Annotated in this window: 102 protein-coding genes, 1 tRNA gene, 1 pseudogene and 1 riboswitch (1 of these 105 running past the window's edge); of the genes and pseudogenes, 31 read left to right on the forward strand and 73 right to left on the reverse strand. The window is 59.3% G+C overall.

All coding sequences use genetic code 11. The annotated features are described in order from the left end of the window. From HBJ55_RS12430 to HBJ55_RS12460, 7 genes are all read right to left on the reverse strand, one after another. Positions 1-771, reverse strand: a 771-nt coding sequence (locus HBJ55_RS12430; RefSeq protein WP_167115103.1) for an NAD(P)/FAD-dependent oxidoreductase, incomplete at its 3' end; no start/stop codon positions are given. A 9-nt stretch (positions 772-780) separates the two neighbouring features. Further along, positions 781-1575: an ABC transporter permease gene (locus tag HBJ55_RS12435; RefSeq protein WP_167115106.1), complete on the reverse strand. Its 795-nt coding sequence runs from the start codon at positions 1573-1575 to the stop codon at positions 781-783. A 14-nt stretch (positions 1576-1589) separates the two neighbouring features. Then, entirely contained in the window at positions 1590-2492 is a 903-nt protein-coding gene (locus HBJ55_RS12440) for an ABC transporter permease (protein WP_167115109.1), read from the reverse strand. Beyond that, positions 2485-3549 (reverse strand): ABC transporter ATP-binding protein, encoded by a 1065-nt coding sequence (locus tag HBJ55_RS12445; RefSeq protein WP_167115112.1) that lies wholly within the window; start codon positions 3547-3549, stop codon positions 2485-2487. The genes HBJ55_RS12440 and HBJ55_RS12445 overlap by 8 nt, the downstream gene beginning before the upstream one ends. 81 nt (positions 3550-3630) lie before the next feature. Further along, on the reverse strand, positions 3631-4665 hold the full coding sequence (locus tag HBJ55_RS12450; protein ID WP_167115114.1) for an ABC transporter substrate-binding protein: 1035 nt from the start codon (positions 4663-4665) through the stop codon (positions 3631-3633). A 146-nt stretch (positions 4666-4811) separates the two neighbouring features. Beyond that, positions 4812-5738, reverse strand: a complete 927-nt coding sequence (locus tag HBJ55_RS12455) for a LysR substrate-binding domain-containing protein (protein WP_167115117.1) — start codon at positions 5736-5738, stop codon at positions 4812-4814. 265 nt (positions 5739-6003) lie between these two features. Further along, positions 6004-6936, reverse strand: a complete 933-nt coding sequence (locus tag HBJ55_RS12460) for a LysR substrate-binding domain-containing protein (RefSeq protein WP_167115121.1) — start codon at positions 6934-6936, stop codon at positions 6004-6006. A 96-nt stretch (positions 6937-7032) separates the two neighbouring features. On the opposite strand from HBJ55_RS12460, the gene HBJ55_RS12465 reads away from it, so the two are divergent. Both HBJ55_RS12465 and HBJ55_RS12470 read left to right on the forward strand, forming a co-directional pair. Beyond that, on the forward strand, positions 7033-8154 hold the full coding sequence (locus HBJ55_RS12465; protein WP_167115124.1) for an NAD(P)/FAD-dependent oxidoreductase: 1122 nt from the start codon (positions 7033-7035) through the stop codon (positions 8152-8154). A gap of 66 nt (positions 8155-8220) precedes the next feature. Further along, positions 8221-8970: a transporter substrate-binding domain-containing protein gene (locus tag HBJ55_RS12470; protein ID WP_167115127.1), complete on the forward strand. Its 750-nt coding sequence runs from the start codon at positions 8221-8223 to the stop codon at positions 8968-8970. Between the two features lie 237 nt (positions 8971-9207). On the opposite strand, the gene HBJ55_RS12475 is transcribed toward HBJ55_RS12470, so the two are convergent. From HBJ55_RS12475 to HBJ55_RS12500, 6 genes are all read right to left on the reverse strand, one after another. Beyond that, on the reverse strand, positions 9208-10149 hold the full coding sequence (locus HBJ55_RS12475) for a CobW family GTP-binding protein (protein WP_167115130.1): 942 nt from the start codon (positions 10147-10149) through the stop codon (positions 9208-9210). 86 nt (positions 10150-10235) lie between these two features. Then, on the reverse strand, positions 10236-10544 hold the full coding sequence (locus HBJ55_RS12480) for a cupin domain-containing protein (RefSeq protein ID WP_167115133.1): 309 nt from the start codon (positions 10542-10544) through the stop codon (positions 10236-10238). Positions 10545-10552: 8 nt separating this feature from the next. Then, positions 10553-11875: a TRAP transporter large permease gene (locus HBJ55_RS12485; RefSeq protein WP_167115136.1), complete on the reverse strand. Its 1323-nt coding sequence runs from the start codon at positions 11873-11875 to the stop codon at positions 10553-10555. Then, positions 11862-12431, reverse strand: a complete 570-nt coding sequence (locus HBJ55_RS12490; protein WP_167115138.1) for a TRAP transporter small permease subunit — start codon at positions 12429-12431, stop codon at positions 11862-11864. Before HBJ55_RS12490 ends, HBJ55_RS12485 begins: the two co-directional genes overlap by 14 nt. Positions 12432-12445: 14 nt before the next feature. Further along, positions 12446-13492, reverse strand: a complete 1047-nt coding sequence (gene dctP / locus HBJ55_RS12495; RefSeq protein WP_167115141.1) for a TRAP transporter substrate-binding protein DctP — start codon at positions 13490-13492, stop codon at positions 12446-12448. A gap of 31 nt (positions 13493-13523) precedes the next feature. After that, positions 13524-15128: an amidohydrolase gene (locus HBJ55_RS12500; RefSeq protein ID WP_167115144.1), complete on the reverse strand. Its 1605-nt coding sequence runs from the start codon at positions 15126-15128 to the stop codon at positions 13524-13526. Between the two features lie 93 nt (positions 15129-15221). Here HBJ55_RS12500 and HBJ55_RS12505 point away from each other — a divergent pair, with 93 nt between their 5' ends. From HBJ55_RS12505 to HBJ55_RS12520, 4 genes are all read left to right on the forward strand, one after another. Next, positions 15222-16145, forward strand: a complete 924-nt coding sequence (locus HBJ55_RS12505; RefSeq protein WP_167115147.1) for a LysR substrate-binding domain-containing protein — start codon at positions 15222-15224, stop codon at positions 16143-16145. Between the two features lie 107 nt (positions 16146-16252). Continuing rightward, positions 16253-17986 carry an amidohydrolase gene (locus HBJ55_RS12510; RefSeq protein ID WP_206022577.1) on the forward strand — a complete coding sequence of 578 codons (1734 nt, stop codon included), beginning with the start codon at positions 16253-16255 and terminating at the stop codon, positions 17984-17986. Positions 17987-18021: 35 nt separating this feature from the next. Beyond that, positions 18022-19653 carry a 5-guanidino-2-oxopentanoate decarboxylase gene (locus HBJ55_RS12515; protein ID WP_167115150.1) on the forward strand — a complete coding sequence of 544 codons (1632 nt, stop codon included), beginning with the start codon at positions 18022-18024 and terminating at the stop codon, positions 19651-19653. Next, on the forward strand, positions 19650-21095 hold the full coding sequence (locus HBJ55_RS12520; RefSeq protein ID WP_167115154.1) for an aldehyde dehydrogenase family protein: 1446 nt from the start codon (positions 19650-19652) through the stop codon (positions 21093-21095). The genes HBJ55_RS12515 and HBJ55_RS12520 overlap by 4 nt, the downstream gene beginning before the upstream one ends. Positions 21096-21435: 340 nt before the next feature. Here the strand turns inward: HBJ55_RS12520 and HBJ55_RS12525 are convergent, their stop codons facing one another. From HBJ55_RS12525 to xsc (HBJ55_RS12540), 4 genes are all read right to left on the reverse strand, one after another. After that, positions 21436-21876, reverse strand: a complete 441-nt coding sequence (locus HBJ55_RS12525) for a phasin family protein (RefSeq protein ID WP_167115157.1) — start codon at positions 21874-21876, stop codon at positions 21436-21438. 408 nt (positions 21877-22284) lie between these two features. Beyond that, complete coding sequence (locus HBJ55_RS12530; protein ID WP_206022584.1) at positions 22285-23076, reverse strand: TSUP family transporter; 792 nt, start codon at positions 23074-23076, stop codon at positions 22285-22287. A gap of 22 nt (positions 23077-23098) precedes the next feature. Continuing rightward, on the reverse strand, positions 23099-24115 hold the full coding sequence (gene pta, locus HBJ55_RS12535; protein ID WP_167115160.1) for a phosphate acetyltransferase: 1017 nt from the start codon (positions 24113-24115) through the stop codon (positions 23099-23101). Positions 24116-24222: 107 nt separating this feature from the next. After that, complete coding sequence (gene xsc, locus HBJ55_RS12540) at positions 24223-26043, reverse strand: sulfoacetaldehyde acetyltransferase (RefSeq protein ID WP_240936093.1); 1821 nt, start codon at positions 26041-26043, stop codon at positions 24223-24225. A gap of 176 nt (positions 26044-26219) precedes the next feature. Between xsc (HBJ55_RS12540) and HBJ55_RS12545 the strand changes: the two genes are divergently transcribed. Next, on the forward strand, positions 26220-27059 hold the full coding sequence (locus tag HBJ55_RS12545; protein ID WP_167115163.1) for an IclR family transcriptional regulator: 840 nt from the start codon (positions 26220-26222) through the stop codon (positions 27057-27059). A 20-nt stretch (positions 27060-27079) separates the two neighbouring features. Continuing rightward, a riboswitch (TPP riboswitch) is annotated at positions 27080-27197 on the forward strand. On the opposite strand, the gene HBJ55_RS12550 is transcribed toward HBJ55_RS12545, so the two are convergent. From HBJ55_RS12550 to HBJ55_RS12565, 4 genes are all read right to left on the reverse strand, one after another. After that, positions 27181-27972, reverse strand: a complete 792-nt coding sequence (locus HBJ55_RS12550; protein WP_167115166.1) for a thiazole synthase — start codon at positions 27970-27972, stop codon at positions 27181-27183. Its footprint overlaps the riboswitch before it by 17 nt. A gap of 25 nt (positions 27973-27997) precedes the next feature. Next, a complete protein-coding gene (gene thiS / locus HBJ55_RS12555) occupies positions 27998-28201 on the reverse strand; it encodes a sulfur carrier protein ThiS (RefSeq protein WP_422674195.1) in 204 nt (67 codons plus the stop codon). Next, positions 28201-29325, reverse strand: coding sequence for a YeiH family protein (locus HBJ55_RS12560; protein ID WP_240936094.1), 1125 nt, complete (start codon positions 29323-29325; stop codon positions 28201-28203). The genes thiS and HBJ55_RS12560 overlap by 1 nt, the downstream gene beginning before the upstream one ends. A 158-nt stretch (positions 29326-29483) precedes the next feature. Further along, positions 29484-31115, reverse strand: a complete 1632-nt coding sequence (locus HBJ55_RS12565) for a GMC family oxidoreductase (protein ID WP_206022585.1) — start codon at positions 31113-31115, stop codon at positions 29484-29486. Positions 31116-31336: 221 nt separating this feature from the next. Between HBJ55_RS12565 and HBJ55_RS12570 the strand changes: the two genes are divergently transcribed. The 4 genes from HBJ55_RS12570 (at position 31337) to HBJ55_RS12585 (ending at position 35328) form a co-directional block, all read left to right on the forward strand. Beyond that, entirely contained in the window at positions 31337-32572 is a 1236-nt protein-coding gene (locus HBJ55_RS12570) for a TRAP transporter substrate-binding protein (protein WP_167115172.1), read from the forward strand. Then, positions 32572-33174, forward strand: coding sequence for a TRAP transporter small permease (locus HBJ55_RS12575; protein WP_167115175.1), 603 nt, complete (start codon positions 32572-32574; stop codon positions 33172-33174). Before HBJ55_RS12570 ends, HBJ55_RS12575 begins: the two co-directional genes overlap by 1 nt. A gap of 11 nt (positions 33175-33185) precedes the next feature. After that, complete coding sequence (locus HBJ55_RS12580; protein ID WP_167115178.1) at positions 33186-34463, forward strand: TRAP transporter large permease; 1278 nt, start codon at positions 33186-33188, stop codon at positions 34461-34463. An 82-nt stretch (positions 34464-34545) separates the two neighbouring features. Continuing rightward, positions 34546-35328: an IclR family transcriptional regulator gene (locus tag HBJ55_RS12585; RefSeq protein ID WP_167115181.1), complete on the forward strand. Its 783-nt coding sequence runs from the start codon at positions 34546-34548 to the stop codon at positions 35326-35328. 274 nt (positions 35329-35602) lie between these two features. Here HBJ55_RS12585 and HBJ55_RS12590 read toward each other — a convergent pair whose 3' ends face one another. The 4 genes from HBJ55_RS12590 to HBJ55_RS12605 all read right to left on the reverse strand — a co-directional run bounded on the left by HBJ55_RS12590 (position 35603) and on the right by HBJ55_RS12605 (position 39155). Further along, the gene (locus tag HBJ55_RS12590; RefSeq protein ID WP_167115184.1) at positions 35603-36091 is read right to left on the reverse strand and encodes a universal stress protein; all 489 of its coding nucleotides are present in this window, start codon (positions 36089-36091) and stop codon (positions 35603-35605) included. Between the two features lie 74 nt (positions 36092-36165). Next, positions 36166-37506, reverse strand: coding sequence for a TRAP transporter large permease (locus HBJ55_RS12595; protein WP_167115187.1), 1341 nt, complete (start codon positions 37504-37506; stop codon positions 36166-36168). An 18-nt stretch (positions 37507-37524) separates the two neighbouring features. Next, positions 37525-38118 carry a TRAP transporter small permease gene (locus tag HBJ55_RS12600; RefSeq protein WP_338072016.1) on the reverse strand — a complete coding sequence of 198 codons (594 nt, stop codon included), beginning with the start codon at positions 38116-38118 and terminating at the stop codon, positions 37525-37527. A gap of 38 nt (positions 38119-38156) precedes the next feature. Continuing rightward, entirely contained in the window at positions 38157-39155 is a 999-nt protein-coding gene (locus HBJ55_RS12605; protein WP_240936095.1) for a TRAP transporter substrate-binding protein, read from the reverse strand. Positions 39156-39514: 359 nt separating this feature from the next. Between HBJ55_RS12605 and pdxR the strand changes: the two genes are divergently transcribed. Then, positions 39515-40990, forward strand: coding sequence for a MocR-like pyridoxine biosynthesis transcription factor PdxR (gene pdxR, locus HBJ55_RS12610; protein WP_167115190.1), 1476 nt, complete (start codon positions 39515-39517; stop codon positions 40988-40990). A 44-nt stretch (positions 40991-41034) separates the two neighbouring features. On the opposite strand, the gene HBJ55_RS12615 is transcribed toward pdxR, so the two are convergent. From HBJ55_RS12615 to xsc (HBJ55_RS12630), 4 genes are all read right to left on the reverse strand, one after another. Continuing rightward, positions 41035-42474 (reverse strand): NAD(P)/FAD-dependent oxidoreductase, encoded by a 1440-nt coding sequence (locus HBJ55_RS12615; protein ID WP_167115193.1) that lies wholly within the window; start codon positions 42472-42474, stop codon positions 41035-41037. 42 nt (positions 42475-42516) lie between these two features. Next, on the reverse strand, positions 42517-42909 hold the full coding sequence (locus HBJ55_RS12620; protein WP_167115196.1) for a nuclear transport factor 2 family protein: 393 nt from the start codon (positions 42907-42909) through the stop codon (positions 42517-42519). Positions 42910-43074: 165 nt separating this feature from the next. Next, the gene (thiO, locus tag HBJ55_RS12625; RefSeq protein ID WP_167115199.1) at positions 43075-44235 is read right to left on the reverse strand and encodes a glycine oxidase ThiO; all 1161 of its coding nucleotides are present in this window, start codon (positions 44233-44235) and stop codon (positions 43075-43077) included. A 133-nt stretch (positions 44236-44368) separates the two neighbouring features. Further along, complete coding sequence (gene xsc, locus HBJ55_RS12630; protein WP_240936096.1) at positions 44369-46189, reverse strand: sulfoacetaldehyde acetyltransferase; 1821 nt, start codon at positions 46187-46189, stop codon at positions 44369-44371. A gap of 236 nt (positions 46190-46425) precedes the next feature. Here xsc (HBJ55_RS12630) and HBJ55_RS12635 point away from each other — a divergent pair, with 236 nt between their 5' ends. From HBJ55_RS12635 to HBJ55_RS12660, 6 genes are all read left to right on the forward strand, one after another. Continuing rightward, on the forward strand, positions 46426-47406 hold the full coding sequence (locus HBJ55_RS12635) for an AAA family ATPase (RefSeq protein WP_167115202.1): 981 nt from the start codon (positions 46426-46428) through the stop codon (positions 47404-47406). Further along, positions 47403-49133: a cobaltochelatase CobT-related protein gene (locus HBJ55_RS12640; protein ID WP_167115205.1), complete on the forward strand. Its 1731-nt coding sequence runs from the start codon at positions 47403-47405 to the stop codon at positions 49131-49133. Before HBJ55_RS12635 ends, HBJ55_RS12640 begins: the two co-directional genes overlap by 4 nt. A gap of 48 nt (positions 49134-49181) precedes the next feature. Further along, a complete protein-coding gene (locus HBJ55_RS12645) occupies positions 49182-49535 on the forward strand; it encodes a Lin0512 family protein (RefSeq protein ID WP_167115208.1) in 354 nt (117 codons plus the stop codon). Then, positions 49528-49920 (forward strand): Lin0512 family protein, encoded by a 393-nt coding sequence (locus HBJ55_RS12650; RefSeq protein ID WP_167115211.1) that lies wholly within the window; start codon positions 49528-49530, stop codon positions 49918-49920. Before HBJ55_RS12645 ends, HBJ55_RS12650 begins: the two co-directional genes overlap by 8 nt. A 197-nt stretch (positions 49921-50117) precedes the next feature. Then, positions 50118-51722 carry an alanine/glycine:cation symporter family protein gene (locus HBJ55_RS12655; RefSeq protein ID WP_167115215.1) on the forward strand — a complete coding sequence of 535 codons (1605 nt, stop codon included), beginning with the start codon at positions 50118-50120 and terminating at the stop codon, positions 51720-51722. 297 nt (positions 51723-52019) lie between these two features. Next, positions 52020-52223, forward strand: coding sequence for a hypothetical protein (locus HBJ55_RS12660; RefSeq protein WP_167115218.1), 204 nt, complete (start codon positions 52020-52022; stop codon positions 52221-52223). 73 nt (positions 52224-52296) lie between these two features. Here the strand turns inward: HBJ55_RS12660 and HBJ55_RS12665 are convergent, their stop codons facing one another. The 4 genes from HBJ55_RS12665 to HBJ55_RS12680 are packed head-to-tail and all read right to left on the reverse strand — an operon-like array spanning position 52297 to position 58608. After that, positions 52297-54003, reverse strand: coding sequence for a SulP family inorganic anion transporter (locus HBJ55_RS12665; protein ID WP_167115221.1), 1707 nt, complete (start codon positions 54001-54003; stop codon positions 52297-52299). Positions 54004-54040: 37 nt separating this feature from the next. Further along, the gene (locus HBJ55_RS12670; RefSeq protein ID WP_167115224.1) at positions 54041-54979 is read right to left on the reverse strand and encodes a dimethyl sulfoxide reductase anchor subunit family protein; all 939 of its coding nucleotides are present in this window, start codon (positions 54977-54979) and stop codon (positions 54041-54043) included. A gap of 12 nt (positions 54980-54991) precedes the next feature. Beyond that, positions 54992-55690 carry a 4Fe-4S dicluster domain-containing protein gene (locus HBJ55_RS12675; RefSeq protein ID WP_167115227.1) on the reverse strand — a complete coding sequence of 233 codons (699 nt, stop codon included), beginning with the start codon at positions 55688-55690 and terminating at the stop codon, positions 54992-54994. Positions 55691-55692: 2 nt separating this feature from the next. Further along, positions 55693-58608 carry a molybdopterin oxidoreductase family protein gene (locus tag HBJ55_RS12680; protein WP_338072017.1) on the reverse strand — a complete coding sequence of 972 codons (2916 nt, stop codon included), beginning with the start codon at positions 58606-58608 and terminating at the stop codon, positions 55693-55695. 206 nt (positions 58609-58814) lie between these two features. On the opposite strand from HBJ55_RS12680, the gene HBJ55_RS12685 reads away from it, so the two are divergent. After that, positions 58815-59696, forward strand: coding sequence for a LysR substrate-binding domain-containing protein (locus HBJ55_RS12685; protein ID WP_167115230.1), 882 nt, complete (start codon positions 58815-58817; stop codon positions 59694-59696). Positions 59697-59722: 26 nt separating this feature from the next. Here HBJ55_RS12685 and HBJ55_RS12690 read toward each other — a convergent pair whose 3' ends face one another. The 7 genes from HBJ55_RS12690 to HBJ55_RS12715 form a co-directional block, all read right to left on the reverse strand. Further along, the gene (locus HBJ55_RS12690) at positions 59723-60205 is read right to left on the reverse strand and encodes a universal stress protein (RefSeq protein WP_167115233.1); all 483 of its coding nucleotides are present in this window, start codon (positions 60203-60205) and stop codon (positions 59723-59725) included. Positions 60206-60279: 74 nt separating this feature from the next. Next, positions 60280-61845 carry an AMP-binding protein gene (locus HBJ55_RS12695; RefSeq protein WP_167115236.1) on the reverse strand — a complete coding sequence of 522 codons (1566 nt, stop codon included), beginning with the start codon at positions 61843-61845 and terminating at the stop codon, positions 60280-60282. Between the two features lie 33 nt (positions 61846-61878). Next, positions 61879-63324 carry an acylating sulfoacetaldehyde dehydrogenase gene (gene sauS, locus HBJ55_RS12700; protein ID WP_167115240.1) on the reverse strand — a complete coding sequence of 482 codons (1446 nt, stop codon included), beginning with the start codon at positions 63322-63324 and terminating at the stop codon, positions 61879-61881. 162 nt (positions 63325-63486) lie between these two features. Further along, positions 63487-63654, reverse strand: coding sequence for a hypothetical protein (locus HBJ55_RS22720; RefSeq protein ID WP_422674197.1), 168 nt, complete (start codon positions 63652-63654; stop codon positions 63487-63489). A gap of 173 nt (positions 63655-63827) precedes the next feature. Further along, positions 63828-64487, reverse strand: coding sequence for a tripartite tricarboxylate transporter substrate-binding protein (locus tag HBJ55_RS22565; RefSeq protein WP_206022586.1), 660 nt, complete (start codon positions 64485-64487; stop codon positions 63828-63830). Positions 64488-64525: 38 nt separating this feature from the next. Then, a complete protein-coding gene (locus HBJ55_RS12710; RefSeq protein WP_167115243.1) occupies positions 64526-64978 on the reverse strand; it encodes a tripartite tricarboxylate transporter TctB family protein in 453 nt (150 codons plus the stop codon). After that, positions 64975-66504 (reverse strand): tripartite tricarboxylate transporter permease, encoded by a 1530-nt coding sequence (locus tag HBJ55_RS12715; protein WP_167115246.1) that lies wholly within the window; start codon positions 66502-66504, stop codon positions 64975-64977. Before HBJ55_RS12715 ends, HBJ55_RS12710 begins: the two co-directional genes overlap by 4 nt. 422 nt (positions 66505-66926) lie before the next feature. Between HBJ55_RS12715 and HBJ55_RS12720 the strand changes: the two genes are divergently transcribed. Further along, positions 66927-67736, forward strand: a complete 810-nt coding sequence (locus HBJ55_RS12720) for a GntR family transcriptional regulator (RefSeq protein ID WP_206022587.1) — start codon at positions 66927-66929, stop codon at positions 67734-67736. Positions 67737-68179: 443 nt separating this feature from the next. Here the strand turns inward: HBJ55_RS12720 and HBJ55_RS12725 are convergent, their stop codons facing one another. Further along, a complete protein-coding gene (locus HBJ55_RS12725; RefSeq protein ID WP_167115249.1) occupies positions 68180-68380 on the reverse strand; it encodes a GTP-binding protein in 201 nt (66 codons plus the stop codon). An 11-nt stretch (positions 68381-68391) separates the two neighbouring features. Between HBJ55_RS12725 and HBJ55_RS12730 the strand changes: the two are divergent. Then, positions 68392-68589: pseudogene (locus HBJ55_RS12730) on the forward strand (aldehyde dehydrogenase family protein); the annotation flags it as partial. Between the two features lie 348 nt (positions 68590-68937). Here the strand turns inward: HBJ55_RS12730 and HBJ55_RS12735 are convergent. The 21 genes from HBJ55_RS12735 to HBJ55_RS12835 all read right to left on the reverse strand — a co-directional run bounded on the left by HBJ55_RS12735 (position 68938) and on the right by HBJ55_RS12835 (position 90673). Further along, the gene (locus HBJ55_RS12735) at positions 68938-69561 is read right to left on the reverse strand and encodes a SagB/ThcOx family dehydrogenase (RefSeq protein ID WP_167115252.1); all 624 of its coding nucleotides are present in this window, start codon (positions 69559-69561) and stop codon (positions 68938-68940) included. Positions 69562-69990: 429 nt separating this feature from the next. Further along, positions 69991-71793 (reverse strand): ATP-binding protein, encoded by a 1803-nt coding sequence (locus tag HBJ55_RS12740; protein ID WP_167115256.1) that lies wholly within the window; start codon positions 71791-71793, stop codon positions 69991-69993. Next, positions 71790-72968: an SIR2 family protein gene (locus tag HBJ55_RS12745; RefSeq protein ID WP_167115259.1), complete on the reverse strand. Its 1179-nt coding sequence runs from the start codon at positions 72966-72968 to the stop codon at positions 71790-71792. Before HBJ55_RS12745 ends, HBJ55_RS12740 begins: the two co-directional genes overlap by 4 nt. An 81-nt stretch (positions 72969-73049) precedes the next feature. Continuing rightward, positions 73050-74222 (reverse strand): GIY-YIG nuclease family protein, encoded by a 1173-nt coding sequence (locus HBJ55_RS12750; RefSeq protein ID WP_167115262.1) that lies wholly within the window; start codon positions 74220-74222, stop codon positions 73050-73052. Further along, a complete protein-coding gene (locus HBJ55_RS12755) occupies positions 74215-76278 on the reverse strand; it encodes a DEAD/DEAH box helicase (protein ID WP_167115265.1) in 2064 nt (687 codons plus the stop codon). The genes HBJ55_RS12750 and HBJ55_RS12755 overlap by 8 nt, the downstream gene beginning before the upstream one ends. Positions 76279-76291: 13 nt before the next feature. Next, a complete protein-coding gene (locus tag HBJ55_RS12760) occupies positions 76292-77302 on the reverse strand; it encodes a virulence RhuM family protein (protein ID WP_167115268.1) in 1011 nt (336 codons plus the stop codon). After that, positions 77299-78090, reverse strand: coding sequence for a hypothetical protein (locus HBJ55_RS12765; protein WP_167115271.1), 792 nt, complete (start codon positions 78088-78090; stop codon positions 77299-77301). Before HBJ55_RS12765 ends, HBJ55_RS12760 begins: the two co-directional genes overlap by 4 nt. Then, positions 78090-80867 carry a class I SAM-dependent DNA methyltransferase gene (locus HBJ55_RS12770; protein WP_167115274.1) on the reverse strand — a complete coding sequence of 926 codons (2778 nt, stop codon included), beginning with the start codon at positions 80865-80867 and terminating at the stop codon, positions 78090-78092. Before HBJ55_RS12770 ends, HBJ55_RS12765 begins: the two co-directional genes overlap by 1 nt. Before the next feature lie 439 nt (positions 80868-81306). Then, positions 81307-82182 (reverse strand): relaxase/mobilization nuclease domain-containing protein, encoded by an 876-nt coding sequence (locus HBJ55_RS12775; RefSeq protein ID WP_240936097.1) that lies wholly within the window; start codon positions 82180-82182, stop codon positions 81307-81309. Between the two features lie 112 nt (positions 82183-82294). Next, on the reverse strand, positions 82295-82816 hold the full coding sequence (locus HBJ55_RS12780; RefSeq protein WP_167115279.1) for a relaxase/mobilization nuclease domain-containing protein: 522 nt from the start codon (positions 82814-82816) through the stop codon (positions 82295-82297). Continuing rightward, positions 82809-83333, reverse strand: coding sequence for a plasmid mobilization relaxosome protein MobC (gene mobC / locus HBJ55_RS12785; RefSeq protein WP_167115282.1), 525 nt, complete (start codon positions 83331-83333; stop codon positions 82809-82811). The genes HBJ55_RS12780 and mobC overlap by 8 nt, the downstream gene beginning before the upstream one ends. 160 nt (positions 83334-83493) lie before the next feature. Continuing rightward, positions 83494-83685 carry a hypothetical protein gene (locus HBJ55_RS12790; RefSeq protein WP_167115100.1) on the reverse strand — a complete coding sequence of 64 codons (192 nt, stop codon included), beginning with the start codon at positions 83683-83685 and terminating at the stop codon, positions 83494-83496. A 288-nt stretch (positions 83686-83973) separates the two neighbouring features. Next, complete coding sequence (locus HBJ55_RS12795; RefSeq protein ID WP_167115285.1) at positions 83974-84981, reverse strand: TrbL/VirB6 family protein; 1008 nt, start codon at positions 84979-84981, stop codon at positions 83974-83976. A gap of 9 nt (positions 84982-84990) precedes the next feature. Next, the gene (locus tag HBJ55_RS12800; RefSeq protein ID WP_167115288.1) at positions 84991-85254 is read right to left on the reverse strand and encodes an EexN family lipoprotein; all 264 of its coding nucleotides are present in this window, start codon (positions 85252-85254) and stop codon (positions 84991-84993) included. Between the two features lie 9 nt (positions 85255-85263). After that, positions 85264-85911 carry a type IV secretion system protein gene (locus HBJ55_RS12805; RefSeq protein ID WP_167115291.1) on the reverse strand — a complete coding sequence of 216 codons (648 nt, stop codon included), beginning with the start codon at positions 85909-85911 and terminating at the stop codon, positions 85264-85266. Between the two features lie 2 nt (positions 85912-85913). Beyond that, a complete protein-coding gene (locus tag HBJ55_RS12810; protein WP_167115294.1) occupies positions 85914-86237 on the reverse strand; it encodes a hypothetical protein in 324 nt (107 codons plus the stop codon). A 73-nt stretch (positions 86238-86310) separates the two neighbouring features. Continuing rightward, positions 86311-86997: a hypothetical protein gene (locus HBJ55_RS12815; protein ID WP_167115297.1), complete on the reverse strand. Its 687-nt coding sequence runs from the start codon at positions 86995-86997 to the stop codon at positions 86311-86313. 639 nt (positions 86998-87636) lie between these two features. Then, positions 87637-88266 (reverse strand): hypothetical protein, encoded by a 630-nt coding sequence (locus tag HBJ55_RS12820; RefSeq protein ID WP_167115300.1) that lies wholly within the window; start codon positions 88264-88266, stop codon positions 87637-87639. Positions 88267-88365: 99 nt separating this feature from the next. Continuing rightward, positions 88366-89124 carry a hypothetical protein gene (locus tag HBJ55_RS12825; protein WP_167115303.1) on the reverse strand — a complete coding sequence of 253 codons (759 nt, stop codon included), beginning with the start codon at positions 89122-89124 and terminating at the stop codon, positions 88366-88368. Between the two features lie 313 nt (positions 89125-89437). Further along, entirely contained in the window at positions 89438-90499 is a 1062-nt protein-coding gene (locus HBJ55_RS12830; protein WP_167115306.1) for a tyrosine-type recombinase/integrase, read from the reverse strand. 97 nt (positions 90500-90596) lie between these two features. Further along, positions 90597-90673 (reverse strand) — tRNA-Ile (locus HBJ55_RS12835). Between the two features lie 146 nt (positions 90674-90819). On the opposite strand from HBJ55_RS12835, the gene HBJ55_RS12840 reads away from it, so the two are divergent. Together HBJ55_RS12840 and HBJ55_RS12845 are read left to right on the forward strand one after the other, a co-directional pair. Beyond that, positions 90820-91425, forward strand: coding sequence for a hypothetical protein (locus tag HBJ55_RS12840; RefSeq protein ID WP_167115309.1), 606 nt, complete (start codon positions 90820-90822; stop codon positions 91423-91425). Positions 91426-91691: 266 nt separating this feature from the next. Continuing rightward, positions 91692-93275 carry a sodium:solute symporter family transporter gene (locus HBJ55_RS12845; protein ID WP_167115312.1) on the forward strand — a complete coding sequence of 528 codons (1584 nt, stop codon included), beginning with the start codon at positions 91692-91694 and terminating at the stop codon, positions 93273-93275. A 55-nt stretch (positions 93276-93330) separates the two neighbouring features. On the opposite strand, the gene HBJ55_RS12850 is transcribed toward HBJ55_RS12845, so the two are convergent. After that, complete coding sequence (locus HBJ55_RS12850) at positions 93331-95136, reverse strand: ABC transporter ATP-binding protein (protein ID WP_167115315.1); 1806 nt, start codon at positions 95134-95136, stop codon at positions 93331-93333. A gap of 140 nt (positions 95137-95276) precedes the next feature. Between HBJ55_RS12850 and HBJ55_RS12855 the strand changes: the two genes are divergently transcribed. From HBJ55_RS12855 to HBJ55_RS12870, 4 genes are all read left to right on the forward strand, one after another. Continuing rightward, a complete protein-coding gene (locus tag HBJ55_RS12855) occupies positions 95277-96152 on the forward strand; it encodes an AEC family transporter (protein WP_167115318.1) in 876 nt (291 codons plus the stop codon). Between the two features lie 92 nt (positions 96153-96244). Beyond that, complete coding sequence (locus tag HBJ55_RS12860; protein ID WP_167115321.1) at positions 96245-97387, forward strand: PQQ-dependent sugar dehydrogenase; 1143 nt, start codon at positions 96245-96247, stop codon at positions 97385-97387. Positions 97388-97454: 67 nt separating this feature from the next. Beyond that, complete coding sequence (locus HBJ55_RS12865; RefSeq protein WP_167115324.1) at positions 97455-98912, forward strand: sensor histidine kinase; 1458 nt, start codon at positions 97455-97457, stop codon at positions 98910-98912. Further along, positions 98909-100297 carry a sigma 54-interacting transcriptional regulator gene (locus HBJ55_RS12870; protein ID WP_167115327.1) on the forward strand — a complete coding sequence of 463 codons (1389 nt, stop codon included), beginning with the start codon at positions 98909-98911 and terminating at the stop codon, positions 100295-100297. Before HBJ55_RS12865 ends, HBJ55_RS12870 begins: the two co-directional genes overlap by 4 nt. 213 nt (positions 100298-100510) lie before the next feature. Here the strand turns inward: HBJ55_RS12870 and HBJ55_RS22400 are convergent, their stop codons facing one another. The 6 genes from HBJ55_RS22400 to HBJ55_RS12900 all read right to left on the reverse strand — a co-directional run bounded on the left by HBJ55_RS22400 (position 100511) and on the right by HBJ55_RS12900 (position 106387). Further along, positions 100511-101023 carry a hypothetical protein gene (locus HBJ55_RS22400; RefSeq protein ID WP_167115330.1) on the reverse strand — a complete coding sequence of 171 codons (513 nt, stop codon included), beginning with the start codon at positions 101021-101023 and terminating at the stop codon, positions 100511-100513. 103 nt (positions 101024-101126) lie between these two features. Further along, positions 101127-101594: a hypothetical protein gene (locus HBJ55_RS12880; RefSeq protein WP_167115333.1), complete on the reverse strand. Its 468-nt coding sequence runs from the start codon at positions 101592-101594 to the stop codon at positions 101127-101129. A 278-nt stretch (positions 101595-101872) separates the two neighbouring features. Then, positions 101873-102724 (reverse strand): ABC transporter permease, encoded by an 852-nt coding sequence (locus tag HBJ55_RS12885; protein WP_167115336.1) that lies wholly within the window; start codon positions 102722-102724, stop codon positions 101873-101875. Positions 102725-102728: 4 nt separating this feature from the next. Continuing rightward, the gene (locus HBJ55_RS12890) at positions 102729-103982 is read right to left on the reverse strand and encodes an ABC transporter permease subunit (protein WP_167115339.1); all 1254 of its coding nucleotides are present in this window, start codon (positions 103980-103982) and stop codon (positions 102729-102731) included. 86 nt (positions 103983-104068) lie between these two features. Beyond that, a complete protein-coding gene (locus tag HBJ55_RS12895; protein WP_167115342.1) occupies positions 104069-105190 on the reverse strand; it encodes an extracellular solute-binding protein in 1122 nt (373 codons plus the stop codon). A gap of 51 nt (positions 105191-105241) precedes the next feature. Next, a complete protein-coding gene (locus tag HBJ55_RS12900; RefSeq protein ID WP_167115345.1) occupies positions 105242-106387 on the reverse strand; it encodes an ABC transporter ATP-binding protein in 1146 nt (381 codons plus the stop codon). A 430-nt stretch (positions 106388-106817) separates the two neighbouring features. Here HBJ55_RS12900 and HBJ55_RS12905 point away from each other — a divergent pair, with 430 nt between their 5' ends. From HBJ55_RS12905 to HBJ55_RS12915, 3 genes are all read left to right on the forward strand, one after another. Continuing rightward, positions 106818-107243, forward strand: a complete 426-nt coding sequence (locus HBJ55_RS12905; protein ID WP_167115348.1) for a universal stress protein — start codon at positions 106818-106820, stop codon at positions 107241-107243. Between the two features lie 39 nt (positions 107244-107282). Beyond that, the gene (locus tag HBJ55_RS12910) at positions 107283-108962 is read left to right on the forward strand and encodes a BCCT family transporter (protein WP_167115352.1); all 1680 of its coding nucleotides are present in this window, start codon (positions 107283-107285) and stop codon (positions 108960-108962) included. 242 nt (positions 108963-109204) lie between these two features. Continuing rightward, positions 109205-110989 carry a putative bifunctional diguanylate cyclase/phosphodiesterase gene (locus tag HBJ55_RS12915; RefSeq protein ID WP_167115355.1) on the forward strand — a complete coding sequence of 595 codons (1785 nt, stop codon included), beginning with the start codon at positions 109205-109207 and terminating at the stop codon, positions 110987-110989. Positions 110990-110991: 2 nt separating this feature from the next. Here the strand turns inward: HBJ55_RS12915 and HBJ55_RS12920 are convergent, their stop codons facing one another. The 3 genes from HBJ55_RS12920 to HBJ55_RS12930 all read right to left on the reverse strand — a co-directional run bounded on the left by HBJ55_RS12920 (position 110992) and on the right by HBJ55_RS12930 (position 114150). Continuing rightward, the gene (locus tag HBJ55_RS12920; RefSeq protein ID WP_167115358.1) at positions 110992-111717 is read right to left on the reverse strand and encodes a 3'-5' exonuclease; all 726 of its coding nucleotides are present in this window, start codon (positions 111715-111717) and stop codon (positions 110992-110994) included. Positions 111718-111720: 3 nt separating this feature from the next. Then, positions 111721-113634 (reverse strand): DUF294 nucleotidyltransferase-like domain-containing protein, encoded by a 1914-nt coding sequence (locus tag HBJ55_RS12925; protein ID WP_167115361.1) that lies wholly within the window; start codon positions 113632-113634, stop codon positions 111721-111723. Between the two features lie 126 nt (positions 113635-113760). Then, positions 113761-114150 (reverse strand): DUF4168 domain-containing protein, encoded by a 390-nt coding sequence (locus HBJ55_RS12930; RefSeq protein WP_167115364.1) that lies wholly within the window; start codon positions 114148-114150, stop codon positions 113761-113763. Between the two features lie 216 nt (positions 114151-114366). Here HBJ55_RS12930 and HBJ55_RS12935 point away from each other — a divergent pair, with 216 nt between their 5' ends. After that, complete coding sequence (locus HBJ55_RS12935) at positions 114367-115281, forward strand: DMT family transporter (protein WP_167115367.1); 915 nt, start codon at positions 114367-114369, stop codon at positions 115279-115281. Positions 115282-115304: 23 nt separating this feature from the next. On the opposite strand, the gene mtgA is transcribed toward HBJ55_RS12935, so the two are convergent. Further along, positions 115305-115343, reverse strand: the final stretch of a protein-coding gene (gene mtgA / locus HBJ55_RS12940; RefSeq protein WP_167115370.1) for a monofunctional biosynthetic peptidoglycan transglycosylase. It continues 675 nt past the right edge of the window; the window shows 39 of its 714 coding nt (coding positions 676-714); its start codon lies off the right edge, out of view; the stop codon is at positions 115305-115307.

Here is a 115343-nt window from a genome sequence, read left to right on the forward strand (position 1 = left end):
TGAACCCTCCCCTGTCTGGCGAAGATACGTGGTCGGAAGATTCAGCAAGGGGCGCATGCGCTCAGTGACAAGGATCTCGCCTCGATTGGGTACCAGTGGAGCATGCAGCCCAACCTGGGGAGCCAGGAGACGGTTACCGAGACCGGCAGCGAGCACCACGCGTTCCGCCTGAACTCGTTCCCCTTCACGCTCGATTACGAAGCTGTCCCCGCTCTGATGTACTCGGCGAACCCTGCTGCCAGGCAGGAAAGTACCGCCGCAGCGAAGAAAGCCGGCCTGCAACCCGCGTAGCAGATAGAGCGGATTGGCATGTCCGTCCCAGCGCGACCATGAGGCTCCCGTGACACTCTCCCCGATTTCCGGAATCATCTCGCGTAGCTGCTCATGGTCGAGCATGGCGAAATCAAACTGCCCGTCAGTCGCCTTGGCCAGCGAGGTCAGATCAGCCTGCCGCAGCTCCATCTCCTTCTGGCTATAGCAGAGATGCACGCCTCCCGGGGCTTGGTGTTGAGTTGCTACTCCAGTGAGCTCCCAGAGTTCTTCCGAGAGACTGTGCCACAGGGATGCAGAGCTCATGCTCCACTGTGAGTAGCTCGGAATTTCGAGCCCCTTCCCCTGAACCCAGACCAGCCCGAAGTTGCCTCGAGAGGCCCGATAGGCAACATCGCCCTCATCGAGTACAGCGACCCGGTGGCCGGCCTTGGCCAGGCCATAGGCAATAGCACTGCCTACTAATCCGCCTCCGACGACAGCAAAATCATAGATATTCATTTAATCTCTTCATCCTTTGCCGATCAGGACTTTGTCGAGTCCATAGATGCGGTCCAATATCAGAACCAAGAGGGCCGTCAGCACGATCAGCACGGTTGAGACAGAGGTAATCAGCGGGTCGATGGTGTGAGCGATGTGGTTGTACATCTGGACAGGCAGCGTCGTCGTACTAGGAGACGCAACGAAAATCGTCATCGACAGTTCATCGAAGCTGGTGGTGAAAGCGAGAATCCAGCCGCCAGCAACGCCCGGCAAGATAATCGGCATGGTGACACGCCTAAAAACCGTCCATTGACTGGCGCCCAGTGACAGCGCGGCCTGTTCGACTCGTCGGTCCATGCCGAATACCGATGCCATCACCAGGCGCATGGTGTACGGCATGATGATAATGACATGGGCCGCCACCAAGGCGTAAAAGGTGCCATAGACACCGATTCGCGAGAAGAAGCTGAGAAAGGCGACACCCAGCACCACATGCGGAATCATCAGCGGTGAAAGAAACAGGCTTACTAGCGCCTCGCGCCCCCGAAACTGGTAGCGAGCGATGGCCAAGGCAGCAGGCACAGCGAGTACGGCAGAAACGCTGGCAGCACCGATGCCAAGATAGAGGCTATTCCAGAATGCCTGAACAAAGCTGCGGTTCTCGAGAATGGCTCGGAACCACCTGAGCGAGAAGCCGTCTGTGGGATATGAGATATAGCCATTCGGTGTGAAAGCGACCAGCATGACGACGACAAGCGGTGCCATCAGGAAGATCACGAATAGCGTGTGAAAACACAGGGCCAGTTTTCCATTGTTTTGCATATGAATGTCTCCTTCTAGCCCAGTGTCCGGCGGAAGCGCCGTTCCATCATGCGGTTGTAACTCATCACCACGACCACATTTGCGACCAGGAGAATAACTGCAATGGAAGCACCGAGGGGCCAGTTCATGGTGTTGAGATATTCGTCATAAGCTGCGGTAGCTGCGACTTTAATCCGTCGCCCGCCAAGTATGGCCGGAGTGGCAAATGCGCTTGCTGCCAGAGCGAATACAATCAAACTTCCGGAGAGTATGCCGGGCAGGATCTGCGGCACTACGACTCGACGGAAGACCGTGGTGTGGCTGGCACCTAGTGATAATGCCGCATGTTCCACGGAAGGATCGAGTTTCTGCAAGGCAGCCCATACCGAGATCACCATAAAGGGCACTAACACGTGAACCAGCGCCAGAATGATACCGGCATGGGTATACATGAGGTTACCCGTGCTGGCGTCGGCAATGCCCAGAGCTTCCAGGGTTTTTCCCAGCAGGCCATTCCCGCCGATGAGCAGTACCCAGCCCAGGGTTCGCACTACCACGGAGATCAACAGTGGCGTCAAGGTGACAACAAGGAACAGTGACCGCCATGGGCTACACATTCTTGAGAGTATATAAGCTTCTGGCACACCAATGGCGATACACAGCACTACTACAGCTACGCTAATGGCGTAGGTTCGAAAGAATATTTCATGGAAGTAGCTGTCCTTGATGACCTCTATGTAGTTCGCAAGGCTGAAGGTAGCAATGATTCCTTCAGCATAATCAAAACTATTGAAACTGAGCACCAAGGTCATCAGCAACGGCATACCCAGCAGCATCAGGAAGAATATCGATCCTGGAGCGCTCAATAGCCATGGAATCAGCGACTTTGGACAAAACCGTGGTGACGTCGCTGGAAGAGTCGAAGCGAGTTCAGCCATGGACTTTCTCCTCAAGTAACCGAATGGCACCGGGAGACCAACTGACACCTACGTCATCACCAACCGCGACGCCTACTTTCCCTAGGTTGGGCTGGGTGATGAATAATTCACCGGCACTGCTGTCGACCTGGTAGAGCCAGTGGTTACCCAGGAACAACCGAGTCTTCACCCTGCCTTTGAGCTTGCCGCTCGCACAATCCGTCAATTCGAGCTTCTCGGGACGAATGGATATCTGCACCTGGTTGCTGGTACGAGGACCATCCAGCGTGAGGTCGAGAGTCGCATCACCCAAGCGTATGGCTGTCTGGTCGCCCTGCTTCTTCCCGATCAGACCAGTAAGAAGGTTGGTCTTGCCGACGAATGAGCTGACGAAGGCGTCACTAGGCCGTTCATAGGCATTGAAGGGTTCATCGACTTGCACCACGCGCCCTTGGTTCATGACAACAACACGGTCACTGAGGGAAAGGGCTTCGGACTGGTCATGAGTGACCATAAGTGTGGTCGTACCGACCTGCTGTTGAATATTGCGCAGCTCGATCTGCATGTCCTCCCGAAGCTTGGCATCGAGGTTGGACAGAGGTTCATCGAGCAACAAGAGCGGTGGTTGGATCACGAGGGCACGCGCAAGCGCCACGCGTTGACGCTGCCCACCGGAGAGCTCCCTGGGGTAGCGGTCCTTCAGCTGGTCGAGATGGACAAGCTCTAGCACCTCCCCTACCCGCTGCCGGCTTTCGGCTTCAGGGACACGCCGCATTTCCAGCCCGAAGCGCACGTTATCAACCACCGTCATGTGCGGGAAAAGAGCATAGGACTGAAATACGATCCCAATTCCTCTTTCATTCGGCTTGCGGTGAGTGATGTCGTCACCGTCCATGAGGATACGACCCCGGGTCGGCTCTACAAACCCGGCAATCATCTGAAGGGTGGTAGTCTTGCCACAGCCAGAGGGTCCAAGAAGTGAGACGAACTCTCCTTTATCGATCTCCAGTGAAATATCTTCAGCGGCTGTGGTGGGCCCATAGCATTTGGTTAATGACGTAAGGCTTAGATAGCTCATGGTAGGACTCTCCCAAACCCCTGCCTGGCGGCAATTGGCAGGCAGGGGTCATCAGTCATGGAATTGATGAATTGGCTTGAATCAACGCTCGACGCGACGATTCCAGCGGTTGGTCCATTCCATGCGCTGTGGATTGATAGTGTCCCAGTCCACCGAGGTCAGCTGATCGATACGGTCACCGTAGGGCAAGCTCGCTGCCAGTTCGTCATCAAGCTCGGTATATCGATTTGATGGTCCCCAGCCCTGAGTGTCCGCGAGGATAGCCTGGATTTCAGGAGAGAGCAGGTGTGCCATGAAAGCTCTGGAGAGTTCGTCCTCACCACTGCCATCAACAATGCAGCCTGCTACCATCAAGGCAACGGCTCCTTCTTCAGGATAAGCAAATTTCACAGGAAATCCGGTATCTGCCAGTGCCTGTACACGCCCACTCCCCCAGACCGAAAGTGCAATCTCCTCATTCTGGAAAAGCTGCGACATCCCGCCTGCAGAAGTTTCGAAGCTGAGGATGTTCGGAACGACTGAATCCTGAATATATTCGAAACCAGGATCGATATCGTCCTCACCATCGCCGTTCAATCTGGCTGCCATAACCAGGGCATGCAGCCCGTAAGTATTACTAACCGAAGGAACGACTATCTTTCCTTGGAATTTTTCGTCGGCCAGGTCACGCCAGGAAGACGGCGGCTCCCACCCGTTCCTCTCAAACATTTCTGCGTTGTAGGCAAAACCGGATGCCACCACACCCACACCTACGGCGTTGTCATTAGCAAACCGGGCGATGTCATAAACATCGTCCAGCGCCTCCAAGCCGTTCATGGGTGCGCAAAATCCTAGATTCACGGCTTGATACATTGGCCCATCATCGAGCAGAACAACATTGAGCTCCTGCTGGCCTGCCTGGGCTTGAAGCCGAGCCAGTGTGTCAGTGGAATTACCGGCAACGTATACGATATCGACATCATGCTTTTCTTGAAAGGCAGGAATGATGGATTCCTTCATCGCATATTCCGATGAGCCACCATATGCACCTATATACAGGGTATCTGCCTGTACTGATGCTGCTGCAAGGCCAATCACGCCAGTCATGGATGCAGTGAGTAGTACCCGTCTATTCATGCTTGGGATCCTTGAGTTTGTTTTTGTAAGGTCAGTCAATATCGACAGGGACTGAGCCATTCATGATTGCTGCAATGCCATTCGACACCACGCCCTAGAAGCTAGCACCCCAAAACTATGCAAACTAATGCCATTTTATGGCCAATCTATTCATTGATGTTATAGGAAGCATCGTCTTCCGCATCGATCAACCGCTGGAGCTGGGCTTTGGCATCCTCCAGGAATTCCATTGCCAGGCGTGCCGGAGGACGGTAAGCAGGAAGAACTGCGCTGTAATGAAAATCGATCGCAGGAAGGAAAGGTTTCGATACCAACCCTTGCTTGGAGTAAAAACTTGCCGTCACGGGATCGATCAGCGATACACCGGCACCCGCTTTTACCAGCTCGCACGCTACGCTGGAAAGCTGTGTCTCTATGCGCATGCGCCGTTTCACACCCGCTGCATGAAAGGCCTGATCGATGAGAGGCCTGACATCCTGTAGCTGGCCCAAGGAAACGAATGGCTGTTCCTCCAGGTCCTGGACATGTATGACCCGCTTCTTAGCCAAGGGGTGAGAAGGCTGCATCATCAGCCGAAGGTAGCCTGTTACCAGAGGCAAGATGGTTACTGCCGGATCCTCGATGTGCATACCTATGAATCCCAGGTCGCACTGCTGAGTTCCGACCCACTCCAGAACCCGTTGAGAACTGTGTGCTTGAAGGGAGATGGTTATGCCCGGATGCCGTGCAGAAAAGTCATGGACCATGTTCGGAAGTACGCTCAATGCCAACGCTGGCATGCAGCTGATGAACAGTCTTCCGGTGCGGAACTCGCGGATCTCCTTTGCGGTTTCAGTGATTTTTTCAAGCCCCACGAAGGCTCGCTCGACATCCTCATAGAGCGCCTGCGCTTCTGGAGTCGGGACCAGTCGGCCCTTGTCTCGCTTGAACAAGGAAAATCCCACGTGATATTCGAGGTCGGCGATGAGCCGGCTCACGGCAGGCTGTGAGACGTGAAGCGTCTGAGCAGCACGGGTCACGGTCTTATGCACCATAACTGCCCGGAACGCTTCGATCTGACGGAGGTTGACCATCTTGTTGCCTATTGGATTGGACTCAATTGTCCCAGCATATTCAGCTTGAAAGGTGGGCACAGTCGAAAATGGCCGATCCCCTCATCTCTCAGCAGCGAGCGAGGCGCTCTTAGTCACCCGAATATTCAGCGGCAATGCACACAGGGATTCTGGCCAGGCCGTCGTGAAAGCTAACATTGCCGATACCATACGAACCAATACATAGAACTGGCCATCTCATTCGGAGATGTTATAGGTTCTGGGCGATAGGGAGAGGAGCGAGTGCTTACGCAGGCCGTTCAGCCACCGGCAACTGGATCGAGGTGACCTGTTCGAAGCCTTGCCGGAAGGCGGCAACGAAATCCCGGGCAAGCCGCGACAGCGGCTGGTCGCGCGGCGTCAGCAACGCAAAATCTTCGCCCAGATTGGGCTCGAAGGGGCACAGCGTCAGCGAGTCCCCACCAAAGGCCCTGGCGCTGATAGGATCGAGAATGGCGAGACCTCCTCCCCTGGCAACCAGGCGCGCGGCTTGAAGCGCCAGTGAGACTTCTATTCTCCGGCACGGCTGTATACCTTTTTCTTCCAGCAATCCATCGAGCGCCCGACGCAGCGGATCCTGGGGCTCGAAGCAGATCAACGTCTGATCTTGCAGATCCTCTGCATAAATTCTCTCGCGCGCGGTGAGCGGGTGCTTGTTTGGTAGTACGCACAAGCTATCGAGGCGAAAATGTTCACTGTTCACGCGGTCGTCGTTGTCAGCCACGATGGCAAAGCCAAGATCGCTTCGCTGGGTGATGACATCCTCGACGACCTGTTCGGAGCGAAAGGTGGCCAGTTCGATCCGGGTATCTGGGTGGTCAGGGGCAAACTCGGCCAGGACATCGGGTAAAAAGGTTATCCCGAGGAGAGGCATGGCGCTGATTCTCAGCCCCCCTATTTCTCGCTCTCGTATCCGTCGTGCTGTATCACGCAGATGATCGATGCCAGTCCATACGCGCTGTACTTCGCGATGGAAGAGGCACGCTTCAGGAGTGGGTATCAAGCGGCCGCGCACCCGCTCAAATAGATGAAAACCCAAATCATGCTCGAGCTGCTTGAGCAGGCGGGTGACTCCTGGCTGGGCGATGAGCATACGCCTTGCCGCACCGGAAACCGTGCCGCATTCCATGACCAACTTGAAAGCAAGCACCTGCTTATCGCGAAGATGGGGAAGCTTCATAATATTTGTGTATCGTCATGACAATAATTGGTATTGGATCGTATACCGTTCGCCTCGCTATCGTCGATGGCATTCCACTTACAAGAAACGGACGGCATGCAGCAGGATTTCCTAATCATTGGTGGTGGCGTGGTCGGCATGGCGGTGGCCTATGGTCTGCTGCGTGCGGGCTGTCGCGTTACGGTGCTCGATGGAAGCGACGACTCACTGCGCGCCTCACGAGGGAACGCCGGTCTCACCTGGGTGCAGGGCAAGGGCGCAGGCATGCCAGCCTATGCCGAACTCAGTTTCGAAGCGAGCCTGGCCTGGCCTGAGTTTGCCGCTGAACTCGAGGGGCGCACCGGGTTAGACCTCGAATACGAACACAGGGGTGGAGTCGATCTCTGCTTCAATCAGGAGGAAGCAGAGGCACGTCAGCGCGAGTACTCGGCGATCCAGTCGACATCCCCCTACCTGGCGCGACAATTCCGTTGGCAATATCTCGACCGTACGTCGCTTGCCTCTTACCTCCCGGGGCTCGGCGAAGGCGTGCACGGTGGTACCTGGTCGCCCCATGACGGCCATTGCAATCCCCTGTATCTACTGCGCGCGCTGTTTTCAGCCAATCTCGGGCTCGGGCTCGATTATCGTCCTGGCTGCGAGGTGCACTTGCTCACTCCCCTCATGAATGGCTTTCGAGCGGCGACCACGCACGGCACCTACGAAGCTGAGCGCCTTATCCTTGCTGCTGGTCTGGGCAGCGCAGCATTGGCGCCGATGCTGGGGCTCAGTGGGGCGGTGCGTCCCGTGCGCGGCCAGGTCTTGGTGACTGAACGCCTGCAAAAAATTGCCCAACTGCCGACCCCACAGATTCGACAGACGGCTAGTGGCGCGTACTTGATCGGGGACACTCAGGAAGAGGTCGGTTTCGACAGGGGGGTGACCCTGCCGGTAATGCAGCAATTGGCCGATCGCGCGGTGCGAATCTTTCCGTTTCTCGCCCATGCGCGACTGGTGCGCTCGTGGGGGGCGCTGCGCGTAATGACACCGGATGGCCACCCTCTCTATGAAGCTTCACGGCAATACCCCGGGGCCTATGGCCTAAGCAGCCACAGCGGTATCAGCCTGGCAGCCTTCCATGCCGGCCGTCTGGCCGAATCCATCCTGCAAGACAACCTAAGTCACGAATACGCAAAGTTCTCCGGCGCGAGGTTCTCTCGCTCCGCCCTCAACCCATAGCGGCATAACAAGATCGGCCCGGAATCACCCACGCACATACGACAAAACAAACTGCGAGGATACAAAATGCGAATTCATTCCCTCACCACTCTGCTGTTGTCAGCTGCCCTGCTCGGAGGAGGAGCCAATGCAGAAGATAAGCCGCTGCGCATCGGTGTCGATGTACCCTATGAGCCCTATCAGTACAAGCTGCCGGACGGCACTATTACTGGTTTCGAGGTAGAACTCGTCAATGCTGCCTGCGAGCGGATGCAGCGCGAATGCGTATGGGTCGAGCAGGCCTGGGATGGCATCATTCCGGCGCTTCAAGCGCGAAAGTTCGACCTCATTGCGTCGGCGATGAACATTACCGAGGAGCGCTCTAACCAGGTTCTGTTCTCGGATCCGTATTATCAGGTGCCTTCTGTCTGGGTCGGCAAGGCTGGCGCCGAGCACGATCTGGATGGCCCGCTTGAGGACACGGCGATAGGCGTCCAGCAAGCGACCATCCAGGACGAGTACGTAACTCAGTTCTACCCTGATGCAGAGATCCGGCGCTACGCTGATTCTGGTTCGGTGGTTGCCGACATGCACGCTGGACGACTCGACCTGGTCTTCACCGCGTTCCCCCTGGCCCAGAGGACTATGTTCAACGATGACCGTTTTACACGGCAAGGAGAACTGGTGACCGGCCCTGAATCTATCTACGGACCGGGAATCGGCGCCGCATTCCGTCAACGTGATGGGGCATTGGCAGAAGCATTCAACGAGGCCATGGCCGGATTGAAAGCAGACGGCACCTTCGATCAGGTCTTCGAAAGCTACTTCGGCGACTAGATTGTATATTCTTCAAATCATGAGGAGGCTGGTAGGGCATTGCCCTCCAGCCTGGGGCTGTGTATGAGATTATTCCGTCTACATTGATGTTTTGCTGCCAAGTCCAAAGGGCTCATCGGCAAAAGGATACGGTCGATCCATTCAGGCTCGAGGCCACCCAAGCGTTACAGCCACCCCTAGAACCTCCGGCTGCGACTGCAGGTCAATCTCCTCCGCTCACCTTCAGCCCATCTTTACTTACAACCTATCCAGCCTTTGAGTCAGCCACTCCCAAAGCGACGGCGAGGCCTCGCCGATAAAGACCAGCTGGCTCTCGCCTTTCGACCAGTTTTCAAGCTCTCGGCTGGTCAACCGCCCCGCCGCACGCTGCAGCGCCAGCACGCGACCGTCCTCCAGGCGGACGACTCCCTTGAAGCGCAGGATCTGCTTGGGCATGTCATGCAGTAGCGCACTCAGCTCATTCATGTCGACGGTACCCTCGCGCTTCCAACTGAGCGTCTTGAGCCCCAGGGCTTCGATGCTCGTCGCCGGGGAAGGCTCCGAGCGCACGCGGCGAAACATCGGCGCCTCGCTCGATGCCGGCCAGAAGACGAAATCCGCCGGCAGCGCTGCCTGGGTGGTTCTCACGTGACGGGAGCCGGGCAGCAGGATGGCCTGCTCGAGCCTGGCGATGTCCTGCTCGTCCACCAGGTCGACCTTGTTGATTACCACCAGGTCGGCATTATCAATCTGGGAGCCCACCAAGTGCCGCAGGGCCGGGCTCAGGTCGGCATGATCGAGCGCCGCATCGACCAGGGAGATGACGGCCTCCAGCCGGGCCCTGGCCCGAATGCGCGGGTAGTGCAGGACATTCACCACCCGCTCCGGATCCGACACCCCGCTGCACTCGATCAGCAGATGGTCGAGCTGCCCTCCGCGTCGCTTGATCATCGATTCGATGGAAGCGGAGAGTTCACCCTGCAGGCTGCAGCACACACAGCCATTGCTCAGGGTGATCAGGTCGTCGCGACGCTCGTCGACCAGCGCCTCGTCGATATTGAGCGCGCCGAAGTCGTTGACCATGACCCCGAGCCGACGACCGTCGGCATGCTGCAGCAAATGATTCACCAGGGTCGTCTTGCCGGCCCCCAGGAAACCGGCCACCACGGTGACACCGAGCTCGGCGGGCTTGTCCTGCATGGTGCTTCCCTCAATCACGCTGCAGGACGCCAGGCAGCAGGCAGAGCATCTCGTTGCCACCCAGCGGCTGGTTGAACGTTGCCATGTTACTTCTCCTCCCGGCTCGCCTTGAGTTCGATCTCGACGAAGGCGAAATAGCCTTCGCCCGCATTGATGACGTTGTGCTCGACGCCGGCCAGGCGGCGATAGGAAATGCCGACCTTGACCTCGCTCTCGTGGAATCCCTCGACGGTATGCAGGCGCATCACCCCATCTACCAGCGGTATCACGATGTAGTCATGGGGATGGCGATGCCAGCCGGTTTCCGCGCCGGGAGCAAAGTCCCAGCGCGTCACGATGATCTTGTCATCCTCGAGTTGACGTGTCGGTTCGGCCGACGGCGGTTGGTGCGTCATGGGACCTCCTAATCGAAAATGAGGCCGGGCAGCCACAGGGCGATCTGCGGAAACATCACCAGCAGCACGATGCCGAGTATCTGCATGGCCAGGAACGGGACCACCGAACGGTAAAGGTCGCCGGTCGTGACCTCCGGTGGCGCCACCGAGCGCATATAGAACAAGTTGTAGCCGAAGGGCGGGGTCAGGTAAGCACTCTGCATCGCCAGCACGAACAGCGTGGCAAACCAGATGGGATCGAAGCCCAGCGCCTTGATGATCGGCACGTAGAGCGGCACCGTGATGAACAGAATGGCTGAATCGTCCAGGAACATGCCCAGCACCAGGTAGCTGAGCAGAATCACGCTGAGCACGAGGTAAGGGCTCAGTTCGGCGGCCATGATCTGGCCTACGATCGCCTGTCCGGCCCCCAGGGCGATATAGATCTTCGAGAAGATCACCGCGCCGATCATGATCCACATCAGCATGCCCATGATGCGTGCCGTGCTGAACAGCGCACTGTTGAGCATGGTGACGTTGAGCTTGCCGTGGGCCAGGGCGCAGAGCATGGCACCGCAGGCGCCCAGGGCCGACGCCTCGGTGGGTGAGGCCACACCGACCGCCATGGTCCCGAGCACCACGGCAATGAGGGCGCCGGGCAGGATCATGGCCTTCAAAGCGACGACCTTCTGCCAGAAGCCGATCCGCTCGGAAGCCTCGATGGGCGGACCCAGCGCCGGGTTGCGGTAACAGCGAATGCCAATGTAGAGCATATAAATCCCGGCCAGCATCAAGCCAGGCATGACGCCAGCGGCGAACAGCTTGCCCACCGATTCGCGGGTCAGGAAGGCGTAGAGGATCATGACCAGCGAGGGCGGGATCAGAAACCCCAGCGCGCCACCGGCCATGATGGCGCCTGCCGAGAGCTGCTTGCTGTAGCCGCGCTTGAGCATCGCCGGCAGCGCGATCAACCCCAGGCTCACGGTAGCAGCACCGGTAATGCCCACCATGGCGGCAATCAGGGCGCAGATCACCACGGTTCCCATGCCCAGCCCGCCGCGCACGCCGCCCATGATCTTGTAGATCATCTGGAAAAGGTCGTCGGCAATACCCGATCGCTCCAGAATCATCCCCATCAGGATGAACAGCGGCAGTGCAACCAGTATGAACTCGTTCATCAGGCCGAAGACCGAGGGCAGCATGATGCCGAGGCTGTCCGGCCCCCAGATCCAGTAGCCGAAGCCGACGCCCACTCCCATCAGGGTCCAGGCCAGCGGCACCCCGAAGAACATCAGGGTCAGCATGGCGCCGAACATCAGCAGCGTCAGCAATATTGGGTCAATGCTTACCATCGGAATCCCCCCGGCTCTCGGTGTCCTGACCGGTCGAGGGATCGGTCTCCAGGGGGTGCCCAAGCAGGGTACAGAGGTGGCGCAGGGTATTGGCCAGCATTTGCAGCATAATCAGCAGCACGGCCAACGGAATCATCACCTTTACTGGCCAGATGATCGGTGCCCAGGTGCTGCGGAAGGAGCGCTCCTGCATGGCCACCGACTGCATGGCGAAGTCGTAGGCGCTCTCCAACAGCAGCGACAGCAGGATCAGCGTGAGCACGCCGATGAGAAAGGAAACCAGCGCCTGGCCCTTCGTCGAGAGGCGCTGGTAGAAGATATCGATCCGCACATGGCCATGCCACTTCTCGGTATAGGCCCCGGCCAGAATGGCATAGACGCCATAGGTCAGGGTCGAGGCCTCATGCGCCCAGTTGGTGGGCGAGCGCAGCAATTGCCGCGCCGCCACCTCATACACCAGGATGCAAACCAAGGCGAAGCCAAGCCAGGCAACGAACCGCCCGAGCCACTCGCTCAGGCGGTCCTGCCAGCGGATCCAGGCATGAAGCAGATGCATCGCTGGACTCCCGGTCACTCGAGGCGACCCTTGTCACGGGCCATGTCGCGGATCATCTCGATGGCCTCGGCGGCTCGCGGCGACTTCTCGGCCTCGGCATCCCAGACTTCCTGAGCCGCCTCGGTCATCGCCACCACGTCGCTTTCGGGCAGGGTGGTGATCTCGAACATATGGGCCGCTTCCTCGTTCCACTCGACGAACTTCTGGTGACGGTAGTCGGCCCACTCGGCGGTGACGTCCATGAACGTTTCCTGAAGGTCCTCCGGCATGCGGTTCCAGACGTTCTGGTTGACCAGCACGTTGTCGACGAAGCCCGGGTAGAGCATGTTCATTTCGGTGTAACTGGTGGCCACCTCGTTGAGCTTGAGCACCGAGTAGTCATAGGGGCCGCCATAGATCAGACCATCGATGGCGTTGGTACTCAGTGCGATGTAGAACTCCTGCGGCGGAATGTAGACGGTAGGAATGTCGAAGTGGTTGAGCACCGCCGAGACGGAGGGGGTCGCACGGATCTTGAGTTCGCTCAGGTCGGCCAGGGATTCGACCGGCTCCTTGGTGAGGAGGTCGAACTTGCCGCCGTACACCGGCACGGTGTAATGCACGCCCTGCTCGGCATAGTTTTCGGCCAACAGTTCACCGAGGCCACGCTCGTTCCATAGCTCCTTGGCTTCGTCGAGATCGGTCCAGGCCATGGGAATGCCCGACTCGAGCACCGCGGTATCCATCTGCCCACCCCAGTAGCCGCCGTAGCCATAGATGGCCTGCAGGGTGCCGCTGCGCAGTGCCGAGAACATCTGGTCGTTGGGTACCAGCTCGCCGCCGCGGAAGATGTTCAACTTGATGCGGCCATCGCTGGCCTCATGCAGCATGTCTTGAAGACGCTGGAAGATCGCGTCCTCTTCGGTGCCAGTGTAACGCTGCATGCGGATCTCGATGACGTCGCCGTCCTGGGCCAGTGCGACGACCGGAAAGGCCAGGGCACTGCCCGCCAGGGCCAGGCACGCCAGGCCGGCCTTGATGGAAGTGGTAATGGGTCGAATGGCGAACTTGTTGTTATCCATGGTGTTCTCCTGCTGATAGGAAGCGTCAAGCCTACCGGGGTGCCTGGGAGCACTCATTGGGTGCCGGAATCACCCAGTCGTTTTCACCACGTGGCGTGGTAATGTATTCGGGCCAGCGGAAATGAATCGGCGGTTCGTAGTCGCATAGCGGGGCCAGCCATTGATCTCCGCCGATGCCGCCACCGGTACGCCGTTCGAACTCGGCCTGCGCTGCGCTCAGCGCCTCCGGCTGCTGGAACAGGTCGAGCAGGGTCAGCCCCACCGTCTTCGCTGCCGTCTCGATCATGGGGTCGATGCACGGCGCCAACCCGCCCAGGGCGTTCATCACCCAGTCAGGGTAGGCGCCGCCATCGTCGCGGGGTGCCAGCGCCGGCCGCCCGATGTAGAGGCGCACGGTCGGCGCATGCCAGCTGTATTCGGTGTAGTCGTCGGAGGTGAAATGGGTCTGGTTGGGCGGCAGTATCTGACGCAGTTCACGCTCCGCGTCCTGCGGCTTGCGCAGGGTCTCGATATCGGCCAGGAAGGGTTTCTCCATCGGCGCCATGCCCAGGTTGGCCTGGATCCGGCGGGCCAGCTCGATCGCCTCGTCGCCCAACCGCGGCGCGCCGACCCGCTCGAGGTTGGCGTAGGTCAACTCGGCCAGTGCATGGTTGGGCAGCCCGGGGCGCGACTTGGCGACCCAGTGGCGCTCGACCCGGCAGTGGGTCAGCTTGGCCACGGATTCGGCGATATGGTCGAGCCCCCTGACCACGTGTTCGGCCTGTTCCACCGACGAGACGCGAATGAAGTACTGGATCTGCGACATCTGCGCCGCCAGGTTGTCGGCGGTGGCCTGGCCGGCGTTCAGGATCGCCTCGTTCATCGACCAGTTCAGGCCGCTGGCCAGCACGTGCTCGCGCAGTGCCTTGGCGTTGGTATACATCTGGGTGACGGCGTCGTTGGCGCCGGGGGCGCGAGCGCTGGCATGCGAAGCCGCGATGGGCGAGTGGCTGCCGCGAGTCATCCAGGTCTCGGGGCTGTCGCACAGGAAGGTATAGATGACCCCGTAGGCGGCGCCGCAGTGAGTGTCCCAGCGCGTGGTATTGCACAAAGGCAACATGTAGAAGGGATGGAAGCTGATCGCCGCATCCAGGTCGTCGTAATAACCGCGCGCCGCATGAATCGGCTTCGAACCGCGCACCTTCTCGGCCGGCTCGCCGAAGAATTTCAGCTTACCGCCGATGCCCTGCTCCTTCATCATGGCCTGCATGGCCAGAAAGCCCCCCAGCGACCCCATGCCCAGCGCGGAGTGCGGGTCGGTGTGGCCACCGGCCCAGGGGCTCAGGTTGTCGCGGGGGCGTTTCACCACGTCGGCCGCCTGGCAATTGCCCGGCACCGCATCGTACTCGGCGTAGCCGCCGAGCGTGGGGCCTTCGCCGTTACTCCAGGTGGCGCAGAAGGCCGTGGGCATGCCGCCCGAGCCCTCTTCCACCTCGAAGCCATGCTCGCGCAGCAGGTCGACATAGAAGCGCGCCGAGCGGTATTCCCGCCAGGCGGTTTCGGCGTAGTGCCAGATGGTCTGGTTCCACTCGGAAAGCTTGGGCATCAGCGCTTCGACGCGCCGGGTGAGAGCATCACGTTGAGTCTGCGTGGTCATTCAGGCTCCTCTCGGGAGTGTTGTTGCTTTGAAATCCACTATAGAGCAAACTCAACTCATCAAAAGTCAAAAATAATCATCGGATTGGTCAAAATGGCTCAACAGAAAGCGAACCATCTCCCTTCGCTGCAGGCCTTGCGCGCCTTCGAGGCCCTGGCCAGGCTTGGCAGCCTGACCGATGCTGCCGACTATCTCAGCCTTACCCGCAGCGCCATCAGCCACCAGCTGCGACTGCTGGAAAGCCAGCTCAACCTCCGCCTTTACGAGCGTCGTGGACGCGGGGTGATCCTGACTCCGGCGGGACAGCTCTATGCCGGTGAGGTACGTGAGGTGCTCCAGAGTCTCGAGCGAATTCACGCCAACCTGCCGGACCAGGAGTACAACGGTCACGTGCACGTGTGCATGCCGCCCGGCTTCGCCGCCAGCGTCATCAGCCGCCATATCAACGATTTCTATCGTGCCTATCCCACCATTCGCCTTCATCTGAGCACCAACCGCGAAGACGAGACGATCAATCAACCCAACTTCGATCTCTTCGTGGTGTTCAGCGACGGCGTTCACACCGATCATCATGCCGAGCTGCTGGCACAGCCGATGTACCACCCCGTGTGCAGCCCGACACTGCTCAACGAACTCGACATCACCCACCCTCGCGACCTGGATCGCGCCACCCTGCTGCATCTGCACGATGTCCACGACTGGCAACTGTGGCTGGCAGCCTGTGGCGGCAAGCACCAGATCAAGGTGGAATCGGGGCTGTACTTCTCGAACATCCTGCTGGTGCTGCAGGCGGCCCTGTCCGGCCAGGGAATCGCCATCGGCGATGACGTGGTATGTGGCGACAGCCTGCGTCACGGCCAGTTGGTTCGCCCCTTCGGCGAGAAGATCCCCAGCGATCGGGCCTACTATCTGGTCACGCCGCATAGCCGGCTGGAAGACCCCAACGTGCAGGCCTTCAGCGACTGGATGAAGAAGCTGTTGGAGAGCTTGCTCGGCGCTTCTGCCGTGTCCAGTTGAGCGATTGAAGCGGCAAGAACGTTCACCTCAGGCGCAAGAAATTAACACCTCATGGCCTTTTTCACTGGTTTAAGGTGAATCTTGCACAACAATTAGAGGTGATTGCCATGTTCGATCCCTGGCGCTCCAGCCATGCGCCCGCCCCACGCCATGCCGATATCGTGCTGCAAGGGGGCAAGATCTATACGCTCGATCCCGCACGCCCCTGGGCCGAGGCGCTGGCCATGGCCGGCGGTCGACTGTGCGCCGTGGGAGACGACAGTGCCATGCAGGAGTGGATCGGCCCCGATACCCGCGTGATCCCGCTGGGCGGTCGCTTCGTCATGCCCGGCCTGCACGACATGCATACCCATCCGGACCTGGGGCTGGCCGCCAAGTACGACGATTCGCTCAAGATCGGCATCGAAGACCCTACTCCCGAGCAGGTCAAGCAGGCCATTCTCGACTATGCCGCCCATCACCCCGGCGACGGCTGGATCCATGGCGCCTATTTCGTACGCTACACCTTTCGCCAGGCCGGGCTGACGCCAGGCCGGGAATGGCTGGACAGCTTCATGTCCGACCGCCCCGTGGCCATCCTCGACCGCATGTGGGGCACCATGATGGTCAACAGCAAGGCGCTGGCCCTGGCCGGTATCGACCGCCACACTTCGGACCCGCGAAATGGGTACATGGAGCGCGACCCGCTGACCGGTGAACCCACTGGCCTGATGATCGATGGCGCCTATGCCATGATCCACGCCGCCATGCCCCCCACGCCGGTGGAGGTGCTGCGCAAGGCCTATCAGGAGGGCCTGCACTTCCAGACCAGCCGCGGCGTCACGGCGACAAAGTACGTGCATGTCTGCGAGCAGCGGCTGACCGCCCTCAAGCAGCTCGACGATGCCGGCAAGCTCAGCCTGCGCGTGGAGGCGGCCATCAGCTGGCAGGACGACATCTTCCCGGTCAAGCGGCGCTGGGAGCTGCTGTGCGGCGAACGCCACTACTACGCCAGCAGCCGCCTGAGCGCCAATGCCGTCAAGTTCCACTTCGACGGCACCGTGGAGCCGCGCTCCTCCTTCCTGCTCACGCCGTGGGAGCGCGGCGACGACTGGCGCGGCAAGATCAATCTCACCCCCGAACACCTGCGCGACATGCTGGTCGACATGGACCGCCGCGGCATTCGGGTCATTGCCCACTGCACCGGCGACGGCGCCTCCGACCTGTTCCTGGATGCGGTGGCGGCCACCCGGCGCACCAACGGATCCAGCTGCGTACGCCATCAGTGCGCTCACAGCACCATCCTGCACGACGCCAACCTCGCCCGCTTCGCCGAGCTGGATGTCATCGCCGAGTTCTCCCCGGCGGCCTGGTATCCCTCGCGCTTCACCTCCGGGGCCCGGGCCGGCTATGGGCCGGAGCGCTTGTCTCGCGCCTACAATCTGCGCGGTGTGCTGGATGCGGGCGGTGTGGCGGTCTTCGGAACCGATTTCCCGGTCGCCTCCATCGACCCCTGGTTGGCCCTGGAGACATTAGTGACACGGCAGAACCCATGGGAACCGGGGGAAGAGCGCTTCGGTACGCCGATCGGCCTGGAGGAAGCGCTGCGCGTCGCCACGCTCAACGGCGCCTATGCCATGGGCCTGGAGCATGAAACCGGCTCGCTCGAAGTGGGCAAGTCGGCCGACCTCATCGTGCTCGACCACGATCCTTTCTCGCGCGAGGTGCGCGGCAACCTGCATCGTACCCAGGTCGAGATGAGCTTCCTGCAGGGCCAGCCGGTCTACGACCGCGACCGCACGCTGATCGATTTCGATCTGGAGGCCACCTGGCACGGCCAGCCGCCTTCGCTGGCCTCGTGACACGCCACGTCAATGCCGCTTTACGGAGTCATGACATGACCTGTGCTGAACTACTCATTCGCCTGCTGCGCGATCGCTACGGTGTCGATACGCTATTCGGCATCCCCGGAGTCCATACCGTGGAGCTCTACCGCGGGCTCGAGGCGAGCGGTGTGCGCCACGTCACGCCGCGCCACGAGCAAGGCGCCGGCTTCATGGCCGACGGCTACGCCCGGGCGACGGGCCGGCCCGGCGTCTGCCTGATCATCACCGGGCCCGGCATGACCAACATCGCCACCGCCATGGGCCAGGCCCTGGCCGACTCGGTGCCCATGCTGGTGATCTCCAGCGTCAACCGCCGGGACACCCTGGGCCGCGGCCAGGGCCGACTGCACGAGCTGGAGAGCCAGCGCAACCTGGTGGCAGGCGTGGCACGCTTCAGCCACACCCTGCTCGATCGCGACGGTCTGCCCGAAGTGCTGGCCCGGGCCTTTGCCGTCTTCCAGGGCCAGCGGCCGGGACCGGTGCATATCGAGATTCCCATCGACCTCTTCGACGCCCCCGTCAGCTCGCCGCGGGAGTGGAACGCACCGACAATCTACCCAGCGGCACCCGACCCCGATGGGCTGGCCCAGGCGGCGCAGTGGCTGCGTGACGCCCAGCGCCCGCTGGTGCTGCTCGGTGGTGGCTGTGTCAAGGCACCCGCGGCGGCAAGGGAACTGGTCACGCGCCTCGACGCGCCAACGGCGACCACCATCAACGCCAAGGGCCTGCTGGGTGATGCGCACCCGCTCGACCTGGGCGCCAATACGGGGCTGCCGGCCGTGCGCCGGCTGGCCCACGAGGCCGACGTCATCCTGGCCATCGGCACCGAGCTGGGCGAGACCGATTACGACGTGGTCTTCGACGACGGCTTCGCCCTTACCGGCCGGCTGATTCGCATCGACCTGGATGCCCAGCAGTTGGTGCGCAACCAAGCCTTGTCACTGGGCCTGGTCGGTGATGCGGCGCAGGCCATCACGGGACTGCTCGAGCATTTCCCCTGCCCGCTGAACAAGCAGGGCGTCGCGCGTGCCAGCACCACCCGCGACGCCCTGAACCTGGCCCAGGACTCTACCCTCGCGCCCTTCGTGCCGCTGTGCGATACGCTGCGCGAGGTACTGCCGGAGGCCATCTGGGTAGGTGACTCCACGGCCCCGGTCTACGCCGCCAACCACTTGCTTGCGCTACCGGCTCCGCGCCACTTCTTCAACGCCTCCACCGGCTACGGCACGCTGGGGTACGGCCTGCCGGCGGCGCTGGGTGCCCAGCTCGGCCAGCCGCAGCTGCCGGTAATTGCCCTGGTCGGGGATGGCGGGGTCATGTTCACCCTCTCGGAGCTGGCCACCGCCGTCGAATACCGCCTGCCGGTGGTGATCCTGCTGTGGCATAACCACGGCTACGAGGAGATTCGGCGCTACATGGACAATCACGGCGTCGAACGCCTGGGCGTCGACATTCAGGCGCCCGACTTCATCACGCTCGCCAGCGGATTCGGCTGCCTGGCCACGCGGGTCGACTCGCCTCCCGAGCTGGCCAAGGCGCTCGAGAGCCGCCCCTCCGACGGCCCTTTCCTCGTCGAGATCGACGCCAGTGCCTGGATGGCCTGGTGCCATGACAACGCATCCGCGGCCAAGGAGCTTTCATGACGTTCCTGACGCAGCAGTTCATCGACAATCAGTGGGTCGCCTCGGCCAGCGGGCAATGCCTGCCGGTGACCAATCCCTATACGGAGGAGCGAATCGCCGACGTCACGACCGGTCATCCGCGCGACGTGGATACCGCCGTGGACGCGGCCAAGAGCGCCCTCCCCGCCTGGCAGGCGCTCAGTGGTGCCGAGCGCGGCCGGTATCTCGAGGCGTTCGCCGAGGCGCTGGCGCGCCGGCGGGATGAGCTGGCACGTGTGTCGTCGACCAATAACGGCAAGGTGCTGGCGGAAGCGTACATCGACCTCGACGACGCCATCGTCTGCTACCGCTACTATGCCCGGCAGGCACGCGCCCTGGACGCCCGGCAGGGCGAGCCGGTGCGTCTCGACATGGAAGGTGTCGAGGCGCGCTGCTATCACGATCCCGTCGGCGTCGTCGGGCTCATCACGCCGTGGAACTTCCCGCTGGTGACCAGCGCCTGGAAAGTCGCCCCGGCTCTCGCTGCCGGCTGCACCGTGGTGCTCAAGCCCTCGGAAGTGACGCCGCTACCCGAGCGTGCCCTCGCCGAGATCGCCATAGAGGTCGGCCTGCCGGGGGGCGTTCTCAACCTGCTCTTCGGCGACGGCCAGGGTATCGGCATACCGCTGTGCGCCCATCCCGATATCGACAAGATCTCCTTTACCGGCAGCAACCGGGTAGGCGAAGCGGTGATGCATGCCGCGGCCGATCGTACCGCCAGGGTATCGCTGGAACTCGGCGGGAAATCGCCCGTGCTGGTGCTGGAAGATGCCGACCCCGAACAGGCCGCGGATTGGGTGATGGCGGGAATCTACTACAACGCGGGACAGATCTGCTCGGCAACGTCGCGGCTGCTGGTTCACCAGGACGTGGCGGAGCCGCTCTATGCGGCCCTGGCGCAGCGCATTGATGCCCTCGAGCTGGGCGACCCGTTGGCCGAGGGTAGCGACATGGGCCCGCTGACCAGCGCACGGCAGCGCGACGCGGTGCAGGCCTACCTCGCCATCGCCGAGCGTGAAGGGCTGGTGGCGGTGCGCGATGCACGCCACCACACGCTGCCTGAACGCGGCTTCTTCCTGGCACCCACGCTCTACCGCGACGTACCCACGACCAGCCGTCTGTGGCGAGAGGAAATATTCGGCCCGGTACTCTGCGCCCGCAGCGTGGCAGACGAAGCAGAGGCCATCACCCTCGCCAACGACACCGACTTCGGCCTCGCCGCCACCGTGATCAGCGGGGATCCAGAGCGGGCCCGACGCATCGGCCGCCAGCTCAAGGCCGGCAGCATCTGGTACAACAGCGAACAGCTGGTGCTACCCCAGACCGGCTGGGGCGGTTTCAAGCGCAGCGGGATCGGCCGGGAACTGGGGCCCTGGGGCCTGGCAGCTTTTCTAGAAGTGAAGCATCTGATAGGGCCCTGCTAGATTCCAATCAAAGGGTTGAGGTGTGGTGGCAAATTAGCTACCACACCTAAATACAACGTAATCATAGTTATGATGCTTTTCCTTTCTCCTAAAGAACCGAAGCCGGTGGTTAAGACAAGTCAGGATTACGGCGGCTCCAGACCAGATAAGGATGACGCTGAGTGGCCTTTGGCCGCCTTTGCGCATGGCCATGGCACCAACCAAAGACTCCGGCAGGTTGGAGGCAATAATTGCCATCAGCAGGGTAAGACTGAATTGCCATTTGCTCACATAGCAAAAAGCCGCCGATCATGGATCGGCGGCCTGAGTCTTGCGTCGGCGCGGCCCGCAGGCCCAAGGCTTACTTGGCCTTGGAAGTGGTTTCCTTGACCGACTTGGGCGCAGATGTTGTCTCAGTCTCGCTCTGGGTAGCCGTCTTGACGTCTTGCTGGGCCTGCTTGACGCTATTCTCGGTCAGCTTCTGGCTTTGCTGCACGAAGTCCTGCTGCAGGGCCACGACCTTGCCGGCATCGCCCTTCAGGCGCTCGGTCAAATCCTTGGCAACGGCCTGCTGGCCTTCCAGATAGCTCTTTAGGCCCTCGGCATCCTTGACCTCGGCCAGACTACGCAGCTGCGCCAAGGTGGTGTCGCTATACGCCTTGGCAGCCTCGAGCTGTGCATTGACCAGCTTCTCGGTGTAGTCGATGGACAAAGCAGTGAAAGCGCGCGCCGGGGCGAAGAAAATGGACTCAAGCTGGGCGGTGTCAAACTGCTTGGCATCGAATGCGAATGCGTTGCTCATGATGGGGAACCTCCGGGGTTCTGAATGCCTTGGAGCGGGAGATTCCCGCTCTGCTGCATACCTCACACGATAACAGGGGATTTTGTGCAGTGCAACATAGCTCGGAGCATGGGTCAGCGCCTACCACCTGCCAGCGGCACAGCAGCCGATCGAAGCGACCGGCTGGCTGGGATGGGCACGGCCTGTAGAGACGAAGGTACTGGTCGGGCTGCAGCGGATCGAGCGTTGCCCAAGCCACAGCATTGAATTCATGATCCAGAGTAGCGGACACTCTCTCGTACTCGTCAAAATTGTCATTCTCGACACAGCAGGTGCGCATTGAGTCATGTGTAAATAGCAGCTGCTTGCCGCGCAGTGCCACTGCGCTGTAGCAACTCGGGAGTCATCGCTGATCAGTTTCCTTTATTCTCATCCACCCAAGGTTGCCAACGACAGCAAACCCTTGATCAAAATAAACATACCCAGTGCGATCAAGGCCAGCATGGCCACCCTACGCATTTTCTCGGCAGAGCACGCGGGGGGGTACCGACGGCCAAGCCAGGTCGCGGCCCCCACGACAGGTATCGCCCATATGGCAAGTTCCCAAACATCTGCTGTCAGTCCTCCCTGGGTTGCGACGAACAAGGTGCGCATCCCCGAGGTGATGGCAAAGCAAAGGATCAACAAGAGCCGTATCGTTTCCAGCGGCAGCGGCTGGCGATAACAGTGATAAATGGCCGGCGGACCAGGAACGCCGAATAGTCCACCACAAAGCCCCGTCAACACACCACTGACGGCATAACTCCAAGATGGGGACTCCTGCAGTCGTGGACGCGGGCGCAGCCCGACGCTCACCCCCCCATAAAGCACAAGGGCGCCCAGCAGAAGTGTAAGCAGCGCCATGGATGAGGCGCTCAACCAAGCCAACAGCCAAACGCCAAGCATGATGGATGGCACGATGCCCATTGCCAGGGCAATGACGCGATGTTTCCCCAGGCCACGCCACCCTCCCGGCAGGGCTATGGCACTATTCGCCAACGTCAGCAAACTTACCACCGCCGCCAGCACCGGTAGCGACGCTACTCCAATCCCGCCAGCCGCTCCCATTACGATCATTCCGAGGCCGAATCCCGCTACTGTATGTAGGTAACCGGCCACCGCCATGACGGCCAGCGTCCCTAGCAGCGCCCCTGACTCCATCGTCAAGGTAGTCGAAATCATATTTGACTCCCTTGAAAGACCATCAGTTGTCGGGAGCGCCCGAGAGCCTTTGTGCTTGCACTGAGGTTACAGCTATCACGTTGTAGATATCTTCAACGCTACAGCCGCGCGACAGGTCGTTGGCCGGCTTGGCTAGTCCCTGAAGCAGCGGTCCAATGGCTTCGGCACCGCCGATTCGCTCGGCTAGCTTATAACCGATATTGCCGGCCTCCAGATCAGGGAAAATCAATACATTGGCGTTCCCTCTGACTTTAGAGTACGGCAGCTTGCGCTCAGAAATCTCTGCGACGATGGCGGCATCAAGTTGAACATCCTCATCTATGGCGAGCTCAGGCCGTTGGGCCTTAACATTACGGGCTGCTTGGACTACCTTGTCCACATTCTCGTGCGCAGCACTGCCACCAGTAGAGAACGACAGCATGGCCACCCGTGCCTCTTCATTTAATAGCGCCTCGGCACTGTCTGCTGCCGACATGGCGATTTCGGCCAACTGATACGCATTCGGCTCAATTACAAGACCACAGTCAGAGAAGATCATACCGCCTTTCATTTTGTGAAATGGCTTGCACAGCATCATCAGAAAGAAACTGGATACTATGCGGAATTCTGATGCTATGCCTATGATCTGGATAGCTGTACGAACCACGTCGGCTGTAGTGTATACCGCCCCCGCCACAGAGCCATCCGCATATCCCTCCCGCACAAGCAGGTTGGCAAAACAAAGAGGAACGTAAACGGCAGTCTCGGCTTCTTCACGGGTCATGCCTTTCTCCCCGCGCAGCATATACAAGACCTTCTGCAGATCGCCTGTCAAAGGTGAGTCAGCCGGATCAATTACTTCAACGAGCTGCAGATTGAGCTCATGCTGAATGGATAGTGACTTTATCTTATCTCGCTCTCCAACCAGTATAATGTGAGCAATGCCATCCTCAGCCGCTTTGATGGCGGCGTGAATGATCCTTATATCTTCCCCTTCACAGAGCACGATGCGCTTGGGAGTTTGGCGAGCACGCTCGAGAATCCGATACAACGCCTTCATTACATGAACCTCCTTGGGCTAAGAAAACTACCCCAAGAAAAAAGCTGCGATAGAAAAAGCCCCCGGACGAGCCGGGGGAAGACCACATCAACTGAACGAGCAGGGCCTCAAACGTAGTCCTGATATTTCTCCAGCAACCGCACCGGCTTCTTCAGTGCATCGCGGCGGAACGGGTCGCCCAGCTCACGCGTGCACATGATCTCGATAACGCAGGTCTTGCCTTCGTTCATCTGCAGGTCGATGGCCTTTTGCAGCGCCGGCTCCACGTCCTCCAGGCGGTCCACCGTGATCCCCTCGGCGCCCATCGCCCGACCGATCTCGGCGAAGCTCTGGTTGTCCAGCTCGCCGGCCACGAAGCGCCGGTTGTAGAATTCCACCTGGTTCTTCTTCTCTGCGCCCCACTGGCGGTTGTGGAACACCACCGCGGTCACCGGGATGTTTTCGCGTACCGCCGTCATGGTCTCCATCAGGCTCATGCCCCAGGCGCCGTCGCCGGCATAGGCGATCGCCGGCCGGTGCGGCGCTGCCGCCTTGGCGCCAATGATCGTTGGCAGCGCATAGCCGCAGTTGCCGAAGCTCATCGGCGCGAAAAAGCTGCGCGGCTTGTCGAAGCGCAGGTAGCTATGCGCCACCGCGTTGATGTTGCCGATGTCGGTGGAGACCATCACGTCCGCGGGCATGGCCTTCTCCAGCTCACGTAGCACCTGGCGCGGGTGCAGGTACTCGCCGCCGGAGAACGGGGTCTCGCCTTTCGCCTCGTCGATGGCGTCGAGGCTGAACGGGTCTTTCTCGTGGGTCCATTCGTCGAGCTCCTTCTCCCAGGCCGCTTTCTCGCTGGCAATCAGCTCGGCACGCTGACCTTTGGTGCTGTCACAGGCCAGGTCCCGCTCGGCCAGACGCTCGACGAGCGCTTCGGCGGTCGCCTTGGCATCACCGCAGATGCCCACGGCAATCTTCTTCACCAGCCCCAGCATCTTGTGGTCGGCATCGACCTGAATGATCTTGGCGTCCTTCGGCCAGTAGTCCAGGCCGTGCTGCGGTAGGGTGCCGAACGGGCCCAGACGCGTACCCAGCGCGACGACCACGTCGGCCTGGGCAATCAACTTCATGCCCGCCTTCGAGCCTTGGTAGCCCAGCGGACCGCACCACAGCGGATGGCTGGCCGGGAAGGAGTCGTTGTGCTGATAGCTGTTGACCACCGGTGCACCCAGTCGCTCGGCCAGTGCCTGGCAGGCCTCGACGCCATCGGCCATCACGACTCCCCCGCCGGAGACAATCACCGGGAACTTGGCGCTCGCCAGCAGTTCAGCGGCCTCGTTCAGGGTCTTGGTTCCGCCGGGACCGCGATCCAGACGCGACGGCTGGGGAATCTCGCACTCGATCTCGCCGTAGAAGTAGTCACGCGGAATGTTCAGCTGGGTCGGGCCCATCTCGGACATCGCCCGGTCGAAGCAGCGCCCGGTGTATTCGGCCATCCGCGCCGGGTGGGTCACGTGCCCCTGGTACTTGGTGAATTCCTGGAACATCGGCAACTGATGGCACTCCTGGAAGCCGCCCAGGCCGATGCCGGTGGTGCCCGCTTCGGGAGTCACGATCACCACCGGGCTGTGCGCCCAGTAGGCCGCGGCGATCCCGGTCACGCAGTTGGAGATACCCGGCCCGTTCTGGCCGATCACTACCCCATGGCGGCCGGAGACCCGCGCATAGCCGTCGGCCATGTGCGCAGCGCCCTGCTCATGGACCACCGGGACCAGGCGAATGCCGGCCGGCGCGAAGATATCCATGGCGTCCATGAAGGCCGAGCCCATAATGCCGAACATGTCGGTGACACCATTGGCCACCAGCGTTTCGACGAAGGCCTCGGATGGGGTCATCGTCTGTTTGCCCTGCACGACGCGGCGGGTGTCCTGGTTCTCTAGGGTGCTCATCGGGGTCCTCCTCGGCATCACCGAAACGTTTTGTGGTACGAATGGTTTCGTTTTTAGAAACCTTAAATGAATCTAGCGCCGTAGTGACAAAACAGTCAAGAAAGGATTTCGGAAAACGGTACAAATTGCTTTCTTTTTGGAAATGACGTAACTTTATCGGCAAAGGGAGGTATGCCATGACCAGCCAAAAGACCGGGACATACAGACTGGAAGGTGAAACTCCGGCACAGCGACTCTTGGCGCTGCTGGAAGTCATCGCTGACAAAGACCAGTTCTTCACCTTGCAAAGCATGGTTGACGAGACGGGCATGCCCAAGCCGACATTACACCGGATGCTGCAGCAGCTCGAAAGCTCCGGCATGCTCCAGCGCGAGGCTGACGGACGTCATTACGGAAAGGGAGGTCGCTTCCGCCGACTCGCTGAGAAAATGCTACTCAACGACACCGTCCACGGAGCTCGGCATGCCGTGCTTAGCCAGTTGGTGGATGAGGTGGGAGAGAGCTGCAATATCACTGCCCTATCAGGAAGTGAGGTGCTCTACCTCGATCGCGTGGAAACCTCTGAAGCGCTTAGATTCTTTCTTCACCCAGGTTCCAGGGTTCCGGTCCACTGCTCTGCCAGTGGTAAGCTTTTTCTGGCACAGATGCCTCCCGCCCAGAGGCGGCGGCTGCTTGGAGAAATCTCTCTCAAGTCTTTTACCGACAAGACTCTGACAAACCTTGATACCCTTGAGGCAGAAATCAGCGACGTACGCCAGCAAGGATACGCTTTCGACAATGAAGAGTTCCTTCCGGGCCTGCTTTGCATCGCGGCCTTAGCCCCTGACCCAAACGGTGGCCGATCCAATCTTGGCATCGCGATTCAGGCGCCGATCATGCGCTTCTCCAAGGATAAAGCGCTGGAGTGCCTCCCGGCGTTACAGCGAGCGGCCAATGCCATCGCCGCCATTGATCGGGACGCAATGGTTCTGTCCGCTGCCCAAGAGAACAAGAGTGCCAAAAGCGGTGGAAAATAAAGAAACCATTGAGTGGTTCATGATCGTTGTCGGGGTGACGTTTGTAACAGCTGAGATCATGCAGTTCTGTGCGCCAGCCTGGATCCCGTTGAACCTGAACTGGTTAGGACCAGCGTAGGGATCAAGCGCCCAAACACCCTTCCATCGGTGAGGAGGGCTCGGCCTGTTCACGACGCGGCATGCGGCCGGCGAGAAAAGCCCCTCGGCCAGCCAGGACTGCAGCTTTCATGGCGCTGGCCATGGCTATCGGATCCCGCGCATGGGCGATGGCGGAATTCATCAACACGGCATCGCAGCCAAGCTCCATGGCCAGTGCCGCCTCCGAAGCCGTGCCGATGCCGGCATCGATCAATACCGGCACATTCGAGTGTTCGATGATCAGGCGAATGTTATGGGGGTTCTGAATTCCACACCCGGACCCGATCAATGAACCGAGCGGCATGATCGCGCAGCATCCAAGTTTTTCAAGTTCCGCTGCCACGATGGGGTCATCGCTGGTATAAGCCATGACATCGAAGCCGTCTGCAATCAATGTCTCGGCGGCTTTGAGGGTTTCCACGACGTTGGGGTAAAGGGTCGTCTCGTCCCCCAACACTTCGAGTTTGACCAGATTGTGGCCGTCCAGTAGCTCCCGGGCCAGGCGGCAGGTGCGCACAGCCGCGTGCGCATCGTAACAGCCAGCGGTATTGGGCAGTAGCGTATAACGGGACGGGGGCACCACGTCGAGCAGCGACGGCACATCATTACCCTGGCCCAAGTTAGTGCGCCGCACGGCGAAGGTCACTACCTCGGTGCCGCTGGCCTCGAGAGCGGCGGCGGTCTCGGTGACATCCCGGTATTTTCCGGTGCCTACCAACAGACGTGAGGTGAACTCGCGCCCGGCGATGCGTAACGGTTGGTCGGATAAGGTCATGCGGGATCTCCTGAATAGCCGGGTGTTAGCCACCGCCGATGGCATGGACGATTTCGATCCGGTCACCCGCGGCGAGGTAAGTCTTTGCATGGCGGCTGGCTGGCACCACCGCCTCGTTCAGTTCCACGGCAATACGTGTCCCGGCCAATCCGAGCTCTGCGAGCAGGTGATCCAAGCCGCAGCCCTCTTCGAGATGGTGGGGTGCGCCGTTGACCTGTACTCTCATCATCACCAAGTCGCCAGGTCGAAGTGGATAAAGGCCAGCACCAGCAATAGCAGGAACAGCGTCTCGGCCACCATCAGGATTACTGGTTTCCAACCCACTACAGCCAGCTTCTGGAATGAAGTCTTAATACCCAAGGCGGCGATAGCGGTTACCAGGCACCAGCGCGACAGATCGGTGAAGCCCTCGGCAACCAGTGGCGGGATCCAGCCGAGACTGTTAATAACGACCAGAGCCACGAAGGCGATCAAGAAGTTTGGAAGCATGGGTACCTTACGGTTGCCCTCCTCCTCCTGGCGATGGCGGCGAAACAGAAACATGAAGATCATCACCGTTGGCACTAACATGGCGACACGCAGCAACTTGACGAAAGTCGAGACGTCGCCAGTGCTCTCCGAAATCATGTAGCCAGCACCGACCACCTGGGCCACATCGTGAATAGTACCACCGAGAAATATTCCCGCCTCGCCATCATCGAGCCTCAGCACACCAACAATCAGTGGGTAGATAACCATAGCCATGGTTGAGAGCGTGGTAACGCCGACTACTGTCATGATGGTGTTGCGTTCATGGGTGGCATGACGAGGCATGACAGCCGAGAGCGCCAAAGCCGCTGAGGCACCGCAAATTGCCACCGAACCACCGGTGAGCAAACCCATGTCACGGTTCAGGCCAAGGAGGCGCGCCACTACGGCGCCGAAGGCTATCGTGAAGGCGACACCACAAACTACAGTGAGCACCGGTCCGACTCCCAAGTCGGCTACCTGTTCGATGGTGATCCGCACACCCAACAGCGCAACGCCCAGCCGCAGGATCGTCCTGGCCGCGAACTCCACTCCCGCCAGGCAGCGCCCCTCCTCAGAGAGGAAATGCAGGGTCATGCCAAACAGCAAGGCGTAGAGCAGCGTAGGCCCACCATAGTGATCGGCAATGAAGGTAGTGGCCAGGGCGATAGTGATGCAAATCAGCACCCCCGGCATCTTATGCTGGAAGGCTTCCAGCAGGCGCGGCCGGATGACTTCAAGACTGAACATAACAGTTTCTCCCTCAGGCGGCTGAGTCGGACCTGGATCGCCGCCTTGGTGACAGGGGATGCACCACTGGCGATGCATCCCGAGCGTTGCTGGCATTCACGCACGGCCATGACATCGGCCGGCCGGACCGGTTTCTCATCAGGCATCACGCACGGCACGGGACCTCGCTCGGCTTATGTTGTGCATGGTGCCTCGCCCACACCGCCGGGGTTAGCACCAGTTGTCCGCCAGGCTTGAGGCCAATCGCCGGCGGATCAGGCTGCTCCGCGCGATGCACCCCGGGAGGCCTTGATCATGTCGGCGGCCTTCTCGGCGATCATGATGGTAGGTGCATTGGTGTTGCCGGATACGATCACCGGCATGATCGAGGCGTCCACCACGCGCAGGCCCTCCAGGCCATGTACCCGAAGCCGGTCATCCACCACCGCCAGCGGGTCATGCCCCATCTTGCAGGTGCCGGCGGGGTGATAAATGGTCTGACTAAACTGACGGGCAGCATCCAGCAATTGCTCGTCACTCTGGTAGTCCGGCCCGGGCACGTATTCGTCGGTGATGACCTCGTCGAGCGGGGCTTGCGTGGCGATGCGGCGCGCCACTTTGATCGCGTCTACCGCGACGCGACAGTCCTCCTCGGTGCTCAGGTAGTTGGGCCGGATCGAGGGATAGACACCGGCATCGGGGCTGATTATGCGTATGGATCCACGACTGGTGGGGCGCAGCTGACAGACCGAGGCAGTGAAGGCAGAGAAGGGATGCACCCCTTCGGCAGGCTTGTCGGAGGAGAGTGGCTGCATATGAAACTGGATATCCGGACGCTCCAGCCCCTCGCGGGACCGGGTGAAGACGCACACCTGGCTGGCCGCCAGTGTCAGCGGCCCGGTTCGGGTCAATACATACTGGGTGCCCACCGCAAGCTTCATCAGGGGATGGCGTACTTCATCATTGAGCGTTCGACAGCGAGTCTTGAAGACCAGGCGAACTTGTAGGTGGTCCTGAAGGTTCTCCCCTACGCCGGCCAGCTCGTGGAGGCACTCGACTCCCACCTTCTTGAGATGCCCCGGATCCCCGATCCCGGAGCATTGCAGGATCTGGGGGGAACCAATGGCACCACTGGACAGCAACACCTCGTGGTTGGCCTTCACCCGATTCGTCTGCCCACCCTGGCGATACTCCACCCCTACAACCCGCTTACCTTCCAACAGCAGTCGCTGACAGTGGGCGTGCTTGATCAGCGTCAGGTTATGGCGCTTGAGCGCCGGGCGCAGGAACGCCTTGGCCGTCGAGCAGCGAAAGCCCTTATAGGATGTCTGCTGGAAGTATCCCACCCCTTCCTGGGTCGCCCCATTGACATCAGCGTTTTCGGGGATTCCGGCCACCTTGGCCGCTTCGATGAACCGCTCGGCGATCTCGCGCCGCAGCCGCAAATCCGAGACATGCAACGGGCCATCTGCACCATGGTACTCGTCGGCGCCTCGCTCCTGACATTCGGATTTCTTGAAATAGGGCAACACCGAGTCGTAGCCCCACCCGACATTGCCGGCCGCGGCCCAGTCGTCATAGTCCTCACGCTGGCCACGGATATAAAGCAGTCCGTTGAGCGAGCTCGACCCCCCCAGGACCTTACCTCGTGGCCACTGTAGCTGCCGCCCCTTGATGCCCTCATCGGGATCGGTCAGGTAGCACCAGTCGGTGGCCGGGTTGTGCATGGTCTTGAAATAGCCTACCGGCACATGAATCCAAGGGTTCCAGTCGGCGCCCCCCGCTTCCAGTAACAGCACAGACACCCCTGGGTCCTCGCTTATGCGGTTGGCGAGCACGCAGCCTGCCGAGCCGGCACCGACGATCACGTAGTCGTAGGCGCCTTGCGCTGGAGTTTTTGAATGCATTGCAAAGTCACCATATTTGCGAGACATATTATCTCGATAATACTGATACCAAAAAATTCAATGGTCAATATCGAGACAAAAACAATCATTTTTCTTGATCTGTGACCGACTGCGTCCTATGGTGGATCCAGCGGACTGCAGCGGTGGCTCTTCCCCACCCCTACTACAAGCCCGCCCGCATCCCTCAAATATCAACCACAAGATTCGGGAGCAACGCCCTCATGTCGCTAATTCAATCCAACCGTCTCGGCATCTCACGGCGCGATTTCCTCAACATCTCCGGACGCTTCGGCGTTACCTCGACACTGCTCGCGGCCGGTGGCCTCGGTGCTGGCCTCACGCTCAGCAGCCTGGCCCGGGCCGCCGAATCCGAGCAGCAGCGCCGTTATCAAACTGAGCCAAAGTTCCAGCTGCGCTTCGGCGCCTCGGGCTTCAACGCGCGCAATCTCGACATCCAGAAGTCCGGGCAGCTGTTCTTCGCTCGCGACCTGGAAGAGCGGACCAACGGCGCCATCCGGGTCGAATTCATGGGCAGCAACGAGGTCTGCAACCAGCTCGACTGCGTCAGCAAGGCCCAGCAGGGCATCGTCGACATCTTCTCGGCCTCTACCCAGAATTCCGCTGGCGGTGCGCCATATCTGAACGTGCTGGACTTCGCTTACATGTTTCCCAGCGTCGCCTCGATGTTTCACTTCTTCTACGACTCACGCAGCGAGACGCTGCTGCGGGAACCGCTGCGCCAGCGCCATAACCTGCAGTTCCTGTTTACCCACTGCGACCTGCGCGGCCTGATGATGGGGCTCAGCTGGGCCGACAAGCCATTGGTCACGAGCCTTGAACAGCTGCAGGGCACCAAGAACCGCGTCACCGGCACTCAACTGGGACGCATCGCCATGGAGCAGTTGGACCTGAACCCAGTCCCCGTGGCCTGGGAAGAAACCCTAGACGGTCTTCGTCAGGGGCTGCTCGACGGTGCCGAAACCTGGATGAGCGCGGTGGCCTATGCCGGCATGGCGCCGGTCGTCTCCCAGGCGGTCGACCTGCGCTTCTTCGCCGGCACTGAGCATACCGCCATGAACCTTTCTAAATTCGAGAGCCTGGGAAGTGAGTTGCAGGAGCAGGTGATGGAGTCAGCCTATGCCGCCCAGATCTTCACCCAGGGCATGAACGAGGCCGGACGTTATCAGATTGTCGGCGCTTCCGAGCACCCGGCCGCGGGTACCGTATTTGCCGAGCACAATGTGAGGGTCGCTCCGCTGTCGGACGAGATTCGCGCCGAGGCCGAACGTAGGTGCGCCCCAGAGTTTAATCCTGAGCCCTGGGAACAATGGCGTGAGCGCCTGAACGCCTGGGCCGGTGATGTCGATATCTACCAGGAGATCCATACAATCGCCCGGGAGATCCCCCGTGACATGGCCGCTGTCAACGTGGCGCCGAAGCGCTGGTGGAGGACCTAATGACTCGTCACGATTCGACTCAAGCGTCCAGCGTGGAGGCGTCCAGGGGCGCCTCCTGGGCGCCCGGCAGACCGGTCTCGGGGTGGTGGGCGCCGCTGAGGTGGCTCGACGCCAACCTGGAGAAGGTGATCATCCTGATCTCGTACAGCGGGATGGCCGGTATCATCTTCGTCGAGGTGATCCGGCGCTTCTTCTTCAGCCTCCAGGCCCCCTGGAGTACCAGTATTCCCATCCTGCTGTTCCTGTGGCTGACCTGGTTCGGCGCATCGCTCAACGTCAAGCAGCGCACCCATCTCTCGCTCAACGAGATCCGTATGCGTTTGCCCTACACCGGCCAGTTCCTGTGCCAGATCCTGGATGCCGTGCTGTGGATCACCTTCGGCGCCCTGGTGATCAACTTCACCATCGACCAAGTGCAACTGGCGCACATGAACTTCGCCATCGTGCCCGGCACCGATAACGTCATGCAGTGGTGGTTCTATCTCGCCACGCCGCTAGCCTGGGTTCTGATCATCATTCGTGTGTTGCAGAACCTGATCGCCGACGTGTGCCGCTTCAGGCGCCGTGAGCCGTTCAACCTGCAACCCTCAATCATGGACTAGGAGGCCACGACATGACGGACGGACTCATGATCGGCCTGGTCACGGCCGGCTGTACTACCTTCTTCCTGCTCGGCGTGCCGATCTTCCTGGTCATCGGACTATGGGTCGTCGGGACCAGCCTGGTAATTGACTTCACCCTGGCCAATATTGGCGTCACCCTGTTCCAGGGGCTGAGCTTCTTCGGGCTGCTGGCCCTGCCCCTGTTCATTCTGACCGGCGACTTGATCAATGCCGCCGGCATCGCCAAGCGGCTCTCCGACTTCGCCTATTCGGTACTCGGCTGGCTGCGCGGCGGCATGGGCATGGCCACGCTGGGCGCCTGTGGGCTGTTTGCCGCCATCTCCGGCTCCAACGCCGGCACCACGGCGACCATCGGCTCCATCATGCAGCCCGAGATGATCAAGAACGGCTATGACGACCGCTTCTCTGCGGCCACCGCCGCCTCGGGCGGCACCGTGGGCATCATCATTCCGCCCAGCATCATCTTCATCGTCTATGGCTTCATGATGAACCTGTCAATCAGCGACCTATTCATCGCCGGTATGATCCCTGGTGCCATGATGGTGTTCGGCATGATGGCGGCTTGCCACCTTGTGGCACGGCGACACGGCTGGGGTACCCTGATTCCCTTCAAGGCCGGTACCAGCGCGCGGTTCGCGCGCCGCGCCTATCTGGGGTTCGCCACCATCGGCGTGGTGCTTTACGGCATCTACTCGGGCAAGTTCTCACCCACCGAAGCCGCAGCCATCACCGTGGGCTTCACCCTGGTCGCGGGACTGCTCATCACCAGGGAGATCCGCTTCACCGCCCTGCCCGGTATCCTACTGCGCTCGGGCCAGATCGCCGGCATGCTGGCACCGCTGATCGCCATCTCAGTAGTGATGCAACAACTGCTGTCGGTGCTGGGCGCCGGCCAGGCCCTAGACAACCTGCTCAGCGGGCTCGGCAACTATTATGTGATCCTTGGCGCCTGCATGCTGATGATCCTGTTGGCGGGCATGATCCTCGAAAGCCTGCCGGTCACCATCATTCTAGCGCCGATCCTGGCCCCCATTGCCCAGAACGCTGGTGTCGACCCGATTCACTTCGCAGTGATCTTCCTGGTTGGGGCTGCCATCGGCTTCGTCACACCACCCTTCGGCCTCAATCTCTATGTGGCCAGCAGTATCACCGGTATCCCCTACCTGCGTTTGGTGAAGTTCGTGATCCCCTACTTCATCGCCCTCTTTGCCTGCTGGATCGCGATCTCCCTGTGGCCGGCACTCTCGCTATTCCTGGTTAGCATCTGAATGATAACGCGGCAAGCCCTCCCAGGCTGGCCGCGTTATCATGATGTCACCCCGTGCCGCCTATCGCTAACAAGGATCGCCTATGCCTAACGACAGCCCCACCTCGCGCCGCAATACGACCAATTCCACTCTGCAAAGGGGACTGTTGCTGCTCGAGGCCATCGCCACCGCACCCCACGGGGTGAGCGCCGCCGAGCTGGAGCGCCGCCTGGAGATTCCCAAGCCCACCCTTCATCGTCTGCTAAAGCAGCTCGAAGACCAGTACCTCGTAGTGCGCGACCTGGAAGGCCGACATCTTCTACCCGGCGAACTCTTGCATCGCATCGCTATGGGCGTGCTGGCCAATGAGAGCCTCAAGGCCCCCCGGCGCATGCTGCTCAAGCGTTTGGCCGACGAGGTCGGCGAGACCTGCAACCTGACCCTGCTCGACGGTCACGAAGTACTGTATTACGAAAGGGTCGAGACCAATTGGCCAGTTCGCATCCAGTTGCCTCCAGGCTCCCGCCTGCCCCTGCACTGCACCGCCAGCGGCAAAATGTTCCTGGCGTTAATGCCCCCCCATAAGCGACGCTCATTGCTTAAGAATCTTCCCTTGGAGGCTCACACACCCTACACCGCCACCACGACCGAAACGCTCGAGGCTCGCCTGGATACTATCGCCGATAACGAGTTGAGCACCGACGATGAGGAGTTCATTCAGGGGATGGTCGCCATAGCGGTGCCGGTCTATGACCAGACGGGACGCATACAGGCCTCGCTGGCCATCCATGCGCCCCGCCTTCGCCACTCCATTGACAGCCTAAAGGAGTGGGTGCCACTTATGCGTCGCATCGCGGCGGAACTGCAGGAAACCCTATGGGCCTGAGCGGGCCGAGCCTCACGGGCGCTGTCACAACGTCCGCAAGAGCCATCCCGGCTGACAAGCCGAACTTAGGCTATCAGCCTTCACCGACCGCAACGAACAGTCGGTCGAGCTGATGCTTCGTCATAAAAGATATTCAGACAACACGCGGCATAGAGCGAGGCGTCCAGGCCTTCCCAAATCACCATGGAGCCCCATGCTTGACACTAAAACGCTGCCGAGCTCGAAATGATTGGCAATGGGATCGCGGATCGTGACTACCGAATTGGAGGTTGCCTCAACTTTTCACCGGCACGACGATCACGGGTATCGGGCTTCGTTTCAGCACACCCCGAGTCACCTTGCCCACATAGGACATGGTAAAACCGTGCTTATTGGAGGCCATCACGATCAGATCGCAGCCCAGCTTCGAGGCCATGCCGACAATCACTTTGGCCGGGTAGCCCTCGGCCACCTCTAGGCTAGCAACCCGGGTGTCGCCGGACTCATCTCCCTCGCCATGGAGGCTCCAGAAGTTTGCCATCTTATCTTCCAGCTGCTGCCTCGCTTCGTCCAGACGCTTACGGATAAGCTCTTGCAGAGTCTTCTTGTCGCGAATATTGACACGCAGCGTGTTCATGACGTCGTCATCCAGCGACTTGACGGCATGAATAACATGCAGCTTCGCCCCGGTGGCAAGAGAAAGCTTGAATGCCTGCTCCAGTACCACATGGCTATCACTGCGAAGCCCGACACAGCAAAGAATTTTTTCGATTGACCTGTCCATATTTCCTCCGTTACCTCGAATGATAACTGCACTTCGCCTGGTCAACTTCCGGAGCCGACATTCCAATGTTCAACCTAATAGCCCATCACTCCGGGCAACCAGAGAGAAATCTGTGGAATATAGGCAACAATGAAGAGCGCGATAATGGATGCAGCGGCAAACGGCAAGGCGCGATAGGAGATTTCCTCAATGGAGGCCCCGCCAATGCCCGAGGCAACGAACAGGTTCTCGCCGAGCGGCGGTGTCTGGAAACCGATTGCCAGTGCACATACGACCACAATACCCACATGGACGGGGTCGGCCCCCAGCATATACATGATAGGCAACAAGACGGGCGTCAGAATCATAATGGCTGCGAGAGTTTCCATGAACATACCGACGAACAACAGGAACATGATGATCAGCGCCCAGATGATGTACATGTTCTGGGTGAAATCCAGCATGGCCGATGCAATGTAAGCAGGAACACGCTGTTCGACCAGAAGCCGACCGAAAACCGTCGCGGTGAACAGGATCAGCAGCACGCGCCCACTTATCCAGGTCGTGGTTTCCAGTGTCTTCATTGCCGGCCGGAACTTCAGCTCCTTGTGGATGAAGATCCCCACGATCAACGTATAGAAGATGGCGACGATGGCCGACTCCGTAGGCGTGAACACCCCTGAGTAGATACCACCGAGAATGATGATGGGCGCCAGCATCGACCAGATACCACGACGCAGTGTTTTCTTTATCGCCTCAGTCGACCAGTGATCGGTGAGGCCACGATATCCATGTTTTCTCGATAAAAGATAATTCATGATTAGCAGGCAACCGGCTATCACTATGCCGGGGAGAATACCGGCAATAAACAACTTGGGAATCGACAAGGTCTGGAAGCTGCCGTGTGCCGCCACCGCTTCCGGGGGCGGTGTCATACCCATGCCGGTGATACCAAAGATGACCATGGGAATGGAGGGGGGAATCACGACGCCCAGGCCGCCGGAGGAGGCAGTAATGGCAGATGCATATCCCCGATCGTAGTGCCGCTGCACCATGGCCGGGATCATCAACATGCCAACGGCAGCCGTGGTAGCCGGGCCCGAGCCAGAGATAGCACCGAAAAACATGCAGGCGAAGACAGTTGCCGCCGCGAGCCCCCCCGTTGCCGGCCCGGCGAACGCCTCGGCAATATCGACCAGCCGACGCGAGATCCCTGCGGCTTCCATCAAGGCCCCGGCGAGGATAAAGGCGGGTAATGCCATGAGCGGGAACGAGCCAACCGAGGTAAAGGCGATCTGAACAAAAGTGGCAGGATTCTGGCCAATGTAGAGAAAGGCCGCCAGGGCCGATACACCAAGAGACGCCGTTATGGGAGCGCCAAGCAATAGCAGCAGGAAGAAGGTGCCAAATAGCACATATACAATAGTGGGATCCATGAGGCTGTCTCCGATCACTCAGCTCTTTTCTTGAGTTTCATTTTGTGTGCGCTGCATTTCTTCGATTTTCGCATCCTCCGGATCCACGACCCTCCGATTCATTACATGCTTGGCATACATATTCTGTAGAATGCGAATAGACATGACCAAGAAAGCAAGCGGGAGAATTAGGTAAAAGTACTTCATTGGAACTCCCATCGTCTGGGATTTCCAGAATACATTCATGCGATTGAACACGAAATCGTAACTCAAATAAACGAAATACAGGTTAAACCCCACCCAGATCAAATCAGAGATTATATTGCAAAATTTCTCTACAATATGAGGAAAAAACTTAAACTGAAATGTCACGCGATTATGGGCCGACATTTTGGCTGCGTACACTGCCCCCATATAGGCAAACCAGACGAAAGCATAAGTGGCCAATTCATCGCCCCAAGACAACGAACTATTGAATATATTACGCAGCACAATTTGTACAAACAGCAAAATCACGAAGAATACAAGGAGGAACTGGCATATATAATTTTCCAGATTGTCGAAAACCTTCAGTAGAAGCTGTTTCATAATGGTCGCCCCGATGCCTTGCCTGATGTATTCCAAACGCTGCACTGACATAACCCAGTGCAGCGTACAAGGAAATTCGGCTGTTAGTTCAGGTCCCGACCCAGCGCCTGGAGCGCCTCTTCCAGTCGCTCCTCGCCGCCGATGCTGTCATAGAAGCGCGGCCAGATGCTCGAGGCACGCTCGATCCATTCGCTCTCGCTATTGGCGGGCTCGATGATCTGCATGCCGTGCTCTTCCACCAGGGCTTGCTTGATGCTTTCTTCCGTCTCCAGCAGGTAATCATAGCTGTAGGCAGTGGCTTCTCGGCCCGCTTCCAGCACGACCTCCTGCATATCGGGGCTCAGGCTCTGGAACTTGGATTCGCTCATGATCAGCGGCTCCAGCGAGAACACGTAGCAGATATCGGTGATGTAGTCCTGCACCTCGTAGAACTTCATGGCATTGATGGTGATGTAGGGGTTGTCCTGCCCATCCACGACGCCCTGCTGCAGGGCCGTGAAGGTCTCCGACCAGGCCATCGGCAGCGGGTTGACCCCCCATTCCTGATAGGAGGCGATCATGATCTCGTTGCGGGGCACGCGAATGGTAAGCCCTTGTAGGTCATCCGGGGTGGCGACCGGCTTGCTGGAGTTGCTCAACACACGACACCCTGAATAGGCCCAGGAAAGCACCCTTACTCCTGCATCCCGGATGGTATTTTCGGCCAGCTGTTGTCCGATCTCACCCTGAGTGAGGGTCTTGGCGTCTTCCGGACTGGTAATCACATACGGCAGGGTAAGAACACCTACTGTGGGAGAAAAAGGGGTGATGTTATTAATTGCCAGGACCGACAGATCCAGCATTCCCATGCTGGCGCTGCTGACCGTGTCCTGTTCGCTGCCTAATTGACCGTTAGGAAACATATCGATGGCCACCTGACCATCCGTTTTTTCATGGATTAGCTCGGCGAACTTCTCCCCCATGGCATATTGGGTACCGCCTTGAGCATCTCCCAGCGCCATGCGCCATGTCTCGGCCAATGCATTCTGGCTGATGACGGCACTGATTACCGCCGTCATAACGGAAAACATTATCTTGTTCATGCAACTCTCCCAGTAATGTCTTGTTATTGACTTGTACTCACCCTGGAGCAGCCTACTCGGTTCGTCTTGTCTGAATCGGGCTGTTCCATGAGGTTAACTTTACCCCCCCGTCACCGGGGCACTAGTACCAGACACCACCCGTCGATTGGTCCAGACCCCCGCATGGTGATGAAATCGACCGATCAGGCCACCATCGCCGCTGATCGGGTGATACAACCCTTTGATTTATCGATTGTCTAACTGGACTTCGAGGCGCATTCTTGGCATGTTCGAAGGTCGTGGGTGCCGGCGCCCGAGCCCCGCTCACTTGCATCGACTCGCCAGACCCTTCCCGGGATGGCTTTCATCGTGGGCCAATCATGTGCCAGCTACTGTTTCATCTCGATTCAAGCCTTCCGGCGAGCCTCCAGCAGCAACTGCGTGAACAGATCGTGCATGCCATCCTGGATGGACATATCCCGCTCGATGAGGCACTTCCTTCCAGCCGCAAGCTGGCGCGCGAGCTACAGGTGGCGCGTAACACCGTGATGCTGGCCTATGAGCAGTTGCTAGACGACGGCTATCTGATTGCCAAGAGCCGCAGCGGCTACTTCGTGAATCCGGAAATCCTGGAAGGTCGAGCCGAGAAACCGGTGCGTCTCAACGATATCGACGCCGAGCGTATGCCCTGGGAAAGGCTGCTCACGATCCGGCCCTCGCAGCAGGAAACCATCCGGAAACCCAGTGACTGGCATCGATACGATTACCCCTTCCTGTACGGGCAGATCGATCCGGCGCTCTTTCCGACTCAACACTGGCGGGAATGTGGTCGAGACTCCATGAGCGTGCCGGCCATTCGCAGCTGGTCGGTCGACCACCTCAACGATGATGACCCCCTGTTGATCGAGCAGATTCACAAGCGACTGCTCCCCCGGCGTGGCGTCTGGGCCAAGCCCGAGGAAATTCTCGTCACGGTCGGCACTCAGCAGGCACTGTGGATCGCCGCCATGCTGCTGTTGAAGCCGGGTCGGCAGTTCGGAATGGAGAATCCCGGCTATGTGGACATGTACAATATCGCCCGGATCTTCACCGACGATATCCGCCTGTTACCGGTGGACGAGCAGGGCATGCGACCGGTCGAGGAGCTGACGCAGTGTTCCCTGGTCTACACGACGCCCAGCCACCAGAGCCCCACGACGGTGACCATGCCACTCGAGCGGCGGCGGCAGCTGCTCGATATGGCCGAGATCGAGAACTTCCTGATCATCGAGGACGACTACGACAGCGAAACCAACTACCTCAGCAACCCCACGCCGGCGCTCAAGAGCCTCGACCGGCATAGCCGGGTCATCTATGTCGGGAGCCTTTCCAAGACCCTGGCGCCCGGCCTGCGACTGGGCTACATGGTCGCCCACCCGACGCTGATCCGCGAGGCCCGCGCCCTGCGGAGACTGATGCTGCGCCACCCGCCGACCAACAACCAGCGCGCCCTCGCCCTCTTCCTCGACCGGGGGTATCACGACGCGCTGCTCAGGCAGATCCACCAGACGTTCGAGAACCGCTGGCACTGCATGAGCGAGGCGCTGAAGCGTCACCTGCCGACCTTCCATACCCCCTCGACGTTCGGTGGTTCCTGCTTCTGGGTCCGCGGCCCCGAAGGGCTGGGCTGCACGCGGCTCCAGGCCCTGGCTCGTGCCGAGGGCATCCTGGTCGAATGCGGCAACCTGCACTACTTCGATCGTCCCGGCAGCGAATACATGCGCCTGGGGTTTTCCGCCATTCCCGAAGCACGCATCGAGCCAGGCATCGAACGCCTGGCTCGATTGATTCCAAGAGCCATGGAACGGGCAGACTAGTCGCTATACAGTAAGTAACGGTCGGTTAATCGTTACCAGCCTGGTCACAGCACTTCGTCCTTCAGATAGTACCAGCGATAGAGAAACCGCTGGCCGACACGCCGGAAGGGAGCAAAGGCCTGGGACTCGACCATTTCGCGGATATTCGGGAAGGGCAGCTTGGAGGTGAAGATCGGCAGGTCGAGTTGCCTGCCATCGCCGGCGATCCACTGCGCCAGGCGACGCCCGGCCTGGGCCGAGTACATGACCCCGTTGCCGCCGTAGCCCAAGGCATAGAAGATGGTTTCGCTGGGGTCCGGCTGGTGGATGCGCGGCATCATGTCGTGGCTGACATCGACCCAGCCCCACCAGGAGTAATCCAGTGGAATGCCCTTCAGCGCCGGGAACTTCCGGACCATGTTGTTGACCAGCACATTCTCGTATTTCTGCTGAGGTGCATCACGCCCGGTAATGGCACTGCGGCTGCCGATCTGCAGCCGGTTGTCCGGCAGCAGGCGGTAATAGTGCCGCAGCACGCGCGTATCGGTGATGACCTGATGCGTCCTGAAGCTGCAGGCCTCGATCTCGTTCGCCGTGAGCGGCCGGGTGACGATCGAGTTGGAGAGGATCGGCAACAGGCGATTCTTGAGCTGGGGGTGCAGGCTCTGGGAGGTATAGCCGCCCGTGGCGATGCCCACGGCACGGGCCCTGACCGTCCCACCCGGGGTCTTGAGATAGTGCACGCCGTCGCGCGTTTCCCAGCCCTGGACGGGGCTCGACGGGTGCACCCTGGCCCCCAGGGCCCTGGCCTTCCTGAGATAGCCGAACGCCAGCTTGCCGGCGTGGATGCCGATGCCCTCGGGCTCATGCATGGCGCCGGCGGCTTCCTGATCGCCGACCCAGTCCCGCTTGACCGTCTCGCCATTCAGGATCTGCGCATCGTAGTCGAAGACGTCGCGCAGCAGCCTGGCCTCCTTCTCCAGCACCGGCATGACCTTGTCGCGGTGGGCGATGTAGAGGTGCCCGCCGGGCTGGGGGTCGCAGTCGATGTTCTTGATCAGCGACTTGAAGGTCTCCATCCCCTCGACACACTCGGCATGCAGCTTCAGTGCGGTATCCAGACCGTAGCGCTCGATCCACTGGGAGCGCTTGAGGCGTCCCGAGGCGCACTGCGCCTGGCCGCCGTTGCGGGTGCTGCAGCCCCAGCTGGTGCGATTGGCCTCGAGCACGGTCGCCCGGATGCCGTACTCCTGCGCCAGGAAGATGGCGGCCGTCAGGCCGGTGAAACCGGCCCCGATGATCACCACGTCCACGTCCATGTCCTGGGTCACCGGGCCGTCATCGGCTGGGGGTTCGCCCGCGGTGCCGATCCAGTAGGTCGGCGCGTAGTCACGCCCCCGCCCCGGTGTGGTGCTCTTCAGCGGATCATAAGCCGGATCATAAGGCTGGGATGGTGCGGTAGCGCTGCGTCGCTCTTCTCCCGCCTTGCTGGTCATTGTCTCCATGATCGACTCCTGTGTGTCGGGATGCCGCGGCTCGCACCGTCCTTAGCCGTTGTTGCCTGCTATCGGCGGCCGGTTCTTGCGAAAGGCGTTCTTCACGGCGATCTTGCCGTCGCGGAAGGTAAAGGCATCGATCATGCGGGCCTCGGAGCGAACCCCGTCGGGGGTCGTGCCCTTGTAGGTGGTTTCCGAGAAGCCGCGGTCACCGATCACGAAGTGCTCACCATCGACCCAACAGGCATCGGGGGCGGTCTTCCAGGCATTCTCGAGGGCCTGACGCACCTCGGCCTGGCCGACGAAGCTCTTGCCCTGCAGGTTCGGGCCGGCGATGGCGTGGAAGACGCAGTCCTCGGTCATCATCTTCATGACGGCATCGATATCGTGACGGTTCAACGCCTCACTGAAGGCTTTCAGGAATTCCACATCGGGCTGGCTCATCTCTGTCTCCTGGGCGTGTCGTTGTCATACGAAGCATGGAAAAAAGGGGGCGAGGCGACCGGCCTCCCATCGACGAGACTACTGTCTAGGGTGGGGCAGTATTAGCACCAGATACCACCCGGCCGTTGGGCCAGCCGCCCCCATGCATGAACCGCCAGGGTCCCGTCAGAGGCACGAGGCCCCAGGCGATGGGGCCTCGTTAGCCGCAGCATCCGGCACGCCCTGTCCCGCCCGAGGACGATACGGCATGGGGTCGAGGATCGGCTCGCGCCCCAGCAGTTGATCGACCAGCAACCGAGTGGCAGCCGGCGCTAGCACAAGGCCATTGCGATAGTGCCCGGCGTTTATGAAGAGGCCCGCCACGCCGTGAATCGCGCCGATGAACGGCAGCCCCTCGGGAGCGCCCGGCCGTAACCCCGACCAGTGATGCTCGATCTCGCACTCGGCCAGTGCCGGCAGGATTGCCACGGCGCTGGCATACAGGGAATCACGGGCCTCCGGGGTCGGGGTTTTGTCGAAGCCGGCCTCTTCCAGGGTCGAGCCCACCAGCACACGCCCGTCGGCGCGGGGGATCAGATAGCGCCCACCGCGCAATACCACCCGCTCAAGCCACTGCCGGCTCCCGGTGACGGTCGGGGTCTTGAACACCATCATCTGCCCCTTGACCGGCCGCACCGGCAGGGTGATTCCCAGTGAGGCCAGGAGTCGCCCCGTCCAGGCGCCACCACACAAGATCACGTGACCGGCCGTGAAGCGCCCCGCGGAAGTTTCGACGCCACTGACGCGGCCAGACTCGACCGAAAGGCGCTCGACCCGACAATGCTCGTACAATGCGACGCCTGGCAGCGTCTGCACTCTGGCGCGCAGCGCCTGGCCCAGCCGCGGGTTGCGCAGGCTGCCCAGGGTCGGCATCCACAGCCCACCGTCCAAGCCGTCGACCAGCCCCGGCTCCCGGGCATAGACGGCGTAGGCATCGAGCCGGCTCAGGGGCTTGTCGATGCGCCTTGCCCACTCGATAGCATGGCTTTCGTCCTCCAGGTCGAGGTAAAGCAGCCCTCGTCGGCGAAACTCCGGGTCGATGCCGGTCGTCTCGGCCAGCTGCGCCGTTAGATAGCCATAGCGGCCTTCCGACCAACTTGCGAGCCGAGAGATGGGAGCCGGGTACCGCCAGGGATAGAGCGGCGAAACGATACCGCCTCCGGCCCAGGAGGCCTCGCGGCCGCACTCTCCCCGTTCTAGCAGGATCACCTCATGTCCGGCCTCGGCCAGTTGCCAGGCGGTCATCATGCCGATGACGCCGCCACCGATGATCAGAAAGTCCTTCATGTATGCCTCCTCGAAACATGCATTGGAGGGAGATGTTCTCAGACACAAAAAAGCCTCGGCCCGGCGAACGCTGTCGCCTGTGAGGTCGAGGCTTGGTGAGGACGTTACCTCAGTGGGGACTGAAGCCGCCCTCTTAGACGTAGTCCTGGTACTTCTCCAGCAACCGCACCGGCTTCTTCAGCGCGTCGCGGCGGAACGGATCGCCCAGCTCGCGCGTGCACATGATCTCGATGACGCAGGTCTTGCCCTCGTTCATCTGCAGGTCCACCGCCTTCTTCAGCGCCGGGCCCACGTCCTCCAGCCGGTCCACCGTGATCCCCTCGGCGCCCATCGCCCGACCGATCTCGGCGAAGCTCTGGTTGTCCAGCTCGCCCGCCACGAAGCGACGGTTGTAGAACTCCACCTGGTTCTTCTTCTCCGCTCCCCACTGGCGGTTGTGGAACACCACTGCGGTCACCGGGATGTTTTCGCGTACCGCCGTCATGGTCTCCATCAGGCTCATGCCCCAGGCACCGTCACCGGCATAGGCGATCGCCGGGCGATGCGGTGCCGCCGCCTTGGCGCCGATGATCGTCGGCAATGCGTAGCCGCAGTTGCCAAAGCTCATCGGTGCGAAGAAGCTGCGCGGCTTCTCGAAACGCAGGTAGCTGTGCGCCACCGCGTTGATGTTGCCGATGTCGGTGGAGACCATAACGTCCTCGGGCATGGCCTTCTCCAGCTCACGCAGTACTTGGCGCGGGTGCAGGTACTCGCCGCCGGAGAACGGGGTCTCGCCTTTCGCCTCGTCGATGGCATCGAGGCTGAACGGGTCTTTCTCGTGGGTCCATTCGTCGAGCTCCTTCTCCCAGGCCATCTTCTCGCTGGCGATCAGCTCGGCGCGTTGGCCCTTGGTGCTGTCACAGGCCAGGTCTCGGTCGGCCAGACGCTCGACGAGCGCTTCGGCGGTCGCCTTGGCATCACCGCAGATGCCCACGGCAATCTTCTTCACCAGCCCCAGCATCTTGTGGTCGGCATCGACCTGAATGATCTTGGCGTCCTTCGGCCAGTAGTCCAGGCCGTGCTGCGGTAGGGTGCCGAACGGGCCCAGACGCGTACCCAGCGCGACGACCACGTCGGCCTGGGCAATCAACTTCATGCCCGCCTTCGAGCCTTGGTAGCCCAGCGGACCGCACCACAGCGGGTGGCTGGCCGGGAAGGAGTCGTTGTGCTGATAGCTGTTGACCACCGGTGCACCCAGTCGCTCGGCCAGTGCCTGGCAGGCCTCGACGCCATCGGCCATCACGACTCCCCCGCCGGAGACAATCACTGGGAACTTGGCGCTCGCCAGCAGTTCAGCGGCCTCGTTCAGGGTCTTGGTTCCGCCGGGACCGCGATCCAGACGCGACGGCTGGGGAATCTCGCACTCGATCTCGCCGTAGAAGTAGTCACGCGGAATGTTCAGCTGGGTCGGGCCCATCTCGGACATCGCCCGGTCGAAGCAGCGCCCGGTGTATTCGGCCATCCGCGCCGGGTGGGTCACGTGCCCCTGGTACTTGGTGAATTCCTGGAACATCGGCAACTGATGGCACTCCTGGAAGCCGCCCAGGCCGATGCCGGTGGTGCCCGCTTCGGGAGTCACGATCACCACCGGGCTGTGCGCCCAGTAGGCCGCGGCGATCCCGGTCACGCAGTTGGAGATACCCGGCCCGTTCTGGCCGATCACTACCCCATGGCGCCCCGAAACCCGCGCATAGCCGTCGGCCATGTGCGCCGCGCCCTGCTCGTGGACCACCGGGACCAGACGAATGCCGGCCGGGGCGAAGATGTCCATGGCATCCATGAAGGCCGAGCCCATGATGCCGAACATCTCGGTAACGCCATTGGCCACCAGCGTTTCGACGAAGGCCTCGGATGGGGTCATCTTTTGCTTGCCCTGCACGACGGGGCGGGTGTCTACGGTGTTGTCGGTGCTCATAGGAGTTCTCCAAGCCATTCATTACTGTTATATGGAACTATTCTTTCCGTTTTTCGGAATACGAGTGACTCTAGGACCGACTCTGCTCCCCGTCAAGAAAAAATATCTCATAAAACGGTACGATTTGATTCTTTTTATGAAATTGATCTATGCTCGCGGAATACCCCGAGCACGTCGTTGCCATGCGAGGCTCGGGCCCAATGGTGAAAGGTCCCCGGCGGGCCGAGGAGACAGTGATGACCGACCCGATGAATGCAAAGCCCGAAGTCATGCGCTCGGCACGTGAGCTCTTCGGCATCGACAGCGACCTGCAGGTGCCCGCCTTCAGCGAGCGCGACGAGTATGTGCCCGAGATCGACGAGGCCTATCGCTTCAACCCCGACGTGACCCTGGCGATCCTGGCCGGCTTCACCCGCAACCGCCGGGTGATGGTCCAGGGGCTGCACGGCACCGGCAAGTCGACCCATATCGAGCAGGTCGCCGCCCGTCTCAATTGGCCCTGCCTGCGGGTCAACCTGGACGGCCATATCAGCCGCCTGGACCTGGTGGGCAAGGATGCCATAGTGGTGCGCGACGGGATGCAGATCACTGAATTCCAGGAAGGCATCGTGCCCTGGTCGCTGCAGCGGCCGGTGGCGTTGATCTTCGACGAGTACGATGCCGGCCGGCCGGATGTAATGTTCGTGATCCAGCGCATCCTTGAGCGAGACGGCCACTTCACCCTGCTCGATCAGAATCGGGTGATTCACCCTCATTCCCACTTCCGGCTGTTCGCTACCGCCAATACCGTGGGACTGGGCAACCTCACCGGGCTCTACCAGGGCACCCAGGTGCTCAACCATGCCCAGATTGATCGCTGGAACATCGTCGCCAAGCTCGATTACCTGCCCCGCGAGGAGGAGGTGGCCATCGTGCTCGGCCGGGTGCCGTCCAAAAACAGCGAGAAGGGGCGTCAGCTCATCGCCGCCATGGTGGCCGTAGCCAACCTGACCCGCCAAGGCTTCGCTGCCGGCGACTTGTCAACGCTGATGTCGCCGCGCACGGTGATTACCTGGGCCGAGAACTGCGAAATTTTCCGAAATCCGGCGCTGGCCTTCCGCCTGTCTTTCCTCAACAAGTGCGACGATACCGAACGTCCGCTAGTCGCCGAATACTACCAGCGCTGCTTCGGAGAAGAGCTCGACGAATCCTGGATGCGTGAGGCGAATCCGTCATGACCGCAAGCGCCCAGCAGCAGGCGCGCCGGCAGCAACGAATTGAGGAGCTATGCGCGGCCAGCCTGCGTGCGATAACCGGCCACCTCGATCTGCACTATCGCGGGCGTCGCCTCTATCAGGGCGAAGCGCGCCTGCCGAACTATGCGCCGCACCTGCGCATTGATCCCGGCCAGGACGACTTCGCCGACTGCCGCGCCGTCGCCGATGGCATTGCGCTGCGCCTGCTGTACTCCGATGCAAGTCTTCACCGCCAAAGCTGCCCGAAAGACCCAGTCGAGCGGCTGGTTTTCGAACTGCTCGAGCAGTTGCGAGTGGAGACCCGCACGCCCGACGTCATGCCGGGCATGGCCGACAACCTGCTACATCGCTTTGAGCGCTGGTCGCGCGACTTCTATCGCTCCGGCCTCACCGAAGGCAGCATTGGCCTACTGCTCTATACCGTGGTCCAGATGTGTTGGTCGCGGCTGCACGCCCGCCCGGTGTTGGAGGAGACCGAGGACTACATCGAGGGCACCCGCGCCTCCTTGGTGGGCAAGCTAGGCACTGCCCTGCATGGCCTGCGCCGCCAGCGTCACGATCAGGCCGCTTACGCCGAGCATGCTCTGGCGATTGCCCGGGTGGTCGGCGAACGGGTGCGCGCCGAGCGGGCCCAGGTCGAGGAGGATGACGAGGCCGCGGACCGGGAAGAGGAGGCCACCGGCGCCTTCGCCCTCCTGCTCGACTTCGAGGAGAGCGACAACGACGACGGCATTGCCGCCGCGACCACCGGCCGCAGCAAGGTGTTCGAGGACGCCGCCCTCGCCTACCGGGTCTTCACCACCCGCTTCGATCGCGAGGTCGCCGCCGGCAGCCTGGTGCGCCGGGCCCTGCTCCGCGAGAACCGCGAGCGGCTGGACCAGGCCATCGCCGAGCAGGGCATCAATCTGCCCCGCCTGGCCCGCCGGCTCGGCTGCGTGCTCTGGGAGCCGCGTCCCGATGGATGGGCATTTGGCGAGGAAGAGGGCCGCATCGACGGTCGTCGCCTCGCCCAGTTGGTCAGCTCCCCCACCGAGCGCCGCCTGTTCTATCGCGAGCAGATCAAGCTGGGCACCGACTGCGCCGTGAGCCTGCTGATCGACTGCTCGGGCTCCATGAAGCACCACATCATGCCGGTGACGATAATGGCCGAGAGCTTGATTCGCGCCTTGGAGATGATCGGCGCCAGCACCGAGCTGCTCGGCTTCACCAGCGGAGCCTGGAACGGCGGTCGCGCCTATCAGGAGTGGATGCGCCGCGGGCGCCCCCGCGGACCGGGACGCCTTAACGAGGTCTGCCATTTGGTGTTCAAGGACGCCGATCGCAGCTGGCGGCGCGCCCGCACTGACATTGCCGCCCTGCTCAAGCCCGACCTGTTCCGTGAGGGCATCGACGGTGAGGCGGTGGACTGGGCCTGCGAGCGCCTGCTCGCCCGCCCCGAGACCCGGCGCCTGCTGATCGTAATCTCCGACGGCTGCCCGGCGGACAGCGCCACCAACCTGGCCAACGATGCCTACTACCTGGACAACCACCTCAAGGAGGTCGTCGCCCGACGCACCCGAGAGGGCCAAGTGGAGATCCTGGGCCTGGGCGTGGGCTTGGACCTCAGCCCCTTTTATCGCCGCTGCCTGGCCACCGACATGGCACAGGCGCTGGACACCCACCTGTTCGACGAGATCGTCGAGCTGATCGGCGGCCGCCGCCGACGCTAACGATCGCCCCACTTGGCACGGCATGCCTACCACTAACAGGAGACCACCATGGCCAAGACTCACCTGGTACACCAATTCGGCATGGGCAGCTCGATCCGAAGCCACAACTATACGGAAGCAGCGGCACGAGCTATCCGTGACGCCCTGTGGCACAACTCGTTGAACGTGGCCGACGCCTTCGGCTTTCCCAAGGAGGCCATGCTGATCGACGTCGAGATCGGCGTGCAGCAACCCGAGGCCGTGAATACCGAGGCCTTGCTAGGAATCTTTCCCTATGGCCAGCCGCAGATCTCGGTGGTCAGGGGCGGGCTCGACGTGGACAAGCCTGGTGGCGGCGGTACCACCGTGATCGCCAACGCCGCCGTCATTGTTTCCTTCGAAATGGAGCCCCGCCATGACTGAACAGCGCATCATTCTCGAAATGGGCACCGGTAACGATCTCTATGGGGAGGATTACACCAAGGCGGCCTGTCGCGCCGTGCAGGACGCACTGCACCACTCCTCCCTCGTGCTCTTCAAGTCGCTGGGCATCGACCACCGTGAGATGCGCGTGCAGGTCACCATCGGTGTGCAGCAACCTGAGCGGGTCGACGTCGACGTGGTCACAGCCGAATTGCCCCGCGGCCGGGCCGAGGTCAACATCGTGCACGGCGGGCTCAACGTCCACGACCCCGACAACGACACCGCCCATGTGATTGCCACGGCGGCGATCGCGGCGCTGCTGCCGATCGATCCCGCCCAATGGCGGCTAAACAAGATGGCGAGGCCTGATCGGCCGATGGGCTGACGCCGCCGGTTTCCGCCTCAGCCATTCATTGCCGGGCACAGGTTCCATCATTGTCTCCCGACTGGCCCCAACAGTTAGTGAACCAGCCCTGCTAGGGTCATAGTGACAAGCGATAGACGGAAACGCCGGGGCCAGAGGCAAGCGTCCCGTGCCCACGGCTTTCCCGACAACAACCACAAGGCATTCGTGAGCGTCCCATGTCCAAGTGCGTTTCTCTGCCACGCCGAGCTCGGCTCCTGGCCGGGTCGCTGGCCTTGCTGCTGAGTTCGGCCTCCAGCGCCCAGGCAGCCAGTATCGACCAGGCCGTCGAGACCCTCATCGCCCCCGTCTCGCAGTTCACCTCCGCGTTGATCTTCTTCACCCTGCCCCTGTTCGGCGCCGAGCTGCCGCTGGTGGTGCTGTGGCTCATCGCCGGCGCGGTGTTTTGCACCGTCTATTTCAACTTCATCAACGTGCGTGGCCTAGGCCATGCGTTCAGGCTGGTGCGTGGCGACTATGCCGACCCCAAGGACAAGGGGGAGGTCTCGCACTTCCAGGCACTGGCCACCGCGGTCTCCGGGACCGTGGGGATCGGCAACATTGGGGGGGTCGCCATCGCAATCTCGCTGGGCGGCCCCGGCGTGCTGTTCTGGATGGTGCTGGCCGGCTTCCTGGGCATGTCGACCAAGTTCGTCGAATGTGCCCTAGCCACCCATTACCGCCGCCAGAATGCCGACGGCAGCGTCTCCGGCGGGCCGATGTTCTATCTCGCCCATGGCCTGGCCGAGCGCGGCCTGCCGCGCCTGGGGCGCGCCCTGGGTAGGTTCTACGCGGTGGGGATCGTGATCGGTTGCCTGGGGATCGGCAACATGTTCCAGTCCAACCAGGCCTTCATGCAGTTCGTCAATGTCACCGGCGGCGCCGAGGCCAGCTGGTTTGCCGACAAGGGCTGGCTATTCGGCCTGATCATGGCCGCGCTGATCGGCATCGTAATCATCGGCGGCATCAAGTCGATCGCCCGGGTCACCGAGAAGGTGGTGCCCGTCATGGCCCTGCTCTACTGCAGCATGGCACTGCTGGTCCTCGCCATGAACGCCGAGGCCATCCCCTACGCCATCGGTGCCATCTTCCAGGGCGCCTTCACCGCCGAAGGGATCGCCGGCGGTACCCTGGGTGCCATCATCATCGGCTTCCAGCGGGCGGTATTCTCCAACGAGGCCGGTATCGGCTCATCGGCCATCGCCCATGCCGCGGTGCGCACTCGACAGCCGATGACCGAAGGCTATGTCTCGCTGCTCGAGCCCTTGGTCGACACCATCATCATCTGCAGTCTGACCGGCCTGGTAATCGTCACCACGCTCTACTACGACCCGGCCCTCACAAATGGTTATGGCGGCATCGAGATGACCTCACGGGCCTTCGAGCGCAACGTGGCCTGGTTTCCGCTGCCGCTGTCGGTGGCGGCCCTGCTGTTCGCCTTCTCCACCGCCATCTCCTGGTCCTACTATGGCCTCAAGGGCTGGAGCTACTTGTTCGGGGAGGGGCGACTGGGACGCAACCTGTTCAAAGGGCTGTTCTGTACCTTCATCGTGATCGGCTCAATGATACAACTGCAGTCGATGCTCGACCTCTCCGATGCCCTGGTATTCGTGATCTGCGTGCCCAACATCCTCGGCATCTTCTTACTGGCACCGGTGATCAAGCGGGAGCTGAAGCGCTACCAACGAAAACTGGCCAGCGGTGAGATCCTCGATCATCGCGCTCGCGCATCGCTGTCGCCGACCACTACCTCAACGAAGGCCTCTGACCCGGCCAATGGCTGATTCCCCTGGCCAGGAGCCTCAAGCCAGGACATTTCAAGAGAAGGCTCCCATGACCAGGTCGTTGCGAAACGACGTCAGCACGGCTAAGGCGATACGGCAGCCCGAGGTGGCAGCGTCCCCACTCCCTTTAGCGCTTGTTTCGCTCGCCAGCATATAACCGTACAATCTATCAATTCTGCTATTTATTTCTTTTCATCGATCATTGGCTCTTTATACTGCGGATATAACCTGTATGACATGGGAGGCTCGACGTCTCCCAACCTGTCTTCCAGTATCTGGTAGCCGGAGGCACGAGCCATGATCGAACCACAACGGACAATCAGCCGCAGTCAGTTGGAAGAGCGGATCGCCTACCTGCAGGTGACACTCGCGGCACTGACCGCGCAGTTGGAGAGCCAGCGCCAACTCGATAAGGCCGCAGGAACGGAATCCGTCCACTCACCTCTAGACACTCCCTCACCAGGCCCGATCGAAATTCCCTTGCCGATCGCGGCCGGCTGATTCACCGTCGACTAGCATACGACCGCGCCGAAAAGGCACGACCTTAGCTTCTCGTGCCTTGCGTTCGGGTTTTTTATGGGCCGGACGAGTCGCTGCCCAAGCGACGCGAAAGACTCGCCAGTGCCTCGTCCGTCGAGGTAAAGCAGTTCGTCTCGGTGAGCGTCTCGCAATAGCGGGTCTGGCGCAGCAGCGTCAGCGCCGACGGCTTGAAGCTGCAGAAGTACAGCTCGCCGCCCAGCGCCCTCAGCCGATCGACCTCGCGGGCCAGCAGTTCCGCACCGGCAAAGTCGATGAAATTGACCCCCAGACCAACCAGCACAATGTGCCGATAACCATCGGCGGTCTGCTGGTGCAGCGTCCATTGCACATGATCCACGGCGCCGAAATACAGCGATCCCTCGAGTCTGAGTACCTGCACCTGGCCATCGGGTAGCCGACCGGGAGCGGCCGGCACCGCGTACGGCGCGCCGGCGCACGACTCGGGAGCGAGCGGCACCAACGGCGGCTGCGCGGTGCGCTTGAGGTAGAGGACGAGCGACAGCAGTACACCCAAGTAGATGGCGAACTCCAGGGCCAGCAACAAGGTCGAGGCGAAGGTCACCCCCAGGATAGCCGTCTCGCTGCGGCTGATACTCACCAGGTCACGGATCTCGTGCCAGTCGATCAGGTTCCAAGCGATCAGTAACACGATGCCCGCCATGGCCGGCATCGGCAGGTGTCGGGTAATGCCCGGTGCCAGCAGCAGGGTCCCCACCAGGATGACCGAGGCGAACACTGCCGCCAGCGGCGTGCGAGCCCCGGCATCGTAGTTGGCACCGCTGCGGGTGAAGGAGCCGGACCCGGCATAACAGGAGAAGAAACTGCCCACCACGTTGGACAGCCCCTGCCCCACGAACTCCTGATTGCCGTCGATGCGCTGATGAGAGCGCATGGCCACGGCCCGGGCGATGGAGACCGCCTCGATCAACGCAATGATGGCCACGGCCAGGGCCCCGGGGGCCAGCTCACGCAGGGCCTTGAGGGACAGGATCGGCATCGAGGGCGGCGGCAATTGAGCGGGCATGGCGCCCACCATGGGCACACCACGCTCGGCTCCGCCGATCCCCCAGGCAAAGAGGCCACCCACCACCATGGCGAGCAACATGTAGGGCCAGCGCGGACAAAAGCGCCGAATCAGGAGTGCACTGCCCAGGGTCACCAGGCCGACGGATAGTACGGCGAAATTGGTCTCGGGCAGAGCCCTGGCGACGTCGATCAGGGACGGGATGAATGCCTGGCTCAAGGGCAGCTCGAGCCCGAGGAGATGCCGCAGCTGGCTGGTGGCGATGAGCACCGCGGCACCGGCGGTGAAGCCGATCACCACCGTATGAGAAATGAAGTTCACCAGCGTCCCGAGACGCACCAGCCCCAGCGCCAGTTGGATGAGCCCCGTCAGCAGGGTCAAGGTAATCACATAGGGGATAAACTCGGGGCTGTCCGGAGAGACCACGCCGGAGACCACACTGAACACGACGATAGAGATCGCCGCAGTGGGTCCTGATACCAGATGCCGCGACGAACCGAACAGGCCGGCCACGATGGCCGTGACAATCGCCGTATAGAGCCCGTACTGGGGCGGCAGACCCGCAATCAAGGCATAGGCCACCCCTTGCGGCAGCACGATCACCGCCCCGGTCAGACCGGCCAACAGGTCGGCGCGCAGGGAGGTTCGATCCACCCCGGGCAGCCAGGTCAGAAAGGGGAAGAGTCGCGGCAGCCGCGGAGAGGAGGTGCGTTTCATGAGGCCTCCCATTCCCGGCTCAGCACTGTCAGCACTGTCAGCACTGCTGGCGACCGTAATACAGATTAACCACGTGACGCGCCTCGGCGAAGAACAGCCAGCGCTCCGCCAGCAAGCCGCCGATCACGACCAGCGGGGCGAGCAACGCCAGGATCGCGGCATCGGTACGCAGCAGCACGACCAGCATCAGGAACGGCAGGATAAAGCCGCAGACATACACGATCAGACGCAGTTGCAGGATGCGCTCCGCAGCGGCCTGGAAGCTGAATTCGCGGTTGAGGAAGCTGTCGCTGCTCTGCCCTGGCTCGAGCATCCTGATGCGTGAGCGGGTGATGCCCAGCGCGGTATTGATGGTGGGCCCCTGGGGCTTGCCGATCCAGAAGTAATAGACGCCCTTGGCGATCCCCGCGATCACCAGCAGCACCAGCGCCATCGTTGCCACGGTTTCCGCACTCCCACCGAACGCCACGGTCAGGGCGGTCAACAGTACCGCGCCGGAGGCGAGTCCGAGCAGCAGATAGTTGGCGGGCACCAGCGGGCTGTTCCACTGCGGGATGGTGCGCAGGCTGGCGTAGATCATCCCGGTGGTGAACACCGTGGCGAGCGCCAGCAGCATCGCCAGGGTGCCAGCGATCGCCGACCACCAGGCCAGCTCGCCTCCGAAGAGCCACAGCCCCAGCGCGTAGAGCATCACGCACGGGTAGAACAGCACCGAAAAGACCGCCTCGCGCGACAGCCAGGAGGTGCGGAAGCGGAAGAAGGCACGCCAGGCATTCTTGGGGTTGGCGAGGTGCAGCGTGGACGCCAGCAGCCCCAGGGTGGCCAGCACGACGCCGACGAGGATCGCCGCCAGGGTGCCGGAGCTTTCCATGCCCGGCACGCCACCCAGCAGGTGAAGCGAGATCGTGAGCATGACCAGACCGAAGCCGGCGCCGGACGCGACGGTAAAGAAGATGACGGACAATGCAGGATGCATGGAACTCTCCTGTTAGCGCGAGACGCTCTTGCCGATCCAGCTCTTGAAGCGCTCGGTCAGCGATGGCAGGGGGGTGCCCGGCGTGGTCTCCGCATGGGGCTTGTGGCGTGTCGGCAGGTAGTGATTGACCGGGTTGTAGCCGAGTTCGGACATGGGTTGGTAACCATTACGCTCCCGCACCAACCGGCTGACCTCAGAGTCCGGGTCATCGAAATCGCCGAACACCCGCGCACTGGTGGGGCAGGTAAGCACGCAGGCCGGCTGCCGATCGGCCTCGGGCAGCAACTCGTCGTAGATGCGATCAACGCACAGGGTGCACTTCTTCATGGTCCCGACGGCCTCGTCCAGCTCGCGGGCGCCATAGGGACACGCCCAGGCGCAGAGGTTGCAGCCCATGCACTTGTCCTGATCGACCAGCACGATGCCGTCCTCCTCGCGCTTGAAGGAGGCGCCGGTGGGACACACCGTGACGCAATCCGCCGTTTCGCAGTGCATGCACGACACGGGCATGTTGATGGTCTTGTTGTTGGGGTAGGTGTCCACCTCGTAGGTACGCACCCGATTGAAGGCGACGCCACTGGGTTCCTTGCCGTAAGGCTGGTAGTCGGTCAGCGGGCCCAGGGTCCCCGAGGTGTTCCACTGCTTGCAGGCCACCACGCAGGCGTGGCAGCCCACACAGGTGTCCGTATCGATGACCAGGCCGAGTTTCATGTCTACCTCCGCTTGAAGATGTCCAGGAGAGAGCGATGCAGGGGTACCGCTTCATGGGTCTGATAGCGAAGCTGATCGGGTGGGGACGTGGCGCCGGGCAGCGGCTTCACGGTGGCGAAATGCGGCCAGCTGCTGCCCGCTTCGTCCGGCTCGGCCGGGGTGATGCTCACCTGGAGGTCGTACCAGGCGGCCTGGCCGGTGACCGGGTCGGAGTTGGTAAGGCGCCGCTCGTCATCGGCGGCCGGCAGCAGCTCCGAGATCAGGTGGTTCATCAGGAAGCCGCGCTGCGATTCGGGGGCATCCGCTGACAGGCCCCAGGCCCCGCTCTGCTTGCCGATCGCGTTCCAGGTCCACACCGTGTCCTCCTGGCAGCCCTCCATCAGCTTAACCTGCACCCGAATACGGCCGTGATGCGATTCGACCCATACCCAGCTCTTGTCCTCGATCCCGAGGCGCTCGCCGCGGCCGCGGTTCATGAACAGGAAGTTCTCCGCGGTGATCTGGCGCAGCCAGGCATTCTGCGAGTCCCAGGAGTGATACATGTGCATCGGGCGCTGGTTGATGGCATGGAAGGGGTAACGTTCCCGCTCCACGCGCTGTTCCTCAAGCGGCACGTAGTACTGGGGCAGCGGATCGAAGTACTGTACTAGGCGCTCGCGGTCTACCGTCTCGGGCGGCAGCGGGCCGTCGTAGAGCCCCTGCCCGGCCAGGCGGAACTTCTGCAGTACCTCGGAGTAGAGCTCCATGACGATAGGCTCGCTAGAGGGGTTGAACCCCACCTCCTTGGCCCACTCCAGGTAGTCACGGTTGGCGAAGCGGTAGAAGCGCATGTGCTTTGGCAGGTGGTACTGGAAGAACCCGCCGTTTTCCTTGTACTTCTTCCACTGCTGCGGGTTCGGCGCCCCGCGCAGGTGCTGGGTGCCGTCCTCGCCACGCCAGCCGGCGAGGAAGCCGATACCAGGGGCCTTCTCCCAGCGGGTGATGAAATCGGTGTAACCGCGATACTTAGGCTGGCCCTGCTCATCGACGAAGGCCGGAAAGCCCAGCCGCCCGGCCAGATCCACCATGACCTCCTGCCAGGGCCGCACGTTGCGGTCCGGCGCCAGCACCGGCACGCGCACGGCGTCGCACGGCGAGTCCGGCTCGGAGATCGGCCGGTCGAGCATGGAGATGGCGTCATGACGTTCCAGATAGGTGGTATCCGGCAGCACCAGGTCGGCGAAATTCACCGTCTCTGAGTGGAAGGCATCCACCACCACCAAAAACGGCAGTTTGTAGTCGCCGTTGGCGTCCTTGGCCCGCAACATGTCCTGCACGCTGTTAGTGTTCATAGTCGAGTTCCAGGCCATGTTGGCCATGAACAGGATCAAGGTGTCGATGGGGTAAGGGTCGCTGTTGACCGCGTTGGTGATGACCATGTGCATCAGTCCGTGATTTGCCAGCGGCGCCTCCCACGAATAGGCCTTGTCGATGCGCAGCGGGCGGCCCTGATCATCGATCACCAGGTCGTCCGGCGAGGTCGGAAAGCCCAGCGGCGGCGCTGTCAACGGCGTATTGGGCGCCGTCTCCCGGGCCGGCTTCACGGGCGGGGGCGTATGCCGGGGAAACGGCGCCTTGGCCCGGTGCCCCCCCGGTACATCGATGGTGCCGAGGAAGACCTGCAGCAGGTGCAGCGCGCGACAGGTCTGGAAGCCGTTGGAATGGGCCGAGATGCCGCGCATGGCGTGCATGGCCACGGGCCGGCCAATGAAGCGGTCATGCTTGCGCCCGGCCCAGTCCGTCCACTCGCACTCGATCTCGATGGTTTCCCTGAAGGCCACATGGGCCATTTCCAGGGCCAGGCGCTCGATGGTATCCGCCGACAGACCGCAGACCTCTGCCGCCTTCGCCGGCGAATACTGCTCGTCCAGATATTTCTCGGCGATCAGGGTCATCACGGTGCGTGCCCGGCGGCCATCGGGCAGCGTATGCTCTCCGACCATGGCCGCCTCCACACCGGGCGTCATGCCGTTGACGAACACCCCCTGGCCGGTATCCCAGACCAGCGGCTTGCCGGCTTCATCACGGGCGATTAGGCCATCGTCCGCCTGCCCGGGATTATCGATGACCAGGAACGGCGCGTTGGTGTAACGGCCCAGGTAATCCCAGTCCACCAGGTCGCGGCTCAGCAGCACATGGCACATGGACAGCGCCAGCATGCCGTCGGTCCCGGGGCGGATCGGTACCCACTCATCGGCGACGGCCTGGTAGCCGGTGCGCACAGGATTGACCGCGACGAACTTGGCCCCGCGGCGCTTCAGTTTCTCGATGCCAATCTTGATCGGATTGGAGGCATGATCCTCGGCCACCCCCCACAGCATGAAGTACTTGGCCCGATCCCAGTCGGGATCGCCGAACTCCCAGAATGACTGGCCGATGCTGTAGAGCCCGGCGGCGGCCATGTTCACCGAGCAGAAGCCGCCGTGGGCGGCCCAGTTGATGGTGCCGAACTGCTGCGCCCACAGACCGGTGAGGGCCTGCATCTGGTCGCGGCCGGTGAAGAAAGCCAATTTCTTCGGGTCGGTGGCGCGGATCTCGCGCAGCCGCTCGGTGAGGACATCCAGTGCCTCGTCCCAGGAGACCTCGACGAACTCACCGTCACCGCGTTCGGTGCCCGGCTTGCGCATCAAGGGGTTGCGCAGCTTGGCCGGAGACATCTGCTTCATGATCCCGGCATTGCCTTTGGCGCAGAGCACGCCCTTGTTGATGGGGTGGTCGGGATTGCCGCGGATGAAGCGCACCTGGTTGGCCTCCACGGTCACTTCGATGCCGCAGCGACAGGCGCACATGTAGCAGGTGGTATGGCGCTTCTCCTGGGCCGAATGGTCTTCAAAGTAGGGCAGCTCCCGAGTAGTGGAGGCTGCTTCCGTGCTTGACACAGCACCATTCGGCGTGAAAAGCATTTGGAGAACCTTGTTCTTCACGGGCTAGCCTCCTTCGAACTGCCATCCGGTCCAGACCACAACACCTGGCAGTCAGTGTGTCTTGAAAATTGGAATAAATTTATCTTCTTTTAGAGACTAGCCTCGACTAACCTATATATACAGGTCATGAAAGTTAACCTCGCATAACCTATGGTTATAAAATGAATCTGCACCTTCTCCGGATATTCGTCAGCGTGGTCGAGGCCGGCAGCTTTTCCCGTGCCGCTGAGGCACTGAAGATAAGCCAACCTGCAGTATCCAAGGCGGTACGCGAGCTCGAGTCACAACTGGAAACCCCCTTACTGGACCGCCAGGGTCGCTCCTTCAAGCCAAGTGAGCCTGGCCATGCTCTCTACGATTATGGAAGGAGCATCTTTGCGCTGGAGAGGGAGGCACAGGAGACACTCGCCGCCTTCTACGGCCTGGAGCGCGGACGCCTCACGATCGGCGCCAGCACAACCATCGCTACCTACTGGCTGCCCCCTCTGATCGCCGAATTCCATGCTCGCCACCCTCATATCGAGATCCGCCTGATCAGCGAGAATACGAAGCAGATTGTCGAGCTGCTCATCGACTGTCGGCTGGATGTCGCCCTGGTCGAAGGCCAGGTATCAGATTCGCGGGTAGAGGCGCGCAACTGGTTCAAGGAAGACATGGTGATCATTGCGGCTGATTCGCCCGAACGGGTCATGCGAAACCTGGTCATTGATGCCCAGACCGTCTGGGTAGTTCGCGAGCACGGCTCGGGCAGCCGGGAAGCGACCGAGGCGCTCCTCAGGGAGCTGGAAATCCGGCCTCCACACACAATCGAGGTGGGAAGCAATGAGGCCATCGTCCAGACGGTCTCATCAGGAATCGGGCTCGGCCTGGTTCCACGTATCTGTGCCCGAGACCAATTGAGACTCGGCCAAGTGAAACAGATAAATATCGGTAGGCCGGCGATCGAACGTCAGCTTTACCGCGTGCGACTACCGCACCGCACGATCAGTCAGGCAGGGATTGCTTTCGAGGCGATGCTTTCGCAACGGGCCCCGGACCAATGACCCCAAGGCATTTCGTTTCGCAGGTCTCAGACAGGAAACAGGAACACCGGGCGGCGTGATTTAAGCGTCACCTTCCTTGCCACCGAACCGATGATCATGTCATTTACGCCTGCGTAACGACGCGAACCCAAGGCGATGCAATCTGCATCGATGCGATCGGCTTCGGCGAGGATGGTGCGTCCTGGGCGCCCAATCAGTACTCGGATTTCTGCTACTCGGGCATTCATCGCTTCCTCCGACTCCAGGGTCGAGCGCGAGAACTGCTCCAAGCGTCGCTTTATCTCGCTGATCGCCTGGTCGAGGGTGGATTCACGATACCCACCCAGCACGGAGCTTGAGATATATCGCTCGGCAATATTATTGCGGAGGATCGATGGCTCCTCGATGACATGCACGATATGAATATCGGCTCCATACTGATCGGCTATGCTTGCCGCGCAGCGGAATACATCGGGCCCGCGCGGCCCCAGGTCGGTGGCATACAGAAGTCGGTTGATCTTGAAAGACATAATAAGAACTCCAGAGGTTCCGGGAAGGCGGGCTTCCCGGACCGGGTTGCTATCCTGTCAAGGCGAGCAAGCCGCTAGGCCCGTCTCGCCGCTGGTTCCTGTTGTTGTTCGCTCAGTTCGCCCAGCATGTCAGCTATCTTCAGTCGCTGTACCTTGCCCGACGGCCCTCGAGGAAGCCACTGCACCGCATGGATCGCACGTGGCGTCTTGAACCTGCCGATTTCTCCGTCACAAAGCTCCTTGAGTTCGGCTTCGCTGGCGCTCTGGCCGCTCTTGAAAACGACACAGGCCATGATCTGCTGCCCGTACTGGTCGTCTTTCAGAGCGTAGGCGGCGGCTTCCAGCACGGCGGGGTGCTTGAGCAAGGCATCATCGATCTCTCGCGGCGCGATATTTTCGCCCCCCTTGATGATCAGTTCCTTGAGCCGTCCAGTGATATAAAAGAATCCATCATCGTCCTGATAGCCAAGATCCCCGGTGTGCAGCCACCCGTCAGAGGACAAAGCCTCAGCAGTTGCCTCGGGGTTCTTGTAGTACTCCTTCATGACATTGTCGCCACGCACCATGAGTTCGCCGATTTCGCCACGCGGGGCCTCCGTACCATCGGGCAACACAACCTTGACCTCATTGCGATAGGCAATCCCGGGAGAGCCGTACTGGATCTGAAAAGGGGGCAGCGGGTTGGAGAGGATCTGGGCGGCCGTTTCAGTCAACCCCATGGTCTCGACCAGCGGAATGCCGAACTCTTTTTCGAACTCCTGATGGCTTGAGGCCGGCAGTGCCGACGATGCCGAGCGGCCGAAGCGCAGCTGCTCGAAGCCGGGCGTTGCCGGGATCGGCTCCTTGGTGGCGTTACCCCTCTCCAGTAGGTAAGCCACTATGGTGGGAACCACACTGAACCAGGTGCACTGATAGCCGCGAATCCATTGCCAGAATGAGCTGGTACTGAAGCGGTGCGGCATGATAACGCTGCCACCGCTGATCAGCGGTGCGATCACCGTCACGATCTCGGCATTGATGTGATAGAGCGGGAGAACACAGAGTGCTCGGTCCTCGGCCGAGAGGGCATGAGCCTCGACCGTGTTCCTGCCTCCTGCCACCACGTTGCCATGACTGAGCAGCACTCCCTTGGGCTTTCCAGTGGTTCCCGAAGTATACATCAGCAGCGCATTCGCTTCGGGCTCGAGGGACTGGAGTTGAGCCCCCTCGCCCTGCCCTCCTGATGGCCACTCGGGCCCCCGGTCGGGACACGCGGGAATCACACTGATCTTTCGCTGTACCTTGCCCGCCAGTGAGTCCGCTCGCTCCTCATGTTGACTGGAAGCGAATAACACATTGGCATCACAGTGATCCAGCACGTACTCAAGCTGGCTGTCACCGGCAATGGCATTGAGCGGGACAGCGACACGGCCGCTGGCCATTACAGCCAGCAGCAGTGTGGCTGTCCACAGCCCATTATCCATGAGCATGGCCACATGCTGCCCTCGCTGGCATCCCATGTCATCTAGTTGGGTGGATACCTGCTTGACGCTTGAGTGCAGCTCCGCGTAGGTCAATTGCTCACCACTTTCCGGAGCGATGAGGAACGCTTTCTCACCACATGCGTCTGCCTGGGATTGGATCAGATTCAGAACCGTCATTTATTATCTCCCGTCGCTTGCCTTGGATAGGCGTCAGGTACCGGCAAGGCCGTATTTGTCCAGGTAATCACCGAACAGGTCGTCCATGGTGGGTTCGTTGCTGGGAATCGTGCGAGCGATCCGGGTGATATTGAGGTAGTGGCGATAGTTCATGTTGTCTGAGATGCTGTTCTGGCCCCATGTCCCGCACCCCATGGAAAGCGAGAACGGCAGGCCATTATCGAAGTTGCCACCGTTGGCGAAGGCGTGTGCCTGGTTGACGATCACTCGGCACACAGGCATTTCCAGTCCCAGACGCTGTACATGCGCGTCATCCTGCGTATGGATTCCGCAGGAGTGGCCCTTGCCTTGGTGGTCGAGCAGGCGGCGAGTCTGGTCAAAGGCCGCTTCGAAGTCCTTGGCTCGGTACACGGCCAGCACCGGAGAGAGCTTTTCTCCCGAAAAGGGATACTCCTCGCCCACGTGCTGCTCCTCGACCATAAAAAAGGTTGCGGATTGTAGTTCAGAGCGGCTCAGGCCGACACGCTGGGCAATTTCCGGCGCCTTGCGCGCAATGATGTGACGACTGAGATTTCCGTTCTCCCACATGGCAGCCTCGAGCTGCTGCTTCTCGCCTGACGTCAGCATCACCCCGCCACTGCGCTCTAGCGCCGCGATGGCATCGTCATAGACATCGTCGAGGATCACCAGGCTATTCTCCGACGAGCAGCTGGTGGCATTATCAAACGTCTTCGAGGCGGTAATCTTGCGTGCCGCATCATCAAGCTCTGCGCTCTCATCTATGATCACGGGCACGTTGCCTGCGCCGACGCCCACCGCCGGCGTTCCACTGGAATACGCCGACCTGACATTGTTCTGAGAGCCCGTGACTACGATCAGATCCACCTGATTCATCAGCTCATAGGTGGTCGCCTTGCTGACCGGGGTCGGTAGCTGCTGGACCAGATCACGTGGCGCCCCGACTCGATCGAGTTCGGCATGAATGAATTCCAGGAGCAGAGTACATGCTGCCTGCCCCTTAGGTGAGGGAGCCAAGATGATGGCATTACGCCCCTTGAGCGCATTAATCGTCTTGTTGGTGGGTGTTGCCGCTGGGTTGGTCGAGGGCACCACTGCCCCAACCACTCCGACAGGGCGAGCGATTTCCACCAGGCCCAGCTCAGGTAGTTCCTGGATCACGCCAACGCTCTTTGCACCCTGCAGGTCGCGTAAAAGCCCCATCGTCTTGCGTCGATTCTTGGTGACCTTGTCATCCACGTTGCCGAGCCCGGTGGTTTCCACGGCTAGCTCGGAAATCTGGCGGTTCCTGTCAGGCTGGACCAGCGCCCAACCCACGGCAGTCACCACCTCATCGACCCGTGCCTGGTCATAACTCTCATACTCGGCTTGAGCAATGCGGGCGCGTTCCACTAGAGACGCCACGGCAGCTCTAGCATCAGGTGTGTCCTGAAGTTGGGTCACTTTCGTGCTGCTTGGCATAATCCTCTCCTCACCTAAGTATCTTAGATATATGAGTTGACACACATTAATCCCAGTGCTTCCTTGCATGGAACAGTGTCAGGTCAATGTACGGCCCGCTCAGTCGTACTAGCCGGAAATGCAGCAGCGGCTTGGCTGCCGCATTCTCGGCTCAGCGGTAGATCAATCTTTAGCAGCCTCTTCGAGCTCCTCGGGGTCCAAGCCGGCGAAGAGCTCCTCAAGATAATCGTGACGTTCCTGCCACATCTCGCGCAGCTCTTCACGACCCATGACCCGCATGGGAGAGCCGCCGTCCTTCAACTGGGCCTGGACCTCTTCGTCGTTGAACATTTCGACCGCTCCTTCCGAGAGCTTCTCAAGTATCTCTTCGGATACCCCAGAGCGAGTCATCAAGCCGCGGAAGTTGACGCTGGAGTCATCGATGTCGTAGCCGGCTTCCTGGAAAGTCGGAACGTCGGGGAGAAAATCTTCATCGCGCTCAAGATCGGCGATGCCGAGAATTTTCAGCCGGTCCTGGCTGCGGTAGGCATCCGACAGGTTGTTAAAACCTGTCCGCCCTGTACGAAGCGAAGCGCATCGACCCCGCCGGAGGTGGGCACATACCGGAGCTCAATGCCAGCTTCATTTTCCAACTGCAGGGTGGCGATATGGTGGCCGACGAACAGACCCGCGCCAGAGACAGTGACGCGCCCCGGGTTTTCCCTAGCATACTCGACAAGATCATCGATGGTATCGAAGGGGCTGTCGCGGCCAACGATAAGTACTGCGGGGTCCACCCCCCAGTTGGCAATGGGTTCCAGGTTGTCGAGGTTATAATGCGTGTCGTACATCTGCGACTGGGCAATGAAGTGCGGCACATTATATGCGGCAATGTCATAGCCTTCATCGCGGCCATTTTGCACCAGATAGTTCCAGCCTACCTGGCCACCCGCTCCTGGCCGGTTGACGATCACCATTGGCTCGCCGAGGTACTCCTCCGCTTTGGAGGTTGCGATGCGCGCCTGAAAGTCAGTGGCACCTCCTGCCGAGTAGGAAACAATCACATTGATGGGGTTGTTCGGATAATCCTCTGCCGCCCAGGCGGCGCCGCTGGCAACAGCCAGCGTACCCGCTACCATGCCGGCCAGAAGGGGGGTATTGAGGAGTTGGCGCTTGTTGTTCATGTCAGTGCTCCTTGAGGGTAGGGTTGTTATTTTCTTTGTTAAACCAGGATTCCGCTGGGAACCTGGACTCGGAGTACAGTTACGAAGATCAGGTAAAGCACTCCCAGGAAGAGTGCCGCAATGGCGGCACCGCGAATGGCCCCGTGCCAACTAAATCGCTGCGGGGTGTAAATCTGCGTGATGAGGAAGAATGCCAGGAAGGAGGTTGTAAAGAAGCCCAGCCATCCCATGACCAGTAGGAAGCCAAACAGAATCAGCAACAACGGCCAGATTCCGCCCCACGGGATCGGTTCTTCGTCGACGGTGGTAATCGGCTGACTAGGCACCAGCGCCAGCAGGACGAGAATGGCAGCACACAACACGGCACCAATGGCCGCCAGCTGCGGAAATTCGTACCCCGGCACGCTGGGCATGAAGGAGACGATTGCCAGGCCGACCGCTACCAGCAGGGCACCCAGAGCAGTCAAGCGGTGCTTACGATGGCTCGTCATGACTTCACCTCCACAGTACGTCCGGACGACTGGCCACGCTGACGCGAACGCACCTTAAACTCAGCGACGATGCTGTAACCGATGGAAAGAACACAGAGCGCAACCAGGAATATATTGATGCCGCCCGTGAAGAAGTACTGGAAGGTGCCGTCCATAGCCTGGCCAAGCATTTGCCCTTGGAGAAAGTTAGTTTCGGCAATCGGCCCTAGAATAATACCGAGCACGACAGGACCGGGGCCGAAACCGAAGCGCATGGCAAAGTACATGGCACAACCCATCGTCATCATTATCATTACGTCAGAAACACTGTTCTGAACGCTGTAGGTGCCAAAGACTGCCAGCACCGCTACCGCAGCAGCCATGTGATGCTTGGGTATGCGAATGACATACTTACTGAAACGGCTGATGTAGAGTCCGAACACCACCATCAGGACTTGGCTTACTAGCAACGCGCCCATGAAGGTCCACGCTACCGAGGCGTGTTGGGTGAACAGGTCCGGCCCGGGGAAAAGCCCCTGGATCAATAGCCCGCCCAGCAGTACGGCAGCTGTCGGGCTTCCGGGAATCCCCAGCGACAGCATGGGCACCAGTGATGCCCCCACCATGGAGTTGTTGGCGCTTTCCGATGTTATCACGCCCTCTGGCTCGCCCTTGCCGAACGCCTCAGGGTTCTTGCTGAACTTCTTGTTCTGGTCATAGGCGATCAGCCCGGCAATTTGCCCGCCGGCGCCGGGAATCAGTCCGACCAATGTGCCTACGATACTTCCGATACTCAGCGCGCGAACCTTGGACAGGTTGTACACCACTGACGTCCAGACCGGACGCTGCTCCATGCCGAAAGCCTCCTTGCCACGTCCGCGGCGAGAGTCCTCCACCATCTGGAAGACTTGGGGAATGGCAAAGAGTCCAATAAGCGCTGGAATTATGGTTACGCCGCCCTGCAGGTGCTCAGTGAAAACGAAGCGTTCGGTGCCTGCCACGGGATTGAAGCCAATCAACGAAATCCAGACCCCGACGGCACCGGCAAGCAGGCCCTTGAGCACCGAAGTACTTCCCAACGAGCCAATCACAGTAATCCCGAGGATCGCGATCCAGAACAGCTCGGATGGACCGAAACGCAGGGCGAAGCCTGCCAGCAACGGGGTGAAGAAGATCAGAACCAGCACCCCGATCACGCCCCCCACGCCGGAACTGATGAAGCAGTAATGGAGCGCTTCCGTTGCGCGACCGTTCCTGGCCATGGGGTGGCCGTCGAGCATGGTCGCTATGTTGGCTGGCGCGCCGGGTATGTTTACCAGGATGGCGCTTACGGCTCCTCCCGCCACCGTTGCGGTGTACAACACCCCCAGCAGAATCAGCCCGGAAGTGGCTTCCATCTGGAAGGTAAAGGGAATGAGCAAGGCTACAGCCATGGTAGGGCTGAGACCTGGGGTAGCTCCGAGCAGCAGCCCAACCACAGTCCCAGCGATGAGTATCGTCAGGTTCCAGCCGCTCAGTACCTGTGGTAGGTATTGGATTAACTCCACGAGACTCCTCCTCTGCTAGCCCAAGCCGCGTCGGGCGTTACTTGTTATATGAGGAACTGCCGATTTCAAGTCATGTACATAACCTATCTAACGTACTAGACTAGAGGTCAGGTGCCTGTCAACGACAGGCCAGCTTCCTCTTACTGGTGGGAGTGCAGGACAAGACACCAGCCAAGCAGGCCGCTTAGAAGGCAAGAGCATGTTTTTACGTGCTTAATGGCATAATTTCGGCCAGCCGCTTGACCTGGCCGACGGATACAAAATGAGACACAAATTCTGGTGACAGGACGAGCATCCCTCACCTGGGCCTAACCTCATTTGACATCACCCGGAAAGGGATCTGTGTTGTACGGTAATATGTGTCCACACGATGGCAGCACTCCCGTCACTGCGGCATGAGCGTCTCAACGGGAACGAAGACCATGCAGCTGGATGCAAAACGTGAGGAAAACGCCGTGTATATGGAGACAGCCCCCGAGGCCGATCGGTTGAACCTGTTCACTTCAACTCCACTCGAGGCGATCAAGGGCAAGCCGCTCTACCGTGTCGTCGAAGATCACATTCGGACCCTTATCAATACCGGCCGACTAGTTCCCGGTGACCTGATTCCCTCTGAATCACAGTTGGCAAAGGCCTTGGGAGTCAGCCCCGGTACCGTAAAGAAAGCCATTACCAACCTCGTCTGGGAGCGGTTGCTGTTCAGACACCAGGGGAAAGGGACCTACGTCTCTCGAATCGACTTCGAGAAAAGCCTATTTCGTTTTTTCTCCTATGGTGACGCCGAAGGTCGCTCGATCCGCATTCAGAAAACAGCGACCGCTCGCCGCAGGCAACCCGGTCCCAAAGATATTTGCCGACGACTTGGCGTAGCAGAAGGCTCGGAACTTGTCTACATTGAGCGCTTGGGCTCGATAGGAGATCAGCCCATTCTGGTGGAATATTCTTGGTGGCCAGCCACCGTAGTACCAGGTCTTGAAAATGAGAACATCCATATCCCGGATTTCCTTTATGCCTTGGTGCTTGACCAATATGGTGTGCCGATTTTGCGCGCCCAAGAAACACTCACCGCCGATGCCGCTGATGCTAAAACAGCTAAGATGATCGGCATTGCTGAAGGGACGCCGGTCGTCGTCCTCAAGCGTACGACTTACACGACGGGGGATCGGATCGTGGAGGTGAGGACCACCAAGGGCAGAGCCGATCGTTTCAGTTACAAAACTGAAATTCCTTAGCGTATTTTCTGGCAAATGGGCGAAGCCCATATACGTCCGTTGCCCTACCTTGCGCTGAAGCTTGGAGCCGGTGATCACCCCAAGCACTGAGCGCAAGATTCGCCATCGTCGGGGTCCGGCCCGGCCACCAAGGCCAAGAACGTGTCGGCCTGCCTGCAGGGCGATGCCCCGATGCTCAGGTCGTGCTGCAGCCTGGGGTGAACATCAACTTCGTCCAGATTTGGATCCGTGAGGCCAAGCGCAAAATTTGGTAAATTATATTCCGTTGGCCGGGGTTCTAGTATGCCCCAGCTCGGTATCGAAGTATTACTCTACGATGAAAGTAGCGCTTAACAGTTTGCCCCTACCGCAAGCAGGCAAAAAGTTTGGTTGACACACGTCTAACATACAGCGAGTTGAAAGGCTCTAATCATTTGCGCATTACAATCTATCCAGGCGCTGGGTTAGCCATTCCTAGAGAGGCGGTCCTCGTCGATGAAGGCCAGTTTGCTCTCGCCTTTCGACCAGTTCTCAAGCACTCGGCTGGGCAACCGCCCAGCCGCTCGCTGCAGCGCCAATACGCGCCCGTCCTCAAGCTGGACGACTCCCTTGAAGCGCAGGATCTGCCTGGGCATGTCATGCAGCAGCGCACTCAGCTTATTCATATCCACACCCTCATCCCGGGATCGACAAGGTCTCTTTCACCGGCAGCAACCGAGTGGGCGAAGCCGTGATGCATGCCGCGGCCGATCGTACCGTCAGGGTCTCGTTAGAGCTCGGAGGGAAATCCACCGTGCTAGTCATAGACGCCGACCCCGAGCAAGCCGCAGACTGGGTGATGGCAGTAATCTATTACAATGGAGGACAGATCTGCCGATCCATCATCTCAACGGATATACAAGCACCTATTTTTATGAAAATCCGTTTTAACCTGAATATTTTCTATTTTATTCCCGCACCTACTTTTTCGGTGTATTCGTCATTAAACTTGATAGCTCCTCGAAAAACATCTGGCCCGCAGCAGATAAATCTTTCCGGGTTCATATTGACCTATGCGGCGCCTGATCTCATCTTTAGCGGCCGCTTTGGTTCTAAACTGGATCTCTCCGATGACTATTGGTTTTGCCACCCCTCCTGTATGGCTAACGCAGAGCGCACCGGCGACCTTTACAGAGCGAAGCGGCGTAAAGGCCATCCGTGTGACGCGTATTGTTATGCACTGCTAGACATCCTGCCGCTTCCCGATACACAACAATGCCGTAGGTTCCAAGTCTGAAGGCAACCTCAATGCTTCCTTCACCCTTGAATCCTCGAACCCTGCCACCAGAACACAACCAACTCCGAGAGCAGTACTTTGGAGATGGACATTCTGTGCTAAAGCACCTGTTTCCATATAAACATAGCGAGCCCCGCGTTCTCCCCGAGGTGGCTGATGTTCAAAGTGCTTAACCGCGTCTTCGAGTTTCGCCGTGACTCCGATGACGATAGCAGCCTCCTTCAACCACGGCTGATCACCAATACCTAGCTCGTGCATGGCTTCTTTCGGAATACGGTCACCGACAAGCTTCAGCGAATGGCTATCAGCCATATACTCATAGGTGCCGGGCTCGAGTTCCGATACATGCTGCACCACAATTTGTAGACGCAACGGATAAAGTCCACCCGACGATGGTGTTGCTCTTTTTTGGCCAGGACCTGTTACTCCTTGGGCCGACCAAAGCAATTGGGCCAAAACTCCTATAGGTAGCGGCGTCTTTGTGTACTCCCTGACACTGCGTCGAGCCTCAATACAACCAGCCAATGACTCGGAGCCTTGCAATTCCGGAGCAGGTAGCTCGAAGACCATGCATTTACTCCCTATGCATTAACATTAGACCGCACGGTCTGCTGGCGATGGCTCATGGGGGCACCAAAGTGGCAACAGGTGGTTGTGCCCCCATTGATGCCCCCTTAGTCGGGGCATGTCAAGAATCTTTCTGAGTTGCTATGAAACGTCGCCTTACCCACAAAGCCCATGATGGCGGGGTTTCTGGCATGTTCTGGAATGAAGCGGGAAGGGAATTTGGTGGGCCCAGCTGGACTCGAACCAGTGACCAAGGGATTATGAGTTCGCTTTTAAAACAATAAATCACTGATACACAAGGAAAAGCAACCGTAATCAAGCGAAAGGTACAGTTCTTTGGAATCAGTAGTTTAGCGAAGGTTGAGGATAGCACACGAAGCTAGTGTGTGTACCGCAAGTGTACCTCTGAGAGCCCGTTCGGTACACCTGCGGCTAGGCAGTAGGGTCAGCCCATAGAGCTTCTAGATCAACATCCTCGCTATCAGGCTGCTTGGTCCGATCTAATGGATCAACCTGTAGCACCATAGGTAACTCGAATGACATGCCAGTAACTACACAGCATCCTTGAGACAAGCCGGGAATCAAACCACGAGAGAGGCTATCCAAAGTTGTGATAGTATTATCGATTAGGAATAGATCACGGTCATTGACGAGCCGGTGAATGAAGAAATTGTGAAGCTGGGAAACAATGGTCGGGGAAATGTCTGCCGGTCTTTGACTTGCTATGGTGACGAAAGCCCCAAACTTTCGACCTTCCTTTATCATCTCTTCAAAAACCTCTAGGCGATAGTCTTTCCAACTTTCATGCTCACGAGAGGACTGCTGAGACAAAATATTGTGAGCCTCATCAACTATTAAATGAAGAGTCTTTTTCGGCGGATGAGTGACCAATTCTTTGTGTTCATTGTAGTAGTGCTTCGCGATGAGGAGAGAAAGTACCTTCTTTGCCTCACTGTTACAGCGCCTAAGGGAAACCACAGTCAGTAATCTATTCTCTGGCTGTACCTGACCAATCGAAAGTACCTTTCTCAAACTGTTAAGGGAAGCTTCGATGCGCTTTAAGAGAGGCTGAATATGTTCGAACTGAACGTAGCCACTTACAAGATCGCCTATGAGTTGAAGATTTGCACGCACGATCAATTGATCAAATGCATCTAGAGTGGAGGTATCAATTAAATTGACGATTGGTGCCAGATAGGTATCATACGCAACACCGTTGCTATCAAAATACGACAGACCATTTTGGAAGAATCGATTTTGCCCAGAGTGCCAGGATATTTCCTTCAATGCATCGATCAATTCCTGGTGTTGGATGAGCTTGGCAATATTTCTCATGAGATCCAGCGTCGCTGCCTTACACTCACCAGCGCAAAAAGCATCCTTAAACTTTAATTTTGTATATGTGGCCAATGAGCCAGCGCCTTTCGCATATTTTCTTCGGCCCTCAATTATACGATTGAGAAAAGGTCTCTGAGTATTCTGGGTTGCTTGAAACAACAGGGCCAAAGTTTCGGAATCCCAGAATTCAGCTTCATGAAGAAAAAACTTTGTAAACACATCACTCACCCCCTCCCCAGACGGATTATATTCATTAGTTGACAGGTGATATACAGTCTTTGACGCAGATGATACCATTTGGTCATTTGTATATTCACCATTAAAGTCTAGTATCACAAACTTGCTCTTGTCGCCTATAAAGGAGGCCTTCTTTTCGAATAGTAACGTGTAGAGCTTAGTAAGAGTGTTAGATTTTCCGCTCCCAGTGTTCCCAAAAATACCAATATGGCTATTGAAGAGTTTTTGCCAAGGCAACCCGACGGGAATATCTTCCTTCAGCATGCGGCCTATCGCAAAGGAGCCAGCAGCATATCGGCCAAAAATTTGTGCGATCTTATTCTCTTGGAGGAGGAATGCAGGGTCACGGATCATCGGCATGTATTTTATGCCTTGCTTAAAATCCTTATGATAAAAATAACCTATGGGTCGAGCATCGACTTTTCGGATATAGGAAACCTTCCCACCATCACTCTCAACGCGACTCTCATCAAGGTACTCTCCTTCTACGATACAAATAATATCTCTGAACCCGCGTTGAATGGATATATACTCGCGAATAGAGACACCTTTGTACTTATCACCACCATAGAAGAGAGTTTCTTTGCTTGAATTCTCGTCAATCTTTAATGTTACCTTCGTTCCGTTGACTGCAATAACTTCTCCAACCTGAATACTCATACACCACCCTCGAAAGTCGAAGTCGACTCTAAAAAGTCGGAGGTAGATTTTATAATATTAGTTTCTAACGATTCGTCGAGCGTAAAAACCTTCTCATTAAACACAGAAAAATCTATATTTTCTTCTTTAAGCGAAATACATCGCACGTTTTTATATCCACGAAATTGTCTTGCCAGACTATCCCACTCGTCAACGTCATAGCAACATATAAAAACCTGCAACTGGGGGTTTGAGAGTGATCGTTTTACGAGGTTAAGGATGTGCTCATCAGCGAATGAGAAGCCAAAAGCAACAAGAACAGCATTGGGCTTTTCAAGCTCATAACTGAGCATTCTAAGCATCTGATAATAATGCTCTTCAAAAACCGTCTCATGAAACTTCCATTTCGTAGGGTTAACAATAGGCAGCTTTTTGTATAATGCCCAAAAATCATCAACTTCGTCTTTAGTTAACTCTGGAGCTTCCAGATCGGTTAGAGTTGCGTCTTTGTCACCTAGACACTCTGAAAATGATGCAAGCTTTTCTACAACACTTTCATTAAGTATAGTTCCCGACTTACCATTTAGATAGTCTACGACAATGCTAGACCCTTCCTTTTTCCAATATACAGACCCATGCAAGTGAATGAGATTAATTTGCGGAATACTAGTTTGGTGACGCTCAAAGATGCCAGTCTGACATAAGTAAGTGTTAAAATTTCGCGCCTGAAGATATCGTCGACTAAACCCACGAGCTCCATCGTTCAGCACGAAATCTATATTACCCTCTCGGATGATCTCATCAGCGACCAGCGGTATGCAGCCATCATAATTTGTTGTGAATAAATTGCAGCGTCTTTCCAGCGCTTTTCTACGAAAGAGAATTCGTAAAACGGTTTCCAAGAAAGACCTGTAGTTACCAATTACTTTCTGTCGTTCACCACCTTCAACTGACTCAATCTCAAATGTTTGAGCGGGATGGATACATGAGCTGTAGTAGTGCATAAAGAGAGGAGTTAATCGAGGATCACTATTGTTTTCAAAATGAGCCGCCAGATCCTCTAATGACCATCGCTTTCCTGCATTAGTCCGCATTTCTAATGCAAGCGTCGGAAGTAGTCCAGATGATGCGCCTGCTCCGAAGAGAAAGTTGAGATTCTTGTCATAGATATCACTTGGCGAAATCGAATCGTTCATTATCCTCTCCGTAAACAGTGGTTCCTACGCTCCGAGCAAGCACAGTTGTTGCTACCTAGGCTTCCCCTCCAACAATCATTGTCAATAGCTTACCAAGTTGGCCGTTTTGGGATCGTAAACTACGTCCTTAATCGAACCATCTCGAATGCACTGCACAGCATCATCAATCACTTGTAGAGGCACAAGAAACCACTCTCTTGGCCTCACCGGATGACCAAAACGATCTTGAATTGTCAGCTCAAGCTGTGCCGGTGCAAAGATGCGATGGAAGAGGGTTTCCAGCTTGCGGCGGTTGATGCCAGCCAGCTTGTAAGTGGCGACCACTTCGACATCGGCCAGCAGGTAGGTGGCATCGTGTGCTGCATTGGCAATCCGCGCCTCCACCTTGCCACCGGTGACGCCAATCTTGTGGATTAGTTCGCGGTGCTCGGCAACGAATGGGTGTTCGGACAGGCTGCGCAGCACATAGATGGTACCGCTTTCTATGTCGTCCTCTTCCCAGGTCTCGCTGAACAGCGGCCCGGCATCTGGCTCGGTGATACGGCGGCTTGCTTCATCCTTGTAGAGCGCTCTAACCAGCGACAGACGTAGCAGGTTGTTTTCCGTCCCGTTGGAGAAAATCACCCGCAAGCGTGCATCCTTCTTTCCTTGGGGCGAATCAAACTCCTCCCCCTCATCAGCCACATAGGCGGTCTGTCCATCCAGAATGAACCATTGATTCACCTCAATAGTGGCATTCTTGCCGAATGGTCGAGTGGTTCTCAGTCCGGACCTTAGCTCACTTTCTACTTGATCAAACAGCGCCTTGAAGGTCTCAAAGTCCTCACACCTCTCTCTGTGGGCGATCTCTTCTGCGGCTCGTTTCTCCGCGCTAGAACGGACATGCCTCAGTTCGGTAAGCTCAGGCGCCCCGGCGGCACCGGCCAACTCGGCAAGCAAGGCGTCATCGTCCATAGTCTCTACGGATTCCGCTTCGATGGCGTAGTCGCCATCGAGCAAGCCCTGGTGATCAAGTGGTGTCACCAGGGTTCGGCATTCCTCAAGCGCGCGTATGCGGTCCAAGCGCACGGCATAGAGTCGTTCGAAGATGTCTTTGTCTTCGCCGTGCTGTGGGGTGCGGCCATGCTCGTCGACAAAGCGCTGGATCTCTTCGAAACCAGCGATGATGCGCTCTTCGCGTGCAGAGTGGCCTTTCTTCTTCTCGGGCTGGGCGAAGCCGTCCAGTTCGGCGCGCAATTCGTCCAGATCAGTCATAACGGCCCTCATCCTTAAAGCGCACGAAAGCGGCAGCACCCTCAGCCATGCGTTGTTCCCAGGCGTCCTGTGAGCTGATAGAAGGCAGCCGACCGCGCTCCCTTTTGAATTTGAAAGCCCTCACAGCAAGCTCCTTAGCCTCTTCTGGCGTCAGATTAGTACGTTTTCCGGAGATAACTGCCGCCACCTGTTTCAGGCTGTCTTCGCTCATGGTCTTAGCAAGAATCGCATAGGCCTCGCTGAAGGGGTTGATGCGATCAATCAGATCAATATCAAGCTCCCGCACGTCCATGGCAAACTTGCGCACACCAGCTATCAGCGCCGTATTCGGTTTGGGCTCGTTACTGCCCACGTCAATGGTCTCGTCACCCGCAAGCAGCTGCTTGGCCTGCTGGGTCAGGTTCAGGGCTGCGATGGCATGTTGACGAACGCTCTCTTGGTCTTCCTCATCGAGGTTGGGATAACGGTCCTTGATAATCTTGCCCAAACGTACCTGCGTGAGCTCTTCGGGGACCAGCTCCTCATCGAATAGACCACGCTCAATGGCGTTTTTGTCTTGCACAAAGCTGGCAATGACCTCGTTCAGGTCTTCCTGGCAAATACGATTGGCCTCTTCGCTTTTGGGTTCAGCCAACCCATTGATTTCTATTTTGTACTTTCCAGTTTCTTCGTTGACACCCACGTTGCATTTGTCGGGGTCATAGCCCTCTTCACCGTAGTCGAAGCCCTCCTGTGGGCCGCTGGTGGGGTTCTTGGGCGTGAACTCGAAACGCGGGGCCAACACTTGCTCCATCAACAGACTGGCGGCAATGGCTTTCAGGGTGTCGTTGATAGCTTCCGTCACGGCCTGCTCAGCAGCATCGGGTTCTGCAATCAGGTTGGTGAAGCGTGCCCGTGTTTTGCCTGGGGCATCCCGAGTGGCGCGGCCGATTATCTGCACGATTTCTGTTAGGCTGTTGCGATAGCCTACCGTCAGCGCATGCTCGCACCAGATCCAGTCAAAACCTTCCTTCGCCATGCCCAGTGCAATGATGACATCTACATGGTCGCGATTATTCTTCTGGGTTGGGTCTTTCAGCGCCGCAGATACCCGGTCACGCTTGGTTGGATCGTCGTCCACTAAATCGGCAATTTTCAGCAATCGGCCATCTGGACTTTTAACCAACTGGAAACCCGTTACCGGGTCGGCTCCCTGCCACTCACCTAACTCCTCGATGATATGCTCAACCTCGCGAACCTTGTCCTTGGTGCTCTCTCGGGAATTGACGCTGGGGATATGTACGATGGTTTTCTCGGCTGGATCGAGAACCTTGAGTATGTCGTCAGCGTAGGAGCCTGAATAGAAGTAGTAGCCAATATCGAGCTGCTTTAGGTACTCGTAGCCGTTGAGCTGCTCGTAGTAGGTGTAAGTGACGGTATCGAAGCGCGACTCGTCCTGGGGGGACAGCACTGCCTCGGCATCCCCTCGGAAGTAAGAGCCGGTCATGGCCACGATATGCACTTTGTCACGGGCAATGAACTCCCCTAGGTGAACGCCTAGTTTGTTGTCGGGGTTGGCTGAAACGTGGTGGAACTCATCCACGGCAACCAGCCGGTCGTCGAAGGCGGCAACGCCAAACTGATCGACAGCAAAGCGGAAGGTGGCATGGGTGCAGACCAGTACCTTGTCGTCACTGGACAGAAAAGCGCCCAGCGATTTGACTTTGCCGCCATTATCGGAGCCAGGCGCATTGCAGAGATTCCATTTCGGCTCCACATGCCAGTCTGCCCAGAAACCAAAATCACTCAGCGGCTCATCATTGAAGCTGGAACCGATGGACTTCTCTGGCACCACGATAATGGCCTGCTTGAGTCCTTGGTTGTGGAGCTTGTCCAGAGCAATAAACATCAAGGCCCGGCTTTTACCGGAAGCCGGTGGCGACTTGATCAACAGGTATTGCTCACCGCGCCGCTCGTAGGCACGCTCCTGCATGGGGCGCATGCCCAACGCATTGGACTTGGTGGAGCTGCCATTGCTGGCATAAGAGACGGAAACAGAGGGTACGATCTTTGTCATAGCGCGACACCTATCACGGCTTCTTGCCCTTGTGTTTGAGGTCCTGTTCCAGTTGTTCGATTTCCTTCAGGTCAGCAGCATCCGCTGCCTTGGCTTCCGCAATACGCCGCTGCTGGTCGAAAACCTCATAACGTTCACGGGCAACCTTCTCCATGTTTTCACGGCTAACCGACCCTGCACCTTCGAGAACAAGCTGGTCGTTGAAGGCCAGCATCTTGTCGATATTGTTACGCCAGAAGTCCAGGGTCAGATCCTTCTGTTTCTTCACCCGAAGCTCCGCCTGTTCCAGGAAGATCACCACCAGCCGGTTGAGCGTGTCGATCTCGTCTGCTGTTAGGTAGTTCTTAGCAACGATAACGTCGTGCTTGCGTACCCGCGAACCGCTCCAGTTCGTCAACGCCATGTTGGGTTGGCTGGGGTCTGAGCGCTTTAGGATCAGCTCAGCGGCCGTGTGGCCGGTGGTGGCATAGAGCAGCTTGTTCTGCACCTCGGCAAAGAACTGAGCGGTCTCACGCTCGCGGGCCTGGTAGTCGGAACTGAGGGCAAACAGATCACGGACCTTCTGGTAAAAGCGTTTTTCCGAGGCCCGTATATCTCGGATGCGCTCCAGCAATTCATCGAAGTAGTCCCAGCCACCGGGGTTCTTCAGGCGCTCGTCATCCATTACGAAGCCCTTGAGCAGGAACTCCTTGAGGTGGGTGCTGGCCCACTGGCGGAACTGTACTCCCCGAGGCGATCGGACCCGATAACCAATGGCCAAGATCAGGTCAAGGTTGTAGTAACTGATCCTCCGTCTGACCTGGCGATTACCCTCAGATTGAACTGTCAAGGAATCCTTGACAGTTGCCTCTGGGTTTAACTCATTGTCTTCAAATATGTTTTTGGCATGCAGAGAGACATTCTGCTTGGTGGTCTGGAACAGCTCGGCAATTTCCAGTTGGCTTAGCCAGATGCTGTCGCCCTCCACCCGAAGATGTAGTTGGGTTCGGCCGTCATCTGTGGTGTAAAGGATCAGCTCGCTCATAGATTGGGGCCTCCTTGCTGACGACTTGCTGCCCGCTGGTCATCCAACATGACCTTCGCGAACCAGTCCGGGACTTCCAGATCTTCGCGGTCCAATATATTTTCAGGGACTTCCTTCCAGAAGGACGCAATCGCGTCTGAGAATCTTTGTAGCTGGCCGTCACTCACAGAGAGATGATCATAGTCCAAATAATTTATGCCTGAAAAGCCACCGCCAATATGGCCCAATGGATCAGAAAGATACTCCGGGTAACGTTGCTTCAAATCATTTAGCGAGCCGCCTTTACCATGCTTATAGACATTTACCACCAAGCGACAAGCATCAATCTCAGAGAAGTAATCTTGACTGCGAATTTTCCAACCTAGACTTTCCATCAGGTCGAACAACTTGCCAACGTCTACGGTCCACACTTTTTCTGCAACAATGCCGCCAATATGCCAATGGCGAATCTCACCTGTCATCCATTTTCGCAGATGTTTGTCCCATTCATGATACATACCCGCCACAACACTGAGCTTGGTTTGCTCACGCAAATCGCACATCATCCCATAGAATTCCACACTGGCGTCACACGCACGTTCTTCGAACTCTCCTGGATCGTGACGGTCTGGATCGAAATATTGGCTATTTTCCTCCAACCAGCGCTCAGCTGCCTTGTCAGCCTCCCCCTTAATGTCATCAAATTGTGACAGCAGCCGCTTATTGGCTTGCTTCACGTAAAAAAGGTGCCCGGCTATCAGCGACTGCCGGAAAGGCTCCCACATCTGAAACAGCGAATAGCCGCCCATCAGGACGCCCCCCGTTTCGTTTTGCTTTTCGAGTGAGAGGAAGCCGTCATCTTGGTGTACAGCTCGAACAGCTTTTCCAGTCGTTCAGTATCGTTCTTAAAGCGTCGGCCGATGTAGATGCGCTCAAGCACCTCGTCATTTTGCTCATGGGCTTCACGCAGGTTGGCAGGCATCTTTTCGGGGTCGTAGAGATCGGCAATGGTGGCAGGGAAGTGGGCTTCCCGTGCCAATAGAATGTTTTTGGCGCAGCGGGTCAGGTCGGCTTTGTTTTTCTCAGTCAGGGTTGGGACCGGGAAAGTATTCCAGCCCATTGTATTGGAATAGCGAAAGTCGGTTTTCATTTTTCCACAAACTGTTGCTATCCAGACTAGGTGAAGGCGAGATGCGATCAGCGCCATGTTCCAGAGCGGGGCGTCGTAGAGCCCAAATGCAAGATTTGTCAGTGTTGTTTTTGAATCAACAATGCCAACTGGTAAATACGGTCTTCTTTCTGAAGAAACGCTTGGCACAACAATGGTGTGATTAATACCAATTCTCATCAATTTGAGCTGATGTGCTCTCTTTGCGAGCGCATTTGCTCCCTTATCCCTGCTTGCAAGCCGGACTTCGCGCACTGCTTCTATTCGCTCGCGTAAAGCGGGAATAGCTAGCGCTTCCTCTAAGTTATCGTCTTCAATCCATACACAGAAACGCAGCCTGGATTTAATGAAATCTTCTGACCCATAGATTCTTCGGATGAAACGCTTGTGTTGCGCAGGGCTAAGACAAAGGAGGGGAAGCTCTGTTGGTCCAACCAAAAGGTTGCCACCATCTGAGGGCTTGTTTCCAAACTCCATAGTCGCGATGGTTGAAATCGATTTTCTCCGCTTCTCAACAATAACTGGATTACCAATTGTCAAATAAGGCGTGATCGATATTCCTTGGCGTACGACAACCTCTCCATTTTCGTCATGCTCGTAAACTAGTTTCGGCCCAGAAGAGACTCTCCCTAGCGCGACAATAGCCACTGTCACACCTGCATTGTAGCTCGCCAAATTTGCCCACTTGAATGATGTGTAAGCGAATCGAATTTCGATTCCGGCACCATAGATGACTGGCCACAGGATAGGGACGGACTGTCCTTGGCATATTGAGTTTGTTGTTACAAATGCAACAACAGCTGGGGATTGTGCAATATAGTCTACTGCCTTTACGAACCAACCTGAGACGTAATCAAGGAAACCGCTAGATGCGGTTCTTCCTTGAAGGATGTTTCTTATTTCGGACTTCTGTTCAGCGCTTTGCCAAGTGTTCCCGAGATAGGGGGGATTGCCGCAAATATAGGTCTCCCCGCCTTCGTTCTCGAAGTCGATCTGCGCTTGATCAAGCGGTGAATCAAACAGGTCATCCGCGTGGAGCTTTACCCCCGTTCCCGTGGGCGGGCAGATGCTGAGCCAGTCCAGTCGCAGGGCGTTGTCGCAGGTAATCCAGTTCTGGGAATCCAGCGGCAGGAACTCGGCCAATGCCAGCTTCTTGCCGCGATACAGCAGGTCGCACTGGTATTCAGCAATGATCAGGGCAAGTCGGGCAATCTCGGCCGAGAAGTCACGCAGCTCGATGCCGCGAAAATTGGTCAGCGGGATCTCCGTAGGCCGGTTGGGTTCTCCCCGGCGCTGGTTGATTTCGGCCTCGATGGCGCGCATCTGCTTGTAGGCGATGACCAGGAAGTTGCCCGACCCGCAGGCTGGATCGAACACTCGGATTTTGGCCATGCGGTTGCGCAGGTTAAGCAGCTTGCGAGAGTTTTCGCCAGCTTCCTCAAGTTTCTCCCAGAGGTTGTCCAGAAACAGCGGATTCAGCACCTTCAGGATATTGGGCACACTTGTGTAGTGCATGCCCAGCGCACCGCGCTCTTCGTCGTCCGCTACCGCCTGAATCATGGAGCCGAAAATGTCAGGGTTGATCTGGGTCCAGTCCAGGCTGCCGATATGCAGCAGGTATGAGCGCGCAATCTTGCTGAAGCGCGGCACCGCCACGCTACCCGAAAAGAGCCCACCATTCACATAGGGGAAGCCATCATCTGCCCAGCGGGGAATACTTGCCGTCGTGCGTTCGGCCTGTTTGGTGTTCATGGCACGGAAGATTTCGCTGATCACCTCGTGGGTATTGGCGGAATCCCGTGCGCTCATCTGGGCCACGGTATCGGTAAACAGGCCGCTTCCAGCGAAAATGTCGGTGTCTTCCGCGAAGAAACAGAAGATCAGCCTTGCCATGAAGTGGTTCATTTCATGGCGCTGTTCTTCCGTGCCCCAGTCTGGGTTGTCCTTCAGCAGCTCCACATACAGCCGATTCAGGCGGCTGGTAGCGCGAATGTCAAAGGAGCTGTCGCGCACCTGCTTGACCGTGGTGATGCCTGCCAGCGGTAGGAAGAAGCCGAAATGGTCAGGGAAAGCCTCATAGGTGCAGGCCACCGTCTCACCAGTTTCCAGATCTTCAGCCTCGAAAACCACGCCATCGGTTGCCAGGATGTAGCGCGCCTTGGCACGGGTGGTCGCCGGGCTGGCCTTGAGGGCCTCCAAGGTTTGCGTAACGGCTCCGGCATCCGCCACTGCGATATGGATATTGTTGGTCTGCAACACGCCGCCAAGATCGGACTTGTTGGATGCACCCGAGCGCAACCGTTTGATGGTGGTAGCTTTATTGCCGAAGGCTTCCAGGAAGGCATAGGGGAATTCAGCCGGGTCAAAGGGCTGCTGTGCCAAATCTGATATTGCGGCTTCGATTTCTACTGCGTTCATAAGGACAGGACATTGTGGCTGGTGGGGTGGAGCGTGAGACGCACATGCTGGCTGGCCGCGTTGGAGGTCAGTTGGTTGAGTCGGCCAACGACCTGTCGGCTCAAGCCGGCCAACTGATGGCGACTATCCTCGCCACGCTCCAGGACGGCTTGCAAAGCGCTGAGGTCCATCGTCACACGCCCTCGCTGATAGCCAGAAACCGATTAAGGCCGCCCACTGTGCACGACATCCAGTGTCCACGATGCCTTCCCCCACGTATCAGACGCTAATTATGAGTAACCGAAAGAATCATACACGGCATGGGCGTCCTATCGCAGCCCGATTCTCCAACGCAGGTAGAAGCCGATGCGCTCCCACCAGCACAAGCGGGTGACCAGCAGGCGCGTTGAAGCTCAGATACGCCAATCTGAGCAGCCAGCCCAGTAGGAATCCATCTCAACTATCGTTCGTCTTGGTGCCCCTGCGCCCTGCCCTTCTCTACCCCCTGGTGCGTTTGAGCACTCCCTTGCAGCCGCCCCGCGACCTTCTCCTGGAGCTCATGACGCTCAGCCTTCATCGGCGGCATGGAGCCCACAAAAGCCACGATGCGCTTGGCCAGCTCCTGGTCGTAGGGATCGCGGCTCTGCGCCAAGTCCTTAGCCGCCGTCAGCCAAGCCTTGCGGACGTAGGTCTGGCGCTCCTCGATGTGATCCTCCCAGGGCCGCGGCTTCGGGGCTTTTCCGGTCCGCTGGTCGCGGAAGTCTTCAAGGACCTCCCGGACCTTCGCCTGGTCCACCTGTGGCGTCTGGCCTTTCTCGCGAATGTGGTGCACCACCTGGTTGACGCCCCGCTTGATCACGCCACGGGTGACGCGCGGCGTGGCCTCGGCTTCCACCCCTCGGCGCTCCAGCTCGACCGCGAAGGCCTCTCGCCACTTCTGCGGGTCGCCCTTCTTCACATTCAGCCGACGGCCGTCATAGCCCAGGTTCTTCACTGTCAGGTGGACGTGTGGGCTCTCAGTGTCTGTGTGCAGCGCCATGACATACTGCTGATTCTGGCCAAACTGTCGTTTGGCGAATGCTCGGACGGCATTCTTCACGTCATGCGGCTCAGTGCCGGCAGGCATGGACATGACGATGTTGGTGGTGTCGCGAGTGTTCTTCCGACGCTTGCCCTGGTCCTGCGACCAGTCCCTGGCCAGTGCGCGAACCTCGTCTTCCCCTTTGATCACATCGCCGCGCTCGTCTTCGAGCTCCAGCTTGCCGTTGCGGCTGATGTAGTCCAGGTGGGACTGGACATGATCGGCTCCCTTGGCATTACCGGTGATCTTCACCATAACCTCAGGCACTCGACTTGCTACGCGGCGCGCACGCTCCCGATTAGCGGCCCGGTTGCCCTTATGCTTTACTGGGCCTTCCAACAAGTCGGCAATGGTGTCATCAGCCAGACTACCCATCCTTCCTCCTTCGGGTGGCCTTTAATGTGGCTTTCGCTTCCACGCCGTACCGTTCCAACTCGGCCGCAAAGGCCTCCCGCCACCCCTGCGGGTCGCCCTTCTTCACATGCATCCGGCGCCCATCAAGGCCAAGGTTCCGTACCGTGAGTTGGACATGCGGGTTGTCAGTGTCCGTGTGCAGGGCCATGACATAGCGATAGTTGTGGCTGAACTGGCGTTTGGCGAAGGCCTTAGCAGCAGCCTTGACCAGGTGAGGTTCGGTACCGTCAGGCATCGACAGGACAATGTTCGTAGTTTCGCGTGTGCTCTTGCGTCCCCTGGCATTTGGTTTCTTGGACGTGATGGTCCACTCCTTGCTGAGCGACCGGACAGCAGACGGGCCCTTGAGCTCTTCGCCGTTTTCGTCCTCAAGCTCCACGGCTCCGTTCTTACTGATGCGAAGAAAAACACTCTCTACTTGCTCCGCATCGTAGGCATTACTAACGATCCGTACGACGACTTCCGGCTTATCCATCATCCCTCCACCGATTCATGTTCCTGGACAGCAGACTGGCCACCTGGTCCTTGTGCTGCTCAATGCGCTCGGCCAGCGCCTCGATGGCCTCCCGCTTGAGCTTGTCGCTCTCTCGGAATTCAATGTTCAAAGCCTTGGTGATCTGGTTCAGGTTTTTACCTATGGCACGCAATTCCCGGTTTGATTCCCGCAAGACGGCGACCTCTGCTTCTGTCAGCACGGGCTCTCTATGCAGTTCAGCCAGGACCATCGCCGTGACCCAACTGGTCCGGCTGGGATAGCCCTCCTCTTGAGCACGTTGTGCTAGCCAGCGTTCCTGAGAGGGTGATAGGCGGATGGTGAGCTTTCGGGGCCTAGGTTCGTTCTCTTGGTCGTCCGCCATTACAGTCGCAGCTCTGCCGGCAACGCGATGAATCATCCGCCGCAGCATGTCCGACTCGCGTAGGCCGTTGGCCTTGCAGAACTGCGCCCAGGCGTTCTTCTCGATTTCTGTCAGGCGTGCTTCAACTCTCGGCATAGTCCAGTTTTCTCCACCGCTGAGAGGTGGGCTAGGCAAGTTTGCCGGCATACGCCAGCACTTGCCGAATCCTGCCCTAGCTCTAAACCCATTCATTCTTTTCGTGCGTACGAAAAATGGCTGTCGTCTCAGATGAAGTTAATGGCAACAGATACGAGCGCTAGGCTTCGCCATTAGTAATAGGGGAGGGACTTTGAACACTCTCGTTTGATCCGGCTCCCGGTGGTGAGTCTTCGGTTTCAGAACGCTCGCGCCGACGCTTGGCCATTTCAGCTTTCATCCAATGGCCGGCGGCACGCATCTCAGCCCGCAGGTCCTCGATCTCCTCGGGTGTCAAACGGCGGTAGCTCATGAGGTCTCCTCCTGAGATGTATCACGCCGGAGCTCCGGATATATCGCTGCGCGCCATCGCCACTGGAGCATGCACACGGCAATACCTGCCACACAGACGAACAGAGTACGAACAGTCTCGCCATCGCCAGCAAGGGTGCCGCTGACCAAACCAGGCAGTTCAGGGAGCAACGCCACGGACAGCAGGATACCCACCATCAGGAGCAAACCTGAGAGTCCCAGCTCCCCGCCTCGTTTTACACGCGCCCAGCGGACTCGCCAGGTGTCGATCCACTTAGTTCCCATCGTTTCAACCTCCCGTAATCGTGTTGGCACTGAAGCGCTTCTGGTAGGCCCGCTGGGCAGCCCTACCAGCCTTGTAAACGCCTTTTGCTGGAGCCGCCGCTGCCGCACCAGCGAGACGAGCGTCACGCTGGACACCACGATATTGACGCCGGATCGTTGAAGGACGCATGGCGTTCATGGCTGAGCCGAGGGCACCTTGCGTTGCTAGCGCGATACCGCCGCCCAGGGCCGATGCCATGGCAGGCACCTGCTTGAGGAACAAGAAACAAAGCCCAAAAAACATCACAAAGACGGCAGCATCCCACATGGTGGTCAGGTCTCCTCCGCCTGCCGTCATCCTGTCCAGGAACAATTCACAGAATTCGAGAGCCAGTCGTCCGCCAGCGGCCGCCAGCACCAGTATCATTCCGAAATTCATCACTTGACCCAACCAACTCTCGAACCACCGCTGAGTGGTATTGAATAGAAGACCAATGATGAACAGTGGTCCAATGGCTAGCAGCAGCGTAGTCATGATCTTGCTCAGCAAGATAAGGAACGCCACGATAAAGGCCACGGCGCCACCCGCGGCAAGGATGGCTAGAGCAATCAGGTACAGTCCAAAATTGCCGTTCATCACGCCAGCCTTGTCCCAGGCCCGGTCTGCAATTTCGAATACTCGAGAAAAGAGATCGTCCATGATGCTGGCCATGCTGTCGGCAGGTGTGCCGGTTACAACAGCCGCGATTTCCTCCGGGCCGTGAGACAACACATCAACGACAACATCCATGTAAGTGCCGACTGTCAGACCCAGGGTCATGATGAAGCCAATGCGGATGATGCGAAAAACACCCTCCTGCAAGGGCTCACTGACCTTTCCAAACATCATCATGTAGCCCCAGATGGCAATCCAGAGGATCATCATGCTGGTAAAGATCGGTGCGATGTATGCGACCACATCCCCAACGGTGCTGGATATATAGGTGTCCAGAGCATTTTCGACGAGCTCGAAGGCCCCTTGAAAGAGATCCATAAGCCCTCCTTACCAGATATCACGAGGTTCGCCACTGGACAGCATTCGTTCGGCTTCCCTGGCATTTATGCAATTCGAGTCGTCTTTCAGCTCACCGGGATTGTTCGCGCATTCTTCCAGTGTGGCCCGGCGTTCGTCGTCGTGGGCCTGATACCAGTCCACAGTCTGCACCGGACCGGTTTCCGGGGTGTCGTCAAGGCAACCGGTCAGCACGACGCTGGCCAGAGCAACGATCACAAAATTTCGTGCGCACGAAAATTTCCTGACACTCATGGGGCCTCCTTACCAGATGTCGCGGGGCTCGCCGGATGACTCGATGGCCATCTGCTGAACGCGCTGGTTGTGCATTGCCCGGTTGGCCTCGGCTTGCGACCGGAGCATTGTCAGCTTGGCCATTTCGTTTTGCAGCATGACTTCCTCGGAGCCGATACGGGCCTGTAGGTCCAGGACGTCCTTCTGGTCAGGGCTGTTGTTGACCTGGGCCACCAGGCCGGTCAGCTCGCTGAAACGCTCCTGAGCCTGCTCCAAGGACTTTTGGGACTGGCCCAGCCAGGTTGCCGTGTTCTCGTTGCCGCTGTCGTACAGGACCGCCACGTCGCCGGACAGACCGTGTTCGTTCGCGCTCCTGATGCCGGCGCTATTCAGCACCTGGTTGGGGTCGGCGTTCACGGCCGTGTCATAAACCGAGTCAATGACGCCAGCCAGGCCCCGAGATCCGCTCATGCTGTCCAGTTGCCTATTGGCCGTTTCGAGCTGGTCTTGCAGTTGTTCGAGCTGGCTCAGCATGTGCTCTACTTGCAGGATCTGCTGGGCCAGGTTCGACGTGTCGATGACGGGAATCCCGCCAGCCATGGCAGGCTGCGATAGACCGATGGTGGCCGCGAGGGTGAAACCAGCGATTTTTCGTGCGCACGAAATTTTGTTGCTCATGATCAGACCTCCTTTTGACGATTCTGGCGGGTCGCCTTAGCCTCCAGACGCCGTTTTGTCCTCTGGAGCGTGAGCGACCGTTTTTCAAAATCCAGGCTTTTCAGGTCGATGGACTCCATCACCTCTTTCATCTCCTCGATGCAGGTGAAGAAGTCTTCGGGAAGGGCTTCCAACCCTTCGGTGAGAAAATCGCAAGCGTAACCGGCAATGATCACCAGAGTTTGAATCTCACTCTGGATGGCGTGCTGTTCGACCGCGTGTGATCGGTACAGCCGTGACAGGCCACTGTCGGTGAAGGCGGGTGTGGTACCCTGTTTGTTAGCCATGGATGCCTCCTATGCAGGCAGTCGTGGTTAGGCGCGGTCGGGGCCATCACCCCCGTTCCGCGCCGCTTGTATCCTATGTGCGGAGTGTTCTACGCATCTCTTCCACTGCTGGGGCTCCTACCTTATCGCTGCCGTAATTTCTGGCTATGAGGTCTGCTCTTTGCTGGCCCAGCAACTCAGCCATCTCGGCCCGCGTTAATTTTGATTCGGGCCCAGGATGACTCTCAACTTTGGCCGCCTCGCTTTTATTTCTTGATGTACTCTGTGTTGTATTCTCTGTAATAGATTTGCCCTTTGGTAGAATCAAGGTTTGACCATCCTGATCACCAGATTGGCCAGAAGGGACAGCAGAATCTACCAAAGGGAAAAACTGGGAATTACAGCTACTTCCAGAAGGCTCGTCATCAAGTTGCTCCGCAAGAAGCTCAAGCAAGCGCTCACAGTTCACCCGATACCACATTTTTGCAGGAACATCTCTCCTTTCTTCTTCCAAGACGCCAATTTCTACTAGCGACTTCCTAGCGTTGGCCTGCTGCTTTGGAGACAGGCCAGTCTCTGACTCCCAGCTATCTCTGCCACGCTGATTCTTGTAAAACCACCCGCCTCTTTCCTCCGCCTTGGTGTTACGTGTCCAGTAAAATGCTTGGCTAAGAAAGACTGCACCAGGAACCGAAACTCCGGGAAGGAGCGTGAACGCAGCATGATAGGCAACCACCCTACCCAGAATTTTCTGCACTACCGATGGACTAACACGCGCCATATTCAGAAGACTCCAAATTCAGGGCTTCTTTTACTTGGAGCGTCCGAAAATAGACACGACGCCCTACCTTAACCATTGTCGGCTTAAGCTTCCGCGAGACCTCAGTATCTTTATAAAGGGAGACCCGCACGCCATCGGGTGAGCGACCAAGAAGATCCGCCAAGTCTGATATGCTCATCAGAAGGCCGAACCGCTCAACAAGATAATCTTCAACATTCATAGCTAGCACCCCATCAGTCATACATCGACGAAATCAATGCTAACCAATCAAAAACAAAGCTCAAGCGCGCAAGTTTTCAAAATCTATTAACATGCCCCAACTTGATCATCAAAATAGTATACTTTGATGATCCATTTTTTGGGAAAATATCCAGCACTCAAGCTCTTAACAAAAGCAAACAAAAAATAATACCCGCATTGCCAACGCCGGCACAGATAGCTCAGAGGAATAATAAGAATAATAACATTATTATTCTTATTGCTTCGGGCCCTCTAAGCGGCCCGACGTCAGGCAATTTTCGATTTCGGGTGGCCGCTTATAGGTGATGAACAGCTCAGGAATCTCGCTGTCTTATTCCTTACCACGCTTTCGTGGCCGACGCTTGCCGTTGTCTCCCTCAGGAGCCGCCCCTATTGCTATCACATAAAATTGACGTGCCAAAACTCAGTATCACCAGTAACATTTTGAACATGGACTTGCCCGTATTCGAACAGAGGCTCATTTGATATGTAATGAGTATTAAGCTCTGGTTTTGCATGATAGATCAGGTTGGCCTCAAAGGACTTAAGCAGCGCTTCAGCAGTTTCGTACGGCTGGATCCATTCAATAGGGATTTCATTGCCATCTCTAAGAAAAACCACACAACAAAGATATACTCTTTTATTCATGTCGTTATACATAGGATGATGCAGCTTGGTAATAGCACTATGCCCTGCAGCAAACCTTGAGCTTTTAGAAGACGTTTTCCCAATATATACAAGCCTTTCGCATTCATCATCACCCACTGTGATTAAATATATAGGATAACAAGCCAAAGGAGGATTTCCAGCACAGCCTGAAGAAATATATTCTTGGTTGGTCTCACAAGAACCCTCCAAGCTTTGTGGCGGCAGGCCCACTGTTTCATGCAAAGCAAAAGATGTTTGAAGAACTAAAAAACATCCAATTTCTTTATCTGGACTTAACAGGCTCGGATTTTCTAAAGACCTTTTAAAATAAAAATAATTCCCCAGATTATTTAGCGGCCTGTATGTAAATTCAAATGCCATTACCCCTTAACCCCCTAAAAAACATCAACAACATCAACTAAAGCCAAGAAAAGATTGATGCAGACTATTCAGCAACTAAACCATGATCTTTTTTTCTCATCATTCATCAAGGCTGAAGTAAATATCATCCTCATCCTCGCAACAAGGCACATCACAAATTTTTGTAGCGTAGCATCTTTCACAGTACTCTGCCGGTACCTCACGGCAACACCAGAAACAGTATGGCGCTCCTTTTTGCTCCATGACGAGGTATTCATGCCTACACTTAGGGCAAGTATCAACGCCAATAAATTCTTCTGGTGAATCTTCAACCTCAGGGTCCCAGCTTGGCCATTCTTCCTTGATCCAAGATTCAAGCCGATGATCTGCGATGGCATATCGCTCATTATAATCCTCTACCAGTTCGCGAATATCTTCGAGCAATGTCGATTCAAACAAACTTTCAGGCTGCTGCCCGAGTTGAAATTCCATAAAATATAAAGAAAACCTTAAAGCCTGAGAGATGAGTTCATGGTCTTCGTCTTGGTGATCATAGCGATGATGCTCAATTTCATTTCTTTTAGCTTGTAAGTTTCGGATAGTTTTAGCTTGATCTTCAGGTATTTTCATCTTTAGATTTTCTAAGCGAATCAAAATATCAGAGAAGCCTACCGTGGGTGAACTCCTCGTTATTTTCTTATCAATATTCTTATAAATAAGAATTGGATTCACTTGGTAAAGATACTCTTTTAGCATCAGCTCAACCGAATGAAATATAGTCAATATTGCATGCTTTCTAGTGCTGTATTGACTGCCAGACATATAAAAATGCATTCCAACCTTTAAAGAATCTAGTGCATTTTCAAAAATCGTACTCATAACTCCTCCCGCTTTGCATAAAGCACAATCAGCTTAAAGAATGGATTAATCAAAAGATTCACCTATAGTATCATCACCTACTCGCCTAGCCCACCACTATAAGTTTTTCGCCAAGCAACAAATATTATTTACGGAGAACGGATTCTAGCTTGGTCTAATTCGCCATGCACGTTAATTCCTCTAGCTGAATGTAGAATCAAGAAAGCTTTTTCAGCGCAACTAGGAAAAAAACTTGAGCTTAGTTTTTATAAGTTCGCTTGGATTCTCAATTATCTATCGTGATCCTGAAAATCACGAAAGTTTGTCAATTATCTCAGGCACCACTCATTCTATCCAGCTTCTCGACCAAATCCTCTGCCCTCAGGTGCGTATACCGCCGCAGCATCTGCATCGACTTGTGCCCACTGATCGCGGCGACCTCCTGGTCGGATAGTCCTGCCTCTACCAGCCGGCTGACGGCTTCGTGGCGTAGATCGTGGAAACGAAAGTCATCGAGTCCGGCCTTCTTCTTTGCCTGGTTCCAGAGCTTGGTGTAGGCGTAGGGACCACGCTTTCCGTCCCTGCCAGGCTCGCCGAAGAACACCAGGTCGCAGTCGAGCGGGCGCACCGGGTTGTTCAGCGCTTGCTTGAACACCTCGGTGGCGGCCTGGGTCAGCGGCACCAATCGAGCTTCGTTGTTCTTGGTGTCGGTGAGACGCACCACACGGCGCTTCACGTCGACCTGTGATCGGGTGAGGGTCAGGATCTCCGACGAGCGCATACCCGTCTCCAGGGCGATTCTGGCGATCCAGGCCAGCATGGGATTGCTGTGCTGCCGCAGCACGGCAAACAGCCGCTTCTCCTCGTCAGGGCTCAGGCGGCGGTCACGCCCCTCCCCTGGGCTGGGCTTGCGGATGTTCTGGACGGGGTTGTAGGTCAAGCCGAGGCCCCATTCCTGAATAGCCACGGTGTAGAGGTGGCCGAGCAGGGCGAGCTCCAAGCGCACGGTATTGGGACTGATAGGCTGGCCACGATGACCAATACTGTTCAGGCGGGTGTCACGGAAGTTGGCGATCAACTCCGGCGTCAGGGCCGCAAGGGAATACTTGCCCAGGTGTTCGGTCAGCGTGCTGGCCTTGTGGCGCTCGCTTTTCTGGGTGCTGGGCTTCTTGGTAGGGGTAACGTCGGCCAGGTAGCGCTTGAGCGCCGCTTCCAGCGTCATCCGCTCCGAGGCGCTGCGCTGGATATAGACGCCACGCACCATTTCGTCTTCGGTGCGGCGTGCCCAGTCCTGGGCGTCGCGTTTGGTGCGGAAGGTCTTGGCGGTAGTGGGCCAGCCGGTCTTGCGGATGATGGCTTTCCAGCTACCAGATGGGGTCTTGACGATGGTGGCCATGTAAATCTCCAGGGGGCTGAAGTATCGGCACTGTACCGAAACTGTACCCTTGGAACATGGGACTCACCAGGGAGAATTGCTAATTTGTTGATTTTAATGGTGGGCCCAGCTGGACTCGAACCAGCGACCAAGGGATTATGAGTCCCCTGCTCTAACCAACTGAGCTATAGGCCCTGCATTGCGCCGCCGTATGATAGCGAAAGCTGCCGAGTGAGGCCAGAGGCTCGGGGTCGGCTTTTTCCATGCCGCCGGTTCGGGCACTTCTCGGCGTATGGAGTGTCTTCTGGGGTGAGCCTTCCGCTCCAGGAGACGCACCGCTGATGAAACGCCTTTTCTCTTCTTTCTCGCTGATGGCCCTGGGTGCCTCCGCCCTGCTGTTCGCCCTGCCGCTGGCGGCCTGGGAGCTCGACCCGGAGCGCTCGCGAGTTTCCGCCACGGTGATGCAGATTACGCCCGACGGCCCCATTCCGCGCCAGCACGAGGTGCGGCGGCTGCGGGGCAGTGCCGATGCCGGCGGCAACCTGGAGCTACCGCTACGGCTCAACCAGAGCGACGTGGTCGAGCGGCTCGGGCAGCTGCCGCCGTGGCTCTCCGGCATTACCGAGCGGCCCATGGCCACCTTGACTACCCGCTTTCCTCCCGAGCGGCTGGAGCGCCTGGGAGTGGGCGATTCGCTGGTGGAGAGCCTGACGATGACGGTGCGCTCCGGTAACGCCGAGCGCAAGGAGTCGCTGCCGGTTCGCTTCACCAAGACGGCCGAGGGGCAGGTCCAGGTCACCAATGCCGAGCGAGTGGCGCTGGATGGGCAGGCGTTGATGGCCGACCCCACCCTGCGTTCGGTGCTGCTGCTGCTCGGCTACGAGCAGATCGGCGACGAGGTGCCGGTCACGCTCGATGCGCTGCTGGTGCAACCAAAGGACTCATAATCCCTTGAGGTAGCGCCGCCCCCTGCTCATACCGTTGCTCTGCTCTCCTCCAGCGCGCCGGTTTGCACTCTCCACTGGGCGGCGTAGCGGCCGCCCTTTTCTCCTAGTGCTTCTGATCCGTTTCCGGAATGTTTGGGCCGGTAGTGTTTTTTTGCTGGCTTGCGACCGCTGAACTACGGTTTGAGGGCAGGCTGCGATGTGGTTGTCCCTTGGCGAGACAGCCTCCGCTGACATTCAAGGATGAGCCCTGGGCTGAGGAGGGAGCCGTGCCCGAGTTCGAACTGGCGAATATCGACCTGGTGATCGTCGGCCTGTATGTGATCATGATACTCGGCATCGGCTTCTGGGCCGGCCGCAAGCAGCAGAATTCGGAGGGTTACTTTCTCGCCGGCCGCGGCACGATCTGGCCCCTGGTCGGGCTCAGCCTGGTCTCGGCCAACCTCTCCGGCACGTCTTACATCGGCCTGGCGGGCGCCGGCTATCACGACGGCATCGCGGTGTGGAACTACGAGTGGATGGCCACGCTGGTGCTGGTGTTCTTCGTGCTATTCATCCTGCCGTTCTACCTGCGCTCGCGGGTCAACACCATGCCGGAGTTCCTCGCCCGGCGCTATGACAAGCGCTCGCGCTATGCCTTTTCGCTGTTCTCGATATTTACCGCCATCCTGATCGACAGCGCCGGCGCGCTGTTTGCCGGCGGCATCACCCTGCAACTACTGTTCCCCGAGGTGCCGCTGGGCGTATTGATTGGCGCCATGGCGCTGCTCGGTGGCGGTTATGTGATCCTAGGCGGGCTGCGAGCGGTCATCGTCACCGATACCATTCAGTGCGTGCTGCTCTACGTGGCGGGTGGTGTCATCTTCTTCCTGGTCTTTCGCGAGCTGGGCTCCTGGGGTGCGGTGCAGGACGCAGCGCCGGAGGGCGGTTTCAGCGTCATCAAGCCGGCGGACGACGATTTCCTGCCCTGGCCGGGGATTTTCACGGGGGTGCTGTGGTTGGGTTTCTACTACTGGACCACCAATCACATCGTGATGCAGAAGGTGCTCTCCGCCAAGAGTACCGACCATGGCCGCTGGGGTGCGCTGCTGGCGGGCTTCCTGCAATTGCCGCTGCTGTTCCTGTTGATTCTTCCCGGCACCATGGGCCGCGCCATCTACCCGGACCTGGCCGAAGCCGACCTGATCTGGCCCACGCTGGCCTTCGACCTCCTGCCTATCGGCCTACGCGGCCTGGTGCTGGCGGCTCTGGTCGCTGCGCTGATGTCGACGCTCGACTCGGTGCTCAACGGCGCTTCCTCGCTGGTCGTCAACGACTTCATCAAGACGCGCAGAAAGCAGCGCAGCGAAAAGCAGCTGTTGCTGATTAGCCGCGGCATGGTGGCCGTGTTCATGGTGATTGCCGGGCTATGGGCGCCGGTGATCCTGACCTTCGAGGGTATCGTCGAGTATTTCCAGTCTTTTCTGGGTTACGTCACCATGCCGGCGGTGATGATCTTCCTCGGTGGGCTGTTTTGGCACCGGGCGACTGGCGCTGCAGCATTCTGGACCCTGGTCATCGGGGCGCCGGTCGGCATGACCGGCTTCCTGGCCGGCGAACTCTTCGAGCTGTACCAGCTGCAGTTCCTCTACGGCACCGGCCTCATGCTGTTGCTGTGCCTGTCGCTGTTCATTGGCATCTCGCTGAGCACCGAGGCGCCGAGCCGGGAGGAGCTAAAGGATTACGTGTGGTCGCAGGCGGCCTGGCGCGAGGAGTCGCGCGAACTCGCCGGCAAGCCAGTGTGGCAGAACTACCGCGTACTGGCGGGCCTGCTGGTGGTCGTGACGGTAGTCTGGGTGGGCCTGTTCATCTAGCGGGAAGACGGTGGCGGGCTGCGCGCCGCCACCGTCGGAGTGGGCCTGGACACGCTCAGCTCAGTGCCTCGCTCTCCTCCAGCGCGCCGGTCTGCACCCGCCACTGGGCGGCGTAGCGGCCGTCTCGCGCCAGCAGCTCGGCATGGGTGCCCTGCTCCACGACCCGTCCGCCGTCGACCACCACGATCTCGTCGGCGTGGACGATGGTCGAGAGCCGGTGGGCAATCATGATCACCGTGCGGCCGTGGCCGATCTTGGCCAGCGAACGCTGGATGGCGGCCTCTGTCTCGTTGTCCACCGCGCTGGTGGCCTCGTCGAGTACCAGGATCGGCGGGTCCTTGAGCAGTGCGCGGGCCAGCGAGAGGCGCTGGCGCTGGCCGCCGGAGAGGCGTACGCCGCGCTCGCCCACCGCGGTGTCGAGCCCCTGGGGCAGGGCCTGGATGAACTCCCACGCCTCGGCGGTGCGTGCCGCTTCGATCACCTCCGCCTCGCTGGCCTCGGGACGGGCGTAGGCGATGTTGTCGCGAATCGAGCCCTCGAACAGGTAGACGTCCTGGCTGACCAGTCCGATGGCCTGGCGCAGCGAAGCAAGGCTGACCTCGCCGATCGGCTGGCCATCGATGCGCACCTGGCCGGCCTCGGGATCGTAGAAGCGCAGCAGCAGCTTCATCAGGGTCGACTTGCCGGAGCCGGTGGCGCCCACCAGCGCCAGGGTATTGCCGGCGGGCACGTGCAGGCTCACGCCATCCACGCCCACACCGCTGGCGGCATAGTGGAAGCTGATGTTCTCGAAGCTCACCTCGCCGCGCACCGGCTCGGCCAGCGGCTGGCCCTGGTTGTCTTTCACCGTGATCGGCACCGAGAGCAGGTCGAGGATGCGCCGAGTACTGGCCATGGCACGTTCGAACAGGTCGATCACCTCGGCAAGCCCCGTCAGCGGCCACAACAGGCGCTGGGTGAGGAACACCAGCACGCCGTAGGCGCCGACGTTGAGGTCGCCGTTCAGCGCCTGCATGCCGCCCACGGTGAAGGTGGCCAGGAAGCCGGCCAGGATCGCCATGCGGATCACCGGGATGAAGGCCGAGCTGACCTGGATGGCGCGACGGTTGGCCTCCACGTAGGCTTCGCTGACCTGGCGCAGCCGCTCGGCCTCGCGCGCTTCGCTGGTGAAACTCTTGATGGTGGCGATGCCGGAAAGGTTGTTGGAGAGCCGGCTGGCGAGGTCGCCCACCTTCTCGCGCACGTCGGCATAGAGCGGACCGGCCTTGCGCTGGAAGTAGAAGGCGCCCCAGATGATCAACGGGATCGGCGTGAAGGCGAGCAGCGCAATCAGCGGCGAGATGACGAAGAACACCGCACCCACCGCGACCACGGTAACGCCGACCTGGATCAGCGCATTGGCGCCGCCGTCGAGGAAGCGCTCGAGCTGGTTGACGTCGTCGTTCATGGTCGCCACGAGCTGGCCCGAGCTCTTCGACTCGAAGTAGGCCATGTCGAGGCGCTGGGCGTGCTCGTAGGTATCCAGGCGCATGTCGGCCTGCAGCCGCTGGGCCAGGTTGCGCCAAAGGATCTTGTAGAGATATTCGAAGATCGATTCGCCGGCCCAGATGAAGAAGGTGAGTACGGCGAGCACCATGATCTGCTGCTGGGCGGTCTCGAAGCCGATCCGGGCGACGAAGCTTCGCTCCTGGTTGACCACCACATCGATGGCCACGCCGATGAGAATCTCCGGTGCGATGTCGAAGATCTTGTTGATGATGGAGCAGGTCGTAGCGGCTACGATGCGGCGCCGGTAACCGCGCGCATAGCGCACCAGGCGCACCAGCGCCTGGAAACTGTTGGCGGAAGCATGGGTTGGCATTTGAGAATTCCTTGCGAACAAGAGCCGCAGCTTACCGGGTCATGGCAGCGAATACCAAGGCGGGGCCGTTCATCGGCGACTTGCACCGCCAGGGGAGTATTCATCACAATGCTTAGCTTGCTCACCGCCAAGGATGCTCGATGGTCGCCGACCTTTTTGCCGTGATGGCTCCCGTTCTGGCCGGCGCCGGCCTGGGCTTCACCTGGATTCGCCTGGGCCAGCCCTACCCAGTGGACTTCGTCACCCGCCTGGTCTTCAACATCGGCACGCCGGCCCTGGTCATTGCTTCGCTGAGCGGCGCCGAGATCGACGCCGGCAGCTTCGGGCGTACCATGCTGGCCACCGCGCTGGTGATGATCAGCATGGGTATCGCCACCTTCGCCATGGCACGCCTGCTGCGCCGGGATTGGCGGGTGCTGCTGGCACCGATGATGTACCCCAACACGGGCAACATGGGGCTGCCGGTGGTGCTCTACGCCTTCGGCAGCGCCGGCTTCGCGTTCGGCATCACGGTGATGGTCACGGTTTCGCTGTTCCAGTTCACCATCGGTGCCGTCATCGCCAGCAGTGGCAATCCCTTGCGAACCCTGGTCAGGACACCCACGGTTTACGCTATCCTGATTGCACTGGCCCTGTTACTGAGCGACACCGAACTGCCGCGATGGCTGGCCAATAGCGTAGACCTGATCTCGGGCTTCACCGTACCGCTCATGCTGATCACGCTGGGAGTCTCGTTGGCCAGCATTCAGGTGAAGAACCTGCGTTCGGGCATCGGCTTCAGCCTGCTGCGCATACCGGTCGCCGCTCTGCTGGCCTGGGGGATCGGCACGCTGCTGAGCCTGCCGCCGTTGGCGCTCAGCATCCTCGTGATGCAGATGAGCATGCCGGTGGCCGTCTTCAATTACCTGTTCGCGCAGCGCGCCAAGCGTGAACCGGAGTACGTGGCCAGCCTGGTGTTCTGCTCGACGCTGCTGGCCCTGCTCTACCTGCCGATCCTGTTGGCGATCCTGATGTAGTCGCCAACGGCACCGTACGGGCGATGGGAACGCCCGGAGCGCTCCAGAGTCTCTATCTATCGGGGCGGTAGCGAAATGCAAGGGAGGGAGTCATGCATGAAGCAAGCAAACGGCTGGCGGTTCCGCTGCTGGCGTGCTTCGCCGCAAGCGCAGGATCGGCCCAGGCCGCAGAGGTCGTCGCCGAGCGCATTGCCACCGAGCATCTTGAGCTGCGCCTGGAGCGCATTGCCGAAGGATTCGAGCATCCCTGGGCCGTGATCATGCTGCCCGACGGCCGCTTCGTGGTCAGTGAGCGCCCGGGGCGACTGGCGCTGGTCGAGGAGGACGGCAGCATTGCTCATCTGAAGGGCCTGCCCGAGGTCAGCGCCCGGATTCAGGGCGGATTGCTCGACGTGGAACTGCACCCTCTCTATGGTGACGGCGAGCACGATTGGATCTACTTCACCTGGAGCAAGCCCGTCGAAGGCGGTACCGTGACGGCACTGAGCCGTGCCCGGCTCGGCGATTCCGGCCTGAGCGATGTCGAGCTGCTGTTCGAGCAGGGGCGCCCTGCCGACCCCGGCCGCCACTACGGCTCGCGGCTCGCCTGGCTGCCGGACGGTACCCTGCTGATGACCATAGGCGAACGCGGCAGCCCGTCGCGAGCGCAGGATCGCCGCGACCATGCCGGCAGCGTGCTGCGCCTGACCGAAACCGGCGGTGTTCCCGACGACAACCCCTTCGTCGATGACGAGGAAACACTCGACGAGATCTTCACTCTCGGCAACCGCAATGCCCAGGGCCTGGTAGTCACGCAAGCCGGCGAAGCCTGGGCCACCGAGCACGGCCCACTGGGCGGCGATGAACTCAACCTGCTCATCGGTGGCGAGAATTACGGTTGGCCCGAGGTAAGCCTGGGAAAAAGCTACGGCGCTCGCCAGCCCATCGGCGAGGATTCCCTGCCTGGCATGCGCGACCCCATCCATGTCTTCGATGATCGCTTCGCCCCCTCCGGCCTGACCGAGGTCACCTCGAGCATGTTCGAAGCCTGGCAGGGCAACCTGCTGGCCGGGGGGCTGCACAGCGAGCAGCTGTACCGCCTGACGCTGGAGGGTGACAGAGTCGCCGACGCGGAGCTGGTGCTCGACGGGCAGATCGGACGCATACGCGATGTTCACCAGGGTCATGATGGTGCCATCTACCTGATCAACGACGATTCGCAGGGCAGTCTCTACCGGCTGAGGCCGGTGGATTGATTCCCGGCGCGGTGCCGGCCCCGGGATCCGGCACGGCAATCATCGTCACCACCGTCCACGAGCCACCATGCGCTTACGCAATCTGATACTTCTGACCATCATTGCACCGCTCTTTCTTGCGCTGCTGATCTTCAGTCTGGTGGCCATCAAGTCACTGGAGGACAACGTGCGCAATCGCCTGGAGCGGGAAGTCCAGGTCATCACCAACGTGATCGGCACCACCCTGAGCCAGGCTCTATCACGTAACGCTACCGAGCCTCTCGAGGAGTCGCTCTACTCCGCCTTCTCGTTCCACCGCATCTACGGCGCCTACGTGTTCGATGCCAGTGGCCGGGAAATCTACGGCCTCGGGCTGGGTCAGGCGCTGTTCAGCCCCGAAACCATTCGCGAAGTTGCCGAGCAGGGTGAGATGCGAGCCGCCTACCGCGAGCACGACGGCTGGCACTACTACTCGGCGCTGAAGCCGCTGCTTTCGGCCACCGGTGAGGTGCAAGGCGTACTGCAGGTCAATCGGCTCAACACGGGCGTCGAGAACTACACCGGGTTTCTCAGCCAGCTGGCCCTGCTGGCCTTCGTCATCGGTGCGGCCGGTATCGTACTGGGCATTTGGTGGGGTTTTCGGCGGCACATCGAGCGACCGCTGGAACGTCTGCTTACCGTCATGCAGCGCGTCGAGGCCGGCGACCGGGGCCAGCGTGCCGAAGCCAAAGGGCCGCAGGAGTACGAACGCCTCGCCGTGGCCCTGAACGGCATGCTGGATGCCATGGCCGAGAAGGATGCCGACATCGAGGCGCGTCGGCGCAAGGAGATCGAACTCGAGAAGCGCCTGCGCAAGTCGAAGAAGCTCGCCGAGCTGGGGGTGCTGGCTGCCGGGGTTGCGCACGAGATCGGCGCGCCGCTCACGGTGATCAACGGTCAGGCCCAGCGGCTGTCCCGACGCGACACGCTCAACGACGCCGACCGGGCCAGGCTGGGACGAATTCGCAGTGAAGTGGAGCGTATCGTCGAGATCGTGCGCCAGCTGATGGAGCTGGGGCGCCGCCATAATGTCGAAAAAGAGTCCCTGAACCTGACCGAACTCGTCGTCACGGCGCACGAACTGGTCGAGGAGGACTTCGAGCAGAACGCCATCCGGCTCGAACTCGACCTGCCCCCATCTTCTTCTCCGCTGCTGGCCAACGGTCAGCAGCTGATCCAGGTTTTGACCAATCTTCTGCGCAACGCCGCCCAAGCCAAGGAAGTCAGCCGTGTGCGCATAAGAGCACAGGAAAAGGAGGGCTGGCTGACGTTATGGGTGGAAGACGACGGCTCGGGTATCGTCGACAAAGACAAAGCGAAGGTCTTCGACCCATTTTTCACCACCAAGCCCGTTGGCCAGGGTAGCGGCCTGGGGCTTTCCATGGTGCACCGAATCATCAACGACCACGGCGGTACCGTCGGTGTGTTCGACAGCGAACTGGGGGGAGCCGGCTTCGAAATCGGACTGCCACTGAGCGATGCCGAAGAAGGAGGAACTGCCACGTGACAGGGAGCCACAGCCATACCGACCTTCCCATACTCATCGTCGAGGATGACGCCGCCATTCTTGAGCTGTTGGAAGAGGAGCTTCAGGAGGCCGGTTACCAGACGCTGGGTGTCGGCAGCGCCGAGGAAGCCGTCGTGACCTTGAGCCACAGCGAAGTGGCCCTGGTTATCAGCGACGTCCGCCTCCCCGGCATGAACGGCATGCAGTTGCTCGAGCAACTGCGCCATGAAGGTAGCCGCTTGGGATTCATCATCATCACCGCCTTCGGCACCATCGACCAGGCCGTCGAGGCATTGAAGATCGGTGCCGACGACTTCCTCACCAAGCCGCTGGATCTGGAGAGCGTGGGAGAAGCGGTTTTTCGGGTACTGGAGAACCGGCGCCTGGCCGAACGCTTGCACCAGAGCGAGCCGACGGGACACTTCCATGGCATCGTCGGTGAAAGCGAGACAATGCAGGCGCTCTTTCACGATGCGGCCCGACTGGCCAAGAGCGATGCGCCCATTCTCATCCTCGGTGAGAGCGGTACCGGCAAGGAGCTACTGGCTCGCGCCATTCACGCCGAGAGCCCGCGGTCCAATGAGCCTTTCGTGGCCATCAACTGTGCCAGCATCCCCTCGGAACTGATGGAGAGTGAATTCTTCGGCCACGTGAAAGGCGCCTTTACCGGCGCCAGCGATTCGCGCCAGGGCCTTTTCCAGGCGGCCAACGGCGGCAGCCTCTTTCTCGACGAGATCGGCGAGATGTCGCCCGGCCTGCAGGCCAAGCTGCTGCGGGCACTGCAAGAAAAGACGATCAAGGCTGTCGGTGCCGAGAGAGAAGAAGCGGTGGACGTCCGCATCATTGCCGCCACCCATCGCGACCTGGAGCAGGAGATCGAAAGCGGAAACTTCCGCAGCGACCTGTTCTATCGCCTGGAAACCTTCTCGCTTCGCATTCCTCCCCTGCGTGAGCGTCAAGGGGATATCGAGCGGCTGATCTCCGCCATGATTGAAAAGCACGCCAGCGCTCAGAACAAGAGCGTCGAGCGCATCGAACCTTTGGCCCTGCAGACCTTGCTGGACTACCCCTATCCCGGCAACGTACGCGAACTCGAGAACGCCGTCATGCGCGCCGTGACCCTGACGGAAGACGGCGTGCTCAGCCATACCGACTTGCCGGAGCGCATTCGCCAACATGGCCTTGATCAGCGTGGGTCCACCCGCCAGATCGAGACTGGCAAGTCGCTGGTTACCAGCGGCCAGCAGAGTTGGCCTAGCCTGGAAGAGGTCGAAAAGCGTTATATCCAGAAAGTGCTCGAAGCAACGGGGGGCAACAAGCGACGTACCGCCGATATTCTCGGCATCGCCAGGCGCACCCTCTACCGCCGCCTCGAAGAGGAGTAGCTGTTCGTGTCGTCCGATGCATCGCCGTTGCAGGCATAAAAAAGCCCCCGTGGGAGCTCGGGGGCGAAGCACGCCATGCAATCCAGCTGACGGTGCAAGGGGGGAGGGTGGCGGGCCGCCAGCCGATTGCGCGCGTCATGCTTAAGTGACGCATCCTTGCGTCGATCCTGCTCCTCCGGCCCCAGCTACACGGCGGGGCCGAAACCGAAGAGATCAAGAGGCGTCGTCGTTCTCATCCTCTGGATAATCCCACTCTTCTTCCTCGTTCTCGTATTCGTACTCGGGCTCCTCTCCCGGCATTGCCTCGGCTCCTTCGCCGAAACCGGGGTCGTCTTGCGCACCAGGTGCGGCCGGATCGGTGCCCGGTGCGGCTTCGGTACCCGGCTGCTGCATGCCCGGCTCCTGCTGCATGCCTGGCTCCTGCTGCATGCCCGGCTCCTGCTGCATGCCTGGATCCGCTTCGGTACCCGGCATGGCCGGATCCTGGCCTGGAGCCGTGGTGCCATCGATACCCGGTGCCGCGGGGTCACCCGGATCGACACCCGGCCCGGTCTCATGGCCCGGTGCTTCGTCGGTAGCCGGGAACTGAGGCTGTTCGGTACCTGGCTGCGTCTGGAATTCGTCCTGCTGTGTCTGTGTCTGCTGCGCCAAGGCCAACGGGCTGGCAGTCAGCCCCATGGTCACACCGAGAACGCCTAGCTTTTTCAGAAATTCCTTGGACATCATTCTTACATCTCCTGGAGTATCGCCTTGCGACGAATTCAATGAGCTTCCTGCCCTGAGCCCTCAATGCATTTCGATGACGGCACTTGAATCGACAGGTGACTGATTAGCCGCCTCCCTGCTCTTCCTCGTCCTCGAGGGGCTCCTCTTCCTGGTTGCTTTCCATGGTGGTCTGCTGCCCATCAGGCTGTTCGCCAGTGATTGGCTCCTGCTCGGCTTCAGGGAGCGGATCCTCTTCGGGAGCTACGTCATTGGTAACTGCGTCACTATTGGAAGCTTCTTCGCCTGGCTCTGTCGAACCCGCACCTTCCGGGCTCTCTTCGGCGCCGGATACAGGCTCGGCAGCGCCATCTCCAGAGGCCGTATTGGTCTGGTCGATGCCAGGATCCGACGTAGCATCCTCCATCGGCGAGCCTTGCTCCTCCATGGTGGGACGCTCTTCCTCGACCGGAGGGAGCTCATCTTCATCATTACCGCAACCGGCAAGTGACAGCGTTCCCAGCGCCACAGCTACTGCCGAGGCCAAGGCTGTCAATCGCCTGGCAGACTTGCTTGCACGCTTGTCATGGCTCATGTGATCTCTCCCTGGGTTGATTCGTCCTCTCCTCACATGGAGCACAGGGCATGCCATCTTCACGAAAAAAACGAACATTGAAATAAAAACAACCACATAGATTGAAAACCCACTCTCTCCCATGAACACCAAGCCAGGTTTTTCTGTGGTGCAAACTGACACATGGCTAGGTCTGCCACAGGCGCTCAGGTTTCGCTTGGCTGTGATATGCGCAATAACGCCAAGGGGGCACCGATTGGTGCCCCCTTGGGTCGGGATCGATCTAAAGCGCCGAGGCGCTATTCTGGTGTGATTCCCCGCAATCGCTCGCTGCGTCGCCGTAACAGCTCCAGCGTCGTCAGCAGCAGCATGGAAAGCAGTACCAGCAGGGTCGCCACGGCCAGGATCGTCGGGCTGATCTGCTCACGGATACCCGACCACATCTGGATCGGCATGGTGGTCTGCGCGGGTCCGGAGATGAACAGCACCACCACTACCTCGTCGAAGGAAGTGATGAAGGCGAACAGGGCACCGGAAACGACACCCGGCGTCACCAGCGGCAACACCACCCTGAAGAAGGTACGCGTGGGGTTGGCGCCAAGGCTGTGCGCCGCCTTGATCAAGGTGGTATCGAAGCTCGACAGGGTCGCCGTCACGGTAATGACGACGAACGGTATGCCAAGCGCGGTATGCGCCAGGATCACGCCGAGATAGGTCTGCGCCAGGTTGATCTTGGAGAAGAAGAAGAACATGGCCGCCGCGGAGATGATCAGCGGGACGATCATCGGCGAGATCAGTAGCGCCATGATCGCCCCACGAGCCGGCATGTGCCGGTTGGAGAGCCCCAGCGCGGCGACCGTACCCAGGATCGTGGCCAGGATCGTCGAGGCAATACCGATGATGAAGCTGTTCTTGATCGAGCTTAGCCAGGCGCTGGACGTAAAGAAATCCTCGTACCAGCGCAGCGAGTAACCTGCCGGGTCGAGCCTGAGCATTTCCTCCGAGAAGGTGAAATAGGGCTGCGCGTTGAACGAAAGCGGGATGATGATGAGCAGCGGCCCCACCAGGAACAGGAAGATCAGTGCGCAGATGCCCAGGAATACGTAGTGCCAGATGCGCTCGCCACGAGTCGCGTAAGAAGGAACGGCCATCGGATTACCCCAGCTTGACCTTGTCGACGCCGATCAGGCGATTGAAGACCATGTAGAAGACGATCACCACGAACAGCAGGATCGAGGCTATGGCCGCAGCCAACCCCCAGTTGAGCGAGGTCTGCATGTGATAGGCGATGTAGTTGGTAATGAAGCGCCCTGACTGACCGCCCACCAGCGCCGGCGTGATGTAGTAGCCGATCGACAGGATGAACACCAGGATGCCCCCAGCGGCTATGCCCGGAATGGTCAGCGGGAAGTAGACTCGCCGGAAGCTCAGGAAAGGCTTGCCGCCCAACGAGCGAGCCGCACGCATATAGCTGGGCGGAATGGTTTTCATCACCGAGTAGAGTGGCAGGATCATGAACGGCAGCAAGATATGGGTCATGGCAATGATGGTGCCGGCCTTGTTGTGAATCATCTGCCAGCGCGCCTCGTCGGCAATCACGCCAAGGGCTACCATGACATCGTTGAGTACGCCCTGGGATTGCAGGATCGCGATCCAGGTGGTGGTACGCACCAGCAGCGAGGTCCAGAACGGCAGCAGGACCAGAATCATCAACAGGTTCGAATGGCGCAGTGGCAAGCTCGTCAGCAGGAAGGCGATCGGGTAGCCGAGCAGCAGCGTCAGGCCAGTGATCACTGCACTCATCCAGAAGGTGCGCCAGAACAGCCCGACGTGCACCTTGAGATGGTCCGGTACCTGAACGATCTCGCCCATCGGCGTGAGCTGGCGGTCCACCGCCGCCAGGTAATAGGAGAGCGTGTAGGGAGTTGCCTCGCGCTGGATCAGCCGCCAGGTTTCTAGCTCGCCCCAAGTGTCATTGATCTCGATCAGCGCTTCACGAAAAGGCGGCTCGACGGCACGCAATTGGCGAGCCGTACGGTTGATCGCCGAGCGCATGCCCGATTTCTCGTAGTTCAGGCGACTCGACAAGAGCCCCAGGTTGCGTGCGGCCTGCCCCTCTCGCAGATCTTCCACCAAGGCGGCGAAGACCGGCTCGTCGGGTAGCGCGTCGCCATTCCAGCCTTCCAGGGCGGTGACGGTGCGCGACAGCTGTGTGGAGACTTCGGGATTGTCGACGCTGCGCCACAGCATTTCGACGATCGGCATGACGAATGCAATTCCCAGGAACAACAGCAATGGCGATACCAGCAGGAAGGCCTTGACCTTCGAGCGCCGCACGGCGCGCCGCAGGCTGGTCTTGAGCGGCACGCCATCAGCGGTGGTCAGGGGAACAGAGGGCGATTGGGACACTCAGGCCTCTCCATCTAGCAAAGGAAGCAACTGGAAAACGCGATGGCGAAGGCCGTCGCCCGGGAAATCCCGGGCGACGGCGGGTCTTACTGGGCCAGCCAGGCGTCGAAGCGCTGGGTCAGTTCATCGTTGTAGTCGGCCCAGAACTCGTCGTCCTTCTGGATGGCAGTCGCAAAGTTGGGCGGGAACGTCGGCATGTGCGGCATCATGTCGATACCCGTCTCGGCGTGGACCGAGACCAAGTCTGAGGAGGAGTAGCGGGCCGGGCCGTAGGAGATGTACTGGGCCTGGTCGGCGAGCCGCTGAGTGTCGGTAGCGAAGTGGAGGTAGTCCTTCACCTTGTCGAGCTTGCCGGTTGGGACCACCCAGCCATCCAGCTCGAACACCTGGGCATCCCAGATGATCTCGAAGGGCTGGTTTTCGGAGACCATGGCATTGAAGATGCGGCCGTTGTAGGCGGAGCCGAAGGCCACCTCCTGGTCGGCAAGCAACTGCGGCGGCTGGGCCCCCTCCTCCCACCAGATCACGTGGTCCTTGATGGTGTCGAGCTTGGCGAAGGCGCGCTGGATGCCCTCCTCCGTCTCGAGCACGTCGTAGACGTCTTCAGGCGCCACGCCGTCGGCGACAAGTGCCCACTCGAGGTTATTGATCGGCTTGCGCAGCAGGGTGCGCTTGCCGGGGAAGTTCTCCACGTCGAAGACATCGGCAATGGTGCTGGGCTGGTTGTCCTCGGGGAACATTTCGGTGTTGAAGGCGACGATGTTGGAGTAGACGATCGAGGCGACGAAACACTCGCCCAGGGCACCGTCGACGAAGTCCTCGCTCGGCGGCGTGCCGTCCGGAGCGTCCGCCAGCAGTTCGTCGTGATCCAGCGGCTCGATCAAGCCCTCGGCACAGGCGATCATGGCATCGGCCGGCAGCATGTCGACCAGATCCCAGGTTACGTTGCCCGCCTGCGACTGTGCGCGCAGCCCGGCCAGGGCGTTGCCGCTGCGGTCGAGGTTGATGATCTCGTCGCCGGTCTGCTCCATCCACGGTTCGTGGTAGGCCTTCTGCTGACTCATGGTGTAGGCACCGCCCCAGGAGACGATATTCAGTGTCTGCTGCGCCTGCGCCACGCTCGCCAGACCCAGGGCCGATGCTCCCGCCACGGCACATGTGATCAGCTTGAGAACCGGTTTCCCTGCTTGCTTGTCATTGCGTTTCATCTGCTATCTCCACTTGTTGTACTTATTGACCCAGCTTCAAGTTGAAGCGCATCAGGCATCGAGCGCCCGACAGTCACTACTGGACCAGCCGATATCGACCGACTGCCCCGGCCTCAGCGAGGCGTATCCCTTCGCATTGGGTGCCTTGAGAATGAACTCATCGTTGCCGCAAACGTTGACGCGGGTGCGCAGGTGATCGCCCAGGTAGATCACTTCCTTGACTTCGGCTCGGAAGCGGTTGTCGAAAGACTCGTCGGATTCCTGCGATACGATGCTGACGCGCTCCGGGCGCAGGGAAAGGGTCGTGCGTGCCCCGACGCCTCCCGCTGCGACGGCCTTGGCCAGTACCGTTTCCCCGCTATCGAGACGGACCTGGCATCTGTCACCGATGGTTTCGGTCACTTCACCATAAAGACGGTTATTCTCACCGATGAAGTTGGCAACGAACGCATTTTCCGGCGCTTCGTAGAGCGCTTCGGGACTGGCAAGCTGCTGTACGATGCCATCGTTGAAAACGGCGATACGATCGGACATGGTCAAGGCTTCGGTCTGGTCGTGGGTCACGTAGATCATGGTGACGCCCAGATCGGCATGGATGCGCTTGATCTCGTACTGCATCTCTTCACGCAGATTCTTGTCGAGCGCGCCCAGCGGTTCGTCCATCAACACCAGCTCGGGTTCGAATACCAGCGCCCGGGCCAAGGCCACGCGCTGCTGCTGGCCCCCGGAGAGCTGCGCCGGCCGCCGGTCGCCGAAATCCTCCAGGCGCACCATGGCCAACGCGCGTTCGACCTTGCGCTTGGTCTCGGCCTTTGAGAGGCGACGAACTTCAAGGGGAAAGGCGAGGTTCTCGGCTACCGACATATGGGGGAAAAGAGCGTAATTCTGGAAGACCATGCCGATACCCCGCTTGTGCGGTGGCAGGTCGTTGATCGGGTCGCCCTTGAGCAGGATCTGGCCGTGGGTAGGAGTCTCGAAGCCCGCCATCATCATCAGGCACGTAGTCTTGCCCGATCCGGATGGGCCCAGCAGCGTAACGAACTCGCCGCGGCGTATATCTAGGTTGAAGCCCTTGACGACCAGCTCGACCCCGTCGTAGCTCTTCTGCACGTTGATGAAACGAGCAAAGTGCGTATCCGTCTCGTGACCAGCTTCCCTTGCGTTGTCGTTGCGTTCTTGTAGCAGGCTTTCGTTCATGCAGGGTTCCCACTAATGGCCAACCGAAAGCGAAGGAGGAGTATTCCTTGCAGGCTGGTCCTTGTTCTTATCGGAATACATGAACCCTATTCCTTTCCAGGCAGTGACCGCAATCCCCGCAAGGTCCAAATAGCGTTGAACGACACCTGGGACAGGAGCAGGAATATCGGGTAACTCGCAGTTACCCAAAGAAAACCTTATGTTACGCTAACTATCGGCAGCCTGGACAAAGGACAGTCTCGGCAGCGCCGCGTAACTTGCGTACAATGCTTGTTCACATAATAAGTACTGCGACACATTCCGGGTCGTCGGTCCCAGGACTGGCATCACGCGCCAAAGCCGCCACACTGACATTGTGTAACGTCCCTAACGTGCACCCGCGTACGTCTCGTCGGACAGCCGACATCACGTAAATCAGGAGAGCACGAACATGTATAGCAAAATCATGGTTCCTGTCGATCTTGCCCACCTGAAGGTGCTCGAGCCTTCCCTGCAAGCCGTGACCGATCTGGCCCGGCATTATCAGACCGAGGTCTGCTATGTCGGGGTGACCTCCAGCGCACCGAGCAGCGTGGCCAGGACACCGCAGGAGTACCAGCAGAAGCTGGAGGCGTTTGCCCAGCAGCAGGCAACGGCGCATGGCCAGCCCGTCAGCGCCCACACCATCAGCAGCTCGGATCCGGTCGCCGATCTCGACGACCTCCTGATCAAGGCGATTGATGACGTGGGCGCCGATCTCGTGGTCATGCTGACCCACCCACCGAAGCATCTCGACGTCATCATGCCGTCTCACGGTGGCAAGATTGCCACTCATACCGATGCCTCGGTTTTTCTGATCAGGCCACCCCGCTCCTGACAGCACTCATTTCATTGCCATCACATCTTCGACGTTTCAATGGGAGAGCGTAACGTGGATAACGATTCTCGCGACGAACGCGCCAAGGAGGCGGAACCCTCGGAAGGCGTGCCAGCGCCGGAAGGACCTGCCAATCTGATCGATACCGACTATGTCATCGGACAGGATAATCTGGCCACCGACAAGCTCGGCTTCAGCATAGACCTGCACGGCAAGGTCTTTACCATTTCGGCTCTGGTCACGGTGTTTTTCGTGGTCCTGACCCTTGCTCTGCAGGATCAGGTCGAGCCGCTGTTCACGGCCGTGCGTGACTGGCTCACCGCTAATCTGGACTGGTTCTTCCTGCTCGCCGGGAACGTTTTCGTGCTGCTGTGCCTGGCGCTGATCGTGTCGCCGCTGGGCAAGGTGCGCATTGGCGGCATGCATGCCAAGCCGGACTTCAGCTACAGCGGCTGGTTCGCCATGCTGTTTGCCGCCGGCATGGGCATCGGCTTGATGTTCTACGGTGTCTCCGAGCCGATGTCGCATTTCGGTGCGGCCATGGGTGGCACCACTGTCGAGGATGGCGTGCGCACCGACTGGGCCCCGCTCGGTGCCGCCGCGGACGACCCAGCAGCCGCAGCTCGCCTGGGCATGGCCGCCACCATCTACCATTGGGGACTTCACCCTTGGGCGATCTACGCCGTGGTGGCACTGGCGCTGGCCATCTTTTCGTACAACAAAGGTCTGCCGTTGACCATGCGCTCGATCTTCTACCCGCTGCTGGGTGAGCGGGTATGGGGCTGGCCCGGTCACATCGTCGATATCCTGGCGGTGTTCGCCACCCTGTTCGGGCTGGCCACCTCGCTGGGCCTCGGTGCCTCCCAGGCTTCGGCCGGCCTCAGTTTTCTATTCGGCGTACCCGAGACGGACGCCACCATGGTACTGCTGATACTCGGCATTACCGCCGTCGCCATCGTGTCGATCCTGGCCGGGGTGGACAAGGGCGTGCGCCGGCTCTCGGAAATCAACATGGGCTTGGCGATACTGCTGCTGCTGTTCGTCATCCTGGTGGGCCCAACCCTGATGATCCTCACCGGCTTCTTCAAGAACCTGGGCGCCTACGCCGTTCACCTGCTGGCGCTGTCAAACCCCTTCGGCCGCGAGGATGCCAACTTCAGCCAGGGCTGGACCGCTTTCTACTGGGCCTGGTGGATCTCCTGGTCGCCCTTCGTCGGCATGTTCATTGCGCGCGTCAGTCGTGGACGCAGCGTGCGCGAGTTCCTGATCGCCGTACTGCTGGTGCCGTCGCTGGTCTCGGTATTGTGGATGACCGCCTTCGGCGGCACCGCCATCGACCAGTTGGTTGGCGACGGCTTCGAGGGCGTGCGCGACGCGACCCTCGAGTTGCAGCTGTTCGTCATGCTCGGCGAGCTACCGTTGACCGCCATCACTTCGTTCGTGGGAATTGTGCTGGTGGTGGTATTCTTCATCACCTCGTCGGATTCCGGCTCGCTGGTGATCGATACCATCACCGCTGGGGGCAAGGTCGATGCACCCAAGCCACAGCGGGTATTCTGGGCCATCATCGAGGGCGTCATCGCGATTGCCCTCTTGCTGGGAGGCGGTCTCGCCGCCCTGCAGGCAATGGCCGTGTCGACGGGATTGCCCTTCACTCTGGTGCTCCTGGTCGGCTGCTATGCCATCGTCAAAGGCCTGATGAGCGAGCCACGCACCTGACCGGTAATAGCCAAACGACAGACGGCCCGATGGCCGTCTGTCGTTGACGACTTCCTTCCTTCAGCTTGCCAACGTATATGGCTGTCTTCGCTGAACAACCTCAACGAACCTCACCTGCCGAGCTGAAAAATCCTCATTCGTCAAGCGTTTCATACGCCTAACAGCCACTAGCAACGTGCTAGCGCTTCGGGCATATTTCGAGTAGATCATTACAACTATGCTTAAGGAGCCGTTCTACGCCCATGATGGCCCCCGAAGACGCCTTTCGTCTGCTCGCCGATGGCTTGGGCAAGGCCGGCACTCCCCAAGCGTTCGATCATCTGGTCGAACGCTTATCCACGATTCTTGATGGGGAGCATGTGCTCATCGGAAAGCTGCTTTCCGACAGTGCCTCCATCAGGACCGTCGCCTTCTGGTCGAAGGGCTCGTTTCAGCCCACTTCGGTATATGCTCTGGCTGGCACGCCATGCGAGCACGTGTTGAATGACCAAATCTGCAAATTTTCCGATGGCGTTCGTCAACGCTTTCCGGACGACGTCATGCTGCAAGAGCTCGGGGTCGAGAGCTACATTGGCATTCCGCTACGTGCGCCACAAGGGCATCTCGTCGGCCTGCTCGCGGTTCTCTCCAGCCATCCTCTCGAGCTGGCTGCCTATGCCTCGGAAGTGTTGCGCATTGCCGCTACCCAGGCTGGCGCCGAGATGGCGCGGCGGGCAGAGGAGGAGAAGCGACGCAGCAGCGACTACCGCATTCAGCAGCTCATCTATTGGGACAGCGTCACGGGCTTGCCCAACCGACGCTACTTCATGGAGCGGCTGGAGGAAGCCTGCGAACAGGCCCGTTTGCGTGACAACAACCTGGGGCTGCTCTATCTCGACCTGCAGCGCTTCCGTCAGATCAACGATACCCAGGGACACGAACTGGGTGATCTCATACTGGCCGAGATTGCCGGTCGCTTGGGCGCCCAGGCCGAACCAGGAGAGTTTGTCGCCCGCCTGGGGGGGGACGAGTTCATGGTATTGCTCACCGACACCCGGCCAGCTGCCATGGCTCACGCCATCGAGCGTTATCGCAACAGTCTCACTGCGCCGATCCAGTTGTCGGAACGCAGCTTCTCGATTTCCGCCAGTGTCGGCGCAGCGCTGTTCCCCCGCGATGCCGACAATGCCCAATCGCTGTTCCAGCACGCCAGTATCGCGCTCAACCATGCCAAACGGGACAGTAGCCGTACGCGCTTCTTCACCGCCACCATGGCGGACGAGCTCCACCAGTACGAGCTGCTGCAGCTACGTTTCAGCGAGGCTTTGGCCAAGGGTAAGCTAACGCTCGCCTTCCAGCCCCAGTTCAGCCTCAAGACAGGCAAGCTGACCGGCGCCGAAGCCTTGTGCCGCTGGCATGACGAGATCCTGGGCCACGTCAGCCCAGGCACCTTCATTCCGTTGGCGGAGGAGCAGGGCCTCATCTGTGCCTTGGGCGAATGGGTGCTGGAAGCTGCCTGCCAACAGCTCATGGCCTGGGAGCGTCAGGGCAAGCCGTTCCCCGGCCGGCTGAGTGTCAACGTCTCGGCCCAGCAGATGGACGACCCGCGCCTGGCCGAGCATATCCAGCGTATCGCCACACGCATTGCCCCAGGCAAGCTGGGGCTGGAACTCACCGAAAGCGGCCTGATGCGCAACCCCGAGCAGACGGTGCGAATCACCAGGGCACTATGCAAGGCGGGGTTCAGCCTGGCGATCGATGACTTCGGCACGGGCTATTCATCACTGTCCTACCTCAAGCGCTTTGCCGCCGACACCCTGAAGATCGACATGTCCTTCGTCCAGGACATGCTCAAGAGCAGCCATGATCACGCCATCGTGTCCACCATCATCGCCATGGCCCAGACCCTGGGCATGCTGACGGTGGCCGAGGGCGTCGAAGCCGCCGAACAGGCCGAGGCCTTGCGTGCACTGGGCTGTACCGGAGTCCAAGGTTTTCATTTCGGCCGCCCCGTGGATGGCGATACTTTCGCCGAACTCTGGCTATGAGGCTAGGTCCATAGCGCGCTGACGGGATGCATGGGATCGTAGTGCCTCGCCACCTGAGCCTGGAACAGCTCGGCCGTTGCCAGTGCATCAATCATGGCATGATGCCCCTGATAATCAGGCAACCCGTAGCGCCGACGACTGTCGCCCAGGCGTATCGAAACGGGCGGGCGCCGCATCCAGCGCCTCAGGCGCGACCACAGCGAAAGCCGATGAAGACGGGCTTCCAGCGACATCGTATCGATCATCGGGAACCGAACTCCCTCTCCCAGCCGCGCCTTGATCGCCTCATCGAGAAAGGGCCGCTCGATGTGTCGAAAGTGCACCACGACGATTCGCCCCGCCAGTGCCTCGAGCAGCTCGGGCAGGATCTCCTCCAGGTCCGGTGCCTTGGCCACTTCAGAGTGCGTGATGTGGTGATAGGTTATCGAGGCCTCGGATAGCGGGCGGCTGGGGCGCACCACCCAGTAGCGCCGCTCGGCCACAGGGATTCGCCTCAGGCTGAAGGGCACCAGGCCGATGCTGACGATGGCATGTCGCTGCACGTCGAGGCCGGTGGTTTCCAGATCCAGGGCCACCAGCGGCGCCTCGCCAATTGGCGTCTCGGGAGCTGGACAGCCCGCCGCGAAGAACGCCTCCAGCGAAGGATCCCGCACTTCGGCCGCCCGGCGCTGCATGTAGGAGGGCCACTCATGGCCCTGCGAGCGCGCAGTCAATCGGTGAGACAGCATGGCTCAGCGCGCTCGGCCAGTGTGCGCCGGCACCGGGTAGCGATACTTCAGGAATTTCTGGGCATGGCTCAATACCTGAAAGGCATCCTTCAAGTGGTGACGCTCATTGTCGGCAACGTTTTCCGGCTCGATGTTGTTGTCCGGCTCATGCTCATGCTGCAGGTCGAAGACCTGATGGCGAAGCCGCACCATGGAGAGCAACTCCATGGCATAGCGCAGCTTGTCGCCGACGCCTGGAGCCAGCAATTGTGTGGCGGCAATATCATCTAGCCGCTCGAAGCTGTTCTGGGCACGCGAGCCGCAGGCCAGCGCATGGACACGGATCAGATCGACCAACGGAGCCGTTCCCCGGCGCTTGAGATTGATCGAGTTATTGTGCTTGCCATCCTTCTCCATCACAAAGGTGCGAAAGAAGCCCAGCGGCGGCTTACGATTCAGTGCGTTACGCGCCATGGCTGCCAGGAAGCGAGGACTATCCGGCGCCTTCGTGGCAATCACATCCTGCAGTTGCTCGACGTAGGCCTCCTCGCCATAGGCACTGTCGAGATCGAAGAAGATCGAACAGTGCAGTAGCCGCTCCGGTGTCGGCGACTCTATCCACTCGGTGAAATAACGCTTCCAGACAGACACCGGCTGGCGCCACTGGGGATTGGTCGCCATCACGTCGCCCTTGCAGTAGGCATAGCCGCAGGCCGCCAGGCCATCACTGACGAACTGTGCCAGGGCAAGGAAGTAGGCATCGTGCCGCGCTGGTTCGAAGTCGTCGGCGAGGATCAGGGCATTGTCCTGGTCGGTGACGATGGTCTGCTCGTTGCGCGCCATGGACCCATTGACCATGAAGCAGTACGCCACTGGCGGCGGCCCCAGCGTCTCCTCGGCCAGCTCCAGCAGGCGACGCACGAAGCTGCGACCGATAGTGGACAGGGCGCTCCCGACCATCTGCGAGTTGGCTCCCTCATCCACCATGCGCATGAACGCCGCACGTACGTCGGGTGCCAACCGGGCCAACCCTTCGATACTGGACTGGTGAAAGATATTGCTGACCAGATAGAGGCTGCTGTGGGTCTCGTAGCGGATAATATCGGACAGATGCACGATCCCCACCGGACGGCGCCGATACAGCACCGGCAAATGGTGGATGTTGTTACGCAGCATGCACAGCATGGCTTCGTGCACCGATTCGTCCGATTGGATGGTGATCAGCCGTCCGCTCGCCAGCTCGCCCACGGGCGTATCCGGCGATAGCCCCTCCGCCACGATACGAGTACGAAAATCGCTATCGGTCAGGATGCCGCGTAGTCGCCAAGGGCGATCCTCGCTGTCGAAGAAGGTATACCGCGGGTCGCCGTCCGGCTCGTCGAGAATCAACGCTGCCGAGGCCTGAGCTTCGGTAATCTGGCGTGCCGCCTCCTGAATCGACGCGCCCGCCTCGACCATCACCGGGTAGCGCGTGACCAGCTTGCGCACCCGTGTGATCATCATGTCGTTGGCCTTCTTGTGCTCCTCCACCGCCGCTTCCAGCCGCGGGCGCTCCAGCTCTACGAAATCGGCAAAATTTTCGTCGGCTTCGCACAGGTGCTGAAAGACCGTCTCGGGGATGTGATAGATCAGGGTGTCTTCCAACGCGCGGGCAGGGAAGCGCACCCGATTGTTTCTCAGCAGACTGAAATGGCCAAAGATGTCGCCCTCGCCCAGGCGATCGTAGAGATCGCCCGTACGCCGCCGAACCTCCACCGCTCCACTACGGATATAGCAAAGTTCATGAAGTTCCTGGTCGAGCTGGAGTATGTCGGAGCCGGCCTTGAAATAACTCACCTCGACTCGCCCGGCCACGCTGTCGAGCAGTTCGTCATCGAGGGCATCGAAAGGGGGGAATCGCCCCATGTGCTGCCGAATTTCGAGTAGTTCCGCATCCATGTCCTGTCAGGCTCCAACTGGCGATGCCAAGCATTCATCATACCCTGAGGGTAGAGCGCCATAGACTCCCGACACAAGAAAGGCCACCCGAGGGTGGCCTTTCTCACTTGGATGGCGCAGGTCGATTTACGACTGCTCGGCCATCTGCTGCACGCGCTGCATCAGCTCAGGATCCTGCTGGATGGCATGACCGATGGCGTTGAAGGTATCCACGTCGAGGCCATTATCCTCGACCACTTCGACCATTTTGTCGTTGGCTTCCATGCGCACTTCCTGCTGGGCCTGCTCGTCTTCGGCCGCATGCAGACGCTCGGTGTACTCTTGGGAAATCACCGCGATTTCCTGGGAGGCATCGGCAAACTGCTGCAGCTGATCGTCGGAGAAGTCCTGTGCGGGTGCCTGCGCTTGCGGCTGGCCGGCAGGATCCTGGGCGGGGTCCTGCTGAGCGTGCGCCTGTACGGTCATCAGCCCGGCGGTGAGCAGGGCGGCCGAGAACAGTGCAGTCATCCGTTGCATGAATACCTCCAAAGGGAGTTGCTGTGAGTGTAGGAAGTCTGACGGAAGGGAACGAATGGAGTTCAGTTTTTTATGTTACGTAATGTAAATAAACATTGGCTTGTGCGCCCATAGCGAAACGCTTCGATAAAAAGTTAACCTGCTAGCTTTCGCCTGTTTCGCCAAACACGTATCTTCAACAGCCCGATTGTCTGTGTACAAGGACCGCTTTCCCTCATGACGTCGTCCGCCAACTCTCGTCTCGACACCGCGCTGCTGGCCAGCATGCCGGTGCTGTTCGTGGCTCTGTGGAGTACCGGGTTCATTGGCGCCAAGTTCGGCCTGCCCCACGCCGAACCCTTTACCTTCCTCTTCGTTCGCTTCGTGCTGACTCTCGCCCTGCTGATTCCTCTAGTGAAACTGATGGGAAGCGGCTGGCCGACGAGCTGGAGGCTATGGGGGCATATCGCCGTATCGGGTTTGCTGGTCCATGCGGCCTATCTCGGCGGCGTCTTCTATGGCATCTATCTGGGCATGCCGGCGGGCCTCACGGCGCTACTTGTCGGCCTGCAGCCGCTGTTGACTGCCACTCTGGCAGGCCCCTTGCTGGGCGAGCGCATCACTGCCATCCAATGGCTGGGATTGGCCTTGGGGCTGGCCGGCATCGCCATGGTACTGGGCAGCAAGCTCGATCCGGGTGCCGCCCTGTTCCAGGGCTTCGGTTTCGCTGCCCTGGCCTGCGTTCTCGTCGCCCTGACGGGCATTACCCTGGGCACGCTCTATCAGAAGCGCTTCTGCACCGGCATGCCGCTGCTCTCGGGCACGGTGGTGCAGTATCTCTCCGCCAGTGCAGTGCTCGGCCTCGGTGCCCTGCTGCTCGAGGAACGCCACATCGAGTGGGCACCAACCTTCGTGCTGACCTTGGGCTGGCTGGTGCTGGTCCTTTCCATCGCTGCCATTCTGTTGCTGATGGCACTGATTCGTCGCGGCGAAGCCTCGCGCGTCGCCAGCCTCTTTTACCTCGTGCCGCCCGTCACGGCACTACAGGCCTGGTTGCTATTCGACGAACACCTGCCGCTGATGGCGCTGGTCGGTATGGCCATTACCATTGTGGGTGTTGTTCTAGCGGCACGCGGACAGGCACGCCGCTAAATCCGGCCATTCCCAGGTTGAGGTCAATCGGCCGTCAGTTGGTCGAGATAGTGCACCCCACC

It is taken from the genome of Billgrantia bachuensis (assembly GCF_011742165.1).
Taxonomy (GTDB): Bacteria; Pseudomonadota; Gammaproteobacteria; order Pseudomonadales; family Halomonadaceae; genus Halomonas; species Halomonas bachuensis.

What these genes read in the sequence shown, in the direction of transcription:
- xsc (WP_240936096.1), bottom strand. Translation starts at nt 46,189, where the DNA reads ATGAGCACCGACAACACCGTAGACACCCGCCCCGTCGTGCAGGGCAAG.
- HBJ55_RS12585 (WP_167115181.1), top strand. Translation starts at nt 34,546, where the DNA reads ATGCCTAACGACAGCCCCACCTCGCGCCGCAATACGACCAATTCCACT.
- HBJ55_RS12655 (WP_167115215.1), top strand. Translation starts at nt 50,118, where the DNA reads ATGTCCAAGTGCGTTTCTCTGCCACGCCGAGCTCGGCTCCTGGCCGGG.
- HBJ55_RS12805 (WP_167115291.1), bottom strand. Translation starts at nt 85,911, where the DNA reads ATGAGCAACAAAATTTCGTGCGCACGAAAAATCGCTGGTTTCACCCTC.
- HBJ55_RS12440 (WP_167115109.1), bottom strand. Translation starts at nt 2,492, where the DNA reads ATGGCTGAACTCGCTTCGACTCTTCCAGCGACGTCACCACGGTTTTGT.
- HBJ55_RS12745 (WP_167115259.1), bottom strand. Translation starts at nt 72,968, where the DNA reads ATGAACGATTCGATTTCGCCAAGTGATATCTATGACAAGAATCTCAAC.
- HBJ55_RS12735 (WP_167115252.1), bottom strand. Translation starts at nt 69,561, where the DNA reads ATGGTCTTCGAGCTACCTGCTCCGGAATTGCAAGGCTCCGAGTCATTG.
- HBJ55_RS12615 (WP_167115193.1), bottom strand. Translation starts at nt 42,474, where the DNA reads ATGGAGACAATGACCAGCAAGGCGGGAGAAGAGCGACGCAGCGCTACC.
- HBJ55_RS12470 (WP_167115127.1), top strand. Translation starts at nt 8,221, where the DNA reads ATGCGAATTCATTCCCTCACCACTCTGCTGTTGTCAGCTGCCCTGCTC.
- HBJ55_RS12575 (WP_167115175.1), top strand. Translation starts at nt 32,572, where the DNA reads ATGACTCGTCACGATTCGACTCAAGCGTCCAGCGTGGAGGCGTCCAGG.
- HBJ55_RS12935 (WP_167115367.1), top strand. Translation starts at nt 114,367, where the DNA reads ATGACGTCGTCCGCCAACTCTCGTCTCGACACCGCGCTGCTGGCCAGC.
- HBJ55_RS12520 (WP_167115154.1), top strand. Translation starts at nt 19,650, where the DNA reads ATGACGTTCCTGACGCAGCAGTTCATCGACAATCAGTGGGTCGCCTCG.
- HBJ55_RS12505 (WP_167115147.1), top strand. Translation starts at nt 15,222, where the DNA reads ATGGCTCAACAGAAAGCGAACCATCTCCCTTCGCTGCAGGCCTTGCGC.
- HBJ55_RS12825 (WP_167115303.1), bottom strand. Translation starts at nt 89,124, where the DNA reads ATGAGTACGATTTTTGAAAATGCACTAGATTCTTTAAAGGTTGGAATG.
- xsc (WP_240936093.1), bottom strand. Translation starts at nt 26,043, where the DNA reads ATGAGCACCCTAGAGAACCAGGACACCCGCCGCGTCGTGCAGGGCAAA.
- HBJ55_RS12710 (WP_167115243.1), bottom strand. Translation starts at nt 64,978, where the DNA reads ATGACGAGCCATCGTAAGCACCGCTTGACTGCTCTGGGTGCCCTGCTG.
- HBJ55_RS12725 (WP_167115249.1), bottom strand. Translation starts at nt 68,380, where the DNA reads ATGAATAAGCTGAGTGCGCTGCTGCATGACATGCCCAGGCAGATCCTG.
- HBJ55_RS12500 (WP_167115144.1), bottom strand. Translation starts at nt 15,128, where the DNA reads ATGACCACGCAGACTCAACGTGATGCTCTCACCCGGCGCGTCGAAGCG.
- HBJ55_RS12460 (WP_167115121.1), bottom strand. Translation starts at nt 6,936, where the DNA reads ATGAAGCTTCCCCATCTTCGCGATAAGCAGGTGCTTGCTTTCAAGTTG.
- HBJ55_RS12665 (WP_167115221.1), bottom strand. Translation starts at nt 54,003, where the DNA reads ATGAAACGCACCTCCTCTCCGCGGCTGCCGCGACTCTTCCCCTTTCTG.
- HBJ55_RS12905 (WP_167115348.1), top strand. Translation starts at nt 106,818, where the DNA reads ATGTATAGCAAAATCATGGTTCCTGTCGATCTTGCCCACCTGAAGGTG.
- HBJ55_RS12435 (WP_167115106.1), bottom strand. Translation starts at nt 1,575, where the DNA reads ATGCAAAACAATGGAAAACTGGCCCTGTGTTTTCACACGCTATTCGTG.
- HBJ55_RS12660 (WP_167115218.1), top strand. Translation starts at nt 52,020, where the DNA reads ATGATCGAACCACAACGGACAATCAGCCGCAGTCAGTTGGAAGAGCGG.
- HBJ55_RS12525 (WP_167115157.1), bottom strand. Translation starts at nt 21,876, where the DNA reads ATGAGCAACGCATTCGCATTCGATGCCAAGCAGTTTGACACCGCCCAG.
- HBJ55_RS12580 (WP_167115178.1), top strand. Translation starts at nt 33,186, where the DNA reads ATGACGGACGGACTCATGATCGGCCTGGTCACGGCCGGCTGTACTACC.
- HBJ55_RS12865 (WP_167115324.1), top strand. Translation starts at nt 97,455, where the DNA reads ATGCGCTTACGCAATCTGATACTTCTGACCATCATTGCACCGCTCTTT.
- HBJ55_RS12755 (WP_167115265.1), bottom strand. Translation starts at nt 76,278, where the DNA reads ATGACAAAGATCGTACCCTCTGTTTCCGTCTCTTATGCCAGCAATGGC.
- HBJ55_RS12480 (WP_167115133.1), bottom strand. Translation starts at nt 10,544, where the DNA reads ATGACGCACCAACCGCCGTCGGCCGAACCGACACGTCAACTCGAGGAT.
- HBJ55_RS12790 (WP_167115100.1), bottom strand. Translation starts at nt 83,685, where the DNA reads ATGAGCTACCGCCGTTTGACACCCGAGGAGATCGAGGACCTGCGGGCT.
- HBJ55_RS12670 (WP_167115224.1), bottom strand. Translation starts at nt 54,979, where the DNA reads ATGCATCCTGCATTGTCCGTCATCTTCTTTACCGTCGCGTCCGGCGCC.
- HBJ55_RS12685 (WP_167115230.1), top strand. Translation starts at nt 58,815, where the DNA reads ATGAATCTGCACCTTCTCCGGATATTCGTCAGCGTGGTCGAGGCCGGC.
- HBJ55_RS12550 (WP_167115166.1), bottom strand. Translation starts at nt 27,972, where the DNA reads ATGACCTTATCCGACCAACCGTTACGCATCGCCGGGCGCGAGTTCACC.
- HBJ55_RS12560 (WP_240936094.1), bottom strand. Translation starts at nt 29,325, where the DNA reads ATGCCAGCAACGCTCGGGATGCATCGCCAGTGGTGCATCCCCTGTCAC.
- HBJ55_RS12925 (WP_167115361.1), bottom strand. Translation starts at nt 113,634, where the DNA reads ATGGATGCGGAACTACTCGAAATTCGGCAGCACATGGGGCGATTCCCC.
- HBJ55_RS12885 (WP_167115336.1), bottom strand. Translation starts at nt 102,724, where the DNA reads ATGGCCGTTCCTTCTTACGCGACTCGTGGCGAGCGCATCTGGCACTAC.
- HBJ55_RS12830 (WP_167115306.1), bottom strand. Translation starts at nt 90,499, where the DNA reads ATGGCCACCATCGTCAAGACCCCATCTGGTAGCTGGAAAGCCATCATC.
- HBJ55_RS12475 (WP_167115130.1), bottom strand. Translation starts at nt 10,149, where the DNA reads ATGCAGGACAAGCCCGCCGAGCTCGGTGTCACCGTGGTGGCCGGTTTC.
- HBJ55_RS22565 (WP_206022586.1), bottom strand. Translation starts at nt 64,487, where the DNA reads ATGAACAACAAGCGCCAACTCCTCAATACCCCCCTTCTGGCCGGCATG.
- HBJ55_RS12840 (WP_167115309.1), top strand. Translation starts at nt 90,820, where the DNA reads ATGAAACGCCTTTTCTCTTCTTTCTCGCTGATGGCCCTGGGTGCCTCC.
- HBJ55_RS12485 (WP_167115136.1), bottom strand. Translation starts at nt 11,875, where the DNA reads ATGGTAAGCATTGACCCAATATTGCTGACGCTGCTGATGTTCGGCGCC.
- HBJ55_RS12720 (WP_206022587.1), top strand. Translation starts at nt 66,927, where the DNA reads ATGCAGCTGGATGCAAAACGTGAGGAAAACGCCGTGTATATGGAGACA.
- HBJ55_RS12675 (WP_167115227.1), bottom strand. Translation starts at nt 55,690, where the DNA reads ATGAAACTCGGCCTGGTCATCGATACGGACACCTGTGTGGGCTGCCAC.
- dctP (WP_167115141.1), bottom strand. Translation starts at nt 13,492, where the DNA reads ATGGATAACAACAAGTTCGCCATTCGACCCATTACCACTTCCATCAAG.
- HBJ55_RS12620 (WP_167115196.1), bottom strand. Translation starts at nt 42,909, where the DNA reads ATGAGCCAGCCCGATGTGGAATTCCTGAAAGCCTTCAGTGAGGCGTTG.
- thiS (WP_422674195.1), bottom strand. Translation starts at nt 28,201, where the DNA reads ATGATGAGAGTACAGGTCAACGGCGCACCCCACCATCTCGAAGAGGGC.
- HBJ55_RS12915 (WP_167115355.1), top strand. Translation starts at nt 109,205, where the DNA reads ATGATGGCCCCCGAAGACGCCTTTCGTCTGCTCGCCGATGGCTTGGGC.
- HBJ55_RS12760 (WP_167115268.1), bottom strand. Translation starts at nt 77,302, where the DNA reads ATGAGCGAGCTGATCCTTTACACCACAGATGACGGCCGAACCCAACTA.
- HBJ55_RS12900 (WP_167115345.1), bottom strand. Translation starts at nt 106,387, where the DNA reads ATGAACGAAAGCCTGCTACAAGAACGCAACGACAACGCAAGGGAAGCT.
- HBJ55_RS12570 (WP_167115172.1), top strand. Translation starts at nt 31,337, where the DNA reads ATGTCGCTAATTCAATCCAACCGTCTCGGCATCTCACGGCGCGATTTC.
- HBJ55_RS12605 (WP_240936095.1), bottom strand. Translation starts at nt 39,155, where the DNA reads ATGAACAAGATAATGTTTTCCGTTATGACGGCGGTAATCAGTGCCGTC.
- HBJ55_RS12895 (WP_167115342.1), bottom strand. Translation starts at nt 105,190, where the DNA reads ATGAAACGCAATGACAAGCAAGCAGGGAAACCGGTTCTCAAGCTGATC.
- HBJ55_RS12795 (WP_167115285.1), bottom strand. Translation starts at nt 84,981, where the DNA reads ATGGATCTCTTTCAAGGGGCCTTCGAGCTCGTCGAAAATGCTCTGGAC.
- HBJ55_RS12565 (WP_206022585.1), bottom strand. Translation starts at nt 31,115, where the DNA reads ATGCATTCAAAAACTCCAGCGCAAGGCGCCTACGACTACGTGATCGTC.
- mobC (WP_167115282.1), bottom strand. Translation starts at nt 83,333, where the DNA reads ATGCCGAGAGTTGAAGCACGCCTGACAGAAATCGAGAAGAACGCCTGG.
- pta (WP_167115160.1), bottom strand. Translation starts at nt 24,115, where the DNA reads ATGAAGGCGTTGTATCGGATTCTCGAGCGTGCTCGCCAAACTCCCAAG.
- HBJ55_RS12595 (WP_167115187.1), bottom strand. Translation starts at nt 37,506, where the DNA reads ATGGATCCCACTATTGTATATGTGCTATTTGGCACCTTCTTCCTGCTG.
- HBJ55_RS12765 (WP_167115271.1), bottom strand. Translation starts at nt 78,090, where the DNA reads ATGGGCGGCTATTCGCTGTTTCAGATGTGGGAGCCTTTCCGGCAGTCG.
- HBJ55_RS12445 (WP_167115112.1), bottom strand. Translation starts at nt 3,549, where the DNA reads ATGAGCTATCTAAGCCTTACGTCATTAACCAAATGCTATGGGCCCACC.
- HBJ55_RS12770 (WP_167115274.1), bottom strand. Translation starts at nt 80,867, where the DNA reads ATGAACGCAGTAGAAATCGAAGCCGCAATATCAGATTTGGCACAGCAG.
- pdxR (WP_167115190.1), top strand. Translation starts at nt 39,515, where the DNA reads ATGTGCCAGCTACTGTTTCATCTCGATTCAAGCCTTCCGGCGAGCCTC.
- HBJ55_RS12695 (WP_167115236.1), bottom strand. Translation starts at nt 61,845, where the DNA reads ATGACGGTTCTGAATCTGATCCAATCCCAGGCAGACGCATGTGGTGAG.
- HBJ55_RS12740 (WP_167115256.1), bottom strand. Translation starts at nt 71,793, where the DNA reads ATGAGTATTCAGGTTGGAGAAGTTATTGCAGTCAACGGAACGAAGGTA.
- HBJ55_RS12815 (WP_167115297.1), bottom strand. Translation starts at nt 86,997, where the DNA reads ATGGCGCGTGTTAGTCCATCGGTAGTGCAGAAAATTCTGGGTAGGGTG.
- HBJ55_RS12860 (WP_167115321.1), top strand. Translation starts at nt 96,245, where the DNA reads ATGCATGAAGCAAGCAAACGGCTGGCGGTTCCGCTGCTGGCGTGCTTC.
- HBJ55_RS12820 (WP_167115300.1), bottom strand. Translation starts at nt 88,266, where the DNA reads ATGGCATTTGAATTTACATACAGGCCGCTAAATAATCTGGGGAATTAT.
- HBJ55_RS12515 (WP_167115150.1), top strand. Translation starts at nt 18,022, where the DNA reads ATGACCTGTGCTGAACTACTCATTCGCCTGCTGCGCGATCGCTACGGT.
- HBJ55_RS12590 (WP_167115184.1), bottom strand. Translation starts at nt 36,091, where the DNA reads ATGGACAGGTCAATCGAAAAAATTCTTTGCTGTGTCGGGCTTCGCAGT.
- HBJ55_RS12530 (WP_206022584.1), bottom strand. Translation starts at nt 23,076, where the DNA reads ATGATTTCGACTACCTTGACGATGGAGTCAGGGGCGCTGCTAGGGACG.
- HBJ55_RS12910 (WP_167115352.1), top strand. Translation starts at nt 107,283, where the DNA reads ATGGGAGAGCGTAACGTGGATAACGATTCTCGCGACGAACGCGCCAAG.
- HBJ55_RS22400 (WP_167115330.1), bottom strand. Translation starts at nt 101,023, where the DNA reads ATGATGTCCAAGGAATTTCTGAAAAAGCTAGGCGTTCTCGGTGTGACC.
- HBJ55_RS12780 (WP_167115279.1), bottom strand. Translation starts at nt 82,816, where the DNA reads ATGGATAAGCCGGAAGTCGTCGTACGGATCGTTAGTAATGCCTACGAT.
- HBJ55_RS22720 (WP_422674197.1), bottom strand. Translation starts at nt 63,654, where the DNA reads ATGTTCAACGACGAAGAGGTCCAGGCCCAGTTGAAGGACGGCGGCTCT.
- HBJ55_RS12450 (WP_167115114.1), bottom strand. Translation starts at nt 4,665, where the DNA reads ATGAATAGACGGGTACTACTCACTGCATCCATGACTGGCGTGATTGGC.
- HBJ55_RS12810 (WP_167115294.1), bottom strand. Translation starts at nt 86,237, where the DNA reads ATGGCTAACAAACAGGGTACCACACCCGCCTTCACCGACAGTGGCCTG.
- HBJ55_RS12930 (WP_167115364.1), bottom strand. Translation starts at nt 114,150, where the DNA reads ATGCAACGGATGACTGCACTGTTCTCGGCCGCCCTGCTCACCGCCGGG.
- thiO (WP_167115199.1), bottom strand. Translation starts at nt 44,235, where the DNA reads ATGAAGGACTTTCTGATCATCGGTGGCGGCGTCATCGGCATGATGACC.
- HBJ55_RS12645 (WP_167115208.1), top strand. Translation starts at nt 49,182, where the DNA reads ATGGCCAAGACTCACCTGGTACACCAATTCGGCATGGGCAGCTCGATC.
- HBJ55_RS12640 (WP_167115205.1), top strand. Translation starts at nt 47,403, where the DNA reads ATGACCGCAAGCGCCCAGCAGCAGGCGCGCCGGCAGCAACGAATTGAG.
- HBJ55_RS12455 (WP_167115117.1), bottom strand. Translation starts at nt 5,738, where the DNA reads ATGGTCAACCTCCGTCAGATCGAAGCGTTCCGGGCAGTTATGGTGCAT.
- HBJ55_RS12800 (WP_167115288.1), bottom strand. Translation starts at nt 85,254, where the DNA reads ATGAGTGTCAGGAAATTTTCGTGCGCACGAAATTTTGTGATCGTTGCT.
- HBJ55_RS12635 (WP_167115202.1), top strand. Translation starts at nt 46,426, where the DNA reads ATGACCGACCCGATGAATGCAAAGCCCGAAGTCATGCGCTCGGCACGT.
- HBJ55_RS12855 (WP_167115318.1), top strand. Translation starts at nt 95,277, where the DNA reads ATGGTCGCCGACCTTTTTGCCGTGATGGCTCCCGTTCTGGCCGGCGCC.
- HBJ55_RS12775 (WP_240936097.1), bottom strand. Translation starts at nt 82,182, where the DNA reads ATGGTGAAGATCACCGGTAATGCCAAGGGAGCCGATCATGTCCAGTCC.
- HBJ55_RS12880 (WP_167115333.1), bottom strand. Translation starts at nt 101,594, where the DNA reads ATGAGCCATGACAAGCGTGCAAGCAAGTCTGCCAGGCGATTGACAGCC.
- HBJ55_RS12920 (WP_167115358.1), bottom strand. Translation starts at nt 111,717, where the DNA reads ATGCTGTCTCACCGATTGACTGCGCGCTCGCAGGGCCATGAGTGGCCC.
- HBJ55_RS12750 (WP_167115262.1), bottom strand. Translation starts at nt 74,222, where the DNA reads ATGACTGATCTGGACGAATTGCGCGCCGAACTGGACGGCTTCGCCCAG.
- sauS (WP_167115240.1), bottom strand. Translation starts at nt 63,324, where the DNA reads ATGCCAAGCAGCACGAAAGTGACCCAACTTCAGGACACACCTGATGCT.
- HBJ55_RS12510 (WP_206022577.1), top strand. Translation starts at nt 16,253, where the DNA reads ATGTTCGATCCCTGGCGCTCCAGCCATGCGCCCGCCCCACGCCATGCC.
- HBJ55_RS12545 (WP_167115163.1), top strand. Translation starts at nt 26,220, where the DNA reads ATGACCAGCCAAAAGACCGGGACATACAGACTGGAAGGTGAAACTCCG.
- HBJ55_RS12850 (WP_167115315.1), bottom strand. Translation starts at nt 95,136, where the DNA reads ATGCCAACCCATGCTTCCGCCAACAGTTTCCAGGCGCTGGTGCGCCTG.
- HBJ55_RS12690 (WP_167115233.1), bottom strand. Translation starts at nt 60,205, where the DNA reads ATGTCTTTCAAGATCAACCGACTTCTGTATGCCACCGACCTGGGGCCG.
- HBJ55_RS12650 (WP_167115211.1), top strand. Translation starts at nt 49,528, where the DNA reads ATGACTGAACAGCGCATCATTCTCGAAATGGGCACCGGTAACGATCTC.
- HBJ55_RS12490 (WP_167115138.1), bottom strand. Translation starts at nt 12,431, where the DNA reads ATGCATCTGCTTCATGCCTGGATCCGCTGGCAGGACCGCCTGAGCGAG.
- HBJ55_RS12465 (WP_167115124.1), top strand. Translation starts at nt 7,033, where the DNA reads ATGCAGCAGGATTTCCTAATCATTGGTGGTGGCGTGGTCGGCATGGCG.